Origin of the sequence: Nostoc sp. ChiQUE02 (assembly GCF_034531305.2) — a bacterium.
GTDB lineage: Bacteria > Cyanobacteriota > Cyanobacteriia > Cyanobacteriales > Nostocaceae > Nostoc.
Genome location: NZ_JAVRBN020000018.1, coordinates 57,672 through 146,619, shown reverse-complemented (window position 1 = coordinate 146,619; position 88,948 = coordinate 57,672). Strand labels below are relative to the sequence as shown.

Genomic DNA, 88,948 nt, shown 5'->3' with positions numbered 1-88,948 from the left:
ACGGCTGAATAAATTCAGCCTGTTCGCTTATATCCCCCGGCTAGAAGCGCGGGGGCTTTACGCATCACAACTCGTAAAAACCAGTCTAGACAAAGCCTTGATAGATTGCCTTGTTCCCAGCCTCTGGCTGGGAATGCCTACTGGAAGGCTCTGCCTTCCTTACTTGCGGCAGCAGCCCAATGAGGAGCGTTTCCAGCCAGAAGCTGGAAACAAGGTTTTAAAGGAGTTTCTGCTTAAGTTGACACCAATGAACGCAGTGGCTCCCCTACAACTAAATTTATATTTCTCATATACTACATTGAATTTTTCTCACCAACTTACTTACCTCAGGCTTTGATATCGATCAAAACTCCCAAAGCTGATGAATTATCACAATAATATGGTACAAGCTCTTTGCTGAAGCGTGAGTATTCTCCAGTGCAGAAAACCGAGCAAATGAGCCTGCTTTATTGAAATTTTATATAAGGATATCTAAGTTTTCCCGGCTTAGATATCCAATAGCAACATAACCTATATAAATAGATTGTTAACTCTATTCTAATTACTAATTTTTATTTTTAAATACTTCTTGGGGCAGTTTATAAATTGGTACTTAAGTAGGATGCCAAAATCAGATAGGAGGTTTAGCTAAATTTTGAAAGCATATTGAGATAAAAGGTCTTGTGTTATAATGGTGTCTTTTTTACTAACTATACCTCATTGAAAAGTAAGCAGATAAATACATCTGACTTTTACCTCAAGATTTTATATTGAGCCTAACTTCTAAAGCTGATGAATCATAATACAAAAGGATTACAAGCTATGTGCGGGTGCGTTAACGCAGTGTAACGCACCCCACTTTCTAAGACAATTTAGCAACGCTAGACTTTTCTAAAGTCGCTACTAATTTCACTCCAAATTCTTCCTCAAATACTCCTTTTTTATAATCTAAGCTCCAAAGTTCTAAAGCACAATCATCATCAGGTTGAGATGGGAAAATTAGCAAATTGACCTGCCGGAATTGTGGATAATACTCACATTGCACTTGAGCGATCGCACCAATTTGTCGTCTATCCAATGCCACTGCCAATCTTAAAATTGCACTCAATTGACTGATCATTTGTCGCTGGTGTTTAGTCAGCAAACTCTGGTAATTTTCATGTTTTTTCTTGGGTGGCGATTTGCGATGATAACGCGCTAAATTGGCAATGATTTCAATCTCGGTTTCTGTATAACCAAGTAATTCACCATTGCGAATTAGATAGTAAGAGTGCTTGTGGTGAGATGAATGGCTGACATAATGACCACAATTGTGTAATATTGCAGCCGCCCACAGCAGTTGTCGCTCGTCAGATCCCCAGTGGTGTAACGTACCTTGAGTTTGGTCAAATAAACTCTGGGCAAATGTTGCCACGCGATCGCTATATTCTAAATTGATGTGGTATTTATTAGCGAGTTTTAAAACATTCCGTTCCCGAACTGAACTTTGGTAGCGCAGCTTATCTTCAATTAAACCGTGGGTTAGCATCCAGTCTACGATTACGCCTTCCCTCAAAGAACGCTCACAAACTGTAACCGATTCACTACCCAAGAGGGTCATTGCTTCCTGTAATATTACTGCGCCAGCGAGTATAACTTCAGGGCGCTTCTCTGGCATACCGGGAATCGCAGCTTTTTCGGAATTACTCAGTTTCCGCAAGCGATTTACCAACTCTCGCAAGTCTTTAAGACTGAACTGGTAGCCATTGAGAGTGGAAGGAATAACACCCGACTTTTCCCGTGCGTGAATCATCGCTAGGGTTTCAATTGTGCCCGCCGTACCCACCAAACGCGGAGATTCCCCAAACTCTAGGTTTGCTAACACTTCTTCTACAGAACGTTCCAACATACCGCGTGCATAGGCTTGCAGATACTGAAACTCGGTGTTACTGATGGGATCAGTGGTGATTAATTCGCTAGTGAGTCGTACTGCACCGACTTTGGTACTGGTGAGAGTGCGCGGTTGGTGACTATCGCCCAAAACCAATTCTGTAGAACCACCGCCAATATCAATAATCATGTGGGGCTGGTTGTGAAATTCCATACCCGACAGCACGCCAAGGTAGATTCGTCGCGCTTCTTCTTGACCAGAAATCAAGTCAACGCTTAAACCCAACTCCGTTTCTATTTTGTGCAAAAAATCTTTACCATTGGGGGCTTCTCGTACAGCACTAGTCGCCACAGCAATGATAGTTTCAGCGTTGATAGTTTTGGCAACTTCTTGGAAGCGTCCTAAAGCAGCGATCGCCTTTTTAATGATCTCCGGTTTGAGTTCCCCTGTAGTGAGATTGCGATCGCCAAGTCTCACGGTTTCTTTTTCTCTAGCGATAATGCTGAAAGCTGGTAGTGTAGGGTCAATCTTCACTACTACCATGTGTAGAGAATTCGTTCCCAGGTCAATGGCAGCAATAATCCGGTCTTGCTTAGGTGGTTGAGTTGGAACACTCTCCCAGCTAGCCGAAACTAAATTCAGCATCTAGTTTTCTCTCTTTATAAGAAATGATGGCAAACGGTGGTATGTCGGGGTAGCTGGCACTGATATTTGTTGCAACACACTTGCTCAAGCTGAGTACTTACTACTCAGCACTGAGTAAATTAAAAAATACTCAGCACTCTTCATCTTTGGTCGAGGGTAACTGAGCTAAGTATATTCACCCTACTGCTTCTAACCGTAGTGACTATTTAAAGATATTTAAAGTTGCCACTTGAGGTTATGTTTTTACAAATAACAAATAACGCTATTCTATAGATGTAAAGATGTGTGAACTAAAGACTAGGCACTAGGAAAGAGTATTCCCAGTATCCAATTCCCAGTTCCCAGCGATGCACTGAGTTTCGACTGCGCTCAACTACCGCTTGTCGTACTCCTTCGGAGAAGCAAGCTACGCGGAGCGTATCCAAGAGTTGTGTACCCAATCCCCAATCCCTAATCCCCAGTACTATGTTAAGGACGCCAGAACGCCCCCAGAAACCAGTTTGGCTTGTAATTATCCGGCTTTTGCGCTGGCATAAACCAGAAGGACGGTTAATTTTAATGATTCCTGCCCTTTGGGCTGTGTTTTTGGCAGCTTCAGGGAAACCGCCTTTGCCTCTGGTTGGTGTGATTATATTGGGTACTCTAGCCACGAGTGCGGCTGGGTGTGTTGTCAATGATTTGTGGGATCGGGATATTGATCCAGAAGTAGAGAGAACACGCGATCGCCCCCTCGCTTCTCGCGCCTTGTCTGTGAAAGTTGGGATTGTAGTTGCGATCGTATCGTTAGCATGTGCAGCAGTCCTGGCCTTTTATCTTAACCCCCTGAGTTTCTGGTTATGTGTGGCAGCAGTGCCCGTAATTCTGCTTTATCCAGGCGCAAAACGGGTGTTTCCCGTACCGCAACTAGTACTTTCCATCGCTTGGGGTTTTGGCGTATTGATTAGCTGGAGTGCAGTCACACAAAGCATCTCCCAACCAACTTGGTTACTTTGGGGCGCGACTGTACTGTGGACATTGGGATTTGATACAGTTTACGCCATGAGTGACAAGGAAGATGATCGCCGCATTGGTGTTAATTCTAGCGCTCTATTTTTTGGGAATTATGCCCCTGTAGCCATTGGAATTTTCTTTGCCGGCACAATTTTGTTATTAGCTTGGTTAGGCATAGTCATACATCTGCACTTAGCCTTCTGGATTAGCCTTGCAGTTGCTACTATCGGATGGGTTTGGCAGTCTCTGCGATTAAGACAGCGAAACTTACCTAATCCTGTTTATGGTCAGATGTTCCGGCAAAACGTGTGGATTGGTTTTATTTTACTTGCTGGGATGATTGCTGGATCTCTCTAAATTGAAGCTTACTCCTAAGTCGAAGCGAATGCACGCCTATGGGTGAGACAAAAAATACTTATGAGTTTTTGTATGCGTATATTCTTTAATTGGTTTAGTCTTTTATTTCAGTATGTGCGTACTTGGACAGCAATAGGTTTGCTATTTTTGGTTGTTACCTTGACAATTCCTGCACAAGCTGCTAGCCATATTGATCCGCAGTTAGAACAGCAAGTCTTGCAAATTATCCGCGAACATCCAGAGGCAATTATCGAATCTGTTCAAACCTATCAGCAGCAACAACAACAGAAAGTAAAGCAAGCACGGCAAGCATTTTTACAGGATTTAAAGACAAATCCTCAAAAAGTGATTGGTGAGTCTCCCACCACAGGTTCAACTCAATTAAAAACTGTGCTAATAGAATTTTCAGATTTTCAATGTCCCTATTGTGCTGATGCCGATAAAACCTTAAAAAAATTGTTAGAAAAATATCCTGATAAACTAAGATTAGTTTACAAAAATTTCCCCCTGACTTCAATTCATGCTGAAGCATTGCCAGCTGCGACAGCGGCTTGGGCAGCATATCAGCAGGGCAAGTTTTGGGAATATTATGATGCGCTATTTACTAATCAAAAACAACTAGGTGAAGTGTTATATTTAGATATTGCTAAAAAACTGAATCTGGATTTGAGGAAATTTAAACGTAATCTTACTCTTGCCACTCCCGCAATTACAAAAGATATCCAGTTAGCTGAAAAATTGGCTGTTTCTGGCACACCTTTTTTTGTAATTAATAGTCCAAGTTTTTCAGGAGTGGTGCAGCTAGCAGATATCGAAAGTATATTGGCTGATGCTAAGTAAATTGTTATATTCAAAAATTGTTTAACATCGGTAATAACAATACATACAGCGGTTTTTTATACCAACAAAAGGAGTTTTCAAAATTCTCTTACCAAGGTAATGTAATTTTTTCTTCTTTTTAACTATCAGCCTAATAACTGTTCAATAATTAAATGATAGTTAGCAACCAGCAATAAGCTTGATAAATATATACTATGTAGCTATTGTATCTCCATAGCATCTGTTTAGAGAAATACCTCCTTATTTAACAATAATGTGCATCTTTAGTTAGAGGTTTAGTGCATCAGTAAACTGTTGTATTGAAGCAAGTGTAAGGAGTAGCTTATGAGGAGTGATGAGGAGAAATTTTCCTCACTCCTCATGTTCTTAAAGATATGGCAACTTAAAGCAAGCTTTAAGAGTAGAGGTGCAGGTGCAAGTCGGGAAACCCTTTGTTAGCGCCTTACTCGCCTTAAAAAGGCTATAGTTTCCTCCTTTTTAAGGAGGGTTAGGGAGAATCAAGTCTTAACTCAAAGGCACTACTTTATAAATAGTCTTTCAGATTCACTTTTTGATTTTCTAAATATTTCTTCTGTAATTCCTCTGGAATAGGAATAGGACGACTATTTTGTAAACTGACAAAAGCGCCCTTTTGGCTAGCCACTGCTGCTAACTCATTGTTAGATAAAATTTCAGCTTGCACAGTCCACTTCAACCGTCCTAAATTACTTAGCCATAAACGTCCAATCACTTGGTCAATGATTTTTATCGGGCGTTTATATTCAATTTCAGTTCCAGCTAGAACAGGTGCATATCCTTGATTAATCTGTTTGTTGAGGTGCCAATGTTCATCTAAAAACTTTAAACGTAAATCTTCTAACCATCTGATATATACAATATTGCTTACAATTCCCATAAAATCAATGTCGTATGTTCTTACAGGAATTTCTAATACTACTTCCAATGGTCTGTGCAAACTGTTATTTACTAGCATTATTTATCTTGTTACTTTAAAACCGATCGGTCTGTAAAATTCTAAAAAATTTTACTCTTTTCAAGTATGGGTAATTATTAATTGCCTAATAACCCATTACCCACAACAATTTCAAACTTCTACTTTGTAGTTTAAGGTTAACTCGTCACCAGGTACCCCTCTAATACCCCAGTTAAATTTAGGCGTTTCAAAAATTGTGATTTCAATATCGTATATAGGAATATTGAATTTTTCATTAATATTTTTAATCAGCAGGCGAATTAACTCTTTTTTTGTTTCCACTGAGCGTCCTTCAAACATACTAATTTCGATAACCAGATAATTATTTGTTCTATCAGATGGATAGTAAAAATCTGATTTATCTAGTGGGAAAAAACGGTGAAATCTTTTTTCAGGGGTAAGCTGTAAAACCTCTATGAGGGAGGTATGGATTACATTTGATAGCTCCGCTTTAATAAGATTTAATTTGTCTGCTAAAGAATATACTTTGATTTGTACCATACATTTAAAGGTGATTTTCCAAGTATTGATTCAGGTGATTAATTACCCTGTGCATGTGAATTGAATCTCCATAAAGCTTACTCATCATTATGGCCCCTTCCAGCGTTGCAATTATGATGGTGGCAATTTCATCAGCACTTACTTCAGAGCGAATTTCACCCTTGGCAATTCCCGTTTCAATAATTCGACGAATTAGATGCAGCCAAGAGTTCATCGCCTGTTGAGCGCGTTCCCGCAACGCCGGATGAGCATCATCGCTTTCCACAGCAGTATTCAGCAGTGGGCATCCTCCTTTGATAGGTGGATTTTCTGCGAAGCTACTAAATATCCCAATGATTGCTTGCAGGCGTTCTACTGCATGGCGTTTGCTTCGCAATGCAAATCTAGTATGCTGTTTAATGCGAGCGATCGCAAAGTCAAAAGCCTGTAGCGCCAGATCATCTTTGCTTTGGAAGTGATTGTAAATTCCTCCTTTCTGCAATCCAGTAACACGCATGATGTCTGACATTGATGAGCCTGCATAACCTTGTTGATTAAACAGTTCGGCTGCTTGGTGGAGAATTCTGCTTTTTGTTTCTTCGCCTTTGGACATTACAGCGATTTTTAGATGAATGGACTACGGAGAGTGGGGAGTAGTGTAATTTATTGAATTGAAAATAGTTGTAAATAAAATATTACCGACCGAATGGTCTGATTGAAGTTAGCATGAGAAGTTTTTGAAAGTCAAGCATTTTTCAGCCTTGAGTCATGAACTAGGCATTGGGCATTGAAAAGAGTCACAAGGGCGGGGTGCTGCTCTTGCTGAGGGGAAAACTCTTCTCCCTTGCTCCCTGCTCCCTGCCTCCCTCACTCTCCATTCCTTATATTGAGAGAGTTAAAATCTGCTCGACTACCTGAGTTTTTTAGCAACAATTTCTAAGCATTTTTACTTATTGCCATGTATTATCCAGATAATCTAGCGATATACAACGAGAATACGCTGGACGTTTGATCGTGCTTACAAGTAAAATACGGTAAGTGCATCGCCTTACCGGCTTTTACATGTAAAACCGCAGAAAAACCAGTTAAAAGTTGAGTTTAGCAGAGCAAGTGACCCATAAACAGTTCTCAAAGTCTGTTTCAGCTAAATGCCAGTTGTCATGCTTTCCAAAACTTCCAGACAGGTTTTAAGTTGTCCAGGAATCCTCTGCCCTAACTTTTAGCTGGATAACCTTTGTGTCACTCATCCCTTGAGAAACACAATAACTTGCCATCATTAGCTCTGTCTACCACTGGGCTATAGTTTGGCACAGTTGCTGCTCTCTAGCACTGAAGCTTTAGCTGACTTTCAGTTTTAGCTGTCCGTAGTTAAGTCAGTGAACAGTTATCAAGGCTTCGTTTGGGGATTTAAACCCTAATCTACGCTGCTCACTTATAGAAGTGGCAAACTCAACAGGACTTTGATAACTGATAGCTAATAACTAATTGTTGAAACCCACGAAGAGTATGCACTATTTATTACTACCGTTCTTAAGCTTTTTTGTTGGCATCATCGTTGGTTTAACGGGAATTGGCGGAGCCTCTCTCATCACCCCAATGTTGATTTTTGTTTTCCAGGTTCCGCCTTCCATCGCTGTGAGTTCTGATGTTGTGGCTGCCACATTGATGAAGATTGTTGGTAGCGTCAAGCATTGGGAACAGAAAACCCTTGATACAGAAGTTGTCAAATGGTTGGCATTTGGGAGTGTTCCAGGCTCACTATTCGGGGTGGGGATTTTGCACTTCATTAAACGTACAGGTGAGTATAACCTAGATAACATTTTGCTCCGTTTGCTTGGCGGGATGATTTTGCTAGTCACAGTGTTAGCACTAGTGCAATTGTTGTTATTGACTTTCTTACCCAAATTTAATTTACCCGAACTGCCAAAATTAGACTTAGAAACTAGCTTTGGGCGCTGTGTGACAATAACTTTGGGAGGAGTTTTAGGCTGTTTAGTCGGTCTAACAAGCGTTTCATCAGGTTCAATGTTTGCCCTAGTGCTAATTGGGTTTTTCCGCCTTGATGCACGGAAGTTAGTAGGTACAGATATTTCGCACGCAGCAATTTTACTGCTATTTACAGCCCTCGGTCACCTCAGTTTGGGAACAGTTGATTGGAGTCTGGTACTGCCTATATGGCTAGGCTCTGTGCCAGGGGTATTACTAGGCGCTAAAATCTGCCAAGTAGCTCCGCAACGCCCACTACGGTTTATCATTTATGCCATCTTGATGATGGTGAGTTGGAAATTAGTTCATCAGGCGTGACCAATTTTAGATTTTCAATTCCAAATCCAGCATCCAACATCCAACAATTGATTAACTTTTCACCCAAGGTAGTAGAGTGAATGTACCTCGTTCATACATAATGAACAGACCCAAGCCAATTAAGACAAAAGGTACGACAGCTTTACCGTAGCGACTTAAAATATAAGCAATGGTAGGCTGACGGCTTAAAAAATAAGCGATCGCACACCAAACTCCTACCATGATAAAAAATATACTTAGAATTACTCCCAAACTGGCAAGATCGTGACCAGCGAATAAAGGGATATATATACTAATATTGTCACCACCATTAGCGATCGTTACTGCTGCCACTTTATAAGTTTGGGGATGCAAAACACTTAAAATAAAAGACAACACCGGGTTAGTAGGTGTAGACTGCCTAAAATCACTGCTAACTGTTTGAACTGTGATAGTTTCTTCTTTTCTGTATATTAATTGCTGAAGACCAATTGCTATTGGTAGCAGTCCTAGCAATCCTATCCATTCCCGCTGTACAACCAAACCACCAAAAAATCCTGGTAAGCTAGCGATAATAATGGCTGTAAAACCTAAATATTGACCAAGTAAGATATGCCGTCGCCGAAAATTAACATCTACTTGTGAAAAAAATATTAACAATATAATGATGTCATCTATGTTAGTGGCGATGAAGGCAATTATCCCTTCACTGAAGGCTGTTCCTAGCTTACTCATCCTGGATTTTTAGAACCTACGATTTATCACCATACCAAATTAACTAATTTGTAATTCGTAATTATTGAGTTTAAGTCGCCCACTAAATTGTCTTTCTTGGTGGTCGAGAATAAAGTTGGGGTCTAAATCACAAACTAATTGAATTACTAATGACATTAGCGAGTCCGCAAGCGTCATTATCAATTACGAATTATTCTAACTTCCTGGCACAACTAAGATTTAAAATGACAAAGTAATTATTCTCATAAAGAGGATTTTGTCAATGCCTAGACTTACGGTTCCACCTAATTTCATTGGTACTTCCGGTATCGATAGTTTAGTCGCACAAGAGTCAAATGCATCTGTGGCGATTGGTATTAATATTTTAAATCCAGGTGTGATTAGTACATTTTCAGGAAACGACAGTATTACTGGTACTGGTACTGGTACTGTTAATCTTAAGACTAGCAAAGCTGGTACTGGCATCGGCATCAACAACAGTGGTACTCTCAATGCAGGGAGCGGAAGTGACACTATAACTGGCACTGGTATTGGTGGCAGCTTTTCCAACAACATCGGAACTGCAATAATTGGCAGCAGCCTTGGAGAAGCTACTGCTGGCGGTATTGCCTATGGCATTTATGGGCAAGGAATCATCAAGACTGGCGATGGGAATGACAAAATTATCGCTACCAGTAATATCGATAAAGTTCAACAGAAAGTCACTATCGGTGGCGGTATCCGCTTTGAACTAGGGACTGGAAACGACTACTTCAAAGGGTTTGGGTCTGCAATTGTTGATGGCGGAAATGGTTTTGACACCCTTGATGTGAAGGCTTTCAAGCGTTCTGAAGTTAGTGTATCTGGTGTTATTTCTGGCAATAGTTTAAATCCTGCCAACATTACCTTCAACAACAATGGAAACCTGATTACCCTTTTAACAACTGGCTTTGAGAATTTTATCTTTGCAGATAGCTCTTTCTCCTACAGCAATTTGACCTGAAATGATAATTACCACAATTAAATTGTATACAGCATGTATACAATTTAATTGTGAGTAAAGTAATGTAGCTTCGGCTTTTGATGCCTTGCTTAATGATTTAGTGAAAATTAGTTTTTGAACGAATCGCGTCAGAGAAAGTGGCTGACCACAGGGTAGGATGCTTCCCAATATGTAAAAGCATGTCTATGTTTATCTTAAAATATGAATGAGTTAGTTACTGCAATTACTACAGGGGCAATTGCATTCATTGCCACTAATATTGATGATATTGTCATTCTATTGTTGTTTTTTTCTCAAATCAATGCTAGCTTTCGCCCCCGGCATATAGTTGCTGGTCAGTTTCTCGGTTTTACGGTTCTGTTAATCCTTAGTCTTCCTGGTTTGTTTGGTGGGTTAGTTTTATCAAAAAGCTGGATTGGATTACTTGGTTTACTACCAATATCTATAGGTATCAGTAGTTTAGTGAATAGTGAAGAAGATTCATTAAAAGAAGTTGTAGTGGAAACAGAAGAAGCTGAAGCATCAACAATTACTAGCTTTTTTTCTCACCAAGCTTATAGTGTAGCAGCCGTTACAGTTGCCAATGGTAGCGATAATATTAGTGTCTACGTACCTTTATTTGCTAGTAGCAACTTAGAAACTTTTGTGGTAATTATAGGATTATTTTTTATATTATTAGGAATTTGGTGCTACGCTGCATACAAATTAACTAACAACAGAGTCATCGCTGATGTATTGACTCGCTATGTTAATAATATTGTGCCTTTTGTTCTTATAGGATTAGGCGCTTTTATTGTATTAAAAAGTGGAGCTTTGAGCTTAATAAAGCTAGCTGCTAGTTGTTTCTGCTTGATAATTTTGGTGAAAAATAATGAAAGTGCCGATGAAATTGGCGAAAATTCTAGTAGATAATCAAGCCAATTTTAGATTTTGATTTAGATCAAAAAACTCAAGTACAAAATCTAAAATCTAAAATTGGTATGCGGAATCAAACTTTACTCAACCATTCATTCTCTTCTGGGTCTTTGAATAGTGAAGTACTGAGGTAACGTTCGCCAAAGCTAGGCTGTATCATGACGATTAAACGACCTGCATTTTCTGGTCGTTGTGCCACTTGAATAGCCGCATATAAAGCAGCACCAGTAGAAATCCCTGATAATAATCCTTCTTCTTTTGCGAGACGACGGCTGTAAGCGATCGCTTGCTCATCCGCTACCTGAATCACTTCATCCACCAGTTCTGGACGGTAAATTGCTGGGACAAATCCCGCGCCGATCCCCTGTATTTTGTGAGGGCCTGATTTACCACCTGTTAATACCGGACTGCTGCTTGGTTCAACTGCGATCGCTTGAAAACTCGGCTTCCGTTTTTTAATAACTTCTGCAACTCCCGTAATCGTCCCACCAGTACCTACTCCCGCCACCAGAATATCCACCTGTCCATCAGTGTCATCCCAAATTTCTTCTGCTGTAGTTTGGGCGTGAACTTTCGGGTTAGCGGGGTTGCGGAACTGCTGCAACATATAAGCATTGGGCGTTTGAGCTAAAATCTGCTCTGCACGACCGATCGCTCCTCGCATCCCTTCTACCCCTGGCGTTAACTCTAGTTGAGCGCCATAAGCTTTGAGCATGGATCGTCTTTCCTGGCTCATTGTGTCAGGCATCGTTAGAATAAGATGGTACCCCTTGGCGGCCGCTACCATCGCCAGCGCAATTCCTGTATTTCCAGAAGTTGGCTCCACTAAAACTGTTTTTCCAGGGTGAATTAAGCCTGCTTCCTCCGCTGTTTCCACCATACTCGCCCCAATCCGGTCTTTCACGGAAGATGCTGGGTTCATGCTTTCTAGCTTCACTACAATCTGAGCAACCGCTCCTGAAGCCTGGGGAATCTTGTTTAATTGAACTAAAGGAGTTCGCCCGATTAACTCTGTGATATCTTTCGCTATCCGCATGTGAGTGCTCCCTCGTGTCTAAATATAATACATCGGACTTTGCTGTGCGCGAGTTTCTCTTTCCTGGCACAAGTCTTGGAGTGTATAGCGACCCAAAACCTCAATTGAGGCAGCGTTAGCTTGCTCCCAAACTTCATAAACCAGAGTCTTTTCCAGAGTCGGAGAGTCAGAGGTATCTTTCTCTTTCCGCTCGCCTTCGACCAAAGTGACAATTTCAAGTATTGTAATCTGCCAAGGTTCACGAACTAAAACGAAACCTCCTTTAGAGCCGCGTTGACTCTGCACCACACCAGCACGCCGGAGGTTGGTCAAAATTTGTTCCAGATAGCGCTCAGGTATGGGTTGCTTGGCAGTGATCTCGCTCATGGTTAGAGGAAGTTTTTTTCCGTGGTGGCTTGCCAGTTCTAAGAGCGCCAGCAGCGCGTATTCCACTTTGGAAGACAGATCCAAGAGAGCGTAGTTTTGGCTATTCAAGACTGTACTCAACATACTACGGTGAATTGAGGGACTTATCGCAGTTTATGCGAAATTAATTTTTTCCAACTGTGGAATGTGATAGCATCCCACTTACTACCCACAAAAACACTTTACTCTATCGACTTACCGTAGATTATTATCTTACATAATTCCCATGAATGACTTGATCCTTTTGTGGGAATTATCCTGAGTTTCTGTTTTCAGGGCCTCACGTACCAACAATCTCAACTGAGTATGCTACTAACTGATTTGCGAACCATTTTTGATCGTGATCCAGCAGCCCGTAACTGGCTAGAAGTATTGTTCTGTTACCCTGGACTTCAGGCCTTAGTGTTTCATCGATTGGCACACTGGCTGCATAAAATTGGAATTCCCTTCATACCTCGGTTTATCTCTCATATTAGTAGATTTTTAACCGGGATTGAAATCCATCCTGGGGCATTAATTGGCCAGGGAGTGTTTATTGATCACGGGATGGGAGTTGTGATTGGTGAGACAGCGATCGTGGGGGACTATGCCCTAATTTATCAAGGTGTCACCCTTGGTGGGACTGGGAAAGAAAGCGGCAAACGCCATCCAACTTTAGGCTCTCATGTAGTTGTGGGAGCGGGTGCAAAGGTATTGGGAAATATTCAAATTGGCGATCGCGTCCGTATTGGAGCTGGTTCTGTGGTGCTGCGAGATGTACCCAGTAACACTACTGTAGTTGGGATTCCAGGGCGCGTGACTCGTCAGAATAACTCGTCTACCAATGTTCTGGATCATGATAAAGTACGCGACGTAGAAGCTGAAGTCATCCGCGCTTTATTTGAACGCGTCAAGTCTCTAGAGAAACAGTTCGAGCAGTTGGAACAATCAAGTTTGCCCCCAACTGAGCTTGGCGACGAACCAACCGACAACCCTAAGAGCAAAAATTCTGATGGGATGATTGAAGATTTTCTTGATGGTGCGGGAATTTAGGGAATGGGGCATTGGGAAAAGGCAGGGGGCAAGGGGGAGAATAAAAAATTACCTCTGCCTCTTCCCCACTCCCCTCTTTAAAATATCCATAGCCTCTTAGAACCTGATATAAATATAATACTACGGTTAGTTTATCGGAGAATAGTTTTATATACTATGGTGTCTTTGTACACAAGCTTATCTAGCTCAAGCAGTAATAATACTAAGCAACTTTTTGCCCGTAGATCATTTCTGCCAGAGCATCATAACGAACTTTGGAAGATTGAAATGGGTTTTGTCAGGACTTTTACCTATCTGGAAGATGGTACAACTGTCGCTCTAGGATTGTGGGGTCCTGGAGATATCGTTGGTAAGAGTTTGTCAAAAATAGAACCTTATCAGATGGAATGCCTAACTAAAGTGGAGGCGACAATCTTACCTTTAGAAGAGTGGACTCAACTAACAGAAACTCTACTTGCTCATATCCAGCAGGCTCAAGAATTGATGATCATTCGTAGTCATAAAAAAGTGGATACTATGCTCATCAAGCTGTTGGCATGGTTATCCAAAAAATTTGGTTCGGAAGTTGAAAAGGGACGTTTAATAGATATGCGTCTGACTCATGAAGACCTCGCGGAAATGCTCGGTTCAACTCGTGTAACCATCACTCGTGTTCTTGGGCAGTTTGAGCAAGAGGGCTTGATTAATCGTCTTTCCCTGCATCGAATTGTGCTGCGAGAAGAAGAAATTTGGTACTACGAAATTTAGATTATTTCAACACAACCAGTTATCACCGTCAGCATAGTTTATAGTTCTCCAAGTCAGGAGCCAGAATAAAAATTGGTTTCTCTGTCCTTCAATTACGAATTACGAATATTCACTTAGCGATCGCATCGCGTCTCGTAGAGAAGCAGGAGGGAGTCTTCTCCCAAGGGGAGACGCCAAAGGCGAACGAGCGTCATTACGAATTATTGACTTAGCGATCGCTATAAATACTAGACAAATCCAGCCAAATCGGTAGCCCCAGTTTTTCTAAATAACTCAGGCTAGAGTAGAGTTGCTTTGTTCTCCCCCACAAATCCAAATCAAACCAGCCATCATCTTCCGTATCGGGTTGAAGTAACGCACTGGTGATATTGACTGTTAGTCCATAACGAGAAACTAACTCGGAAATCACTGGTTCTTCGTAATAGGATTTTAAGATGCACAGTTGCAAGCGCAATCGATTAGTTTGACCCAGAGAAATCCATTGCTGGAATTGTTCTTGCCATTGATTTGTCAGCCATGCAGATTCTTTGGGACTCAGTTTGCTAGCTGGATTGGGGAAAGGTAGAGAGTGCTGGTTGGGTTGAATGTGGTTAGCGATCGCTAGTTGCAGCAAATTCACTCCCAATCCTTGCAAGTAAGATAGGCTATTTGTCAGTTTTTGGGGATTTCCTGAAAGTTCCAAATCAAACCAGCCATCGCTGTCACTGTCAGATGTCAGGGATGCAGCTTTAATATTGACAGTTAAACCATAACGAGATACCAGTCGGGAAATTACAGGTTGCCTGTGATATCGCTGAGGCACGAGAATTCGACTGTGGACTGAAGCGGGTTCTACAGATTTACTCTGAGACATCAGATTAATTCCCAATAGCGATGCCTACGGTGGTCAGTGAGCGGCTGGTGAGCGGCTTGCCCTGACTTGTGCCGAGCGGAGCCGAGGTAGCGTTGCCGTACCACTTGCCTACGGCACGCTACGCGAACGTGAAAGCAAGCTACGCGCAGCATCTCGTAGAGAAGTGCACGCTGCGCCTACCCAATTTTTGGGTTCGGCAGAGAATCTTGCTGATGCCGTACCCCTACAATTCAACTGTGCCTGCTTGGATGTCAGCCTCATAGAGATTTTCATCTTTTTGACTCTGATTAAACTACGGTAATTATATCTACTTAGTGTATTTAATTGTTATGTAAAGGAGATTCTCACAAAGACCACAAATAGACAATAAGTAAATTCACGTAAATTATACGCAATTTCTATTTGGTACTAGTAGCCAAAACAATTGACAATTTACTACATATTATTTAAGTGTTTACACAAAAAAACGCTATTTAAAATCCTCTAATTTAAATAGATTCAATGGCTAGTCGTCTATTGTATTAATTGTGATACGTAACAATATTTACAAGTTGATCAATCATTGTAATTAATGATGACTGTAAAACTAGGGACACGCAGGCAAAAACCTAGCAACAGAATTCATCTGCCTAATCTTTATTTACCTTTCAAGAAACAAGGCGGCAAATAAGAGGATTTTACTTGTTTCTTTGATTGGTATGGATGGCATATTGCCAAGTCCAGAGTAATAAATATTTTTTGGTATTTAAGCTAAATATTAAGTAAGTAAGCGGGAATAAATCAAAGTAAATTAAGTAATGTAAAAATTATTGAGATTCTTTTGTCGTGAGGATTTCAGCCGCTCTCTACGTTCGCGCAGCGTGTCGCAGACAGACACTAAGCGTAGCTTGCTTCCCCAAAGAGGTACACTACAAACCTTTAATTATTTATGCCCTCTACTTAGCAAACTGATAAGTTAGCGCTGGTAAGATCACACAAACTTTAAATTTTGAGTTCATATCATCAAACCCCGCTGCTCCTTACGCTGTTAGGATATTTATCAGTATAGGATAGTCGCTTAAGTTTTAATTATAAATTTAAATGATTAATATTAAGAAGTTTAATAGAATTGACTTTCTAGTTTTGATTGCCATTGTCATTATTGGTCTTATACATTTACCTTTTCCATTTGACGGAGATCAAGCATTTTTTCGGCTAGGTGCTTTAGAGATACAACAAGGAAAGGTTCTCTATCGTGATTTTTGGGATGTGAAGCAACCGGGGATTTTTTACTTTTATTTTTTGGCAGGAACTTTTTTTGGTTTTAATGAGATTGGCATTCATCTCTTTGAACTTATTTACATGTTGTTTTTTTCTATAGTATTGTTGCTGAGTCTCAAAAGCTATTTTCGGCATCAGAGAATCGCAAGTCTAGTACCTCTGTTAACGGTTGGCGTTTATTATACTGTTTCAGAACCTTGGCATCTTACTCAAGTGGAGGCACTGGTTGGTTTTCCTTTATTCATTTGTCTTTGGCTAACTTATCAATCTTTTAAATATGAAGGAAAGCTAAGATTTTTTCTACTTTCACTGTCAGGCTTGATTGGTGGAATTGTCCTCATATTTAAATTAATGTTTTTGCTAATATTGCTTTCATTTTGGCGGTTAGTCCTTCGAGCTTTTGGTGTTAATAATAATACTTTTAAATCACCATTGAGTTAATCAGCACAATTTTTAGCGTTCGCAAGTGGAAATCGCGTAACTCATTTGCTACTCATTTTTGGCGATCGCACTTAATAACTTACTTTGAATTTAACAGTTTATGAAAATCAAATAGGTACACGCTCACTTTTTAATTTCAATCAGAAACTACATTAATGAGAGAATAGGATTTTCTATTGACTTGGAAACCATCGGCGAGGGTGTCTTGTGCCATAAAAATTCGTGAACAAAGGACGCCTGACTTAACAAATAAGCCAGGTAGCCGTTTAGCTACTCCTGTTAACTGACGATTTTCTGGCTAATGGCCTCTCCAATCTCCATCAGTGTCTCTTCCTCTTCTGGAGTAAATTCGTAGGGAATCGGCTTGGCAATGCCCAAAGTACCATGCAATTGGCCATTCAACATCAGCGGCACCGTGATGGAGCCTTCTACCTTGGTTTCTTTTGCCGAGGGTCTGGCCACCCCCGATTCGTCGGTTTGCAGGTTGCAAATCTGTACGGGTCGCTTGCGTTCGGCGGCGACACCAGCCATCCCTTTGCCAATAGTAATTACCGTCATTTTAGGCAACATGAATTCCGGAATGCCCTGGTAAGCCTTTAGGTGCAATAACTGGCTGTCCTGATCTAGGGTATGGATGGTACCTGTAGAGCAGTCGAAAGCAGCCAGGATTTTGGTCAGCAACCGATTCCAGTCGATGGCAGACCCTTCGTCGGCTAGAGTATCAAAAATGGGTTTGCTATCTGAAGTCACAGTGGTAGGAAATAAAGTTTTATCATAAACGTGGAAAGTATTTCGCAAAATTCACTTAGTGGCGTCCGCTTTGCCCATTTTTTAGCATTTACTGTTAATCCATTGCCTTTCTTTACGCCTGCTATCGGGACAAGGTTGTTTTCGGCTTGGCAATGTTAGAGAGAAATAACTCAGGCTGATTAATTATTCTCCATTTAGGAAGAGAGCCAGCAGGTCGCCACTAAAAAATTCCATCCTGATAGCCTGTGCACAATCAGCTGATGGCAGCCTTGAAAAATGGAATCTTTATCCTTTCCCCAATTTACATTAATCAAACCCTTGTTTCTGAGTTATGGGGGTTGTGGGCTAGATGTGAAAAAATGAGGATTTTTGCTAATGGCTACGTTCTGTGGGTTCTGTTGCTTGACGATAACCAACTAACAATTCTTCTTCGCTTAAGTGGTTAGCGTAGGCGTAGCCCGCAGTAGGCATCGCAATTTATTTCGGCATAGTACTTGGATAGATGCACTGCAACGTTTCCATCCTTATTATCAGTAGCTAACGTCAGTTAACAGGGTGAAAAATTGCTAAGTGGTAAGCACATTCAGAAAAAGCTGATGAGTAAAGTAGTAAACCTGCTGTTCCAGGAATTGTCTAAAATAATTCTCCTGATCTGATGTTAAAACCCTTCATACAAATGAAGGGTTATAAGACCTAAACTTTCAGTTACTCTGAATATGGTGTGGGCTTTTAAAAGCACAGCTAGCTGTATGTTTCTATAACCTTTACCAATCACTCGCTTTAGTCTCATCCCAGACTTCCAGCTCCAAGTCGTGGAGATAGGTTAACCCGCTTTGAATTTGTGCATCTGTTCCTTGTAGTTCAAGGTCAAACCAACCATCACCGACAGCATTGGCTCCCAAAATCGCTGCCGTGATATTCACAGTCAGTCCATAGTCAGACACCAAGCGAGAAATGACAGGTTCCTGGTGATAATCCTTAGGAATTCTTAGTCGAATCCGTTTATTGGTAAGTGTATTGTCAGTAGCCATATCTGAATTATTTCAATTCTTGACAGGGATTGGTACAGAACTACCTTTAACCCTAATGGTAATTTCCTGATAGGTACTAGGTAGCTCGTACCATGTCCCATGATTTGCTTGTATCCTATTCAAAGGATAACTATAATCGCTTGATTTTTCTATTCAACATCTTTAATACGGGTTTTCCGTTCGAGAATTTCCTTGAGCACCAAGGTTACTACTGCTAGCAATGCTAATAGTACAGCCGCAGAAAAAGCAGCTTCGGTTTCATATTGTTTGTAAGCGTCTTCTACAAACAGTGGTAAGCTCTGGGTTTGGTCAGCAATGTTGCCGGATACCACCGAAACCGCCCCGAATTCACCCATTGCTCTGGCATTGGTCAAAATTAAACCGTAGAGTAAGCCCCAACGGATACTAGGCAGGGTGACGCGCCAAAATATTTGCCAATCTTTCGCACCTAAAGTTCTAGCAGCTTCTTCTTGATCTTTACCAAATTCCTCTAAAACAGGAATCACTTCGCGCGCCACAAAGGGCATACTCACGAAAGCTGTAGCCAGCACCATACCTGGAAAGGCAAAGATAATCTTGATATCATGGGCCTGGAGCCAAGGGCCAAACCACCCGTTGCGTCCGTAAAGTAGCACAATCATCAATCCTGCGACTACGGGCGAGATAGAAAAGGGCAGGTCAATAATGCTCAAAACTACAGCGCGTCCGGGAAATTTATGACGAGCGATCGCCCAAGCTGCACATAGACCAAATACTGTATTTAAAGGCAGAGAAATCACAGCTAATAACAGTGTTAACCAAGCTGCATGGAGAAAAGCTGGTCGCGTCAGGTTGGACAGAAACGGCCCAACTCCCTTGCTGAAGGCTTGGATAAAAACGTTGATTGCCGGGATGTATTGAACTAAGGCTAAATAGGCGATCGCTATACCAATCAAAACTATTGGTACCCAACTCTTCTGCTCTTTAGGCTTGGCTGTATGTGTCTCAGATGCAGATGAGTGAAAACTTGGCTTATCTACTGTCATATCGCCTTGCCCATGCTTGTAAGAAATTAATTGCCAATAGCAGTACCAACGAAATTGATAGTAAAACTATGCCAATTACTGTTGCACCAGAATAGTCATACTGCTCTAACCGCTGGAAAATCAGCACAGGTGCGATCAAATCTTGATAGGGCGTATTGGAAGAGATAATCACAGTTGACCCATATTCCCCAACTGCACGGGAGAAACCCAAGGCAACACCAGTTAAAATTGTCGGAAATAAAGGTGGCAAAATAACTTTCCAGAAGGTCTGCCATTGAGAAGCACCCAGACACCAGGAGGCTTCTTCAATTTCACGTTCCATTTCCTGAAGCACGGGTTGCACAGTTCTCACGATAAAAGGTAATGAGATAAATATCATTGCCACCGCTACTCCCGTGCGGGTAAAAGACACCTTAATTCCCAGTGGTGCTAGTAGCGAACCTAGCCAGCCATTATCGCTGTAAACTGTTGCCAAGGTTAGCCCTGCTACCGAAGTTGGCAGTGCAAAGGGTAAATCTACTGTGGCGTCAATCAAGCGTTTTAAGGGAAAGTCGTAGCGAACCAGAACCCAAGCAATCAAAGTCCCAAATACGCCATTGAGTAAGGCAGCAAATATAGCTGTCACAAAAGTGACATTATATGTTGCTAATGCAATATCACTGGTTGCGATCGCCCAAAATCTTGCCGGAGGTTCCGTACTCGCTTTCAAGAACATGGCAGCTATGGGGATAAACAACATCACCGTCAGGTATGCAATGGTGATTCGCCAAGTCCAGGGAACCCGCCCCAATCTCTTCCAGAACGGTGTTTTGCGTTCAACTTCCACAGAAGGAGATACAGTCGTCATAGTCAAAAATTCAAAATTTAAAATTCACAAGAAGTTTTTTGTCAGTGGTAGGTTGTTTTTCTACTGACCATCGACCATTGAAAAAGAGGCAAGGGAGCAGGGAGCAGGGAGCAAGGGGGATAGAACAGGAAAGGGATTCGACCTTGCGTGTTGTGTTAGCTTCCCACAGGGTAGGAGAACACAAGCCAAGAAGTGTGGGACTCAGACCCATGTTCCGCTCTGCTCAACGGCAGGAGAAAGAGGTCTTACCCCTGCCCCCTGCCCCCTGCTCTCTGCCGTCTGCCTCTTCGTTGACTAATGACTAATTACCGTTTATTTTTGGGCTTGAATCTTATCAAACACGCCCCCATCTGCGAAGAACTTCTGATCGATTGCACTCCAACCACCAAAGTCTGCAACTGTACCCAAAGTTTTTACCTTGGGAAATTTGTCTGTGACTTCCTTAGTTTGAGCTAAAGTCTCATCCACAGGTCGGAATCCCAACTTGACAAACTCTTGTTGTGCTTCTGGGCTATAGAGGTATTTCACAAAACCTTCAGCAACTTCGCGGGTTCCATGCTTATCGACGTTCTTATCCACCACAGCGATTGGATTGTCAATGGATATGTTCACATCGGGAACGACATACTCAACCTTCTCGCCTTTTTGCTGTGCCAAAATAACTTCGTTTTCGTAGTTGATTAAGACATCTCCCTGCCCTTGCTTGGCGAATGTATCAGTAGCTTCCCGCGCATCCTTAGGCAAGATTGGCACATTTTTGTAAACTTTAGTTACAAACTCAGTAGCTTTAGCCTCATCCCCACCTGTTTTAATCACAGAATCCCATAGCGCTAAGAAATTCCACTTAGCAACGCCTGACGTTTTGGGGTTAGCAGTAATCAGTTTTACACCGTCTTTAGCTAAATCTTGCCAGTTCTTGATGCCTTTAGGATTGCCTGAACGAGTGACTAATGCTGCAACTGATTTGGAGACAATACCATTGTTGGGAACTTCTTTCTCCCAACCTGGCTGAATCAATCCAGCCTTCTCAATCTTTGAGGTGTCTCCAGCTAGTGCCAGGTGAACAACATCTGCTTCCAAACCATCGATAACGGCGCGAGTTTGGGAACCAGATCCGCCATAGCTTTGCTTGAAGGTGACAGTTTGGTTATGATCTTTTTTCCACTGTGCTACAAACTTAGGAATGATGGCTTCGTGAGCCGCTTTGGTAACCGCAAACGACACAAGAGTTAGTTCAACATTATCCTTGCTTGCAGCAACAGGACTAGCAGTAGGGGTTTCAGAGGAAGAATTACTCGCAGTTCCACCGGAGCAGGCGGCAAGCGCCACACTCAAAACAGTCCCTACTAAAAAGAGCGATACAAAGCCTTTGAGCGAATTTAGTCTGAACCGATTGTTTCTATGTTCAGCAATCGCTTGTAATCTTTTCAGTGGGCGTTGCCACAAACTCATTCCATTTCCTCCACTAAATCTACAAATAATCGATGGGAATACAGTTATATACTGTTTATAATACTGGATGATTACATGTATCTAGTTGCAAACACCAAAAAACCTCACATTCTTTATCAAGAACACGGTGATTTTACCAGTTCTATGAGCAATTAAAATGCTCTGACTTTCAATTATCAAGTTGTCATCACAATCAGCTAGTTGGTGTATCAAGCAACTTGCTAGGGAATAGCTAATTTTTGAGGACAGTCTACATCTAGCGATCGCTTTGCTCAAAGCAGTGCAACAAAATCAAGTAACGTCTTGAGTGCAAGGCAATAACTGTAGTGAAAAATATCCGCCGTAACCAGATATTGCTGAGTCTGAGGGCAACCCGCGATCCGACGAGGACATGGACACTATCATGATCCGGCGAGATAACGTTAAATTACTCAATATGAAAAGCATGAAAAACAAAACCCATCTAGAAATTATCTAAATGGGAAAAATATCTGGTTAATTTTTGAATTTGCCAACAGGATGAGATTCTTAACTGAATGCATATTTCAGAGGTAATCCGTCCTGGAAAACTAGTAATTCCCCCGGTTGAATTTGTGTCCAAACTTCGTTGTCAGTCAGAGGTGTGGTAGCAATGACAGCGACGCGATCGCGTTCAGTAGTCACCTCTCGAAAATCTACAGTCATATCTTGGTCAATTAAATGGGCAGCGGCAAAGGGCGCTTGGCGAACAATGTAGCTGAGTTTAGTTGAGCAATAAGCAAAAAAGTGTTCTCCATCGGATAGCAAGTAATTAAATATACCCACTTTTGCAATTACAGCAGTAATTTCTTGCAACACAGAGTAGAGTTTCTTGATGTCAGGCTTACCCTGAGGAAAACGCGATCGTAATGTTTCTAGAATCATACAGAATGCTTTTTCACTATCGGTGTTACCTACGGCTTGATAAAAGCCCAAATTTTCCGGTTCAAAATTTGGCAAATTACCATTGTGGGCAAACACCCAATACTGACCCCACAATTCTCTGCGAAAAGGATGACAGTTGTGTAGGGCAACTTCACCCTGAGTGGCTTTGCGGATATGGGCAATGACATGGGTTGAGTGGATGGGATAACTCCGGACAAACTCCGCCACCGGAGAAGCAACAGAAGCTTGGGCATCTAAAAACATCCGACATCCCTTTCCTTCAAAGAAAGCAATGCCCCAACCATCGCTATGATGATCCGTTTTTCCTCCCCGTGCAGAAAACCCTTCAAAAGAAAAGCAAATATCCGTTGGAACATTGCAATTCATTCCGAGCAATTGGCACATGGATGTTGTAGCTCTCAATTTTTGACTAAGGCCTCAGGATCAAGATACTTCAGAATGCTGCATTGATTCTGGCGCGATCGCTTCAATCTTGGAATTTCATGCGGATTGGGCATTATCTTCTTGTCCCCGTTATGCCCCTCATCTCCCCCGCTCTGCTGTTAAGATTTTTTAACGAATTACGAATTACGAATTACGAATTATCTTAAAACATTTGCTGTAAATATTGCTCATAGCCTAGTTGTTCGAGTTTTGCTTGCTTTGCAATTACCGATTCACATAGAGTTTGGCGATATTGTTGCACTTTTTCTAGCAATTCTGGTTGATGAGTTGCGAGGATTTGTACTGCTAAAAGTCCGGCATTTTTGGCATTACCGATCGCCACTGTTGCCACGGGAATACCCGCAGGCATTTGTAAAATAGAATACAAAGAATCCACACCTTGTAAATTCCGGGTGGGTACAGGAACACCGATCACAGGAAGAGGAGTTAAAGACGCTACCATTCCAGGGAGATGAGCAGCACCACCGGCACCAGCAATAATTACCTTAATACCGCGTTGGTGTGCAAGTTGAGCATATTGCACCATGCGTTCTGGGGTTCGGTGAGCAGAAACGATCGCTACTTCACTCTCAACGCCAAATTCTTCACAAACTGCGATCGCATCTTTCATAGTGGGCAAATCGGAATCGCTGCCCATGATAATACCAACTAGGGGAGTCATAATAATTCAAAATTCAAAATTTAAAATTCAAAATTATTTGAGCTAGCTTATGAAAGCTAGGTGATGGGGATCATCATCTCATCTATTGGCGTTGTTTGAATTGATTCACTGATGTTGGTTGCATCTAAAATCAGATTTAGCTATCTTCTCGTCAGTATGATGACCCAAACAACGCAAAATCCTGTAGATATTATCAATGCTAAAGTGCCTGGTTACAAAGATTTGCAGATGCTCTTGGTTAATCAAGAGGGCATAATTGAGCAAATCTTGCCAATGGCAACAGTCGCGACGCACAACCGTGCATCTGTAATAGATGTTGCAGGCGACTGGATTTCATTGGGTGGCGTCGATTTGCAAATTAACGGTGCGTTGGGTTTGGCATTTCCTGATTTGACGGCTGAAAATGCTCATCTACTCCAGAAAATAATGCAATTTTTGTGGGATGTCGGGGTAGATGGATTTTTACCGACACTTGTGACAACTTCAGTAGAAAAGATTCAGCGATCGCTTGCTGTGATTGCTGATGTTATCCCCAGTCAACAAGCAGGTGCCAAGATTTTCGGAGTACATCTAGAAGGCCCATTTTTGAATTACCAAAAGCGCGGCGCACACCCGGCGGAGTACTTGTTACCCTTAACAATTGACGAGGTAAAGCGGGTTTTGGGAGATTATGCCCACATTGTAAAAGTCATCACCTTAGCGCCGGAATTAGATCCCACTGGCGAAGTAATTCCATATTTGCGTTCTTTGGGGATTACCGTTAGTTTAGGACATTCTCAGGCAACAGCTATCCAAGCGCAACTTGCTTTTGAACTTGGTGCAACGATGGTAACTCATGCTTTCAATGCCATGCCTCCATTACATCACCGCGAACCAGGATTATTAGGGGCAGCAATTACCCATCCTAATGTGATGTGTGGTTTTATTGCTGATGGTGAACATGTTTCGCCCACGATGCTGCAAATTTTACTTTGCGCTAGCTATCAAGAAAAAGGGCTGTTTCTTGTGAGTGATGCCCTTTCACCTCTGGGGCTACCCGATGGCGTGTATCCTTGGGACAGTCGGCAAATTGAAGTTAAAAACGGTACGGCACGACTGGCTGATGGCACTTTATCGGGGACGACTTTACCCTTATTAGTGGGAGTGCAGAATTTGGTGAAGTGGGGGATTTGTAACGTAGAGACTGCCATTTTACTAGCTACAGATGCACCTAGACAAGCGATTGGTTTACCAGGAATTGCCAAGAGTCAAGCCGCTAATTTATTACGCTGGCATTGGGATGAAGCGACAAAAGAATTAACTTGGCAGCGATTATTGGGCTAAATTTGGCGTCAACAAGGAGACAGGGGAAGAAGCGTTAATATACTCAGTAAAAATGTACATTTATGAGATAGACATCATAAACCAATGGATATAGCTCTACTCGTTAAATTTCTCGCTCCCTGTCTGCCATTTCTGTTAAATGTGGGTAATAAAGCCGTAGAAGGGGCATCTCAAAAAGTAGGTGAAGATGTTTGGAATAAAGCCAAAGCTATTTGGGCTAAGTTATATCCCAAAGTAGAAGCAAAGGAAGCTGCGAACGAAGCAGCAACGGATGTGGCGCAAAAGCCAGAGGATGAAGATTTACAAGCAAGTTTGCGAGTGCAACTCAAGAAGATTTTAGAAGCGGATACAGCACTTGCAGAGGAAATAGCTAAGATTTTGCAAGCATCGACTGACAAACCCGGAGACAATATTCAGGTCAGCGCTAATGCTTACGACCAAAGTACGGTAAAGCAAGTTGGGAAGATTGACGCAAACCAAGTAAGTTTTTAATTGAGTAGGGTGGACAGAGTACTGCCCACCCTAAAAATTTTGATATTTCGAGTTCCGAACACAAACTGCCGAGTTCCGAACACGAACTGCCGAGTTCTGAGCACGAACGGCCGAGTTCTGAGCACGAACTTCCGAGTTCTGAGCACGAACGGCCGAGTTCACAGCCACAATATCAAGCAAAATTTTTACCTACTATGAGCAATGACAGAGGAACCCAGCCCCAGTAACTCGAACAATATTGAGATGAATCTTACTGCCTACGGTGACAGTAAGGTAACTCAAGTAGGACAGATAAACGCAGCAGAAGTCAAGATTATTGTTGACCGAATAGAACCAGTACTAGAGCGATTACAACAAATCTCTCAACTAGAATCGCCCGGGGTTCTCAAAGCAGGCAACCCTAATAAAAGTTTGGCTTACTGGCAGGGACGGAAAACAGAAATTGACCAAATACAGCAATGGTTAACTGATAAAAATACATTCCTAATTGGCATAGAAGGCATTGGTGGCACGGGTAAATCGATGCTAGCTGCTAAAATTTATGACGAAATTGAGGGTTTTCCTAAGCGATTTTGGGCGGATGTTAGTTATGGGGCAGGTTTTAGCGATTTAGCCCGGCAAGTCCTCAGTAAATTTGGCTTTCCGGTTCCAGAACAAGAAGCGCAATTAGTGGACGCGGTGGTTAAGTGTTTGCGATCTGGTCAATATTTACTCATTATTGACAACCTGGAGAGCTTATTACAGCCAGATAGAGAGTGGGGAAGTCAATTCTACGGCGACTTTTTCAATGCTTGGGTGGAATATGGCGGTAATAGTAAGGTAATAGTTACCACTAGGGAAAAACCGGAATTACCAAAATTTACATGGCTACCTCTGAAAGGTTTGCAAGTCGCAGAAGGGATAGCACTTTTAACTACATTAGGCATTCGCGGGGATTTAGAAGATTTTGTCAAATTGGTAGATGGGCATCCCCTGCTGTTAAAATTGGTCGCAGATTTATTAAAAGAAGAATACCCCCAAGACGCGGATTTAAGACGATTGGCAGATTTAGGCTTAGGAAATTTGCGGCAGTTGCTGACAGATTCCCAAGTGGTAGGTGTCCATCGCCGGGAAAATGTGGGGATGGTGTTGGTGTTGGATGCCAGTTTTGAGCGATTGAGTGAATTGCAAAAGGCTTTATTACTCAATATCAGCGTTTATCGTGGTGCTGTTGATAGTAAAGCAGCCGTGGCGGTGTTGCCTGGAAGTTCAGAAAAAGAGATTGAGGAAGAATTGAGGAATCTGGTTAAGCGTTCTTTGCTGTTAGAAAAACTTAATGGTAAGCGGCAGTTTGAGTTTCAGCCAGTGGTGTTAGAGTATGCACAGTATAAGGCTGGTGATCAGAGCGAGGCGCATCAACGAGCTATCAATTATTATCTTTTGAATGTCAAAGAACAACCTTGGCAGACTAAAGAAGATATCAAGGAGTATCTAGAAATTTTCTATCACAGGTATCAACTAGAAAATTATGACTCGGCATTTGATCTATTAGCGTTTTGTGATGATTTTTTGAAATTGCGGGGTTATTACACCATCCAAGTTGACTTATATGGGCAGTTGATAGCAGCTTGGGGAAAAACTGGCGAGAGAGAAAATCGGAATTATCGGGCTGCTCTCAATAATTTGGGTGTTGCTTACAATTATCAGGGGCAGTATGAACGGGCGATTCAGTTTTTAGAGCAGTCTTTAGAAATAGCTAGGGAAATAGACGATCGCAATACTGAAGGCTTACCCTTAGTGAATTTGGGTGTTGCCTACAATTATCAGGGGCAGTATGAACGGGCGATTCAGTTCTTGCAGCAGTCTTTGAAGATAGCTAGGGAAATAGGCGATCGCAATACTGAAGGCTTATCCTTAATGAATTTGGGTAATGCTTACGATTATCAGAGGCAGTATGAACGGGCGATTCAGTTCTTGCAGCAGTCTTTAGAAATAGCTAGGGAAATAGGCAATCAAAATACTGAAAGCTTATCCTTAATGAATTTGGGTAATACTTACTTCTCCCTGGGACAGTATGAACAGGCGATAGATTTCTTCCAGCAGTCTTTAAAAATAGCTAGGCAAATAGGCGATCGTGATACTGAAGGCTTATCTTTAGCTAATTTGTGCAATCCTTACTTCTCTCTGGGGCAGTATGAACAGACGATTGAGTTCTTAGAGCAGTCTTTAGAAATAGCTAGGGAAATAGGCGATCGCAATGGGGAAGGAAGCGCCTTAGCTAATTTGGGTAATGCTTACAATTATTTGGAGCAGTACCAACAGGCGATAGATTTCTACCAGCAGTCTTTGGACATTGCTAGGGAAATCGGCAATCGCAATGGGGAAGGAAGCGCCTTGGGCAATTTAGGCGTTGCTTACTACTCTTTGGGGCAATATGAACAGGCGATTGAGTTTTACCAGCAGTCTTTGGACATTGCTAGGGAAATCGGCGATCGCAATGGGGAAGGAAGCGCCTTGGGCAATTTAGGCATTGCTTACCGTTCTTTGGGGCAATACCAACAGGCAATTGAGTTTTACCAACAGAGATTGAATATAGCCAGAGAAATCGCCGATATTCGAGGGGAAGCTCATTCCTGGTTTAATTTAGGTCTGTCATTAGAAAACGTCAATCGAGAATCAGACGCGCTGGGTGCTTATCGTAATGCCCGCGAACTTTATCAGACAATGGGACTTGATGCTAATGTGCAACTTTGCAACAATGCAATTGAGCGGATTTCTCAACCAAAAACGCCTGTAGTCTCTCGTCGTGGGTTTTGGGGGTGGTTGCGTCGGTTATGGCGTTGGGTATGCTCTTGGTTTCGGCGGTAAAATAAGGTGTAGGACTAGTGATGAACATAAATTTAAGATTACTAGAAGTATTTCAAACTGATGAATTCTCTCTAGAGGAAATTACAGAGGAAGCAGAATCCTTCTACATTGCTCTAATTCTCTACAAATCATCTTCAGATAAATCTGATTATCAACCTTTGTACCAAGAAAGCTTTGTTTTGATTAAAGCTGCTTCTTTAGAGGAAGCAAAAGCAAAAGCTTTGAATCATGGTAAAAATGAAAGCGTCAGCTATACAAATGAGAATGGAGAAACTATTACTTGGTCTTTACAGCAAGTAGTAGACGTGAATTCAGTTTTGGATGATGACTTTGATTCATTTGAGGATATTGTTGATTTATATGCTCGACATTTTCGGAACTATGAGGCTTACCAATCATTTGAGCCATTATTGTCTAAAGAGCAATTTGGAGAATAGTTATAAAATCACGCGATCGCTCTTGTCGATTCTCATCACTGAGCCAAAAGCGATCGCAATTGTTTTTACTTGCATTGACTCCAATGAAACCTAAGTTAAATTAAGTATTTTGCCTGTTATTGAGTTTTGCGCGTCTGGGCTGGAATTCGGCACTCTAACTCCTCTGTGCACCTAAGTATCCTTGCATCTGGGCAGACTATCATCTGGAAAAATCTGGAAGAGCACTCCTGTGGGTTCCTATCAATGATAATTTTAAGCATTGGGAACCCCTAAAAATCAAAGTTTATGAACGCAGCCGACGACAAAACAATTGTTCGCGAGTATTTCAATTCCACAGGGTTTGACCGTTGGAAGCGAATCTACGGCGATGGCGAAGTCAACAAAGTCCAACTAGACATCCGCAATGGACACCAGCAAACTGTAGATACAGTTCTCGGTTGGCTGAAGGCTGATAACAATTTACCAGAGCTATCAATTTGTGATGCTGGGTGTGGTGTCGGTAGTCTCAGCATCCCCCTGGCGGTAGATGGTGCCAAAGTCTATGCCACCGATATTTCTGAAAAAATGGTGGAAGAAGGTAAAGATAGAGCCAAGCATACCTTGGGTAATGCCGAAAATCCCACTTTTGCTGTGCAGGATTTGGAATCTTTGAGTGGTAGTTACCATACTGTTATTTGCTTGGATGTTCTCATCCACTACCCCCAAGAAAAAGCGGATGAGATGATATCTCACCTCTGTTCTTTAGCACAGTCGCGGATAATTCTCAGCTTTGCACCGAAGACCTGCGCCCTGACTATACTTAAGAAAATTGGCAGTTTCTTTCCTGGCCCAAGTAAAGCCACTCGTGCATATTTACACCGTGAGGCTGATGTCGTGAAAATTTTAGAAAGTAATGGTTTTTTGTTACAACGAGAGTCGATGACTCGGACTCGTTTTTATTTTTCCCGCCTACTGGAAGCTACACGTAAGTGAAGCTAAAATTGCAGCAAGATGAATAGTATAGCAATTTTCAATTGTGTGGAATAAAGACCGTTGCTAGAGGCGCACAGATGTGCGCCTCTAATGTGTGTTGCATCCATAAACGCGAGAACCGCTATGTAACTTTGCTGCAATTTGACAATCTCAAGGGTTAACATCGGGAAATATCGCATTTGGCAAGTAGATTGATATACTGGAACCTTTGTGAAAGTCAGGTTAAAATCGCTAGCAAAGTGTAAATCTGAAGTGAAACTATGAAGACTGCTGAAAAATTAGCTGCCGGTTGGCTATTGACACTCGGATTCATGTTTGTAACGCTATCAGCAACAGCGGTATTTGAAAAATTTGCTACACGTAAGGCGATCATACTACCCAAAGATGAGTATGAGTTTAACGCACCTAATAGTACTTATGAAGATGATAATACTGCTGTAGGTGGTCTCATTTTCGGCGTTCCTACCCTAACACTGGGCACATGGTTAGCATTAGGATTGTACCGTCAAAGTCGGCAGGAGAAAAAGGCGATTAATCAACAAGTTAGCGATCGCCTGCAATCGATTTTTTATGAGATGCTACAAGAAAATCATGGGCGTGTAACTGTTTTAGGCTTTGCTATGCAATCACAACTACCCGCAGCCAACGCCAGACAATATTTAGATGAAAAAGCTAAAGAATTCAATGCAAACTTTAAGGTAAATGAAGAAGGGGCTGTATCATATCATTTTGATGTCTAATTGTCATTTGTCCTTTGTCTTTTGTTATTTGTCCCTTGTTATTAACTAATGACCAATGACTAATGACTAATGACTAATGACTAATGACTAATGACTAATAATAAATTTACGGCTAGGTCTAATGACGCAGATTTTTTTGACCGTAGCTGCCATTTTAGGCGGTTTATCAGTTGCTGCTGGTGCTTTTGCTTCCCATGCCTTGCGGGAAAAAATTAGTGAGCGATCGCTAGAAATTTTTGAAACTGGTGCTCGTTACCAAATGTATCATGCTCTGGCACTTTTCTTAGTAGCGATACTAATTAGTCGTACTGAATCCCCTCAACCCACTCTCATCGCCAGTGGATGGCTGTTTCTCATTGGCATAGCTATTTTCTCAGGTAGCTTGTACGCCCTTAGCTTAACCGGTATTAAATCCTTAGGAGCGATCGCACCACTAGGTGGTGCAGCCTTTCTTGCTGGTTGGGGTGCTTTAGCTTTTGCTGCTTGGAATTTGAAGTTGTAAAAAAGTTAGAAGTTAGGAGTTTTTAACTCCTAACTCCATTTATTGGAAGCTCTTTGCGGAACTTTTCCCGACTGGATGAAGCTGATATGAAAGAGATAGATATTCATGAAGGTATTGATAATACGCTATTAATTCTGAATCATAGACTTCAACGAGAAATTGAAGTAATTAAAGAATATGGAAATTTTCCTTTAGTTGAATGTTATCGAGCACAACTAAATCAGGCATTTATAAATATTCTTAGTAATACAATTGATGCTCTCCTAGATCAAAAATCTCATTTAGTTAAAAGTAAAAAGATTATTATATATACATTAAAAATAGATGATGTTTATATTAAAGTAAGGATTAGAGATAACGGTTCTGGAATTGCACCAGAAATTAAAAATAAACTGTTTGACCCTTTTTTCACAACTAAGATAGTAGGTAAAGGTACTGGGTTAGGTTTAAGTATTTTTTATCAGATAATTGATAAACACCAAGGTAAAATAGAAGTAATATCGGAACTTGAACAAGGAGCAGAGTTTGCAATCATTTTACCTATTAAAACACAAACACATTAGTACTGCTATCTATAGTAAACATAGAATTTAAAATTCCCACTATATGTATGTTTTTTAAAAGTTATAAACTCATAATTCATAGCTCATCACTCTCAGGCGTACCAACAAATTATGCAAAGCCACATTAGCTGAAGGTGCTTCAGCTAATGGACTGGATTCAGATGCTTCTTGCAACTTATTACACAGAAGTTCATATTCTCTTTGATGAAAGGCTACATTAATATCTGACAAAATAGACCTTTCTGCACCTGCTAACTTTTGGGCGATTAAATCGGGAATATATGGTAAATTAAAAACCTCATTAAGCTTAATTAAATTAGCTTCAACTAGTCCTGTTTGCATCAGATAAATCCCAGTCAATAGGACTCGATAAACATAAAGTAATGGTTTGATGCGATGCGTATGTTCTTTTTCAAAAAGTTTCCATTGTGTTGCGGCAAAACCAATATAATGATGGCTATGATAACGGGTAATGCAATTTTTAGCAATAAATTTTAATTCCTCATGTTCGGGTGAAGTTGTTAATATTAAAGGTGAGTATAGTTGTTCTAACACATAACCATTCTTTTTAAGTAGCATAAAAAAGAATTTTTTGACATCATGAGTGACTAAATCAATTTCTAAAGATTCGCGAACTTCTGAAACTTCAATAGTTTCATTCCTAGTCTCTAAACCCACTACTTCTTGAACTGGTAAAATATGCACACCACGCAAATCATAATCAGAATCAGGTGACGGAAAGCCATATAAGTGGGAACCACTAATGATGGTGAATAAAAGCGGGTAAGGCTGTTGCCCAATAATTGTGTTAATTGAAGGTTGAATATTCATAATGTGCCGTTTACTTGCTTATCTCGGTTCGCCTGTTTCTTTAGAACATCTTCTGTATAAACCAGAACACTCTCTGATAGTCCAGAGTTATCAACCCCGCGAAATGACCTCTGGGGTAGTAAATGCAGATGGCTTTGGTGTGGGTTGGTATCATATTCAAAAAGATACTAACCCTTTTGTCTACAAAAATACCCTGCCTATTTGGAATGATATAAACTTACCCAGTCTCAGCCGTTATGTTGAATCAAAGTGTGTACTTGCTTATGTCCGCAGTGCTACATCAGGACAAACCGTAGATTTTGCTAATTGTCAGCCCTTTAACCATCAACAACAACTATTTATTCACAATGGACGAATCGAAAATTTCCGGAAAACATTATATAGAAAAATTCGCAGCACTTTAACCCAAGATTTTTACGAGAAAATTAATGGTAGTACTGACTCCGAACACATTTTTGCATTATTACTTTCGCAAAGTCAAATTAATAAACATCGACCTCCAGAGTATGCTTTACGCAGCACATTATTAACGCTTTTAGAGATGGCAAAACGCTATGAAGTAGAAGCCTCACTCAACGTAGTTTTTAGTAACGGACATAGTTTAATAGCGTCTCGTTTTGCTACCACTTCACCGCCTCCATCCCTTTACTGGATACGAGATGATCCGACTTTTCCAAATTCCGTAATTATCGCGTCCGAACCTTTATTTATAGGTAATTGGATTGCTTGCCCAGAAAATAGCATCATTAGTGTGGGAGCAGACTGTGAAATCCAAATTGACCAAATCTAGTGTGAAAGAGGCTGTTTCTCAAGCCTTCGATGAATGTCGCCTGACAACTTTTGCACTATTCCATGATATGGACGAAGCCACATTCTGTAGTCAGCCTCATCCTGACTTTAGCCCTGTTGGCTGGCACTTGGGCCATATAGCCTATATCGAATCTTTATGGTTGCTAGAACGCTGTGCAGGTAGCCCTTGTTTGTTCCCGCAATACCGTAAATTATTTGCAGCTGATGGTTTACCCAAATCAGAACGCGTTCATTTACCAAACTTAAAGGAAATCCGTTATTACCTAGATACAGTTAGAGAAAAAGTTCTGGAATACTTGGAAGTAGCTGACATAGAGCCACAAGAACGTCTCTGGCGTTTTTTGATTCAGCATGAAAGCCAGCACTGCGAAATTATTAGCTTTGTGTTGGAATTACACAAGAGGAATGGGGAACTCGGAGCCTCCTTTGGGGATAAGGGGCGATGGGGAATGGAGAGGGAAACTAGTTATTCTTCTGTTTCACTTTTTTCTAAAAGCTCACAACTCAGTACTTTCACAGAAATGATTCAAATCCCCAGTGGTGAATTTGAGCAGGGGAGCGACTCATCTGATGCTCTGGATAATGAACGTCCGGCACATAAAGTATATTTGGATACCTATATGATTGATCGCTACCCTGTGACTTGTGGACAGTATCGTTCATTCATGGAGGCGGGAGGCTACCAAAATTCTCTTTGGTGGTCAGAATCTGGGTGGCAATGGTTACAAAATGCGCCAGTAACGCAACCGCTTTACTGGTGTAGCGAGCGCAGTTACGATCGTCACCCGGTTTGCGGTGTAAGTTGGTATGAAGCCGAGGCCTACTCGCGATTTGTGGGTAAGCGGCTACCCACAGAAGCAGAATGGGAAAAAGCAGTTAGTTGGGATGTACAAACTAATAGTCACCGTACCTATCCTTGGGGAGATGAAGAACCAATCACCCAACGCTGTAATTGCGTAGGTGTAGCCCATTCTAGACACCGCCCAATTGGTAAGACAACGGCAGTAGATGTCTACCCGACTGGAAAAAGTGCCTATGGATTGTACGATGCTCTCGGCAATGTCTGGGAGTGGACAGCTTCTTGGTTTGATGGCTACAAGGGTTTCGAGAGTTATCCTTACATGGGTTACTCCCAAGTTTATTTTGACCAGCAGCACCGCGTTTTAAAAGGCGGTAGTTGGGCAACTCGTTCTTGGGTACTGCGTTCTAGTTTTCGTAATTGGTATCATCCTGGTGTGCGCCAAATTTTCGCTGGGTTTCGCTGTGCTGCTGATTAAGTAACGAGTTAGTCAGCTAAACCACATTTAAGAGAGCATAATCACTCACGATAAAATATGCAACTTTTATGTGCAACAGTTTAATAGCGCTTAAGCATTTATTTGCTGTCATTTTAAGATAAAAATTACTACAAATAGCTCTAAAGCTTGAGCTATATTGCTGTGGCATGATTTTATTAGCTATAGCGATATGTTTCACTGATTGGGGTAAAGGTTGCCATCAAAGCTAACCTATTACGCCAAGCAAACGGAGGTTTAATGTCGATATCTAAAGCTGTCAACAGCAATGTTACTTCTCAAAACAGCGTTGAAAAACGCTTGCAAATAGAGCGTTTGCTAGGAGCGACTCAAATAGTTGCACCTAGTGCTGGTAGTGATGTGGTTAAGGGATTAAGTCAAACACCTAAATCTCTACCCCCTTGTTACTTTTATGATGACCGTGGTTCTGATCTATTTGAGCAAATCTGTCATTTACCAGAATATTACCTCACACGCACAGAAACAACGATTTTACAGCAGTTTGCTGGCGAAATTGCCCAGATAACTGGCCCTTGTGAATTGGTAGAACTTGGCAGTGGCAGTTCTAGCAAAACCCGCATTTTACTAGATGCCTACCAGCAGCTAGGCTATCCCCTGCACTACTTACCAATTGATGTGTGTGCAGGTATGTTGGAAAGTAGTGCCAAGCAGTTATTAGGAGATTATCCTTTACTGCAAGTTTATGCATTAGCGGGAACCTATGAATTAGCTCTTGCACAACTTCTACCGACGCAATTACCCAGTCGGATGATCTGTTTTATTGGTAGCACTTTAGGTAATCTTACACCTGGTGAGTGTGATGTGTTTTTCTCTCAAATTACAAATGCTCTACAAGTAGGTGAGTATTTATTATTGGGGATAGATTTACGAAAGCCAAAACAGATTTTGGAACCAGCTTATAACGACAGCCAGGGAGTGACGGCAGCATTTAACCTCAATATGCTGGAGCATTTAAATCAGCGGTTTGAGGGGAATTTCGACATCACGCAGTTTGAACACTGGGCGTTTTACAATGAAAGTGAGCATCAAATAGAAATGCATTTACGCAGCCTGCGATCGCAAATTGTAGAATTACGCGCTCTTAACCTTAAGGTTAATTTTGCACTAGGTGAAACTATCCTCACCGAAATTTCTCGTAAATTTGACCTTAATATTATCAAGCAGCAACTCACTGCACAGGGTTTATTACCTCTTCATGTGTGGACAGATCCAAATCAATGGTTTGGTTTACTGCTCTGTCAGCTGCAAGTATAAAGCAAATCAGGGTATGCCTCACATATATAATGGTTCTGAGTTGAGTCCAATATAGACTTAGCAAAAACAGCCTCTTCCCTACAAGCGTTGGGGAATAACACTCAAAACCTCTCTCCTAAAAGGAGAGAGGTCAAAGTATATTGCATACAAACTAGAATCGCTATAGATGATATTCGTTTCACCCCAACAAAAGAGAACAATTAGAATCTCTCTCGCTGCGGTAGTATTTTCACTAGAGAATGTTGTAAGTTTTGTATTAATACATACCTATCATCTTAAGAAAGTAAACTAAATGTTTAGCCGCTAATTATTGCTGCATCGAAGGTGTGGGGAAGATCCTGCTGAATATAGGAACCCGTGGTTTAGGCTTATTTGCTGTTATATTGGCGTTAGCCGCAGAAGAGTTATTAGCTGCCTCAGAGAGGATAGGTGGTTTGTTGTTAGTAGAATTGGCAAAATCACGCAATTGGTTAGTGGAAGGTGAATTTGAAGATATGGAAGTAATATTATCGGTATTTTGACTGTTAGACTTTACCGGAGTTTGAGCTTGAGATGGAGTAACGATGAAAGTCGAACTTGTTCCTAATACCAGTATGAGAAAATGAGAAATATATTGTTGCATGGGGATTAGTACAATGGGTTGATAAATATTCAAAGCTTAAAGAAGTTGTGTTTGTTATTAGTTGGAAATAAAACCGTAATTTCCCAATATAAATCATGACGCTGTTCTCCAATAAAACTTGATATCAGCGATTTACAAATGAATAAACTACTAGGGCTTAGTACATTAATTCGCTAACAACAACCGAACCTACCTCAATCACCTTTCCTACACAGGAAGGGGAAAACAAACTTCTATTTCGTAAAAACAGAGCTGTTATTTCAAGACTGCTGAATCGGTTCGATAGGGGATTGGCAAATAGATACACCTGGAATAATTGACGTTTTTTAATCAACTAAGCCAGCACAACTATTAATATTTTAGTTATATTTAACTTATTACTAAAAGAGGAATGTTACTGAAATTTTTGAAAAAGTTGATTTATATAAATCAACTCTTAATTCGCATATTTAACTAACTAAAGCAGTAAGTATATGAATTTTTAACGAAACCTGAGTTTGATGAAGTAGCTTCCGTCAATAAATACGTGTATATTTATTTCAGCAATATTTACTCATCTGACTATGCTAGGTAAATACTGAGAATATAAACCAAAATTCCCCGATTGATTTGAAAATTCAGGGAGCTTGTTTCTCAGGAATGATTTAGGATTGCTTGCTATATATGAGTTTAGATGTCAACATCCTAAAACCAGAACTCCTTCCTATCAGAGGAGACAGCCAACAATTAAATGAGATTTTTTGTGCTTCATGTCGATATTTTAAGGTTTACCATTTCCTCATAAACTTTCAGAGCAGATGAGGATTCTTACAAGTTAAACTAGACTTCTCTCTAGTTAATAATGGCTAGATTTACACCCCCTATTTTTCTGAAAATATATGAAATTTAAAACCTTCAAATATCCTTTCGCACTCATGCTAGTCAGCTTCAGTTTTTTGCAGACAGCTGATGCTCAAACTCCTATAACTGAAATTTCCCAGCTATCTCAGGAAGTTTCTGTGCTTCGGAAACAGGGGCCAAGCGGATTACAAGTATTTCTCAAATCCCATGCCAATACGCTAAATACCGATTCTTCAGGTGCAGTTATACCTTTCCCTGCACTCCGGGTAGCTTTAGACGAACTCTGCCAACAACGCGACTGTTACGCCTCTCGTCTGTACTGGTACACTGACATAGAACAAGCCAAAGCTGCTGCCAGAACCAGTGGTAAACCCATTTTATCTCTGCGGTTGCTGGGCAGGCTGGATCAGGATTTGAGTTGTGCTAATAGTAGGTTCTTCAGAGTAGCGCTGTATCCGAATGTTGAAATTTCTAAACTGCTTCAAGACCGCTTTATTTTGCACTGGCAATCAGTACGCCCTGTACCCAAAGTAACTATTGATTTTGGCGACGGACGTAAGTTAGAGCGAACGATTACAGGCAATAGCATTCATTATATATTGGATGGATCGGGTCGTCCAATCGATGCAATTCCAGGGTTATATAGTCCCAAAGCATTTTTGCGTCAGCTACAGCAGGCTGAAGTAGCAGTAAAAAATTACAGTAAACTTACACCAAGCGATCGCGAGTCTTATTTAAGAAAATACCACAGCGATCGCCTGAATTCTATCCAAGCTCAATGGGTTGCAGATTTATCCCGCTTGGGTATCCAGTCTCCCCCTAAGTTGTTGGAGCCAAACAATTCTAATCAGCCACCTACAGCAGCAATAGCAAGCTCTCTAGCAGTTTCTAAAATGAGAGTTGAAAGACCAATGCTAAGTGCTTTCCAGTCTAATGCTGAACGCAATCAAAACGCTTTAGCTGAAATTACCGACCAGGAAGTCTGGAACAAAATTGCTCAACTCTATGCCGTTGATGCCAAGCTAGATCAGAACAGCATTTCTCTAATCAAAGCTAAAAAGTCTCAGTTTGCCAACACTCAGGAAGATAATTTGCCGATAATAGTGAAAAAATTTGAAGCTACAATGGCTTTAGATACAGTCAGAAATGAATATATGCTGCACAGCCAAATTCATCAATGGTTTATGCAGGGTAAGCAAACAAGCAGTGTAGAAGTGCTCAATGAACAAGTATACGCCCAACTATTTTTAACTCCTAGTTCTGACCCTTGGTTAGGGCTTTTCCCCAGCGACAGCTACAGCGCGATTGATAATGATGGCATTCGTTAGGCTAATAAACCTAATTTATTACCATTGTCTTTAGCTTTAATTCGAGGCCAATAGGAGTGCAAAAATTAGTGATTAATTGGGCGTCCAGTGCGTAGCGCCTTGTAGAGAAGGGGAGACGCTGGTGCAACAATACTGCGTGGAATTGTTATTAGTACACCTAAGTCAGTAAATTATGTCTAAATTATTGATAATCTATGGTTATTATTGATAATAAAAGCTAATTTTACTGTTTGCAGTTGCTTTTCTATGCAGTTTGTTTCTCTACAAAAAGCTAAATTTGTTTATGGAGTATCAATTTTCATTTACCAAGTTAAAAACCATGAAAAAAGAACATATTTACGTCATTTTTGTCTAAGCTTGTAATTTAAAAATATGATAATTTGCCAACTGGGCTGTAACAATAAATATTAGGATTAAATAATCCTCTAACTAGTAAAAGTCACAACCCAATCTTAAAAGGATAAAAATGGCTAGTATCCAAGTATCTGAAATCCTGCATAAGAATGCAATTTCATCGCAATTGTCTGAAAGTTTTCTCAATGAATTACAAGCACATGAAATAATATTTATAGAAGGTGGAGGTGGATATTACCGCGATCGGGGTTATAGAGATAACGATGAATTGTATGATAGAATAGATCCCGATAGATATGGCAGAGGTAGGTCTTTCTATAGAAGAGGTAGGAGTAGGGGTAAAAATGATGATTACATAATCATATATCCCGGTGAAGGTTTTTATTAAATGATCGAGAGGTGATCACAAAGGGCTATGATGCAAATAAACTTCATAGCCCTTATAATTCGTTGTTAATATTATTAACTTCCTGATTTAAACTTTGGCAATGATGGAAACTTTATTTAGTGAAAAGCCTGTAGTAAGTAAAAAGAAGTGACAAGATTTTATAGTATTTACACCTCACCCATCACTCCTTATAACTTGCGCGTTGATAAGCTGTTACGCATTTTTAAATTACACCAGCTTACTGCTTCATTTATCCTCTAACTAAAGAGGCGAATAATTGTTAAGTTATTGTGTGCTTATGTATACAAATAATTTTAACTGATTAATATCTATTTTGCAATTGTAGATGTAGTAGTTCGACTATTGCTTGTCCTCAGGAGTTTTACTCTTGCCTGTGCCAGATAGTTCCATAATTAATTTGAAAACCAAAAGGCTCAGATTCACGACTTCTTAGAGAAGTTGGGAATCTGGTTGTGAAATTTATTAATAGTTAATGTATGCATCAACACAAACAAACTTAACTTAGATTCTATATCTTTGGTAGTAGTGGCTTGATTCCTGTGATGGAAGTTGGGGAAAATATTATCAGTTATTGTGAATAATCATAGAAACAATTATCATTAGCACTAAATCATTCATTGGGGGAATGACAAAGTGGGTTAAACAATACTGAGAAATAAAGATTGAGAACCAGGCTTTTTCCAATTGTGCTGTCTTATCTAATTTCTCTGCTAGTCATAATTTTTACTGGCTTATCAGTTTAGTCACAAATTAGCACAATCTTAGGTCAGCGGATTTAGCGCTCGTATTAGCTGAGTTTATCAAATTTTCCCACCAAAGATAGAAGTAGTACTTACTGAAATGTCCTAAACTTTTTTGTAAAAAAGTTTCTGAGTGGTGAAAGCTCTCAATGGACACTTTGTAATTTCCTAGATTCAATTTACTTTGAGCATCTAGGTTTATGCGACACTTGTCATTTAAAAAACTGGCTCATCTATAGTGCTGTAGGATATAAATTGTCAAAAACAATTCTTGAAACCCTAAAATCAATGTACTTTTATAAGTTCAATTGAATAAAAATTGCAGTTTACAACCAGTTAAATTTTTAACTCAGCAAAATCAGGAATGCTGCAATTTTTCCAAGGATTTACCTACTAGATTTTTTTGCTCAACCTCTGCAAGCAAGTAGCGGGAATTTAAGGTGAACATAGAAAATTTTATCCAACGCACAGAAGTATTGCATAAGCGTTTAGCAGATTTATGCCAAACTGCTAGTGTATTACCTTGGATTCAAGAGGATCTGCTGCCGCTAGCTTTTAAGGAACTCTATAACAGCTCAAAGATAGTACAGTTAGCGGCGGAGGAACTGTATCAGCAAAATGAGGAACTAATACAAACACGGAATTGGTTAGAAACAGAACGCCAACACTATCAAGAATTATTCGAGTTTGCCCCTGACGCCTATTTAGTGACTAATACTGAAACAATCATTCAAGAAGCTAACTTCACCGCAGCTAAATTATTCAATGTTTCAAAGCAATTTTTAGTGGGCAAACCAATGATTAACTTTGTCCCTCTAGAAGAACGTCAGCACCTTCGCAACGAACTCATTCAACTATCGCAATCAGACAGAGTTAGAGAGCTATCGATCCGCTTGGAACAACGTCATGGTGAATTATTTGATGCAGCTTTAACAGTGGCACTTGTCCGTAATCCGCAGGGTAAGGCAACCTCTCTACGCTGGGTGATACGTAATATTACTGAACGGAAACAACTAGAATTAGCGGTAGTCAAAAATGATAGCGACCTCTTCTATGATCGTCCCGTGGATAAACATTCTAAAGGAGAAACTATTCCCCTCAACCCATTAGTAATTTGGTATGTTTGTCAGGGTTTAGTCAAACTCAGTACCTATTGTGAAACGGGTGAAGAAGTGCTGCTCGGATTGGCAACAACAGGAATGGTTTTTGGCTCTAGTTTGACATCTCTAAACATTTACCAAGCAACAGCCCTCTCTGATGTTGAGTTGGTGTCAATTTATGCAGCAGAAATAGCAGCTTCTCCAACCTTGAGCCATACGCTTTTACCAAAAATTAATCAGCGGTTACAGCAAACAGAATCTTTTTTAGTCATTTGTGGAAGACGACGAGTACAAGAACGCTTGCACCATTTATTACAACTTTTGAAACGAGAAGTGGGTGAAACTGTGGCGGAGGGAACTCGCCTAAGTGTTCGCTTCACTCACGAAGATATTGCTAGCGCCTGCTGCACTACGAGAGTCACAATTACACGATTGATGGGCAAATTACAAGAACAAGGTGTTATCAGTTTTGACTTAAAAAAACACATTATTTTGAAAGATTTTGATTAATTAAATCTTTGTCGAAAGTTTTGTTGTATTACTATACTCCATCAAAAGCAGCTGGATAAATAACCTTGCCTTTATACTTTTTTTGATAGTTTTGCAGTGGTTTAACCATGAAAACATCCTCTGGTACTGGGAAGGAAGACTTGATTTCATAAATAACAGAAGGCTGAAAACCAAAGCGAGTATAAAAGTGGGGATGACCAAGGACAATCACAATGGCTTCTCTCTTTGCGTCTGCTATTTCTAACCCTGCTTTTATTAGTGCGCTGCCAATACCCTGTTTTTGAAACTGTGGATGAACTGCTAAAGGTGCTAGACCAATTACCTGTAGTGTTTCTTCACCTACCAGGTCAATATAGCTGAATAAAATATGACCAACGACGACATTTTCAACCTCTGCAACCAGAGAAAGTTCTGGAATATAGCGGTCAGAATGGCGAATTTCCTGCACAAGTTTAGCTTCGTTTTCCTGCCCAAAGGCTAATGTATTCACCTCAGCTATTACTATGTAATCTGGCAGAGTTTCACAACGAATATTCATGATTTCAAAACCAATTCCATAAAAACCCAGTTTGCTCGATGTTCTAGAGGAATCTCTGTTTTTTCCAAATATGGCTCGATATCCTGAAAGCCAAATACACGATAAAGAATATGTGCTTCTTTTGCAAAAGGGGCACTGTCTAAACGTATCCTTGAATAACCCATATAGGGAGTTTCTTTGATGATAGCCTCTAATAATGCTCTACCGATTCCTTTTCTACGAAATTCTGGTTTTACATACATCCTTTTTATTTCGCCGACATCTTCACCAATTTTTCGCAAGCAAGCACAGCCGCCTATTTTTGCTTCGTATTGTCCTAAAAGCAAGCGTCCTGAAGGGGGGTAGAAATTCGTGAAGTTGAGTCAGATATTGTTCAAAGAATGTATTAACATCTAAATTGATACCGAATTGATGGCTGAATATCAACTTAGTCTCGTTAAAATATTCCCAAAATAGTTGATGTATATCATATTTATGTTCGTCAGTCTCTACCTGGATAATTTTAAGCACAGTTGATGCCTCCGCTAAATAATTAAACAAAATAAAAAATCTACAAATATCAATGGTCATCATTCCAGTAATTGATTTAACAGCCTTCAACAATGGCAACGCAGCAACTCGACAAGCTGTTGTGAAAATTTATCAAGCTTGTCATGAAATTGGTTTCATATACTTGCAAAATTCGGGAATATCAAAAGACCTAATCAATCAAGTATTTGCTTACAGCAAATATTTCTTCAATTTACCTTTAAAAGTTAAGCAAAAGCAAGCTTGGAATAATGAATTTAGTAACACAGGTTATGTTGGAATTGAGAGGGAACGTCTTGACCCTAATAAACCAGGCGACTTGAAAGAGGCGTTTAATGTAAACAAACAAGATGCTGTAGGGATAGATACTTCTATTGTCGCCTTTTATGATAATTGCACGAAACTTGCTAACACGATATTACAAGCTTATGCATTGGCGTTGGAATTACCAGAAGATTTTTTTACAACAAGACACAATCAACAAAATCATACCTTGCGACTATTACACTATCCCCCATTGCAAACACCACCGAAACCTGGACAAGTGCGTGCTGGTGAGCATTCCGATTATGGCAGTATTACCTTACTTTTCCAAGATGACGTTGGGGGGTTAGAAGTACAGACAGCATCTGGAGAGTGGATTGCCGCGCCTGCAATTCCTGATACTGTAATAGTCAATACTGGCGATTTAATGCAACGGTGGACAAATCATGTATTTTGTTCAACCAAGCATCGAGTGATGATTCCCAGTGATAGTAGGGTGAACCAGTCTCGATATTCTATTGCTTTTTTCTGTCATCCTAATGATGATACAGAAATTGCTTGTCTGGAAAGTTGTCAGAAAGAACAATCGCCTATTTACCTCCCTATCCTTGCAGGAGAATATCTTTTAAGTCGTTTACAAGCAACATATTAGATGAAAACCTATGACTGGATTGTGGTTGGTGGTGGAATTACGGGTGCTACACTCGCTTATGAACTGGCTAAAACTGGCTTTTCTGTACTTTTGTTGGAGCAACACAGCACACCACAGAATGCAACTCGCTATAGTTATGGTGGGCTTGCCTATTGGTCTGGTAATACGCCACTAACTCGGCTATTGTGCGAAGAAGCGATCGCACGTTACCATATCCTATCTCAAGAGTTAGACGCTGATATCCAATTTCGGGAATTAGATTTATTACTGACTATTTCAGCCGCAAATGACCCAGAAACAACTGCTGCATCATATAATCATTTTGCCATTCCGCCCCGTTTACTCAGTGTCCAAGAAGCTTGTGAGTTGGAACCGCAGCTAAATCGAGAGGCGATATCTGGTGCTTTAACTGTTAAACACGGTCATATTCACCCAGAAAAAACCGCACAAGCTTACATCCAAGCTTTTGAGCGGGCTGGGGGTGAAATGCAGATTACCCAAGTTTTGCAAGTCTTGCAAGATGGTGTACAAACCACCACTGCAACTTTCCACAGCGCTAACGTTGTCATCTGTGCGGGTGGACTCAGCCGCCAGCTTCTCAAATCTGCTGGTATTTCCATCAAGCTGTATTTTACCCACGCAGAAATCATTGAAACTCCACCCGTTGGTGTCAGGTTACGCACCTTAGTTATGCCAGCGAATCTGCAACGGTTTCAACTAGAAGCTGAATCTACTCAAGTTGATGAATTGTGGGATGAACTTGGTAATGAGTTAGTACCGCCAATTTTAGATGCAGGTGCAATTCAGTTTCAAGATGGTAGTATCCGCATTGGTCAAATTAGCCGTGCGATCGCAGATCCTCATGCCAATGTAAACTCAGACGTAAGCGAAAAATGGTTACGAAGAAGTGCCGGTCAAATTTTGCCAGTATTAGAGAATTTACCAGGGACTTGGTATCATTGCTTGGTGGCATTTAGTAGCAATAAACTTCCCTTAATTGGTGCTATTCCAGGATTTGAAGGCGTTCATGTTTTTTCTGGATTTAGCAATCCCCTAGTACTAATACCTCCTTTAGCCAAGCGCTATGCTAATTTTGCAACTGGCAAGGAAGATGAAATTATTACAAAAATGCTAATCTAAAAGCTCCGCAGTGATGTTTGTGACTTAACAAAGGTGGGTTTTACCTGTGTAGGTGCAGTTTCTAATTCTACAATTCATGCAAGCTGGTTTTAGCAACCCGCCACCCGTGCAAAATAGGCATGGTAAACAATCCCCACGCCAAACCGGTAATCAACCCAAAAGGCGTAACTAGATAGTTATTAAAACTCCACAAACCAAAAACTTGTGCTGCCAATTCCAAAGGATAAGCCATCATCAGCACACTTGCGAGCGCCACACCACTCCAGCCATACTGACTTAACCAGTAAAATCCTTTACCACTAGTTACCCCATATAGCAGGCGAGTAATTAGCAAACCCGTTACAGTACCATAGCAGCGCATACACACCGCCATAATAAATGGTGGTGCTAAATCTAACCCCATATCTGGTTGCGGACATACATGATTACCCATGAAATAAATGATGTCCGCAATTCCAGAAAGCAAAGACACTCTAGACGCAGCCAAAAAGGGAGCCATAGGCGGGCCAAAAACCATCCCTACCAACAAGAAATCAGCAATCAAACTGACCCAATTAATCTGCAACTCTTCATTGAAAGCTACTCTTGTCATCTCCCTTTTTCTGCGTCCTCTGCGCGTCTGCGTCTACGTTTTCTTAACCTACCTTATTAACATAAGGACTTGTCAACTTATCCAACTGCTGAATCAACAGACTGAGAAATAATCCCACATCTGTCACCACACCCACTGATTCTACAGAACCGCGATCGCTTAATTTAGTCACCACAGCTGGATTAATATCCACACAGACCATTTTCACCCCAGCCGGAGTCATATTCCCCACCCCAATTGAGTGCAGCATCGATGACAGCATCAAAATCATCTCTGCACCTTCTAAGTGTTTGGCATATTCCTCCTGTGCTTTAATCAAATCCATTTGGGTATCAGGCAAAGGCCCGTCATCCCGAATCGAACCCGCAAGCACAAAAGGTACATTATTGTGGACACACTCATACATCACGCCACTTTTAATTGCCCCCGCCTCCACAGCTTTGGGAATGCTGCCATAACGGCGGATACTATTAATTACCTTGAGGTGATGGCGGTGTCCACCATGCACGGCGACACCGCGCTTCATGTCTACACCTAAGGAAGTGCCCATGATATTTTGCTCGATATCGTGAACTGCGATCGCATTCCCACCCAGCAGTGCCTGTACGTATCCTTCGCGGATCAGTTGCGCCAGGTGTTCACCGCCACCAGTGTGAATTACCACCGGACCAGCCGTGACAACTACCTTCCCACCAGCATCGCGGATTTTCCGCAATTCCCAAGCCACTTGCTCAACGACCAATTCCACGCGCCGTTCGCTGGAAACGCCTGCCGACATAAAGCTGAATTCTTGAGTGCTGCGTAGTTCGCGTGATTCAGTTTTACGGATGGTGCGGATACCTAGCACGTCTACAATTACCTGTTCGCCAACTTGTAAATCGCGTAGTATTTTACACCGAGCAACTAAGCCATTGGGAGTCTGGGTAATGGCGATCGCGCCATCCATCCGTTGATTTTCTACCTTTACCCACTGACCATTAATTCGCACTTCGGTGGGATAAATCGTACTGACGTAGAAATCATCAGGCGCTACACCATCTTGGATTACAGGCTCCAGTTTGGCGTCTCGCTCATCATGCGGTAAATCTACTGCACCCAAATCAATCAATCGGGAGATGATTTCTTCCATCACCTCATGAGATGGTGCTGATACCCTCACCTCGGCGGCTGAAGTACTTTGGCGTTGTTCTCCCAAGTTGAAATTCAGGACTTGGAAACTTCCGCCGGCATCTACAATCAAATCCAAAGCGCGGTTAATTAAGCCAGCATCTAGCAAGTGTCCTTCCATGCGAATGACGCGGCTTTCAACCGAGACATTGGCATGAATTTCGTCTCTAACTGGTTCTGTCACCCGCAAGGTTAGGCATTTAGCCGCACCACCAGCTTTGAGAAACTCGGTAAGCGCCGTTTCAATTATTTGGAAACCTGCTTCTGCAAGTCGTGCCTTCAAAGCATCACTCGCTTTGTTCATAATCACGATGCTGTCCACATTCACCGCATTACAAGCGAAGTTAACGGCATCGGCTTCTTCGATTGCGATCCGCTTTTCTGGTGCGACTCGCATTTCAATTAAGCGGTTGGAGTAAGAATCAAAAGCGCCAGGATAGTACAGCAAATAGCCATTTGCTAGGGGACAAAAGCAGGTATCCAGATGATAGAAACGTTCATCTATCAATCGTAGGGAAAGCACTTCAATATCCAGCCATTTAGCTAGATAAGGGTGAGAATCTAATTCTGAGCGGAAACCGTATCCCGCCCATAACCAGCGTCCTTCCCGATCCAGCAGTGCGTCTCCTGCTCCCTCAAAGGGCAAATCTTTGGGAAGTTCATTGACTGTATAACCATTTGCCTCAAACCATTGTTTGAAGAAAGGCTCTTCTCCCTGACGTTCTTTGTGTAAAAAGCGACTGAGGACAACGTTATCCCCCAGTACTAAGCCAGCGTTGGCGGTAAAAACCAAATCAGGCCAGCCTTTTTCAGGTGGTACTAAGTCTACAATGGCGTGTTGTTTAAGGATCTGGTGTAGTCCCTGCCACTGTTCCACGGCGCGATCGCGCGATGACTTGTGAATATTCCCTTCCATCCAAGGATTAATCACATAGTCCACGTCGTAGTGGTCAGGAGGGCACATCAAAAAGCGAATACGGGAAGTCATAAAAATCTTACAAGCGTTTTATATGCTACAAGCCTATTTGGGTTACAGATTTTTGATTTACTGACATTTGGTAAAATCTGCTACTAAAGCTCTATCTTTTGATAGTTGAAGGCTTTACAAAGGCTTCGTTCTTAATTCTATTACTGGAAGATGGGAATAAGTAGAGAAGGTGGCAAAATGCCAATGATGCAAGTTGCCTCAACTCTGGTTCGTAGAGTTGAGCAACTTGCATCATTGAATATTGAGTAAAGCTTATGAGAAAGAGGGGCAAGTGAAAACACCATTATAAGCAGCAAATATTGGTGGCGATCGCTCTCTTCCTCCTCCTTATCCAAAGCACGCGTGGTTGGCGGATAAGATGTCCACCCGACAATTGCCAATCAAACTGCAACGCGAGAGTCATTAGTTATTAGTCCTGCTGTCCGCGAAACACCACGCCCACTAATCGAGCATGGTTTGAATTAGTCCGAAGTCAAGAAAGTTTTTTCGCTTAACTTCAGGCAAGGTATGTAGCAAAAAACTCTTTATCAATGACTAATGACCAATACAACTCTTGGAGAGGCTGCGCCAACGGCTACGCTCAGTACAAGTGACCAATGACTAATGACTAATGACTAATCAAGCAGTCACTATATAAGGCGAGTCGATCGCTGCTACACGACCAGCATCTACCAAAGTTTGATACACTATCGCTGCTACTTCACCGCGTGTAGCATCGCGAGTAGGATTGAGTTGTTTAAGGTTCGGGTGATTGACGATAATCTCCTTGTTTATAGCTTTTACCACCTCATCCTTGGCATATTCAGGAATCTTTGCTTGGTCATCGAAAACTTTGATATTTGCTGAACCATCAGCAGATAATCCCAGTCCATTTACCAGAGAGACAATCACCTGCACGCGCTGAATATTTTTGTTGGGGCCAAAGGTATTGTCGGGAAAACCAGAGAGAAATAAACCTTGATATGCCTGCTGAATTACCTTGGATGCCCAGAAGTCTGCTGGTACATCTTTGAATTTGATTACCGGACGGTTTGGCGATGGGTTGAAAGCTTTTACCAGTAATGCCGCATATTGCGCCCGTGTCATCGTCGCATCGGGTTTAAATGTGCGATCGGGAAAACCGTTAATTATCCCCAATTTAACTAATTCCCGAATAAACCCACCTGCCCAATGATTACTAATATCGGTTAATTCGATAGTAGGCGTAGGAGTAGGCGTAGGAGTGGGTGTAGGAGTGGGTGTAGGAGTGGGCGTTGGCGTTGGTATGGGTGTAGGAGTAGGAGTTGGCGTTGGCGTAGGAGTTGGCGTAGGAGTGGGCGTCGGAGTTGGCGTCGGAGTTGGCGTTGGTGTAGGAGTTGGCGTGGGTGTTGGCGTTGGAACCGAACTATCTACAAACTCTACGTTTCCCGTGACTTTAGACGCATCTATTTTATTTCCTACCGAAACCAGCTTGTTGGAACTGGCATTTTGCAAATCAAATTTACCGTTATTGCGTAGAGTATTGCCCCCTGGATTATTGGTACTGCCAATATCCGGTAGGGCACTTGCAATAACTGTTATACCATCGTCAATATTATTCTCACAGACATTATTACGTAATACAGGACGAGCACTTCCAGAGATGACAATCCCAGAACGGTTTTCAGAAATTTTGTTATCTCGAAGGATGGGTGATGCAGTATCACTAATGGCAATGCCAAAACCTGTTTTGAAGTAGGTGTTACCTTCAATTTGTCCTTTAGAATTTTTAGCGATCGCAACTCCATTGGCTGCATTCTCACTGAACACATTACCTAGAATAACTGGGTTAGCCTCGCCTGTAGCAAATACACCCTCCCGCTTACAATTTTTGAAGGTGCTATTAGCGACAGTAGGAGCAGTTGATTCAATCCAGACACCACTACCACGGCTAGCCAGATTTGTTACAGTTACTCCTCGTAGTTCGGCTTTATCCAGCAGCACAAAAGTAACGTTTTGACCAGCAAAAGTACGGCTCAGGTAAGTACCACTTCCTTCAATCAAAATGCGATCGCCTTTATTGGCTTCATTACCCACCACTGTCACACCAGATGGAATCGTTAACGGGAAGACTTCACCGCTAGCAACATTGTAATTACCATCTGCTAGTTGAATCTTAGTATCAACAGTAGCTACTTTGAGGGCTTGGGTAATAGTTTTGAACGGGGCTTGTTGGCTACCAGCGTTGGTATCGCTGCCTGATACTGGATTTACGTAAAAAGCTTGAGGCATATTTATACTTTAATAAAATACATAGCTATCCTAGCGCTAACCATGAAAGTGGGTAGCTTTTGATGCATTAAGTAACTTAAAGTACTTCTCACTACAAAGTTAAAAACTTATGCAAATTCTTTCTACAAAACCAAAGTCGTTGTAGATCCTCCTAAATCCTCCTTAAAAAGGAGGACTTTGAGAGGTCTTTGCTCCCCTTTTTAAGGCTACGGTGTACCCACAAGTCTTTTAAAGTTGCAATGCCATTGTTTCGACTGACAATGCCATTGTTTCCATTGACAATGCTCACTTTTCACGGAATCTAGAAAACCTCACTTCCATATATTTATTAAGTCATTCCGAATGGGTTGCAGGAAACAAACTCTAATTTCCAGAATTTATTGCTTCCTTTGGACACGCCCGTTTTATTATTGAACACTTACGTATTAATGTCTTCAGCTATCTGAGATATAAATATCATCACCAGTCTCTTAGATCAAGAGATTTTAGCGTTGCTGAAATGAAGCCCGGCGAGCTAAATCCGAATGTGCAAGGATTTAAGCTTTTACTCTGGCGGGAATGATTAAAGAAGGATATTCTACATAGAATACCTGTTTTATTGAAAGCTATAAACAAGTTGTAAATGAAATTCCAAAGAGTCCACAAATCTAACTCTCAGAATCCTCAAACATTTCAAGAAAACTCCAAGTTAGCGTCTCGACCCTTCGGTATCCAGAGTAAAGAGACATCGAGGAAGCCTCCCACGCAGGAGGAAATAGAGAATCAAGCCTTCCAAAATCAAAAAATGGAGGCTACAAAACTAGATATCCAGGCAAAGTATGGCACGATAACGCCAGAGGGACAAGAACGCTTGGGTGTATTGCAAGCCAAGATGAATGGCTTCTGGGTGCAGAGAAAAGAAAGTAGTAAGGGTCAGCCTAACTTGTTAGAAATCCCTGGTATATTTACACGGCGTGAAACACGTTTAGCACAACAGATTCAGCCACAACTTACGATTGGGCAGCCTGGGGATAAGTATGAGCAGGAAGCGGACAAGGTAGCCGCAGATGTCATAAAAGAAATACATCAGAATCAGAGTACGGTGCAAAGGCAAAAGGGGGATGAGCAGGAGCAAATAAACACTCATACAACTGAGTTAGTGCACCACAATCAGATAAATATGAATGCAGCAGCTTTGAGCCTACAGGGCAATATAGTTCAGTGTAAGTATTTAAATCCCGGTGAATACAATTCTTGGCTCAACGAAACTCAAGCTAAAGCAAAAGTGGGAAGAAAGGGATATAGATTTAGTAAAACTGCGAGCAGAGATGCTCTAAAAGCAATAGATGAAAGATTATTTTATTTTGTCCATTACCCATCAAAAAATGGAGATAGACAAGAAGATTTAAAAGAGAGAATCTCACTACTCAAAGGTATTAAACAAGTAATCAAGTCTTCAAGATATTTCACAGAAGATAAAAAAACTGAAATTTTTCTACTTCGTCAGCAAGCAGTAAATGCTCTGTTGAATGAAGTCAAAAGTATGTTAACACAACTTAAAAGTGAATTAAATCAGGGTAAAAGCGAAGTAGAACACAAGGAATCTGAAGAATATAAAACAGATACTGAAGTGAAACCAGATTTTGATAATGAATCTTTCTATAGTAAATACTCTCAATATTCTGACAAACTTGAGGAATCTAAAGAAGATAAAAAAACTACTCAGCCAGAAGAGCAAAAAAATGATGGCTATTCACAACCTCAACTAGAAGAACAAAAAACTGATGGCTATATAGAATCTCAACTAGAAGAGCAAAATGATGGCTATTCACAACCTCAACCAGAAGAGCAAAAAACTGATAGCTATATAGAATCTCAACTAGAAGAGCAAAATGATGGCTATTCAGAACCTCAACTAGAAGAACAAAAAACTGATGGCTATATAGAATCTCAACTAGAAGAGCAAAATGATGGCTATTCACAACCTCAACCAGAAGAACAAAAAATTGATGGCTATCTAGAATCTCAACCAGAAGAACAAAAAATTGATGATTATCTAGAACCTCAACCAGAAGAACAAAAAACTGAAGGCTATTCAGAACCTCAACTAGAAGAACAAAAAACTGATGCCTATTCACAACCTCAACTAGAAGAACAAAAAACTGATGCCTATTCACAACCTCAACCAGAAGAGCAAAATGATGGCTATTCACAACCTCAACTAGAAGAACAAAAGTCTGAAGATTATTTCAATAGAAAAGAATCACAATTTTGGGAAAACAAGTTTGAACCAGAGGATGGTAAATTTAAAATTTCAGAAACAAAGTTTCAGGAATCTAAAAAAATAGATGACAACAAGTTTAAATCAAATAAAAAACTAGGAGTATATGGAGAAAGAAAAGCATCTAATCAAAAAAATAAAACGCAGCAAGAAAACCAAGGTGAAGTTAAAGATGATAATGGCAAAATCATTGGTCAAATGCAGAACTGGCATCCGGCTTATAAGGGTAAAGCTATCAGACATTTATATGGACGAGATCGCAAAGCTAAAAAGCTCAAGATTCAAGATGGCAAACTCTACGGTCATGATTCAGAGTCTAAAGAACAAGATAAAGACGATCAAAACAAGTTTCTTTGGAAAGGAAAGCCCTATAAGACGAAAGAAATGAAAACTCTATGGGGTTCAAGCAGTGGTAAAGCAATATTTGTAATGACCGTTAACGGTAAGATTTACGCCGCAGACCAGGCGGCTGAGTATCAACAAGGACTAAACCCGCGTCAAAAGCAACAATGGATTTTTCACCACTCAAGTTTTGTAGCTGGGGCTGAAGTTGCTGCGGCAGGCGAAATAGAAATTAAAGATGGAGTGCTGCAAGGTATTACTGACGCAAGTGGTCACTATCTTCCCGATGCAGCTATGACCCGCCAAGTTCTACAAATGCTTCAAGATGGTGGAGTAAGCCTTGAAGGTGTATACGTCCAAATTACAATTCCTCAAGAGAATTCTAATCTTATATATCCAGCTGATAAGTTTTTGGAACATACAACTGCTAAACAAGAACCTCACAAGATTATTGAAAATCTGCGAAAAAAACAGGATTGGGATACTTCCATTCTTTCGGAAAGTGCTGAACTTGCTGAGAAAGCAGGTAATTTAATCAGGCAAGCAAAATATATTTCACAACTTTTTGAAGATATGAATGATCTTCTAAAGCCAGGTCAAAAGAAAAAAATAGAAATACAAATGAGGAATTTGTACGAGCTTGCACTCAGAAAAGGTTGGAAAGCCTACAAAGCAGGATTAACTAATCAAAGTAATCCAGATAATGATTATTTAGAAGCTTATATATCATTTGAAGCGGCAAACGAGATTGAGGCTTTTAATGTCTTGAAAGATGTGGAATTCAAGAAGCCCGATGATGTTCCTCAGAATGCAAAAGCATCTTTACAAACGATGGAAAACACTTCTATGGGAGGAACTAATGCCTTGGATAAGATGCGGAGGCTAGCTAAGGAAAAGAATATGCTTTAAATGAATGTAGAAAAATAAAAAAAAATTATTTAAGTTTTGTTGATTATTATTTAGAAAAAATAATCCTGATTAAAAGCTTTCTGAGGTAATTTATATGGCTCAAATGTTTGAAACGGTTATTAAGTTCTTTGAAGAAGATAACTGGCCGTTTGAAAAGCTAGAGGGGGAGTCAGCTTTAGGAATGGGGTTTCAGGGTGATAATGGAGAATGGAGTTGCTACGCCCTAGTTAGAGAGGTGCAAAAGCAATTTATTTTCTATTCTGTAAGTCCATTAGAAACACCAGAAGAGAAACGCTTTCAAATGGCTGAGTTTTTAACTAGAGCAAACTACGGCATGATGGTTGGCAACTTTGAACTAGATTTTGCTGATGGAGAAGTTCGTTATAAAACAAGCATTGAAGCTGAGGTAACTAATCTGAATTCAGCACTAATTAAAACAATGGTTTATACCAATCTACGAATGATGGATAAATACTTACCAGTTCTGATGTCTGTCATTGATGGTAATTTATCGCCGACTGAGGCGATCGCTCAAATTGAAGGTTAATATGAACGAGGTATGTTAGAAGTACTAAGTGCGATCGCTTTTTAATCTAGTTTTGAGAAATGTAGCTGGTTCACTGACATAGACGAAAACTCCCTTTCCGACAAAGTAAGGGAGTTGGCAAAGTTGTGTATCCTCTTCAACTGAAAAAGTGTGTCTTCCTCTTAATACGGCCACTTCCAGTCCCGAATTTCCGGCATATCGTCGCCGTACTTCTCAATGTAATGCTTGTGTTCGATTAGCTTATCTTGCAAATGCTGCTTGACATAAGCTGCCCTATATCCTAGTTTTGGTACGCGATCGATTACGTCCATCACTAAATGGAAGCGATCAAGCTCGTTAAGAACAACCATATCAAAGGGGGTGGTGGTAGTTCCCTCTTCCTTGTAGCCACGCACATGCAGCTGATCGTGGTTAGTGTGGCGATAGGTTAGGCGATGAATCAGCCAAGGATAGCCATGAAAGGCAAAGATGATGGGTTTATCTGTAGTGAAAATCGTGTCAAAGTCTTTTTCGCTCAAACCGTGGGGATGTTCGCTTTTTGGCTGTAGTGTCATCAAATCTACTACGTTCACTACCCGCACCTTTAAGTCAGGGAAGTTCTGGCGCAGGATGTCTACAGCCGCTAAGGTTTCTAGGGTGGGAATATCTCCAGCACAAGCCATCACTACATCTGGTTCGCCGCCTTGGTCGTTGCTTGCCCATTCCCAAATACCGATGCCTTTGGTGCAGTGCTTGATGGCAGCATCTATATTGAGATATTGCAATGCTGGTTGCTTTCCAGCGACGATGACATTGACATAGTTGCGGCTTCTCAAGCAGTGGTCAGTTACTGATAGCAAAGTGTTGGCATCAGGGGGCAAATACACGCGAACGATTTCTGCTTTCTTATTGACTACATGGTCAATAAAACCCGGGTCTTGGTGGGAGAAGCCGTTGTGGTCTTGCCGCCAAACGTGGGAGGAGAGTAGGTAATTGAGGGAAGCAATTGGTCTACGCCAGGGAATATCTAGGGTAGTTTTCAGCCATTTGGCGTGCTGATTGAACATCGAGTCAATAATGTGGATGAACGCCTCATAGCAAGAGAAAAACCCGTGGCGGCCTGTGAGGAGGTAGCCTTCTAACCATCCTTGACAACAAGTTTCGCTGAGAATTTCCATCACCCGACCGTCGGGGGAAAGGTGGTCATCTTCTGGGAGGATCTCGGCTACCCAAGTCCGGTCTGTGACTTCAAACACAGCATCTAGACGGTTGGATACTGTTTCATCGGGGCCGAAGATGCGGAAGTTGCGTTTTTGTTCGTTCAGTTGCATGACATCCCGCAAAAATTTTCCAGCAACTTTGGTAGCTTCAGCGATCGCTTGGCCTGGTTGGGGAACATCTACGGCATAGTCTTGAAAGTCAGGCATTTTCAGGTCGCACAGCAAAATACCGCCGTTAGCGTGGGGATTGTCACCCATGCGTCGATGACCCTTGGGAGCCAGTTCTGCTAGTTCGGGAATCAGCTTTCCGTTGCTGTCGAAGAGTTCTTCTGGTTTGTAACTCTTCATCCAATCTTCTAGGAGTTTTAGATGTTCTGGCTTTTTGCTGATTTCTCCAAAAGGAACTTGGTGCGATCGCCAAGAACCTTCAGTTTTTTTGCCATCCACTTCCTTTGGTCCTGTCCAACCTTTGGGGGTTTTCATGACAATCATCGGCCACTGAGGACGTTCGGTGAAACCATGTACGCGGGCTTCTCTCTGAATACTTTGAATTTCAGCGATCGCTATATCTAGAGTCGCCGCCATCTGCTGGTGTACATCTGCGGGATCGTCACCTTCGACAAAGTAGGGCTTGTAGCCGTAGCCCACCAATAAGCTTTCTAATTCCTCATGGCTGATCCGTGCGAGTACTGTTGGATTAGCAATTTTATATCCATTCAAGTGGAGGATCGGCAGTACAGCCCCATCATGCACGGGGTTAAGAAACTTATTGGAATGCCAGCTAGTAGCTAAAGCACCAGTTTCAGCTTCGCCATCACCGACAACAGCAGCAACGATCAAGTCTGGATTATCAAAGGCAGCACCGTAAGCATGGACGAGGGCATAACCTAGTTCCCCGCCTTCATGTATTGAACCAGGAGTTTCCGGTGCAACGTGGCTGGGAATACCACCAGGGAAAGAAAATTGTTTGAAGAGTTTTTGGATTCCTTCAGCATCCTGGGAGATGTTGTGATAATACTTAGTGTAAGTCCCTTCCAGGTAGGTGTTGGCTACCAGTCCAGGGCCTCCATGACCAGGCCCAGCAATATAGATGGTGTTGAGGTCATATTTTTTGATGACCCGATTCAGGTGAGCGTAGATAAAGTTCAGCCCTGGTGTTGTTCCCCAGTGCCCCAAGAGCCTGGGTTTGATGTGTTCCAGCTTTAGCGGTTCTCTGAGTAGCGGATTGTCGAGTAGATATATCTGCCCAACTGAAAGATAGTTAGCTGCACGCCAGTAAGCATTTATCTTGCGTAATTCTTCATCTGTTAAAGGCTTTGTTTGTAGAGGACTGGCTAATGTCATTTCGACACTCCATTACAAAAGGATTTTGACGGATTCACAAGTATGTAATTTTACTTATTTTCAAGATCGTGGCCATCTAACCCATGATGAATTTTTCCAGCCTTTGTGACTAAATTTCTGTCTCTGGGCACAACATGGAAAGTGATGTCTACGAAGGGCTATGCCTACTCTGTTGATTAATACTATTAATCCAAAATTTTATTCAGCTTGATTTTCCTATTAATAAATCAAGCTGCTTTGTCTTGAAATTATGAATTAGGAATTAATAATTTCCATTCAATTAATTACTTAATTATTAATTTCCAATAACCCAGGCGGCGGAGTGATTTCAATGCGATTAGATTTTAAGTCTACTACTGGTGCGATCGCTTCCACAAATGGAATCAAAACAGTCTTTTGCTTTTTGTCATTTGTCATTTGTCCTTTGTCAGTGGTAAAAGATGGGTGCAATTTTACTTCTAACAAATCATTGCCCGCCGGAATGATATCTACCACCGTACCAACGAGTTCGCCAGATGCTTGCATGAAGACTTCCAAACCAATCAAATCGAGGACATGATATTCATCTTCGGCTAATTGGGGGCGATCGCTTACTGGCACCATTAACTTACAACCACGCAACGCCTCCGCCTGATCGCAATTTTCCACACCAGCTAATTTGATTACATACAAGTTTTTGTTACTGATATAACGTCCTGTTAATAATTCGATTGGTTGTGGTTCTGTGCCATCTAAACGCAACAACCAACGTTTTCCCGGCACCTCAAATCTTTCGGGAAAGTCAGATACAGGATAAACTTTTAATTCTCCAGACAATCCTTGAGGGGAAACAATCTTACCAATTTCTAACCAATCGTCGAGATTAGGGACTGGGGACTGGGTATTGGGAACTACGGGTTGGGGATTAGGGGCTGGAGATTGGACATTTTGAATTTTTGAATTTCCTCCTACTCTCTTGCCCCTCTGCCCCTCTGCACCTCTGCCTCCGATCTCTTTATTAGCTTCTTCGTGTTTCATTTCCATTTTTCCTACTAGTACAACACGGCGGAAATAAACCACCCATTCCAAATCAATGAAATGCTTACGCTGTATTCATTTTTAATTTTTAATTTTTAATTCCGCCTTGCGGTACTAGGCAGTCACCGCCGCACCTTTATAAGCTTCTTCAGCGACTTTTGCTAAACGTTGCATAGCAGTGGCTATCTCTTCATCGCTTCCTGTGAGACTGATGCGGAAGCATTGGTGTTTGTGCGCCCACTCTTCGTCTAAACCGGGGAAGAAGCTACTTCCTGGGACAATAATCACACCTACTTGCTTAACTAGCTGGTAAAATTCCCAGTCACTCATGGGTAAATCCTGTAACCACAACCAAGCAAAAATTGCCCCTTCACCGCGATGGAGGAACCAAGGTAAATCCTTGGGCATCGCTTGTTCTAAGCTGGTTTCTAAAACGGTAAACTTATTTTTGTAAAAGGGACGGATGACAGTGTGAGAAATTTCTACTAAGCCGCCAGAATTAATTGCAAGAGCTGCGATCGCTTGGCCGTAACGTGAAGAATGGAGACCAATATTTGCTTGGAAACACTCCAGCACTTCAATCCACTTTTCATCCCCAATGGCAATACCAACCCTTTCTCCTGGTAATCCCGCTTTTGATAAACTCATGCAGTGTAAGATGTTATCACCAAACACTGGTGTCATTTCGGTAAAGTTCAATGCTGGGAAGGGAGGCGCATAAGCCGAGTCAATTAACACGGGCAGATTGTAAGGCGCAGCTAGGGCAGCAATCTTTTTCACCTCATCCTCAGTGAGGACATTACCAGTGGGATTACAAGGGCGAGAGAAGAGGATACAACCCGTATTTTCTGAAATCGACAGTTGGCTGAAGTCGGGGCGATATTTAAATCGGTGGGCGGCTTCATCAATATCGAGAGTCGGTTTGTAGGCAGTTAAAGCTTTTGGAACTAAGGAGAGGCCGCCGTAACCTGTGTAGTCAGGGCTGAGGGGCAAAACTATTTGTTTTAACTCGCCGCTGGGGGTGTAGCCACCGAAGCTATTCACAGCGTAGAAGTAGAGGGTTTGACTGCCGGGTGTAATGAGGATATTGCGATCGCTTAAGTTTAACCCGTAGCGTTTGTTAAAATCATTAGCGATCGCTTCAACTAATGGTGCATAGCCCTGACTTGAACCGTAGCGACAAACTACCTCACCATATTCTGGACTAGCCAAAAGCTGTGCAGTACAATCCCGCCATAACTGCTCTACCTCTGGCAAAATCAACGGATTACCAGCACTCAAATTAATAAACTGCTGCCCTGCACCCGCTCGTAATGTCTCGATAATATCCTTCATGATTGCTCTTACGCCAGTCAGGTTGGACATTTGAGCGCCAATTTGAGTTAGGGCAGGGTTCATAAGCTGTGACAAAATGTATTAATCGAGAGGTGGACAAATTATTTGGGGGTTGCTGCTGACATCAAGTTTACATCGTTGTCAAAACAGCTGTTGCCGCCTTTAACCAATCTAGCTAGAGAATGATATTTTAACAAAGTAATATTTATCGTTATAACGGCGATCGTGCTTAGTAAATACGATGAAGTGATACAAAAGTGTATCATGCGTTCAATATGTTTAAGTGAAAGAATCCCCATGTTTCAGCACTGGGGATAATTTTGAAATAACTATATTAGGAGGGCTGACGTTGCAAGTTAAAGCAGCAGTAGCTTACAGCGCAGGTAAGCCATTGACGATTGAAACCGTTCAATTATCAGGGCCACAAGCCGGTGAAGTATTAGTTGAGGTGAAAGCCAGCGGGGTTTGTCATACCGACGCCTTTACCCTATCTGGTGACGATCCTGAAGGTTTGTTTCCGGCAATTTTGGGGCATGAAGGCGCTGGTGTGGTAGTGGAGGTAGGCGCTGGTGTCACCAGTCTGAAACCAGGGGATCATGTGATTCCCCTCTATACTCCCGAATGCCGCCAGTGCGAATATTGCCTAAGTTTCAAAACTAATCTCTGTCAAGCCATTCGCCTAACTCAAGGACGCGGTGTTATGCCCGATGGCACGAGTCGCTTTAGCATTGATGGACAGATGATTCATCATTATATGGGTACATCCACTTTTGCCAACTATACGGTGCTGCCGGAAATCGCCCTGGCAAAAATTCGGGAAGACGCGCCATTTGATAAGGTTTGTTACATTGGCTGTGGTGTGACTACTGGTGTTGGGGCAGTCATTAATACTGCCAAGGTGGAACCGGGAGCAAATGTCGTGGTTTTCGGCTTAGGTGGTATTGGTTTAAATGTTATCCAAGGGGCGCGGATGGTAGGGGCGAATATGATTGTCGGGGTGGATATTAATCCCAGCAAACGCGCTTTGGCAGAAAAGTTTGGCATGACGCACTTTGTTAATCCCCAAGAAGTAGAGGGTGATTTAGTTCCCTATCTGGTTGATTTAACAAAAGGCGGTGCTGATTACAGTTTTGAATGTATCGGTAATGTCAAAATTATGCGTCAAGCATTAGAATGCTGCCACAAAGGTTGGGGCGTAAGTGTGATTATTGGTGTTGCTGGTGCGGGACAGGAAATCAGTACTCGTCCTTTTCAACTAGTAACTGGGCGCGTTTGGAAAGGTTCGGCATTCGGTGGTGCTAGAGGACGTACAGATGTGCCGAAAATTGTTGATTGGTATATGCAAGGTAAGATAAACATTGATGATTTGATTACCCATGTAATGCCCATTGAACAAATTAATGATGCTTTTGAATTGATGCACAAAGGTGAATCAATTCGGAGTGTGGTGACTTTCTAATTGGTAATTCTTAATTCGTAATTCATAATTTCTACCTGATGCTTATGCAGACAGTCCTGTTTCAAATAAGGTTTAAATCTCTATTTGAAACATAATTGTGAATTATGAATTTTTTAATTATATAGACACTACAAACCTGAAAAACGGCAAGAAACCTGATGCAAAACTTCTATGAAGCAGACTTCTACAGTTGGACTCAAGAACAGGCAAACCTTTTGCGTCATCACCAATGGAACCAGCTTGACCTGCCCAATTTAATTGAGGAAATCGAATCTTTGGGAAGAAAGGAACGCCAAGAATTAAGAAATCGTCTTAGTATATTAATTGGACATTTGCTCAAATGGGAATATCAACCACAGCAACGAAGTCGTAGTTGGTTAGCGACAATTAGAGTACAACGACGGGAAATTCTCAAGTTGTTGAGCGAAAGCCCTAGCCTGAAGCCTTACCTTGAAGAAGCACTCCAGGAATCCTATGAAAACGGTAGGGATTTAGCATCAGGAGAAACAAATCTGCCACTCTCAACTTTTCCCAAACAATGCTTGTATCCTTTTGAGGAAATTCTGAGCGATCGCTTTTATCCCGGTGAGTCTGCGACAGATGATTTAATGGAATAAAAGCGATGTTTAGGACGGGCTACGCTGACGCACTCATCAGAGAGTAGCAAAATTTGTCAACTTGATAATACTCCATCAAAGTATCGATCAATTTCTGCCGTAAGTAGTTCAAAGTCTACAGGCTTGGTCAAGTGGCATTTAAAACCAGCCTGAAGCGCAAGTTCCTTATCCATCTGACCACCGTAGCCGGTGAGCGCAATCAGAATTGAGCGAGTAAATTTGGAGTCTTTACTCAGTTCCTTTGCAACGGCGAATCCATCCATCTCAGGAAGTCCGATGTCACAAATAATCACTTGAGGCTCAAGCTTCCTTGCAGTTTCTATCCCTAAAATTCCATCCTTGGCAATGGAAACTTCATGCCCGAAGTGCTCAAGCACTGCTTTTAATGTTACGGCTGAATCGTCGTTATCTTCGATGACTAAAATCTTCAACGATTTTTTAGCCGCTTCCATAATCTCCAGGTCGTTGTCCAAGGCTGTAATTTCTTCGCATACAGGGAGAGTGACTTTGAATTCTGCTCCCAAATTGATCCCTCTACTTGAGGCTTCAACATTACCACCATGAAGTTCGACAAGACTTTTAACTACCGAGAGTCCCAAACCTAACCCGCCCCTAGAACGGTCTAAACTGCGATCGGCCTGTGTAAACGGCTCGAAGAGTTCTGGTAATATTGTCGGGTCTATCCCTATACCTGAGTCTCTTACAGATAAGACCGCTACACTCCCTGAGCCATTCTCACCGCGAATGAATGAGAGATCCACCCAGATCATCCCATCTGGCTTGGAAAACTTTAAGGCGTTATCAAGAAGGTTGCCAAAGACTTGGAAGAAGCGGGTGGTGTCAACATAAGCCCACACGGGCGTATTTGGCAGGTCTTGTACAACAGTAAGGTTCGATCTCTTTATTGCTTGTGCATGGTCATTGAGACTCTGGCGAACCAAATCTACCAGATTTAACTTCTCGAGGTTTAATGAAATCTTCCCGTATGTGATGGACGATACGTCGAGTAGCTCATCGATCAATTTCGAGAGGTGCTTAATCTGGTGTTGCATCATTAAAACTGTTTCCCCAACTGCACCAGTCTGGCCTAGCTTCAATTTGAGAAGCTGAACCCCATTTGAGATGGGGGCAACAGGATTCCTCAGCTCGTGAGCTAGCATCGCAATAAATTTGTCTTTAAGGGCGTTTTGGTTCGTAAGTTTCTGGAAAAGTTGAACGTTTGCGATCGCAACTGCTGTAGTATCAGTCAAAATCTCAAGCATTTCTATCTCTTCGGGCGTGGCTCGGTGTTGTGTACTCCAGTAGGCTCCGATCGCACCCAGTGGATCGGAAACCCGTATGGGAACCATCACCAAACTCTTGACAAAAGTCACTCTGTAGGCATCAAGAGGAATTCGATCGTCTTGGTAAATGTCCTCAATGACGGCTGCTTGTTTATTGAGCATTGCCCAACCTGAGATGCAAGACTTAAGCGGAAAACGCATACCTTTCCAAAGTGGTCCAATGGCGTTTTCATCGACATAGTGGCAACATTCACCATCCCGCAGTACAAAAGTCACTCCATCAGCATTAGTGAGATCCCGAGCCGCCAAACGTACAATCTCAATAATTTCCTCAATAGTCCGCACACAAGCCAAATCCTTTACGACCGCAAGCAGCCGATTGTAAGACGAAATGTTATAGCTATGATGTGAATTCTGTTCTTGAGAAATGGAGGTTTCTAATATAGTTTTCATAAATAACTCCGAAAAAAATGGATGTCTGTGTCAAAACTCAGGTAAGGCGGGTAGGTTTCAGCAGACACCTACTCTTAATCGTAATCTTAACTTTGGTGTTAAGATTACGACCCGTTACCGCATTTTTTCTTTTTTCTTTTTTTGGTATAAATATGTTTAACTTAGTGAATAAACCTTCGTAAATATACTGCAAGAGCTAATTCAACTTGTGAGAATGGAAGATGCGTAGACATAGCCCGTTGTAGACATTAGACAAGTTATTTGGCAATCGACAGATAATACTCAAATCGCTGCCGGAGTTGTTCAACTGTCAAATTCTGAGTCCAGTACTCCACTATAGCGTGACCAAATGCCCAGGCGTTGCGATCGGGTGAAGCGGAGTTTTCTAGCAGTAACGGCCAGAGAGATAGCAATTCAAAGTTGAGCGGGTTAGGATTGCCTGTATTTAAGAGTGAGAAAAGCTCATATCCCATTTGGAGTTTGCCAATCACAATCGGCAACTGTTCCACGGGAATTTGCTCTGCCAGCATATATGCTAGGGTTGGAGATCCGGTTGAGAGCGTAGAAACAAACTGAAGGACGGGACTTTTGAGCAATGACGTTAGTCCCTGTGTTGTCGCCATTTGGAAGGTATAGTGGTCGATGATTTTGGCAGCGGCGATGGTGCGGGCTTCTAGGTTACGCAAAAAGCGGGCGAGACGAAGTTGCTTGGTAGGTGCGATCGCATCTACTAATCCCAACGATAGCGCCTCCACTCCCCAAGCAACTCGATTTGTTTTGCTGTCACCTGTAACTACAGGTAAAACTAGATTACAGAAGTTTCCTAGCAGTTTAGCGCGATACTCAGTGGCTTCGCGAATGGCAATTTCCTTGGGGCGATCGCCCCATTCCCAATCATAAGACGGTTGCCACTCGCGGATGGGACGCAGACGATCTACTTGAGTGACGATCGCAATCGCAGGTAAATCTGCAACTTCTGCTTTGATGTCTTGCAAAAAGTCCACATCCATTTGCAGGGCGGGATCGAGAGCAGGGGTAGCTAACAGCATCAAATCTGCGTTGATGGCATAATCAAGCACCAAGTTTCGGAGATCGGCACGGTTGACTTGTTCATAACCAGGTGTATCCCAAAGGGTTAGAGTTTCCCCACTTTGAGTCTGCCATTGGTAATTCTGAATGCGATCGGTACTGGGTAAAACATCAACGGCTGCTAAATCTGCCTGAAATAGCGTGTTAATCAGGCTACTTTTTCCTGACCCTGTGCGCCCCACCAGCAGAATATTCACGGGTTTTTGCTCAACTGCCTCGGCTGGTTGAGCTTGAGTCAGGATTTCTCGGAGTGTTTGAGTTTTTGCCTTGGGTAAAGTTGGTGTGGAAACTACAGTTGCTGAAACTGGTAATGTGCTACGTCCGTAAAGAGCGATCGCCTGCCGGCATAAGTTCCTGAGGGCAGCTTCCCGAAATAACTGACTCAAATTCCCCAATAATTGTTGAGTTGCCTGGTTACTAGAACCCTGGCTGGCTTGTTTTGCCACCGCTGCCACCGGATTTAAGACCCACTGTGCCCAGTTCCAAGCTTTCCAGAATTTCCGAGCCGATGGCTCCAACTTCCGATAGACTTCGTATCCTTGGTATGCTTGTCCAACCGTTAACTGATTGAGGACAGGGGATAACTTTTGCATCCACTGATCCATATCATCCACCGTTCCCCGAATCAGCCCGTAAGCTTGGGGGACGTAAATATTCAGCAGGGGATATTGAACTTGAGGATTGTAGATATGAGCGATCGCTACAACCAAATCCTGGCATCGCGTCCAAAAAGTTTGCCAGTCTTCCCAAATGGGGCGATCGCTTTGTGCTACTTGGAGAATTTCTTGAAGGGCGGCTTCTGCAAGCTTTGTGGAGTCACTTCCCACTGGTAGCCCTACTGTATCCTCTGCTGTCGATTCTAATTCTTCTTGGACTTGGGCTAATACAGCTTCCACCTGGTTGACAGCAGGTAGAGTCCATTTGACTAGCAGCCAACGCCAACCAACGAATAAAAGAGTGAATACACCCCAAATCCAATTAATGCCCCAAGCGTGAATTTGCGAACCGGCGGATACCAGTAAGAAAATGATGATAAACGCGATCGGGATTGCTAAGACTACCCACTGCCACAGTTTTAATCGCACCATTGCCGCATACCTGCTTTGAAATGTTTAGAAATTTGAGTTTTTGCAAAAATTACTCTTATAAAAAGTCTATCGTCTCCAATCTAGGCAGGATGTTTGGTATTCTGGGATTAATGCTAGACTCCTAATTATTGGGGATAAATGTTTTATTTTGCTGTGGGCAGCTAAATAAATAACTGGGTATTTATATTTCTAGATTAGAAGAAGTTTTAAATTGCTCAGTTGCTTATGGGGGCAAAATTTAGTATACAAGCTATGCAAACCATTACCGACATTGGCACGCTGATTGTCAGCACACCGGGAACCTGTGGTGGTCGCCCTCGGATTGCGGGACACCGGATTACGGTACACAACATTGCAATCGACTTCAATGCACGCATGAAACCGGAAGAGATAGTTGTCCAAAGACCACAGCTAATGTTGGCACAAGTTTATGCAGCGCTAGCTTACTACTATGCTAACAAGGAAGTAATTGACACGGAGATTGCCGCAGAAATTGAAGAATACGACCGTTTGGAAGCTGAATTCACGGCGAAGAGACAGTGAGCCAAATTCGTTTGTATTTAGATGAGGACAGCTTTGAAAAGTCCCTAATCAAAGCTTTCTGTAATGCAAACTTGGATGTTGTGACAGTGGCCGATGTGAGCAGGCAAAGCTATTCTGATGATGAGCAGCTAATTTGGGCAACAGAGCAAGGGCGTGCCATCTATAGCTACAACCGAAGAGACTTCTGCTGCTTGCATAACGAGTTTTTAGCCACAGAAAGAAATCATGCTGGCATTATTTTGTTGCAGCAACAACGCTATTCTGTAGGGCAACAGTTACAAGGGTTGCTCAAGTTGATTGCTACTCGTTCGGCTGAGGAGATGGTAAACCAACTAGTATTTTTGAGTGCTTATATTGATAAAAGCTCTTAGACCACTGTCGGCATTTTAATTAATACTAGGCTTCATTGATAAGACTGCTAACTTAATTCGCTTTTTGATTATATTTTGGGATCTGAGGCGCAATTATCTTTGACACGCTCTGCGATCGCAAGCAACAATATAGCGATCGCCTGTCAGAAAGAACTAAAATCTAGTAATGCTACACTTTTCTAGCATTCAAGGAGTAAAGACTGTGGCTTCTATCACGATCGAGATTTCCGATGAACAATTGCAGAAGCTGCAAGCACTAGCACAAGAGAATGGTATCTCGCTTGAAGAGTTGTTACGTGCCAGGATAGAAGACTGGCTCAGTCAGCCGACGAGCAAGTTTGCTCAAGCAGCCAATTATGTGCTGAAGAAAAATGCCGAATTGTATCGACGTTTAGCATGATACGTTACCTGACGACGGTGGAAGTCTTGAATCTGCATCGTCAGGTTATAGAGCAGTCTGGAGGTGCATTAGGTATACGCGACCTTGGTATTTTAGAGTCTGCTGTAGCGCAACCAAAGATGACTTTTGGTGGAGAAGACTTATATCCCACAATTATCGAAAAGGCTTCAGCATGGGCTTCTCTTTGATCAAGAATCATCCTTTCCTAGATGGAAATAAGCGTACTGGTCACGCAGCTATGGAAATATTTCTTGTTTTAAATGGGATGGAAATTGATGCTTTGTTCGAAGAACAGGAGCGTGTTGTTCTGGTGTTAGCGGCTGGTGATTTAGGGTGTGAAGAATTTACAGAGTAGCTCAGGCTAAACTTTAGAACAATTTGAGTATCTTTTCATAATGAAACGAGATTCAAATTGGGTAATGATGCGATTGTCTCCGATACGCTCTGCAAACGCAATAATAAGGATAGCGATTGATAAGGCTTTTTGTTGTCGATGAAATTTCCATTAAAAGCTTGGGAATAATAAATCATGCTTGAGAAAAATTTGAAATGAATCTCAGCAGATTAGGTGTGTTTTATCATCGGCAATTCAAGGAGCAAATTGTTAATGAAAGTGAGTTCATCAGGGATTAAGCTAGGTTGTGCAATTGTTAGCGGCAGTTGTTTAGCAGCAGTAACGATCGCTTTAAGTGGAGCAAGTGCTTTTGCCGCTCAATTCATCACAATTGAAAGTACTGGCACATTATCGGGAACTATCGAACTTCCCAGAAATAATCCCAATTTCAATAACAGTACTACTCGTATTGATACGGATGAAACTGGAACTTATTACCGGAACTTAGGTACTAATAATAATCCTAATTATGTTCCTGTATACCAGTCAGACTATTTGCAGGTAGAAACACGTTCTGATGGAAGTCTGCATTACTTTGTTGACTTTAAAGGTATTCCTTTTGTCTCCTTCGATGGTGTTCTCACATCACCGGTTCTCTCTGGTGGTCAGTTGACACCCTATAAATACCAAGGGCAATTGCCAGGAACTACATTTCAAGGAGTAGTTCAGGATGAATTTAATTTCATAAAAGCCTTCTACACTGGTACTGTCACCGACCCAGACACCGGAAAGCAGTATCAAGGCACTTTTGAAGTCAATGGATATGGGGTACGATATAGCGATCGCAATGGTAGTTTAACTCCCACAGTTTTTGATTTCCAGTCTGATATCCCAGGTTTGCCGACTGTAACATCCTTGACTCTGGCTAACGCTACCTTAGCGAATTTAAGAATCAAAGTACCTATCAGTGAAACTTCTATCCCAGAACCCTCTAGCCTTCTCGGAACCCTGATAGTAGCTGGTTTTGGTATCGTTTTGAAAAGAAGAAAAGACATCTGCCCTAAAAAGATGTTTTAAAAGGTGACTAGAAGTCGCTACTACACAAAGCTTAGTCCACCGAGGTGGACTCAAAATCAAGGGTTTGCTAACCTGCGTTCGCGTAGCGTTCCGTAGGAAAGGCAGTTTTTATTTGTGTAGGCGCGACTTCTAGTTATCCAGGTGAGTAATAAATTAGATTTTATAAATAGTTTTAAAGACAAGCCGAACTGGCAAAAGTCCGGCTGAGTTTAATCACTCATCTATACGCAGAAGCTTGCGGTAAAACGGTTGTGAAAAATCGGTTGCACGATGACGTTTATAGTTGTCCATAAGTTCAATTAAAAAATTAATAAACTCGAAACTAGCCATCATCAATTCGTAACTTAGGTCAGCATTGCCATCAAACTGGATTCGGCAACGGGTTAAGTCTGAGGGTAAAGTAGCAACATTCCAGGAGGCGACAAAGGGGACATGTTCACTGGCTTCTATCTTCCGGTGTCCCTCCAAGACCCCTTTTTGATAGAGACTGATGGCATAGGGTAAGAAATTCCGCTTAGTGCCCTGAACATAAGGTAAGTAAACACTGGCTTGTTGTTGAGTGGCAGGCTGGAGTTGGTCAATAGACATTGTTAAATATTCCTCAAGTTAGTTGGCAACTGGGGATATTAGTAGTGTTCCCAAAAAATGTGTCCAAAGCACATAGTGGGGAGCAGGGAGCAAAGAGGTAAATTAATTACTCATTCTCCCCCTTGCACCCAGCAAAGTGCCCCTCTGCCTCTTTATCAATGCCCAATAAATGAAGTTACTGCTAAGAAATATTAAAATTTCGGTTAGAATAATGCTGCATTAACTTTTATCGAAGCTGGGGACGATAACACTAAAAATCCCGACTGTAAAGTTGTGGATGTTATTATTGCTGTTTCTCCCAACAACGAGCTGCTGCTACCTTGCTATTACTTTGCCCAAACCGAAGTTCTCATTGAAGAAAGTCCCACTCTACAAGCTTCCTGCCCAAGTGGCTATCAAAGGAATCAAGCCTCTGTCTAAGAGTAGCAAACATGGTTAATGTGAGGTAATTACGCAGAGTGGCGGTGACAATAAAGGTAGTCCCAGCGGCTTTTGGCTTAGGGATAGCGGGTATTGCAGTTTGCCCATTCCGATTAATATCGGGAAAAGTAGCTTAGGGATATTTGTCCGTAAAATTACTAACTGTAGACAAATACTGGTTTTTGAATCAAGCAACCTAACCTATGCCAGCGAATTCCTGGCCCGAAGAAGATTCTTATCAAGAGCTTGATCCGCTCAACTCCTTGTTGTCTGACCTATCAGTAGATGAGGAGTCAGTGTTAGAGACAGATTCTATGTCTTTAACACCCCGGTTTCAAGGTCGTAGACGCAAAGCGGCTCTAGTCTTGACTATCGTCTGGAGTGGCACGATCGCTCTACATTTAGTTTCTTGGGCTTCCATATTTATTCTAGGACTGACCACCATTCTAGGATTTCATGCCTTGGTGGTCGTGTTTGCTAAATCCCGTCGCTATCCAAAAGAAATACAGGGAGATTTGCCCTCTGTATCTGTGCTAGTGGCTGCGAAAAATGAGGAAGCAGTAATTGCTAAATTAGTCAAAAATCTTTGTAATCTGGAATATCCAGGTGGGCAATACGAAGTATGGATTATTGACGATCACAGCAGTGATAGCACGCCACGTTTATTAGCAGAACTCGAACAGAAACACGAGCAACTGAAAGTACTAAGGCGTTCAGCAGAAGCTAGTGGTGGTAAATCAGGGGCGTTGAATCAGGTATTGCCGCTGACAAAGGGCGAAATTATAGCAGTATTTGATGCTGATGCCCAAGTAACACCAGACTTGTTGCAACAGGTAATACCTTTATTTCAAAGAGAAAAGGTGGGGGCGGTGCAGGTGCGAAAAGCGATCGCCAACGCTAAAGAAAACTTTTGGACTAAGGGTCAAATGGCGGAAATGGCCCTTGATACCTGGTTTCAGCAACAGCGGACTGCCCTTGGTGGCATTGGCGAACTGCGCGGCAATGGTCAATTTGTCCGGCGTTCAGCCTTGGAAAGCTGCGGTGGCTGGAATGAAGAAACCATTACCGATGATTTGGATTTGACAATCCGCTTACATTTGGACAAATGGGATATTGAGTGTGTTTTCCATCCCGCAGTGCAAGAAGAAGGAGTGACGAGGGCAGTTGCACTCTGGCATCAGCGCAACCGTTGGGCAGAAGGCGGTTATCAACGCTATTTGGATTATTGGGATTTAATTCTCAAAAACCGCATGGGAACGCGCAAAAGCTGGGATTTGCTGATTTTTATGCTGATTATGTATATCTTGCCGACAGCAGCAGTCCCAGATTTATTAATGGCGATCGCTCGTCATCGTCCACCAATGTTAAGTCCCATCACAGGCTTGTCCGTTACTATGTCGATGGTCGGGATGTTTACAGGTCTAAGGCGCATACGTCAAGATCAAAAATTCCCACTTTCTACATATTTTCTGATGCTGGTGCAAACGTTGCGTGGCAGTTTATATATGTTGCACTGGTTAGTCGTCATGAGCAGTACTACTGCCCGCATGTCGGTAAGACCAAAGCGCCTGAAATGGGTGAAAACCTTGCATACAGGAATTGGGGAATAGCCCCTTTGGGGAATTAAAAATTAAAAATTAAAAATGCAAAATTACCAAAAATAATTTTGCATTTTTTTATTCATCATCCACGTCTGATTCCTCTACCCACTCAGGTGTAGTTATGGAATCTGAGAATTCTGGGAAATCATCTGCAAAGCGGATAATTTCTCCGTTGAAAAATACTGCTAAACGTTGAGCTGCGATCGCTACTTCGTCAGGTTCCCAATCAGGTGCGGGTGTTTGTTTTGGAGGTGAAGGCAAAGTTTGCATTCCGTTTCCATTTACCCCGTTTCCATTTACCCCATTTCCATTTGCACTATTTCCATTTGCCCTATTTCCATTTACACCATTTCCATTCTTTGCTGCCAACTCAGTTTTTAGTGGTGCTGGTGGTGGATTGGTTGGCTGTGCTAATGGCGCTAGAGGAGGAATTTGCTGGTTGTAAGTGGGAGTTGGTGACTGCTGAGGGCGAGTAGAGTCTTTTGGCGGAGGATTTTTTTTGGCTGAGGTAGAGTTTGAAGAAGTTCCTTTTTCTAAATTTATTTGGATTTCACGCTGGAAAGTCTGCTGGAAAGCTGCCGTAATCATAGGTAGATAAGATTTCCCCTTGTCATACCATGCCTGTTTGATCGCAATTCGAGCCACAACACCGTCGAACTCGATGAGTTGGCTCATTTGACGCAGCATTTCTTGCCTTGATTTTGGCTGGAGATTAGCAAGCACTTGTTGCCAAACCTGAGTTAAGTCATATTCTGTTTCCCCAACAACTTCTGAAGTTACTGGCTCAATGTTCACCGATGGCACAGCAACAGGTTCTGGCGTTGGTGGTGAAACTGAGTTAGCAACAGAATTGTGATTTGTTTGCTGTTCATCTGGGGGAGATGAAGTGACGGGCTGATTTTGGGCAGCCGCTAGATGATGGTTTACAGAATTGTGATTTGTTTGCGGTTCAGCTACAGCTAAAGAAGAGACTGGGTGATTTTGAGCAACTGCTGGAGGATAGTTTGGAGATACAGCTGGTGTGTTAACTCGCGGCGCAACACTTGGAGCTTGTGGCTGAATATTTGTTGCACTGGGTAACAATCCTAGTAATGTTACTTCCAGCCACAAACGCGGCTGGGTGGTGTTTTTAATTTGCACTTCAGCTTCTCGCAGGTGTTTCTGTCCCGCCAAAATCGTGCTCATATCCAAGTATTGAGCAAACTCAACTAGCGCTGTCCACGTTTGCTGAGTACAAGCAACCAAATCGTGGCGATTGGGCGCGGTTTTAGCAATGAGTAAATCGCGGTAGAAGGCGGCGAGATTTTGCAGGATAGTTAGGGGTTCTCGACCACGATCTAAAATGTAGTGGGTACAGTCTAGAACTGCTTCCGGTTTATCTTGAGCGATCGCATTTAAGAGCGCCAGCAAGTCCTGTTCGCTCACCGTCCCGACCAAATCCCAAACTCTATCCGGTGTCACTTCACCCGCTAACAAACCCAATTGGTCGAGCAAGCTTTCGGCATCTCGCAACCCTCCCTGAGCGAGTTGGGCTACCAGGGTTACAGCATCGGGTGAAATATGAATGTTTTCAAAAGATGCGATCGCACTTAAATGCTTAACCATCGCTTCTAACTGAATGCGTCTAAAATCAAACCTTTGACAGCGTGAAATAATTGTTGGTAAAACCCGTTGCGGGTCTGTTGTCGCCAACACAAAGACTACGTGTCTCGGTGGTTCTTCTAGTGTCTTAAGTAGCGCGTTAAATGCCTGAGTACTGAGCATGTGGCATTCGTCGATTACATAAACCTTGTAGCGACACTGCACAGGAGCAAACTGGGCTTTTTCAATTAGCTCACGGATATTATCGACACCAGTGTTGCTAGCGGCGTCGATTTCAATTACGTCTAAGGCGTAGCCCTTGGTGATCCCCTGACAAACATCACACACGCCGCAGGGTTCAGCAGTGGGCTTGTCACTTTTTAGACAATTAAGGGATTTGGCCAGAATCCGGGCACTAGAAGTTTTCCCCGTACCTCTAGGCCCAGTGAATAAATAGGCAGGGGCGATTTTGGCTGTGCTGATCGCGTTCGTGAGGGTGGTAGCGATCGCCTCTTGGCCCACCAGTTCAGCAAAACTTTTGGGGCGATATTTGTGGTGCAGGGGTTCGTAAGACATGGAAAAATAGACTTCAATGCCTTTCAACGTTAATTAGTAGCACCGAGTCGAGTTTAGGATTCAATTATTTTAAACTCTCGTACCTGCTTTATTTATCGATGTTGCCATAGCCCTTGCACTCAACTAATGCCGTAAATTTTGGCACTCAGGAAAGCAAGCAACCAGAGCTTATCCTCTACTATGATTTCAACATCAATGTATCGGAATTATAGCATATCATTTAGTACATTTGTTCTTATAAAGAATGGGGAGCAGGGGGAGCAGGGGGAGCGGGGAAGAAAACTCTTGACTAATGACCAATGACCAATGACCAATGACCAATGACCAATGACCAATGACTATACGTTTTATTGACTGGACTAACGCCATAGCCCAGTGCGATCGCTACAATTTTAGGATAAGCAAAACTCGATGGTGCAGCAGATGCTCAAGCGGCTATTTCAATGGCTCAAAAAGCTTTTTCAGAGCTTGTTTGGTGGAAAACAGACTGCCTCAAAATCTAGGGAGAATGTGCAAAAAGAACCAGCACCACCCTTAAGCGATACGGATCTGGAATTTCTCTTCACCGAACTCTTGCAAGGAGTACATCAAGCACGAGGAGAAGAGTGGGCCCGGAAGTGGTTGCATAATATTGAACATCGCATCCCAACTGAACGCTGGGTTGAGTGGTTAAAGCGCTTTGGCGACAGATTGCTGGCATCACCTACACCCAATAATGAAATAGCTGCGCGGTTAGTGCAACTGGGTGAGTTGGGCATCCCAGAAATCGGAGATGTTGCCTATAGTATTGGGATGCAATTGTTGACACGCAATCAAGGCGAACCAATTTGGGAATATGAAGGCCCAGATGCTGTTAGTACGACTTTACCCTCTGAGCCAACTGCCCCAGTATCAGAGTTACCAGATGCACCAGAGAACCTTCCGGAGGGAGAATACCAAACTGTCACCCTAGAAGAGTTGTTTGTGATGTTGCAGGAGGATGAAAACTTACGCCAGCAGATTGCTCAACAGCTTGCCGTTGAAACAGATGACCCACAAGTGCTTGTTGAGGCATTGATTAGTCAATTATATCCTGCCGGTCAATCGACTACAGAGCAAACAGAAAATTAACAACTTGGCAAACTCAAGAGTTAAATCTGGGAATTGTAACGTTGTAATACTGTGCTCTTGAAGTTTTGTATATTTTTTGCTAACCTGCTACGGAAGCGCTGTCCGAATCTAATGGATTTTTACGTAATTGATGATTTTTTTAACACAACGATGGCTACAATCTAGAAAAACAAAATCCAAGAGTGTGGCAGATGCTCAGGCGGATATCGCAGTCGCTTAAAAGGTTTTTAAAGCGCCTCATTGCAAGTAAGCAGACTAGTTCTCTCAAGGGTGCGAGAGGACACAATCTGGTGGAGGTACTACCAGAACTAACCAATGCGGATCTGGAACAATTGTTTATCCAATTGTTAGAAGGCGTGCATCAAGCACGAGGACGACAGTGGGCATTGAGGTATCTGCAACGGATCGAAAATCGGATTCCGGCTGAACGCTGGATAGACTGGTTGGTGATGTTTGGCGAAAGCTTGCTAGCTTCACCTACACCAAATCCTCTTTTAGCAACACAGATGGTGCAATTGGGGGAACTTGGTGTCGGCAGAATTGGAGATGTTGCCTATGGTATTGGCATCCGGCTGATGCAAAACTTACCCACACAGATAGAGTATGAGGACAATCAGGCGCAAGATGCCACAGAAACTACTCCTGGGCAAGAACTGATCCGCAATTTCGGCGAGCAGTTATGGGAGTACGATCAGCTAGATATTGTAGAAACTACAACCGATGAAGAAATTATCCCAACTACTCCTGGGCAAGAGCTAATCCGGGATTTGGGCGAAGAGTTATGGGAATATGATGTGCCGGATGTTGTACCAATAATGTCAGCACCCCAAAATGCATCTTTTGAGGAAAGATTACCCGAAAATTTAGAGGAACTGGTATTGGAGTATGAAAGGGAAGACACCCAAACCACAATACTCGAAAATGTCCCTCTCCCGGCAGCGGAAGATTCAATCACCTTGTTAACCCAACTGAGGTTTGAGGATGAAGAAGAAGTTGTTCAAATTACAACACCAGCAAATCCCCTTTCCACTAGACAAAGGACTGAATTAGCAACATCTTCCTCGGTGGAAACCTGGGACAATACTTTGACGAATTTAGAGCCAAATGTGGCTAATACCTTAGATGAGTTGTGGGTGAGGTTGGATCAAAGTACCAATTTAGTCCAGCAACTTGCTTCGGATTTGGCAGTTCAAAGCAGCAATTCCCCTGGTATCATTGAGCGATATAGCGATAATCCGATTACCGAGGCTCAAGGGTGGTTTTACCAAGGTCTAAGCCAAGCGAAAACAGGTGATTTGTTGGGCGCGATCGCATCTTATGACCAAGCTATTGAACTTCAACCAGAATTCTCAGAATATTGGTTTAATCGAGGTTTGACGCTGTTCCATTTAGAACGTTTTGATGAAGCGATCGCATCTTACGAAACAGCCATAGAACTAAAACCTGACTTCTACAAAGCTTGGTACAACCGGGGTGGAACTCTCGGAGAATTAGGATATTTTGAAGAAGCGATCGCTTCTTTTGACAAAGCCATAGAAATCAAACCAGACTACCAAGAAGCTTGGTCTAGCAAAGGTTTGGCGCTGTTGAAGTTAGGTTGGCTACCAGAAGCAATTTCTAGTTATGACCAAGCGCTGCATCTGGAACCAGAAGACCAGGAAAACTGGTATCACCGAGGCATAGCCCTAGCTGTCGGCGAACAATTTGCAGAGGCGATTATCTCTTACGACAGAGCGCTAGAAATTTACCCAGAGTACCACGAAGTCTGGATAGACCGGGGTGTAGTGCTGTTTAATTTAGGAAGGTGGTCAGAAGCGATCGCTTCCTGGGACAAAGCACTTTCAGTTCAAGCTGATTTCTACTTAGCTTGGTACAACCGAGGTATAGCCTTAGACAACTTAGGGCGTAGACAAGAAGCGATCGCCTCCTATCGCCAAGCGATCGCCATTAAACCCGACTTCCACTTAGCTTGGTATAATCAGGCAGTAGCACTGTTTTATTTAGAACAATTTGCCGAAGCGATCGCCTGTTATGACAACGCTTTGCAAATTAAACAAGATTATTGGGAAGCTTGGATTGGTCGGGGAACTGCGATCGGTCATTTAGTAGATTCTGACGCCTTGCTGAATTTGTCGAGTAGTATCACAGCGACAAATCCCGCCTTACAACAGGGTGGCTACGAAGGAAAATTAGCCAGCTACGAGGAAGGGTTAAAGCATCTGCGAACAGATACCCACCCAGAAGGTTGGGGTAGATTGCATTTTGCGATCGCTAATACTTACTACGACCAAGGCAAAAAACATACTAATCCCCGCGATTATTGGCGCAAAGCCGCATCTGAGTATCATCAGGCGCTATTAACCCTGACACTAGAATATTTTCCCCAGTTACACCTAGAGGTTTTGCAATCTCTAAGCAAAGTGCTGATGGGTTTGGGACAAACAACACAAGTTCAAGAATTGCTGCAACGTGGTACAGATTTATTGCGACAATTACTGAGTGAAGAAACTCGCTCAGACGAAAGTAAAAAACAGCTAGCTCTAAAATTTGCAGGCTTTGACCAATTGGCAGTTGATTTAGCCGTAGAGTCTGGTGATTTAGTAGAAGCCTGGGAAATTGCCGAACAAGGTAAAAATGCTTGTTTAAACTGGCTGCTTTATGGCTGGGATCGTAATGTTTACTCGCCTCATTATGGCGCAATTCAACAACTATTCAATCCCACAACAGCAATTATTTACTGGCATATTAGTCCGGTTGCCCTACATACATTCATTCTCAAAGACCAAGCGCCATCACCGATTCTCCTCTTTACACCCATGCAAGATGCTGGGGCAATACCTTTAGGAGAAGACGCTATTCGTCTAAACGAATTGCCCCTACCTGAAGCAGTACAACGCCTAATTGAATTTGAAACTTGGCTAGAAGATTGGCATCAACAATACCAAGAATATCGCAGCACGGCCCAAGACAAAGAAAGTAAAAGCCAGCATTCTTGGCGAGTTGATATGGAACAGAAGCTGTTGCAACTGTATGAAATCCTGAGTATTTCCACAATTGCACAGGAACTTGAAGGCATCACCCAACTGGTTTTAATTCCTCACCGTGACTTGTACAGATTGCCCATTCATACCCTTTTCCATCTCTCTTCGCCATCGCCAGAAGAGTTGCCAAATGTAGAGTCAAATTTCACCGTCACCTATCTGCCTAGTGCTCAAATAGGTTTATCAATAAAAACTGAAGATATTTGGCAGTGGCAAAATCAGTTATTGCTCAGTGTTGAACATCCTGAAAGTACAGGCTCTTCCGCACTTAAATTTGCCAAGCTGGAGTCGGAAGTTGTTAGCCAGATGTTCAATAATATCCAACGAATTCAGGGAGCAGAAGCTACAAAAACTGTTGTCGAAAACGCCTTATTTGATAACTACAACATCTTGCATTTTACAGGTAATGTAACTAATAATTTGGCTGAACCCAAAAAGTCAGAATTAGCATTAGCAGGTGAAGATAAACTTACTCTAGATGAAATCTGCCAACACAATTTAGCAAGTTACAATCTTATTACTCTCTCTGCTTGTGAAAATTTTAGTGCTAGCAACCACACTACTAGTAGCGAATATGTGAGTTTAGTTACTGGCTTTATAAATCAGGGCGTTCCTCATGTAGTGAGTACTCTTTGGAGTGTAGAATCTTCAGCTAGTGCCTTGGTGATGATCGAGTTTTACCGACGATTACAGCCTAATAAATCAGCAGTTACTGCCTTAGCTGAAGCAACACGATGGCTGAAAGAATTAACTGCTGGTGAACTAACAAAATGGTATGAAGATATTTTGAATAATCTGCATCCTGAAGAAGTAAGAATTCAAACTTATTTAGCGACACAACTATATAGAAATAGTAAAATGGCATCAGATAAAAATCTTTATAATCATCCTTACTACTGGGCGTCATTCATAATTACGGGTAAGCCGAATTAAAATAATTCGTAATACTCGCCTCCGGCGAGAAGTAAGCTACGTAATTAGTAATTGATAATGGGGGTTTATTATGCCAGATGTTCGGTTTGATAAATACTATCGTTATGAAGACTTGACACGTATTCTGCATAGTTACGCCGAGGAATTCCCCCAACTAGTACGCATAGAAAGCATTGGCAAGAGTTACGAAGGACGTGACATCTGGCTATTGACAGTTACCAACTTTGCCACTGGTGCACATCAAGAAAAACCTGCCCTCTGGGTTGATGGCAACATCCACGCCACTGAACTGGCACCGTCAAGTGTTTGCCTATACTTCTTGCAAACATTAGTTACAGCTTACGGTACTCATTCAGAAATTACCCGTTGTTTGGATACCCGCACCTTCTACATTTGCCCGCGTGTTAACCCTGATGGTGCTGAGTTGGCATTGGCTGACAAACCGAAATTTATTCGCTCTGGTACCCGTCCTTATCCCCATGATGAGGAAGGTAATGACGGGTTAGTGATGGAAGATATTGATGGCGATGGTCGGATTTTACTGATGCGAATCCTCGATGCCAATGGGGCTTGGAAAGTCTGTCCCACTGAACCACGCCTGCTAGTGCGACGTGAACCAACAGAAACAGGTGGTCAGTATTATCGTGTACTACCAGAAGGAAAGATAGAAAATTATGACGGAGTTCAGATTCAGATTCAGCGTTCTAAGGAAGGGCTAGACTTAAACCGGAATTTTCCATTTCTGTGGCGGCAAGAATCTGAGCAATCTGGGGCTGGCCCCTATCCGACATCTGAAACAGAAGTGCGCTCGCTCGTCCAGTTTATCAGTACCCATCCTAATATTACAGGAGCGATCGCATTTCACACCTTCAGCGGTGTTCTCATCCGTCCTTACACCCACCTCAGCGATGATGAATTCCCTGTCAATGACCTGCGTACCTATCAACGCATCGGTGCAAAAGGCGCTGAACTCACCCAATACCCAGCCATCTCCGCCTTTCATGATTTCCGTTATGACCCCAAAGACGTAATTACAGGTACATTCGACGACTGGGCTTATGAATACCAAGGTCTATTTGCCTGGACAGTAGAAGTTTGGAGTCCGCAGCGCCAAGCTGGAATTACTGATTACAAATACACTGATTGGCAGCGAGAACACCCTTTAGAAGATGACTTGAAGTTGCTGCGCTGGAACGATGAAAAACTCGCAGGTAAAGGCTACGTAAATTGGTATCCCTTTGAGCATCCCCAACTTGGTCAGATTGAACTAGGTGGCTGGGATACCATGTACGCCTGGACAAATCCACCCCCTGAGTTTCTAGAGAAAGAGATAGCCCTTTTCCCGGAATGGCTAGTTTGGCATCTGTTAATCTCTCCTCGTTTAGAAATTTATGAAGCCAGTATCCACAGCTTGGGTGATGATACTTATCGGGTGCGATTGGTTGTGCATAACACAGGCTGGTTACCCACCAATGTCACCCAAAAAGCCTTAGAAAAAAAGCTGGTGCGGGGCTGTATTTGTGAAATTGAACTACCTCCTGGTGGAACTTTAGTAACGGGTAAGCCCCGTGAAGAGTTAGGTCAATTAGAGGGACGAGCCTACAAGCCTTCAACTCCCATTAGACGGCACAGCGATCCTACCAAGGATCGAGCGAAGGTGGAATGGGTGGTGCGTGTGCCTCAAGGTAGCACAGTTAAAGTACTAGCTCGTCATGAACGTGCTGGAGTTGTTCGCACTGAACTGACATTTGCATGATTTGATATCAAGTCCGGTTAATCACTGATGATTACTGCATCTGTGCAAAAACTTGAAAATTCGGCGTTGCAGAGAAAGCGGGATGATTTGGCAACTTCTAAAATTCCTCCCCTGCTTCCTCTGCCTCCCCAAGATGAAGTCAAAAGTAAAAAGGCAAAAGAGAACTGATGAAGTCTTGAAATTTAATTCTTAATTCTTTTCTTTTTACTTTTTACTTTTACCTTTTGACTTACTAGCCTCTGCCTCCCCTGCTTCCTCTCCCCTGCCCCCTGCCGTCTAAATGATAAGTCTTTACCTGGACACGATATGACATTTGGGGAAGACGCAAATTGTCAAACATACTTCCTGGCATAATTACTTTAATACAGCTTTGTCTAAACCCATAATTGCCGTTCGCCTGATTACACGCGACGAACTTCCCCAACTTCTGGCGTTGTATCAGCACCTAAATCCTGTCGATGCGCCTCTACCTAACGATCATGTTTTACAATCCATCTGGGATACGATTTTACGCGATCCCCGTTTGTATTACATTGTGGCTGATATTGCTAACCAGTTAGTAGCAACATGTAATTTAACCATTATTCCCAACTTAACGCGTGGCGCACGTCCGTACGGCATTATTGAAAATGTTGTCACTCACGCCGATTATCGACAACAGGGCTTGGGTACGCAGGTGCTACATTATGCCTTAGCTTTAGCATGGCAGCAACAGTGTTACAAAGTGATGCTTCTGAGTGGCTCAAAACGCGAGGAAACCTTGCAATTCTATGAAAAGGCAGGGTTCAAGCGGGGAGTAAAAACCGGGTTTGTTGCCCTACCGCCAGAGGACTTATAAGCAGAACTAATACAGATTAGACATCTTCCCAAATCCTAGTTTATCTATGGGTTCCTTTTCATAAAATAGTCTTTGGTAAAAAAAATAATTTCTAGGAGAAATCTTGGCGCAATCATGCTCTAAATTTTTGATTGCGATCGCTAATTTTCAGTCTAGTATTTTCAAATTTACCATCAATGGACAACTATCTAAAGAGTGAAACTTTTGCCTCGATATCCAGCCATTAGTTAGTTGTATATTTTTGATAAAAGATTAATAATACAGCATATCGGCAAGACAGATTTTATTTCTTAAATGTTGCTAAAGATCATGATGCATTGAGCTTGACGGCATTAACCCTCATCGGCAATTATAAAGAGACGGCTATCAAAAGCCAATTGTTTTACTGCTTGACTGCAATTTTAGAACTGAATAAAATCGCCTACTTGCATTAATTATCTTTATTGTTGCAACATATCAGATTAACTTATTAGCCATGTTTTTGGGTAGTTTAATCTGCGATTTTTTAAAAAACAAATAGGAACCCTATACAGTATTATGAGATGTCAGAGTAGTTACTCATAATGTTCCACATTTTTATTTTCCAGAGTTAACGGGTTTCATTGCTGGTTTCCATATCGAGGCGAACCAAATAATCATCTGGATATTTGTATTCACTTAACCTTGCATCCAGTATTTTCCAATAGTCAACCCAAGAAATTGAAAAGAGGATACTTCTATGTCTAGTTTGTTTCGTTGGTCATCAGCAAAGGTTGCTTTGCTAGTTCTGGGAATGACAGCTGCGACAATAGCTCCCATCGTAATTTCTACACCAGCTTCATCTCAAACTACTGTTCCATCTGATACACCATCTGCTACACCATCACCAACTCCATCTGCTACACCATCTGCTACACCATCACCAACTTCAACAACTAACTTGTCTGATGTTTCCTCAGATTATTGGGCGCGTCCCTTCATTCAAGCCCTAGCTGACAATAACGTGATTAGTGGCTTTCCTGATGGCACCTTTAGACCAAATCAACCTGTAACTCGTGCTGAATTTGCTGCCCTAATTCAAAAAGCTTTCGGTAACCAAAACCGAGTTCGGCAATTAAGTCAAGGTGGATTTAGTGATGTTCCTGCTGGTTATTGGGCGGCTTCTGCAATTCAGCAAGCTTACGAAACTGGATTTTTGTCAGGTTATCCTGGGAACGTGTTTAGGCCAAATCAAGAAATTCCGAGAGTGCAAGGGATTGTTGCTTTAAGCAATGGCTTAGGTTTATCTGGTGGCGATACAAGTACTCTCAGTACTTACTACAACGACGCTTCAGCTATCCCGGACTATGCTGTTACGAGTGTGGCAGCAGCAACACAAGGTAATCTTGTTGTCAACTACCCGAATGTGAAACAACTCAATCCGCAACAGTCCCTAACTCGGGCTGAAGCAGCGGCATTTTTATATCAAGCTTTGGCTAAACAGGGACGGGTGCAACCTATTGCTAGCAATCTTCCAGCTAGTCAGTATATTGTCGCTGGAAGCGGTACTCAAACCGGTACTGATATTGTTTCTCTTGCTGCATCCAGTAATTCTTTTACAACTCTAACTTCTTTATTAAAGACAGCCGGTCTAGCAGATATTCTTCAACAGCCCGGTCCTTATACCGTCTTCGCTCCCACTAATGATGCATTTGCTGCTTTGCCTGCTGCTACTTTACAACAGTTACAGCAACCAGAGAACAGAGAAGCATTAGTCAAGATTTTGAGATATCATGTGGTTCCTGGTGCAGTAACTGCTAGTCAACTCACGGCTGGGGAATTGGCAACCGATGAAGGAAGACCTGTAAATATTCAAATCGATTCCGCTAACAATCAAGTCGCGGTGAATAATGCCAGAGTTCTCCAAGCGGATGTTAAAGCTAGCAATGGTGTCATCCATGCAATTAACCAAGTCCTAATTCCGCCTGATGTTAACATCAGTCAGTTAAATCAGCCACCAGGAAGCACGGACGGAACACCCGATGTTACAGCAGGTAGAGCTACTCGTGGTGGCAGAAGCTATATCGGAGGTGGTGGTAATATTGGTTTGAGCGGCAACGATACAGCTTTGAGCGATAGTAACTTTGCAGTAATCAGTAAAGTTGGTCTGACAAACTATCTATCAGTGCGACCATCGGTGATCTTTGGGGACGATACAATATTTTTGGTTCCCTTAACTTTGGATTTTTCTCCACGTACAGCAGGTTCCGTGGGTGAACGAACCTTTGCTATATCTCCTTTTGTAGGTGCTGGCGTAGCAATTGAAGCTAATCTGGATACTGATATTGGATTACTGCTAACTGGTGGTGTAGACGTTCCTGTAGGTTCTCGATTTACGGTGACAGGTTCCGTAAATGCTGCTTTTCTGGATGATACTGATGTAGGGCTACTATTGGGAGTTGGCTTCAACTTCTAAGTCAATAGAAATAGAACACCCAGTAGGGGTGTATATATTTGCGCCCCTACTTTACTCCAGTAAATAAAAAACAGTTGTAGCAATTCAGTGATTTCCAGAAATTAAATTATCCCATTTTTAGAGCGAAGACGACGATCGCATTCTTCCCCCCCTGCTTCCTCTGCTCCCCCTGCTCCCCCTGCTTACACCGCGATGGGACATTTTTTTAGTTAGAAATCCCTAAGGTCGTTTGATGGCTAAAGTAAGTCCATCGGCGATGGGCACAAGGGAGAGGGTTACCCGTTCGTCATGATGTAACTTTTCGTTGAGTGCCCGGATTGCTTGGGTGCTTTCATCTTGATTGTGCGGGTCAGCAACTTGTCCTGACCATAAAACATTATCGATAGCAATCAATCCACCTGGACGCACCAATTGTAGCGATCGCTCATAATATCCATCATAATTTTCTTTATCAGCATCAATAAAGGCAAAATCAAATGTCTCGGCTTGCCCAGTTGCCAATAGCCGATCTAATGTTTCCAAAGCTGGTGCTAATCGGAGATCGATTTTATTGGTAACTCCGGCTTCCTGCCAATATCGCCGAGCGATCGCAGTAAATTCTTCACTCACATCACAAGCGATAATTTTCCCATCAGCTGGTAGTGCCAAAGCTACAGAAAGTGAGCTATAACCCGTAAACACTCCAACTTCTAGGGTTTTCTTCGCTCCAATTAACTCCACCAAAAGTCTCATCAACTGCCCTTGTTCTGGTGAAATCTGCATTCCACTTCTAGGATGACTGGCGGTTTCTTGGCGCAACTTCCCAAGAATCTCTGGTTCTCGCAGCGAAACGGATAAAAGATAATTGTAGAGTTGGTTATCAAGACCTATAGACTGTTTTGGCATGGTAGATCGGAGAATTGAGAGAATCTACAGTTATACTATCGCTGATAAGTGGAATCTCAGGAAAAACATGGTGCGGTTAGTTTTGACAGCAATCTTGCTGGTACTAGTGACAGCTTGTGGCAGTATTGGACTGCTACCAACTAGCGATTTAGTGCAAAAAGCGATCGCATTTGGGCTAGAACAAACTCAAGAAAAACTTAGCCAACAGTTGGATTTAGATTTTCAAGGATTTGAAATCAAGCGGCTATCAATTACCCAGGAACAACCCCTGACGATTGAAAATTTACCAGCTTTCAGGGTTCGGGGAACCTACGATTTGATTGTTAAGCTACCAAAACGGCGCTTGACGCAACCAAAAAAACCCTTTGACCTTTACTTGCAAATTCAGCAAGAAGGTAAAACCTGGCGACTGCTACTTCCAGAAAAAGGTAGTAAAGATACTCAACCAATTTGGCGTAGTTATCTCATCCAATAGCTGGAATGTGCAACTAGAAAAACCATCACAATCATGTCTGTTGCTACTTTTGACAAAAGGGTAGCAAAGATACTCAACCTAATTGGCGTAGCTATCTCGTTGAAAAGCTGGTGTGTGCAAAGAGAACAACCATCACAATGATTTACGTATAACTGCTGGGATAGCGTCATGATCAAAGTGATAGTTTCACTGGAGACAAGGCAATATGTATATCAACTTTTTCATTAGTTCCATTGTTGGAATTGTGGTTCCGGTGCTGGTGGCTTTTGGCTTACTGCAATGGTTGCACATACCTACAGGTAACTTTCTTGATTGGGTGATTGGTGGTGCTAGTTTTTGGTGGCTGTTGGTAATTGTTACCGTCCCGTGGAATGTGCATTTTCAAGCTAAAGAAGTCTTGGCAGAAGCAGCACAATCAACTGAGAGAGGAATTCCAGTCGATGAGAAACAAGTGAAGTATGTCACAGTGTTGGCAAAGCGATCGCTCTGGGTTGCGATTGCTTTACACTTATTCTCTGCCGTTGGTCTTTATACCCTTGCTGTCACTGGTATTAGTACGGTGGGGTATATAAGTTCTGGTGCAGCTTTGTTATTAACAATTCTCCGTCCAGCGATTCGGGCTTATGAGTATTTATATGCGCGGTTAGCGATGATTCGCCAAGAATGGAAGTATCCGCGCGAAGATATTTTTGAACTGCGCGATCGCTTCTCTGTATTGGAACAAAAAATCCAGTCATTAGAAGATCAACTCAACCCAGAACAACCCTATTCTTTATCTGCAACTCAACAACGCTTTGCCGAAGAGACTCGTAGAGATTTAGCTCGAATTGCGGCTAACTTGGAAGAATTACGCGCAACAAATCAAACTGAACATGAGCGTTTGGCAAGAGAAGCCAGAAATGCGATCGCGCAACTTTCCACCGACGGGCAATTTCTCGATCATGTCCGCGAAATTATTCGATTTTTTAAGACAGCTTAATTATTGCTCTAAGCTCTTCTTCAAAACTATACCTATCAACCGTTTCAGTCTCAATACGGTTCAGTTAAGTGCTAAAAACTAAAACTGACGTAGGTTGGGTTGAGGAACGAAACCCAACATTTCTGAGGCTTTGTTGGGTTTCGCTGTCGCTCAACCCAACCTACTATTCCTCTTAACCCAAGCGTATTGGTTTCAGTCTGATTTTAAATTAAGTAAGAAATCCCGGAAGCTGGAATGATAAAGACTGTAACGGATTTCTCCATCAATTTCCTGGAGTGTTAAAAACTCACGCCAATTTTCCAGAACTTCTTCAACATCGTATTCATCAGCATCAATTGTACTAGCGATGCTTTCTGCTGATATGACTGATGAAACTTGCACTAACACACTCAGCACAGATGATTTCAATTCCCTCTCTTGGCTTGGCGAATTAGGGGGAATCATCTTGTGCAAATGCTGCTGATAGTAAGCCTCTAAACCAGGAGGAAGTTGTTCAAACTCCTTAGAGATAGCAGGTAAAATCTGGCTGAGGTACATGAAATTGTTTTCGCTTTTGGCTATTAGCTGTGCTGTGAGTTCTTCGTCATTGTTGACGTATTGCCGAATATATGCTTCTACATCTTCCCGGTTTTGTTGTGGGTATGCTGCTAAGTCGAGAATTTCGGAAGGTGCTTCTATCAACAAACCCGATTGTTTTCGCACATAAGGACGACGGGTGAGAAGGAAATAGACGCCACGCGGGAGATATCTGGGAAGATAAAAGAGATTTGAGCCTGGGGTTTGGTTGGTGCGATCGCCAGCATCCAAGGCATCAATAGCAATGATAAACTTTTGCTGAGGTTCTAGTTTGTCGCTGACTTGCTGAAGGAACGAAGGTAGAGACGCGAATTTTTGCGTCTCAATTTGCGTGCAGATAGTAGCAATAAACTCCTCAGCGCGATTTTTGCCTGGGAGTTGGGCGTTGTAATAGAGAACGTGGGGATTTTCGGTGACGTACTTGGCGAGGATGGCACTTTTGCCGCTACCGGGTGCGCCAATTATGGTAAAGTAACCCCGGTTGTGGCGCTGGAGAAAGTTGGATATAGCGGTGAACACGAAGACGCGACCAACAAAGTTTTGACTTTTTTCGAGAATGACTTGTTGAAATTCTGTTGGGTAGGAGGGGGAATTGATTGGCGTTGGGGGTCGAGGTGAAGTGTTCATATTTTATTCGACATTCTCCAACCGTAAAAAATGCAGTCTCCCTGATGACTCTCCTGCCACAATTGTCACCCCATCTGCTGCAACAGCGCAGCAATTAAATGGAGCCTCTCCTGTAAAAGTGGCAATTTCTTCCCCAGTTTGTATATTCCAGAGTTTGAGTGTGTTGTCATTTGAAGCAGAAATCACCCGCTTGCCATCGGGGGTAAGGGCTACTGCATGTACCCAGCCGCTATGACCTTTGAAAGTACGCTCATCCTCCCCAGTTTCCAGATTCCAAAGTTTAAGTGTCTTGTCATCTGAAGCAGAAATCACCTGCTTGCCATCGGGGGTGAGAGCTACTGCTCTTACCGAGCTGCTATGACCATTAAAAGTCCGCTCATCCTCCCCAGTTTCTAGATTCCAGAGTTTGAGTGTCTTGTCATCTGAAGCAGAAATCACCCGCTTGCCATCGGGCGTGACGGCTATTGCTGTTACCCAGCTATTATGACCTGTGAGGGTGAGAAGTAAACTTCCGCCAGGGGAAATTAAGTTAGATGTTAACGGACAGAACCAAGGTAAAACTTGCTGCTTTGCTACTTTGAGCATTACTTGAATTTCCGGTACATCAAAGTGCTGCATTCGCCCCCACAATTGCCCTGCCAGTTGCTTTTTATCTTTTACTAAGATATGCGCTGACAATCGCAACCCTCCTTGAATCAATTTCAGCGTTTTGACTTGCTCTGGATTATATTCTGGGTTGTTTAATAGTTCTGAATCATTAATTAAATCATAATCCTCGATTAGTGACTGCACACCAAAATCAGAATGGTTGACTTTAGCATCGATAAAATTAAAATCAGTCAGTCTTTTATAAAACGGTTTCCACTTTCCTATTTTTGCTTTAACACGAGGGTCAATGAGGATGGTTCGCTGGTCGCTTAACGATAACTGGGCAAATTTTTCAGCAAAACTACTCATCTTTGTCCTCACCTGATTTTAGGCTTGCCCACAATTGGTCATTAGAGTCGGAAATCAGACGTTGAACCTCTTGCCAATCAATATTATTGTTCTTTTTCTCTCTTTTTAGATTAGGTTGGTTGCGGAGAAAATCTGCAAAACTTTGGTGATAAATTGAATAGTAGTCTTCCTGATTTTGTTTTTGTTTTCTCAAGAATTCCAGCCACTTATTCAAAAGCTCCAAGACATCATATTCATCTCGACCAGTGATGCGGGCAATGGATTCACAGGAAATCGGTTTACCTACCTCAACCAGTACACAGAGAATAATCGCATTTGTCCGCTTGTCTGGAGTATCCATTTCCATCTGCTTCCAATGCTGTTCATAATAACCCTGAAGTTTTTCAGGTAATTCCTCTAAACTTAAGTCTTGATAATCTCCTCTAGCAATACTTGGTAAGACATAGTACAGGTACATAAAATTGTTTTCACTTTTTTGTGCTACCTGCTCAATAAAATATGGCGGCTGAATGTTGCGTTTTTGAATCCATGCCTTCAGACCATGATGCTCTGGCTCATCATTGATAAATGTACTAATGTACTCTGTCACATCTTTTCGATTCCAGACTTCATAGTTATTTGCTGTTAAATCCAACTGCTGCTCTGGAACTTCTTCAGTCAACAAGCGCTTTTCATTTTGTGCATAGCGTCGCCTAGTTAACAGAAAATATATCCTCTCTGGCAGATTTTTGGGTAAATCTAAAAGATTTCCTGAGCCTGGTTGTTCAACTTCATCGAGTGCATCAACCACAATTACCAAAAATTCACCAGCCGCCAGCTTTTCATTTACTTTTGTCAACAAAGTAGGTAAATTATCATTCTCTGCATTCTGTAACTGATAACGATTAATCAGTTGTTGACGAATACTTTGCAGAAATTGGTCTGGTGTGTTGCGACCTTCTGCCCGAATATTGAAGTAGCAGATAGCTTTGTATTTAGATACAGATTGGGCTGCGATCGCACTTTTCCCCATCCCCGCATCCCCAATCACGGTAAAATAACCTTTGGGATGTTTTTTGAGGAAATCATCAAACTCATTAAATACAAAGACCCGTCCGCAAAATGCCTTAGTTTTTTCTTCGATTAGTGCTTTAAACTCATCTGGATAAAGCGACTGTTCTGGAGGTTCTGTAGATTTCTTCAGGTGTTCTTGAAGTTCTACGTTAGTTATATGTTGCCCTGGATTGATAGAGCGTTTTGCTACATTGACAAAAGCTTGATGGAATTCCTGAACCTGTAAAACATCTATTTTAGCTTTTTGTGCCTCATCTCTTAATGGATTCCATTCTTGGTGATTGAAATCCAATGGCTGCTTTGAAAAAGCTTTTGAAAAAACTTTTCTTACTTTTTGATTGTCAAAAAATCTCAGGTTAAGCTCAAGTTGAGGTTTATCAAAACCATACTCTACTAAAGCATGAACATAAACATCGTCAAACTTTTCTGGAGGCTGTGCTGAATTAAGTCCTAACTTTTCTTTAATTTCAACTACAGTTCTGTTACGCTGAACTGTATTTATGATTGGGGAAACACTAGCAGCAGCGATAGCTTTAATTAGGAAGTTAATATCCATCTTTCCTGTGGTGGGAGCAGGTTGTGATACCCTTACCTTATCGCATATTCACTTAGTACATAATTTCACAAGTTCGTAGCAAAAAATTACCATCCTTAAACCTCTGCGTTCTTACCCTGTGGGAAGGTTGGCGTATAGAAACGTAGAGCTTTGCTAAGTAGTGCAAGATGTGATGTAGAGTTATCTGTGGTGCGATCGCTAACCTAGATTGACTCACTAGCGATCGCCA

At 42.0% G+C, this 88,948-nt stretch carries 77 protein-coding genes and 1 pseudogene; 46 read left to right on the top strand and 32 right to left on the bottom strand.

Features of this window, described 5'->3' with window-relative positions:
* Positions 1–337: hypothetical protein (locus RM347_RS19765; RefSeq protein WP_428850582.1), on the top strand; the 337-nt coding region annotated here is incomplete at its 5' end.
* Between the two features lie 504 nt (positions 338–841).
* Here RM347_RS19765 and RM347_RS19760 read toward each other — a convergent pair.
* Entirely contained in the window at positions 842–2,494 is a 1,653-nt protein-coding gene (locus RM347_RS19760) for a Ppx/GppA phosphatase family protein (protein ID WP_322718541.1), read from the bottom strand.
* A 465-nt stretch (positions 2,495–2,959) separates the two neighbouring features.
* Between RM347_RS19760 and RM347_RS19755 the strand changes: the two genes are divergently transcribed.
* Complete coding sequence (locus RM347_RS19755) at positions 2,960–3,841, top strand: 4-hydroxybenzoate solanesyltransferase (RefSeq protein ID WP_322718542.1); 882 nt, start codon at positions 2,960–2,962, stop codon at positions 3,839–3,841.
* A gap of 72 nt (positions 3,842–3,913) precedes the next feature.
* Complete coding sequence (locus RM347_RS19750) at positions 3,914–4,681, top strand: DsbA family protein (RefSeq protein ID WP_322718543.1); 768 nt, start codon at positions 3,914–3,916, stop codon at positions 4,679–4,681.
* Between the two features lie 523 nt (positions 4,682–5,204).
* On the opposite strand, the gene RM347_RS19745 is transcribed toward RM347_RS19750, so the two are convergent.
* The 3 genes from RM347_RS19745 to RM347_RS19735 all read right to left on the bottom strand — a co-directional run bounded on the left by RM347_RS19745 (position 5,205) and on the right by RM347_RS19735 (position 6,747).
* The gene (locus RM347_RS19745; protein WP_322718544.1) at positions 5,205–5,654 is read right to left on the bottom strand and encodes an acyl-CoA thioesterase; all 450 of its coding nucleotides are present in this window, start codon (positions 5,652–5,654) and stop codon (positions 5,205–5,207) included.
* Between the two features lie 111 nt (positions 5,655–5,765).
* Positions 5,766–6,155, bottom strand: coding sequence for a tautomerase family protein (locus tag RM347_RS19740; protein ID WP_322718545.1), 390 nt, complete (start codon positions 6,153–6,155; stop codon positions 5,766–5,768).
* Positions 6,156–6,159: 4 nt separating this feature from the next.
* Positions 6,160–6,747, bottom strand: coding sequence for a TetR/AcrR family transcriptional regulator (locus tag RM347_RS19735; RefSeq protein WP_322718546.1), 588 nt, complete (start codon positions 6,745–6,747; stop codon positions 6,160–6,162).
* A gap of 893 nt (positions 6,748–7,640) precedes the next feature.
* Between RM347_RS19735 and RM347_RS19730 the strand changes: the two genes are divergently transcribed.
* Positions 7,641–8,438, top strand: coding sequence for a sulfite exporter TauE/SafE family protein (locus tag RM347_RS19730; RefSeq protein WP_322718547.1), 798 nt, complete (start codon positions 7,641–7,643; stop codon positions 8,436–8,438).
* Between the two features lie 51 nt (positions 8,439–8,489).
* Here the strand turns inward: RM347_RS19730 and RM347_RS19725 are convergent, their stop codons facing one another.
* Entirely contained in the window at positions 8,490–9,152 is a 663-nt protein-coding gene (locus RM347_RS19725; protein WP_322718548.1) for a cadmium resistance transporter, read from the bottom strand.
* A gap of 262 nt (positions 9,153–9,414) precedes the next feature.
* On the opposite strand from RM347_RS19725, the gene RM347_RS19720 reads away from it, so the two are divergent.
* Both RM347_RS19720 and RM347_RS19715 read left to right on the top strand, forming a co-directional pair.
* A complete protein-coding gene (locus RM347_RS19720; protein ID WP_322718549.1) occupies positions 9,415–10,134 on the top strand; it encodes a hypothetical protein in 720 nt (239 codons plus the stop codon).
* Between the two features lie 201 nt (positions 10,135–10,335).
* The gene (locus RM347_RS19715) at positions 10,336–11,046 is read left to right on the top strand and encodes a cadmium resistance transporter (protein WP_322718550.1); all 711 of its coding nucleotides are present in this window, start codon (positions 10,336–10,338) and stop codon (positions 11,044–11,046) included.
* Positions 11,047–11,122: 76 nt separating this feature from the next.
* On the opposite strand, the gene cysK is transcribed toward RM347_RS19715, so the two are convergent.
* Together cysK and RM347_RS19705 are read right to left on the bottom strand one after the other, a co-directional pair.
* Positions 11,123–12,085 (bottom strand): cysteine synthase A, encoded by a 963-nt coding sequence (gene cysK, locus RM347_RS19710; protein WP_322718551.1) that lies wholly within the window; start codon positions 12,083–12,085, stop codon positions 11,123–11,125.
* An 18-nt stretch (positions 12,086–12,103) separates the two neighbouring features.
* On the bottom strand, positions 12,104–12,574 hold the full coding sequence (locus tag RM347_RS19705) for an RrF2 family transcriptional regulator (protein ID WP_322718552.1): 471 nt from the start codon (positions 12,572–12,574) through the stop codon (positions 12,104–12,106).
* A gap of 222 nt (positions 12,575–12,796) precedes the next feature.
* Between RM347_RS19705 and cysE the strand changes: the two genes are divergently transcribed.
* Both cysE and RM347_RS19695 read left to right on the top strand, forming a co-directional pair.
* Positions 12,797–13,522, top strand: coding sequence for a serine O-acetyltransferase (cysE, locus tag RM347_RS19700; protein ID WP_322718553.1), 726 nt, complete (start codon positions 12,797–12,799; stop codon positions 13,520–13,522).
* 156 nt (positions 13,523–13,678) lie between these two features.
* A complete protein-coding gene (locus tag RM347_RS19695; RefSeq protein WP_322718554.1) occupies positions 13,679–14,269 on the top strand; it encodes a Crp/Fnr family transcriptional regulator in 591 nt (196 codons plus the stop codon).
* A 208-nt stretch (positions 14,270–14,477) separates the two neighbouring features.
* Here RM347_RS19695 and RM347_RS19690 read toward each other — a convergent pair whose 3' ends face one another.
* Positions 14,478–15,122, bottom strand: a complete 645-nt coding sequence (locus RM347_RS19690; RefSeq protein ID WP_322718555.1) for an NIL domain-containing protein — start codon at positions 15,120–15,122, stop codon at positions 14,478–14,480.
* Positions 15,123–16,202: 1,080 nt separating this feature from the next.
* Between RM347_RS19690 and RM347_RS19685 the strand changes: the two genes are divergently transcribed.
* Positions 16,203–16,823 carry a hypothetical protein gene (locus RM347_RS19685; protein WP_322718556.1) on the top strand — a complete coding sequence of 207 codons (621 nt, stop codon included), beginning with the start codon at positions 16,203–16,205 and terminating at the stop codon, positions 16,821–16,823.
* A 279-nt stretch (positions 16,824–17,102) separates the two neighbouring features.
* On the opposite strand, the gene RM347_RS19680 is transcribed toward RM347_RS19685, so the two are convergent.
* From RM347_RS19680 to purE, 7 genes are all read right to left on the bottom strand, one after another.
* Positions 17,103–17,573 (bottom strand): GAF domain-containing protein, encoded by a 471-nt coding sequence (locus tag RM347_RS19680; protein ID WP_322718557.1) that lies wholly within the window; start codon positions 17,571–17,573, stop codon positions 17,103–17,105.
* Between the two features lie 764 nt (positions 17,574–18,337).
* Positions 18,338–18,604 (bottom strand): NIL domain-containing protein, encoded by a 267-nt coding sequence (locus tag RM347_RS19675; RefSeq protein WP_322718558.1) that lies wholly within the window; start codon positions 18,602–18,604, stop codon positions 18,338–18,340.
* Between the two features lie 149 nt (positions 18,605–18,753).
* Complete coding sequence (gene cysW, locus RM347_RS19670) at positions 18,754–19,629, bottom strand: sulfate ABC transporter permease subunit CysW (RefSeq protein ID WP_322718559.1); 876 nt, start codon at positions 19,627–19,629, stop codon at positions 18,754–18,756.
* A complete protein-coding gene (gene cysT / locus RM347_RS19665; protein WP_322718560.1) occupies positions 19,616–20,476 on the bottom strand; it encodes a sulfate ABC transporter permease subunit CysT in 861 nt (286 codons plus the stop codon). The genes cysW and cysT overlap by 14 nt, the downstream gene beginning before the upstream one ends.
* Positions 20,477–20,788: 312 nt before the next feature.
* On the bottom strand, positions 20,789–21,928 hold the full coding sequence (locus RM347_RS19660) for a sulfate ABC transporter substrate-binding protein (RefSeq protein WP_322718561.1): 1,140 nt from the start codon (positions 21,926–21,928) through the stop codon (positions 20,789–20,791).
* Between the two features lie 528 nt (positions 21,929–22,456).
* Positions 22,457–23,236 carry a class II glutamine amidotransferase gene (locus tag RM347_RS19655; RefSeq protein ID WP_322718562.1) on the bottom strand — a complete coding sequence of 260 codons (780 nt, stop codon included), beginning with the start codon at positions 23,234–23,236 and terminating at the stop codon, positions 22,457–22,459.
* Between the two features lie 202 nt (positions 23,237–23,438).
* Entirely contained in the window at positions 23,439–23,957 is a 519-nt protein-coding gene (gene purE, locus RM347_RS19650; protein WP_322718563.1) for a 5-(carboxyamino)imidazole ribonucleotide mutase, read from the bottom strand.
* A 159-nt stretch (positions 23,958–24,116) separates the two neighbouring features.
* On the opposite strand from purE, the gene nagA reads away from it, so the two are divergent.
* From nagA to RM347_RS19610, 8 genes are all read left to right on the top strand, one after another.
* Entirely contained in the window at positions 24,117–25,280 is a 1,164-nt protein-coding gene (gene nagA / locus RM347_RS19645; protein WP_322718615.1) for an N-acetylglucosamine-6-phosphate deacetylase, read from the top strand.
* Positions 25,281–25,364: 84 nt separating this feature from the next.
* The gene (locus tag RM347_RS19640; RefSeq protein ID WP_322718564.1) at positions 25,365–25,772 is read left to right on the top strand and encodes a hypothetical protein; all 408 of its coding nucleotides are present in this window, start codon (positions 25,365–25,367) and stop codon (positions 25,770–25,772) included.
* Between the two features lie 201 nt (positions 25,773–25,973).
* On the top strand, positions 25,974–28,619 hold the full coding sequence (locus RM347_RS19635; protein ID WP_322718565.1) for a tetratricopeptide repeat protein: 2,646 nt from the start codon (positions 25,974–25,976) through the stop codon (positions 28,617–28,619).
* Between the two features lie 20 nt (positions 28,620–28,639).
* Entirely contained in the window at positions 28,640–29,056 is a 417-nt protein-coding gene (locus RM347_RS19630) for a DUF4288 domain-containing protein (RefSeq protein ID WP_322718566.1), read from the top strand.
* Positions 29,057–29,341: 285 nt separating this feature from the next.
* A complete protein-coding gene (gene bchM / locus RM347_RS19625; protein WP_322718567.1) occupies positions 29,342–30,028 on the top strand; it encodes a magnesium protoporphyrin IX methyltransferase in 687 nt (228 codons plus the stop codon).
* Between the two features lie 260 nt (positions 30,029–30,288).
* Entirely contained in the window at positions 30,289–30,768 is a 480-nt protein-coding gene (locus tag RM347_RS19620; protein ID WP_322718568.1) for a hypothetical protein, read from the top strand.
* A 121-nt stretch (positions 30,769–30,889) separates the two neighbouring features.
* Complete coding sequence (locus RM347_RS19615; protein WP_322718569.1) at positions 30,890–31,270, top strand: DUF423 domain-containing protein; 381 nt, start codon at positions 30,890–30,892, stop codon at positions 31,268–31,270.
* An 86-nt stretch (positions 31,271–31,356) separates the two neighbouring features.
* Positions 31,357–31,833, top strand: a complete 477-nt coding sequence (locus tag RM347_RS19610; protein ID WP_322718570.1) for a sensor histidine kinase — start codon at positions 31,357–31,359, stop codon at positions 31,831–31,833.
* 69 nt (positions 31,834–31,902) lie between these two features.
* Here RM347_RS19610 and RM347_RS19605 read toward each other — a convergent pair whose 3' ends face one another.
* Entirely contained in the window at positions 31,903–32,664 is a 762-nt protein-coding gene (locus tag RM347_RS19605; protein ID WP_322718571.1) for a nucleotidyltransferase domain-containing protein, read from the bottom strand.
* A gap of 1 nt (position 32,665) precedes the next feature.
* On the opposite strand from RM347_RS19605, the gene egtC reads away from it, so the two are divergent.
* The 7 genes from egtC to RM347_RS19570 all read left to right on the top strand — a co-directional run bounded on the left by egtC (position 32,666) and on the right by RM347_RS19570 (position 41,947).
* Positions 32,666–33,454, top strand: coding sequence for an ergothioneine biosynthesis protein EgtC (gene egtC / locus RM347_RS19600; protein ID WP_322718572.1), 789 nt, complete (start codon positions 32,666–32,668; stop codon positions 33,452–33,454).
* A complete protein-coding gene (locus tag RM347_RS19595; RefSeq protein ID WP_322718573.1) occupies positions 33,429–34,751 on the top strand; it encodes an ergothioneine biosynthesis protein EgtB in 1,323 nt (440 codons plus the stop codon). Before egtC ends, RM347_RS19595 begins: the two co-directional genes overlap by 26 nt.
* A 258-nt stretch (positions 34,752–35,009) precedes the next feature.
* Positions 35,010–36,044, top strand: a complete 1,035-nt coding sequence (gene egtD / locus RM347_RS19590) for an L-histidine N(alpha)-methyltransferase (protein WP_322718574.1) — start codon at positions 35,010–35,012, stop codon at positions 36,042–36,044.
* A 326-nt stretch (positions 36,045–36,370) separates the two neighbouring features.
* The gene (locus RM347_RS19585; protein ID WP_322718575.1) at positions 36,371–36,565 is read left to right on the top strand and encodes a hypothetical protein; all 195 of its coding nucleotides are present in this window, start codon (positions 36,371–36,373) and stop codon (positions 36,563–36,565) included.
* Between the two features lie 979 nt (positions 36,566–37,544).
* Entirely contained in the window at positions 37,545–38,834 is a 1,290-nt protein-coding gene (locus tag RM347_RS19580) for a hypothetical protein (protein ID WP_322718576.1), read from the top strand.
* A gap of 466 nt (positions 38,835–39,300) precedes the next feature.
* Positions 39,301–39,576, top strand: coding sequence for a hypothetical protein (locus tag RM347_RS19575; protein WP_322718577.1), 276 nt, complete (start codon positions 39,301–39,303; stop codon positions 39,574–39,576).
* A 1,201-nt stretch (positions 39,577–40,777) separates the two neighbouring features.
* Positions 40,778–41,947 (top strand): PAS domain S-box protein, encoded by a 1,170-nt coding sequence (locus RM347_RS19570; RefSeq protein WP_322718578.1) that lies wholly within the window; start codon positions 40,778–40,780, stop codon positions 41,945–41,947.
* A 31-nt stretch (positions 41,948–41,978) separates the two neighbouring features.
* Here the strand turns inward: RM347_RS19570 and RM347_RS19565 are convergent, their stop codons facing one another.
* Positions 41,979–42,485, bottom strand: coding sequence for a GNAT family N-acetyltransferase (locus RM347_RS19565; protein WP_322718579.1), 507 nt, complete (start codon positions 42,483–42,485; stop codon positions 41,979–41,981).
* Positions 42,482–42,811: a GNAT family N-acetyltransferase gene (locus RM347_RS19560; RefSeq protein WP_322718580.1), complete on the bottom strand. Its 330-nt coding sequence runs from the start codon at positions 42,809–42,811 to the stop codon at positions 42,482–42,484. Before RM347_RS19560 ends, RM347_RS19565 begins: the two co-directional genes overlap by 4 nt.
* Positions 42,812–43,047: 236 nt before the next feature.
* Between RM347_RS19560 and RM347_RS19555 the strand changes: the two genes are divergently transcribed.
* Positions 43,048–43,929: an isopenicillin N synthase family dioxygenase gene (locus RM347_RS19555; protein WP_322718581.1), complete on the top strand. Its 882-nt coding sequence runs from the start codon at positions 43,048–43,050 to the stop codon at positions 43,927–43,929.
* Positions 43,930–45,069, top strand: coding sequence for an NAD(P)/FAD-dependent oxidoreductase (locus tag RM347_RS19550; protein WP_322718582.1), 1,140 nt, complete (start codon positions 43,930–43,932; stop codon positions 45,067–45,069). It begins immediately after the preceding gene.
* Between the two features lie 67 nt (positions 45,070–45,136).
* Here RM347_RS19550 and RM347_RS19545 read toward each other — a convergent pair whose 3' ends face one another.
* From RM347_RS19545 to RM347_RS19535, 3 genes are all read right to left on the bottom strand, one after another.
* Positions 45,137–45,661 (bottom strand): DUF2085 domain-containing protein, encoded by a 525-nt coding sequence (locus RM347_RS19545; protein WP_322718583.1) that lies wholly within the window; start codon positions 45,659–45,661, stop codon positions 45,137–45,139.
* Between the two features lie 43 nt (positions 45,662–45,704).
* Positions 45,705–47,816, bottom strand: coding sequence for a TIGR00300 family protein (locus tag RM347_RS19540; RefSeq protein WP_322718584.1), 2,112 nt, complete (start codon positions 47,814–47,816; stop codon positions 45,705–45,707).
* Between the two features lie 618 nt (positions 47,817–48,434).
* Positions 48,435–50,066, bottom strand: coding sequence for a DUF1565 domain-containing protein (locus RM347_RS19535; protein WP_322718585.1), 1,632 nt, complete (start codon positions 50,064–50,066; stop codon positions 48,435–48,437).
* 850 nt (positions 50,067–50,916) lie between these two features.
* Between RM347_RS19535 and RM347_RS19530 the strand changes: the two genes are divergently transcribed.
* Positions 50,917–53,577, top strand: coding sequence for a hypothetical protein (locus RM347_RS19530; protein WP_322718586.1), 2,661 nt, complete (start codon positions 50,917–50,919; stop codon positions 53,575–53,577).
* Positions 53,578–53,671: 94 nt separating this feature from the next.
* The gene (locus RM347_RS19525) at positions 53,672–54,124 is read left to right on the top strand and encodes a YbjN domain-containing protein (RefSeq protein WP_322718587.1); all 453 of its coding nucleotides are present in this window, start codon (positions 53,672–53,674) and stop codon (positions 54,122–54,124) included.
* A gap of 161 nt (positions 54,125–54,285) precedes the next feature.
* Here the strand turns inward: RM347_RS19525 and RM347_RS19520 are convergent, their stop codons facing one another.
* The 3 genes from RM347_RS19520 to RM347_RS19510 form a co-directional block, all read right to left on the bottom strand.
* Positions 54,286–56,667: a phosphoketolase family protein gene (locus tag RM347_RS19520; protein WP_322718588.1), complete on the bottom strand. Its 2,382-nt coding sequence runs from the start codon at positions 56,665–56,667 to the stop codon at positions 54,286–54,288.
* Positions 56,668–56,955: 288 nt separating this feature from the next.
* Positions 56,956–57,684 (bottom strand): ribosome maturation factor RimM, encoded by a 729-nt coding sequence (gene rimM / locus RM347_RS19515; protein WP_322718589.1) that lies wholly within the window; start codon positions 57,682–57,684, stop codon positions 56,956–56,958.
* 114 nt (positions 57,685–57,798) lie between these two features.
* A complete protein-coding gene (locus RM347_RS19510) occupies positions 57,799–59,082 on the bottom strand; it encodes a valine--pyruvate transaminase (RefSeq protein ID WP_322718590.1) in 1,284 nt (427 codons plus the stop codon).
* Between the two features lie 286 nt (positions 59,083–59,368).
* Between RM347_RS19510 and RM347_RS19505 the strand changes: the two genes are divergently transcribed.
* Positions 59,369–60,478 (top strand): S-(hydroxymethyl)glutathione dehydrogenase/class III alcohol dehydrogenase, encoded by a 1,110-nt coding sequence (locus RM347_RS19505; RefSeq protein ID WP_322718591.1) that lies wholly within the window; start codon positions 59,369–59,371, stop codon positions 60,476–60,478.
* Between the two features lie 158 nt (positions 60,479–60,636).
* A complete protein-coding gene (locus tag RM347_RS19500; protein WP_322718592.1) occupies positions 60,637–61,095 on the top strand; it encodes a DUF29 domain-containing protein in 459 nt (152 codons plus the stop codon).
* A gap of 56 nt (positions 61,096–61,151) precedes the next feature.
* Here RM347_RS19500 and RM347_RS19495 read toward each other — a convergent pair whose 3' ends face one another.
* Both RM347_RS19495 and RM347_RS19490 read right to left on the bottom strand, forming a co-directional pair.
* Complete coding sequence (locus RM347_RS19495) at positions 61,152–62,831, bottom strand: hybrid sensor histidine kinase/response regulator (RefSeq protein ID WP_322718593.1); 1,680 nt, start codon at positions 62,829–62,831, stop codon at positions 61,152–61,154.
* Between the two features lie 257 nt (positions 62,832–63,088).
* The gene (locus RM347_RS19490; protein WP_322718594.1) at positions 63,089–65,008 is read right to left on the bottom strand and encodes a GTPase family protein; all 1,920 of its coding nucleotides are present in this window, start codon (positions 65,006–65,008) and stop codon (positions 63,089–63,091) included.
* A 252-nt stretch (positions 65,009–65,260) separates the two neighbouring features.
* Between RM347_RS19490 and RM347_RS19485 the strand changes: the two genes are divergently transcribed.
* The 6 genes and pseudogenes from RM347_RS19485 to RM347_RS19460 all read left to right on the top strand — a co-directional run bounded on the left by RM347_RS19485 (position 65,261) and on the right by RM347_RS19460 (position 67,733).
* A complete protein-coding gene (locus RM347_RS19485; RefSeq protein ID WP_322718595.1) occupies positions 65,261–65,551 on the top strand; it encodes a DUF433 domain-containing protein in 291 nt (96 codons plus the stop codon).
* Positions 65,548–65,922 (top strand): DUF5615 family PIN-like protein, encoded by a 375-nt coding sequence (locus RM347_RS19480; protein WP_322718596.1) that lies wholly within the window; start codon positions 65,548–65,550, stop codon positions 65,920–65,922. Before RM347_RS19485 ends, RM347_RS19480 begins: the two co-directional genes overlap by 4 nt.
* A gap of 202 nt (positions 65,923–66,124) precedes the next feature.
* Positions 66,125–66,322, top strand: coding sequence for a ribbon-helix-helix protein, CopG family (locus RM347_RS19475; protein WP_322718597.1), 198 nt, complete (start codon positions 66,125–66,127; stop codon positions 66,320–66,322).
* Positions 66,319–66,515, top strand: a pseudogene (locus RM347_RS19470) (type II toxin-antitoxin system death-on-curing family toxin); the annotation flags it as partial. The gene RM347_RS19475 and the pseudogene RM347_RS19470, both read left to right, overlap by 4 nt.
* A 45-nt stretch (positions 66,516–66,560) precedes the next feature.
* Positions 66,561–66,677 carry a hypothetical protein gene (locus tag RM347_RS19465; protein ID WP_322718616.1) on the top strand — a complete coding sequence of 39 codons (117 nt, stop codon included), beginning with the start codon at positions 66,561–66,563 and terminating at the stop codon, positions 66,675–66,677.
* A gap of 252 nt (positions 66,678–66,929) precedes the next feature.
* Positions 66,930–67,733: a PEP-CTERM sorting domain-containing protein gene (locus RM347_RS19460; RefSeq protein ID WP_322718599.1), complete on the top strand. Its 804-nt coding sequence runs from the start codon at positions 66,930–66,932 to the stop codon at positions 67,731–67,733.
* Positions 67,734–67,946: 213 nt separating this feature from the next.
* On the opposite strand, the gene ebsA is transcribed toward RM347_RS19460, so the two are convergent.
* Entirely contained in the window at positions 67,947–68,321 is a 375-nt protein-coding gene (gene ebsA, locus RM347_RS19455) for a type IV pilus biogenesis protein EbsA (protein ID WP_322718600.1), read from the bottom strand.
* A 273-nt stretch (positions 68,322–68,594) separates the two neighbouring features.
* Here ebsA and RM347_RS19450 point away from each other — a divergent pair, with 273 nt between their 5' ends.
* Positions 68,595–68,741: a hypothetical protein gene (locus RM347_RS19450; protein ID WP_322718601.1), complete on the top strand. Its 147-nt coding sequence runs from the start codon at positions 68,595–68,597 to the stop codon at positions 68,739–68,741.
* Between the two features lie 203 nt (positions 68,742–68,944).
* The gene (locus RM347_RS19445; protein WP_322718602.1) at positions 68,945–70,351 is read left to right on the top strand and encodes a glycosyltransferase; all 1,407 of its coding nucleotides are present in this window, start codon (positions 68,945–68,947) and stop codon (positions 70,349–70,351) included.
* 66 nt (positions 70,352–70,417) lie between these two features.
* Here the strand turns inward: RM347_RS19445 and RM347_RS19440 are convergent, their stop codons facing one another.
* Positions 70,418–72,499, bottom strand: a complete 2,082-nt coding sequence (locus RM347_RS19440; protein WP_322718603.1) for a DNA polymerase III subunit gamma/tau — start codon at positions 72,497–72,499, stop codon at positions 70,418–70,420.
* 411 nt (positions 72,500–72,910) lie between these two features.
* Between RM347_RS19440 and RM347_RS19435 the strand changes: the two genes are divergently transcribed.
* From RM347_RS19435 to RM347_RS19410, 6 genes are all read left to right on the top strand, one after another.
* Entirely contained in the window at positions 72,911–73,609 is a 699-nt protein-coding gene (locus RM347_RS19435) for a hypothetical protein (protein WP_322718604.1), read from the top strand.
* A 191-nt stretch (positions 73,610–73,800) separates the two neighbouring features.
* Positions 73,801–77,583, top strand: coding sequence for a CHAT domain-containing protein (locus tag RM347_RS19430; protein ID WP_428850581.1), 3,783 nt, complete (start codon positions 73,801–73,803; stop codon positions 77,581–77,583).
* 70 nt (positions 77,584–77,653) lie between these two features.
* Positions 77,654–79,339: a M14 family metallopeptidase gene (locus RM347_RS19425; RefSeq protein ID WP_322718606.1), complete on the top strand. Its 1,686-nt coding sequence runs from the start codon at positions 77,654–77,656 to the stop codon at positions 79,337–79,339.
* A gap of 27 nt (positions 79,340–79,366) precedes the next feature.
* On the top strand, positions 79,367–79,507 hold the full coding sequence (locus RM347_RS19420) for a hypothetical protein (RefSeq protein ID WP_322718607.1): 141 nt from the start codon (positions 79,367–79,369) through the stop codon (positions 79,505–79,507).
* A 202-nt stretch (positions 79,508–79,709) separates the two neighbouring features.
* Entirely contained in the window at positions 79,710–80,177 is a 468-nt protein-coding gene (locus RM347_RS19415; RefSeq protein WP_322718608.1) for a GNAT family N-acetyltransferase, read from the top strand.
* A gap of 718 nt (positions 80,178–80,895) precedes the next feature.
* The gene (locus RM347_RS19410) at positions 80,896–82,611 is read left to right on the top strand and encodes a fasciclin domain-containing protein (protein ID WP_322718609.1); all 1,716 of its coding nucleotides are present in this window, start codon (positions 80,896–80,898) and stop codon (positions 82,609–82,611) included.
* Positions 82,612–82,830: 219 nt separating this feature from the next.
* Here RM347_RS19410 and RM347_RS19405 read toward each other — a convergent pair whose 3' ends face one another.
* Positions 82,831–83,496: an O-methyltransferase gene (locus RM347_RS19405; protein WP_322718610.1), complete on the bottom strand. Its 666-nt coding sequence runs from the start codon at positions 83,494–83,496 to the stop codon at positions 82,831–82,833.
* A 67-nt stretch (positions 83,497–83,563) separates the two neighbouring features.
* Between RM347_RS19405 and RM347_RS19400 the strand changes: the two genes are divergently transcribed.
* Both RM347_RS19400 and RM347_RS19395 read left to right on the top strand, forming a co-directional pair.
* The gene (locus RM347_RS19400) at positions 83,564–83,971 is read left to right on the top strand and encodes a hypothetical protein (protein ID WP_322718611.1); all 408 of its coding nucleotides are present in this window, start codon (positions 83,564–83,566) and stop codon (positions 83,969–83,971) included.
* Positions 83,972–84,176: 205 nt separating this feature from the next.
* Positions 84,177–84,950, top strand: coding sequence for a hypothetical protein (locus tag RM347_RS19395; RefSeq protein WP_322718612.1), 774 nt, complete (start codon positions 84,177–84,179; stop codon positions 84,948–84,950).
* A 192-nt stretch (positions 84,951–85,142) separates the two neighbouring features.
* On the opposite strand, the gene RM347_RS19390 is transcribed toward RM347_RS19395, so the two are convergent.
* Genes RM347_RS19390 through RM347_RS19380 form a run of 3 tightly spaced genes read right to left on the bottom strand, consistent with a single transcriptional unit; the run spans position 85,143 to position 88,719 of the window.
* Positions 85,143–86,153 (bottom strand): AAA family ATPase, encoded by a 1,011-nt coding sequence (locus RM347_RS19390; protein ID WP_322718613.1) that lies wholly within the window; start codon positions 86,151–86,153, stop codon positions 85,143–85,145.
* A gap of 3 nt (positions 86,154–86,156) precedes the next feature.
* On the bottom strand, positions 86,157–87,110 hold the full coding sequence (locus tag RM347_RS19385; RefSeq protein WP_428850580.1) for a WD40 repeat domain-containing protein: 954 nt from the start codon (positions 87,108–87,110) through the stop codon (positions 86,157–86,159).
* Positions 87,103–88,719: an AAA family ATPase gene (locus RM347_RS19380; RefSeq protein WP_322721280.1), complete on the bottom strand. Its 1,617-nt coding sequence runs from the start codon at positions 88,717–88,719 to the stop codon at positions 87,103–87,105. Before RM347_RS19380 ends, RM347_RS19385 begins: the two co-directional genes overlap by 8 nt.
* Positions 88,720–88,948 lie beyond the last annotated feature (229 nt).

What these genes read in the sequence shown, in the direction of transcription:
- RM347_RS19760 (WP_322718541.1), bottom strand. Translation starts at nt 2,494, where the DNA reads ATGCTGAATTTAGTTTCGGCTAGCTGGGAGAGTGTTCCAACTCAACCA.
- RM347_RS19755 (WP_322718542.1), top strand. Translation starts at nt 2,960, where the DNA reads ATGTTAAGGACGCCAGAACGCCCCCAGAAACCAGTTTGGCTTGTAATT.
- RM347_RS19750 (WP_322718543.1), top strand. Translation starts at nt 3,914, where the DNA reads ATGCGTATATTCTTTAATTGGTTTAGTCTTTTATTTCAGTATGTGCGT.
- RM347_RS19745 (WP_322718544.1), bottom strand. Translation starts at nt 5,654, where the DNA reads ATGCTAGTAAATAACAGTTTGCACAGACCATTGGAAGTAGTATTAGAA.
- RM347_RS19740 (WP_322718545.1), bottom strand. Translation starts at nt 6,155, where the DNA reads ATGGTACAAATCAAAGTATATTCTTTAGCAGACAAATTAAATCTTATT.
- RM347_RS19735 (WP_322718546.1), bottom strand. Translation starts at nt 6,747, where the DNA reads ATGTCCAAAGGCGAAGAAACAAAAAGCAGAATTCTCCACCAAGCAGCC.
- RM347_RS19730 (WP_322718547.1), top strand. Translation starts at nt 7,641, where the DNA reads ATGCACTATTTATTACTACCGTTCTTAAGCTTTTTTGTTGGCATCATC.
- RM347_RS19725 (WP_322718548.1), bottom strand. Translation starts at nt 9,152, where the DNA reads ATGAGTAAGCTAGGAACAGCCTTCAGTGAAGGGATAATTGCCTTCATC.
- RM347_RS19720 (WP_322718549.1), top strand. Translation starts at nt 9,415, where the DNA reads ATGCCTAGACTTACGGTTCCACCTAATTTCATTGGTACTTCCGGTATC.
- RM347_RS19715 (WP_322718550.1), top strand. Translation starts at nt 10,336, where the DNA reads ATGAATGAGTTAGTTACTGCAATTACTACAGGGGCAATTGCATTCATT.
- cysK (WP_322718551.1), bottom strand. Translation starts at nt 12,085, where the DNA reads ATGCGGATAGCGAAAGATATCACAGAGTTAATCGGGCGAACTCCTTTA.
- RM347_RS19705 (WP_322718552.1), bottom strand. Translation starts at nt 12,574, where the DNA reads ATGTTGAGTACAGTCTTGAATAGCCAAAACTACGCTCTCTTGGATCTG.
- cysE (WP_322718553.1), top strand. Translation starts at nt 12,797, where the DNA reads ATGCTACTAACTGATTTGCGAACCATTTTTGATCGTGATCCAGCAGCC.
- RM347_RS19695 (WP_322718554.1), top strand. Translation starts at nt 13,679, where the DNA reads ATGGTGTCTTTGTACACAAGCTTATCTAGCTCAAGCAGTAATAATACT.
- RM347_RS19690 (WP_322718555.1), bottom strand. Translation starts at nt 15,122, where the DNA reads ATGTCTCAGAGTAAATCTGTAGAACCCGCTTCAGTCCACAGTCGAATT.
- RM347_RS19685 (WP_322718556.1), top strand. Translation starts at nt 16,203, where the DNA reads ATGATTAATATTAAGAAGTTTAATAGAATTGACTTTCTAGTTTTGATT.
- RM347_RS19675 (WP_322718558.1), bottom strand. Translation starts at nt 18,604, where the DNA reads ATGGCTACTGACAATACACTTACCAATAAACGGATTCGACTAAGAATT.
- cysW (WP_322718559.1), bottom strand. Translation starts at nt 19,629, where the DNA reads ATGACAGTAGATAAGCCAAGTTTTCACTCATCTGCATCTGAGACACAT.
- cysT (WP_322718560.1), bottom strand. Translation starts at nt 20,476, where the DNA reads ATGACGACTGTATCTCCTTCTGTGGAAGTTGAACGCAAAACACCGTTC.
- RM347_RS19660 (WP_322718561.1), bottom strand. Translation starts at nt 21,928, where the DNA reads ATGAGTTTGTGGCAACGCCCACTGAAAAGATTACAAGCGATTGCTGAA.
- RM347_RS19655 (WP_322718562.1), bottom strand. Translation starts at nt 23,236, where the DNA reads ATGTGCCAATTGCTCGGAATGAATTGCAATGTTCCAACGGATATTTGC.
- purE (WP_322718563.1), bottom strand. Translation starts at nt 23,957, where the DNA reads ATGACTCCCCTAGTTGGTATTATCATGGGCAGCGATTCCGATTTGCCC.
- nagA (WP_322718615.1), top strand. Translation starts at nt 24,117, where the DNA reads ATGACCCAAACAACGCAAAATCCTGTAGATATTATCAATGCTAAAGTG.
- RM347_RS19640 (WP_322718564.1), top strand. Translation starts at nt 25,365, where the DNA reads ATGGATATAGCTCTACTCGTTAAATTTCTCGCTCCCTGTCTGCCATTT.
- RM347_RS19635 (WP_322718565.1), top strand. Translation starts at nt 25,974, where the DNA reads ATGACAGAGGAACCCAGCCCCAGTAACTCGAACAATATTGAGATGAAT.
- RM347_RS19630 (WP_322718566.1), top strand. Translation starts at nt 28,640, where the DNA reads ATGAACATAAATTTAAGATTACTAGAAGTATTTCAAACTGATGAATTC.
- bchM (WP_322718567.1), top strand. Translation starts at nt 29,342, where the DNA reads ATGAACGCAGCCGACGACAAAACAATTGTTCGCGAGTATTTCAATTCC.
- RM347_RS19620 (WP_322718568.1), top strand. Translation starts at nt 30,289, where the DNA reads ATGAAGACTGCTGAAAAATTAGCTGCCGGTTGGCTATTGACACTCGGA.
- RM347_RS19615 (WP_322718569.1), top strand. Translation starts at nt 30,890, where the DNA reads ATGACGCAGATTTTTTTGACCGTAGCTGCCATTTTAGGCGGTTTATCA.
- RM347_RS19610 (WP_322718570.1), top strand. Translation starts at nt 31,357, where the DNA reads ATGAAAGAGATAGATATTCATGAAGGTATTGATAATACGCTATTAATT.
- RM347_RS19605 (WP_322718571.1), bottom strand. Translation starts at nt 32,664, where the DNA reads ATGAATATTCAACCTTCAATTAACACAATTATTGGGCAACAGCCTTAC.
- egtC (WP_322718572.1), top strand. Translation starts at nt 32,666, where the DNA reads ATGTGCCGTTTACTTGCTTATCTCGGTTCGCCTGTTTCTTTAGAACAT.
- egtD (WP_322718574.1), top strand. Translation starts at nt 35,010, where the DNA reads ATGTCGATATCTAAAGCTGTCAACAGCAATGTTACTTCTCAAAACAGC.
- RM347_RS19580 (WP_322718576.1), top strand. Translation starts at nt 37,545, where the DNA reads ATGAAATTTAAAACCTTCAAATATCCTTTCGCACTCATGCTAGTCAGC.
- RM347_RS19575 (WP_322718577.1), top strand. Translation starts at nt 39,301, where the DNA reads ATGGCTAGTATCCAAGTATCTGAAATCCTGCATAAGAATGCAATTTCA.
- RM347_RS19565 (WP_322718579.1), bottom strand. Translation starts at nt 42,485, where the DNA reads ATGAATATTCGTTGTGAAACTCTGCCAGATTACATAGTAATAGCTGAG.
- RM347_RS19555 (WP_322718581.1), top strand. Translation starts at nt 43,048, where the DNA reads ATGGTCATCATTCCAGTAATTGATTTAACAGCCTTCAACAATGGCAAC.
- RM347_RS19550 (WP_322718582.1), top strand. Translation starts at nt 43,930, where the DNA reads ATGAAAACCTATGACTGGATTGTGGTTGGTGGTGGAATTACGGGTGCT.
- RM347_RS19545 (WP_322718583.1), bottom strand. Translation starts at nt 45,661, where the DNA reads ATGACAAGAGTAGCTTTCAATGAAGAGTTGCAGATTAATTGGGTCAGT.
- RM347_RS19540 (WP_322718584.1), bottom strand. Translation starts at nt 47,816, where the DNA reads ATGACTTCCCGTATTCGCTTTTTGATGTGCCCTCCTGACCACTACGAC.
- RM347_RS19535 (WP_322718585.1), bottom strand. Translation starts at nt 50,066, where the DNA reads ATGCCTCAAGCTTTTTACGTAAATCCAGTATCAGGCAGCGATACCAAC.
- RM347_RS19525 (WP_322718587.1), top strand. Translation starts at nt 53,672, where the DNA reads ATGGCTCAAATGTTTGAAACGGTTATTAAGTTCTTTGAAGAAGATAAC.
- RM347_RS19520 (WP_322718588.1), bottom strand. Translation starts at nt 56,667, where the DNA reads ATGACATTAGCCAGTCCTCTACAAACAAAGCCTTTAACAGATGAAGAA.
- rimM (WP_322718589.1), bottom strand. Translation starts at nt 57,684, where the DNA reads ATGAAACACGAAGAAGCTAATAAAGAGATCGGAGGCAGAGGTGCAGAG.
- RM347_RS19510 (WP_322718590.1), bottom strand. Translation starts at nt 59,082, where the DNA reads ATGAACCCTGCCCTAACTCAAATTGGCGCTCAAATGTCCAACCTGACT.
- RM347_RS19500 (WP_322718592.1), top strand. Translation starts at nt 60,637, where the DNA reads ATGCAAAACTTCTATGAAGCAGACTTCTACAGTTGGACTCAAGAACAG.
- RM347_RS19495 (WP_322718593.1), bottom strand. Translation starts at nt 62,831, where the DNA reads ATGAAAACTATATTAGAAACCTCCATTTCTCAAGAACAGAATTCACAT.
- RM347_RS19490 (WP_322718594.1), bottom strand. Translation starts at nt 65,008, where the DNA reads ATGGTGCGATTAAAACTGTGGCAGTGGGTAGTCTTAGCAATCCCGATC.
- RM347_RS19485 (WP_322718595.1), top strand. Translation starts at nt 65,261, where the DNA reads ATGCAAACCATTACCGACATTGGCACGCTGATTGTCAGCACACCGGGA.
- RM347_RS19465 (WP_322718616.1), top strand. Translation starts at nt 66,561, where the DNA reads ATGGAAATATTTCTTGTTTTAAATGGGATGGAAATTGATGCTTTGTTC.
- RM347_RS19460 (WP_322718599.1), top strand. Translation starts at nt 66,930, where the DNA reads ATGAAAGTGAGTTCATCAGGGATTAAGCTAGGTTGTGCAATTGTTAGC.
- ebsA (WP_322718600.1), bottom strand. Translation starts at nt 68,321, where the DNA reads ATGTCTATTGACCAACTCCAGCCTGCCACTCAACAACAAGCCAGTGTT.
- RM347_RS19445 (WP_322718602.1), top strand. Translation starts at nt 68,945, where the DNA reads ATGCCAGCGAATTCCTGGCCCGAAGAAGATTCTTATCAAGAGCTTGAT.
- RM347_RS19440 (WP_322718603.1), bottom strand. Translation starts at nt 72,499, where the DNA reads ATGTCTTACGAACCCCTGCACCACAAATATCGCCCCAAAAGTTTTGCT.
- RM347_RS19435 (WP_322718604.1), top strand. Translation starts at nt 72,911, where the DNA reads ATGGTGCAGCAGATGCTCAAGCGGCTATTTCAATGGCTCAAAAAGCTT.
- RM347_RS19430 (WP_428850581.1), top strand. Translation starts at nt 73,801, where the DNA reads ATGCTCAGGCGGATATCGCAGTCGCTTAAAAGGTTTTTAAAGCGCCTC.
- RM347_RS19425 (WP_322718606.1), top strand. Translation starts at nt 77,654, where the DNA reads ATGCCAGATGTTCGGTTTGATAAATACTATCGTTATGAAGACTTGACA.
- RM347_RS19420 (WP_322718607.1), top strand. Translation starts at nt 79,367, where the DNA reads ATGATTACTGCATCTGTGCAAAAACTTGAAAATTCGGCGTTGCAGAGA.
- RM347_RS19410 (WP_322718609.1), top strand. Translation starts at nt 80,896, where the DNA reads ATGTCTAGTTTGTTTCGTTGGTCATCAGCAAAGGTTGCTTTGCTAGTT.
- RM347_RS19405 (WP_322718610.1), bottom strand. Translation starts at nt 83,496, where the DNA reads ATGCCAAAACAGTCTATAGGTCTTGATAACCAACTCTACAATTATCTT.
- RM347_RS19400 (WP_322718611.1), top strand. Translation starts at nt 83,564, where the DNA reads ATGGTGCGGTTAGTTTTGACAGCAATCTTGCTGGTACTAGTGACAGCT.
- RM347_RS19395 (WP_322718612.1), top strand. Translation starts at nt 84,177, where the DNA reads ATGTATATCAACTTTTTCATTAGTTCCATTGTTGGAATTGTGGTTCCG.
- RM347_RS19390 (WP_322718613.1), bottom strand. Translation starts at nt 86,153, where the DNA reads ATGAACACTTCACCTCGACCCCCAACGCCAATCAATTCCCCCTCCTAC.
- RM347_RS19385 (WP_428850580.1), bottom strand. Translation starts at nt 87,110, where the DNA reads ATGAGTAGTTTTGCTGAAAAATTTGCCCAGTTATCGTTAAGCGACCAG.
- RM347_RS19380 (WP_322721280.1), bottom strand. Translation starts at nt 88,719, where the DNA reads ATGGATATTAACTTCCTAATTAAAGCTATCGCTGCTGCTAGTGTTTCC.